Raw genomic sequence first — 115,343 nt, 5'->3', positions numbered from 1 at the left:
TAGACGACCATGTGCGCGATCTCCTCGGGCTCGATCAGGCGCTGGAGCAGTGACTGCGGCCGGTGTTCCCGCATGAAGACCCGCTGGGCCTCGTCCCAGGGCAGCGAGGAATCGACCAGTTCGTAGACGAAGTCCTCGACGCCGCCCGTATGGGTCGGCCCCGCCAGCACGGAGTTGACGGTCACACCGCTGCCGGCCGCCGCCTTGGCGAAGCCGCGGGAGACGCCGAGCAGCGAGGTCTTCGAGACTCCGTAGTGGATCATCTCGGCGGGGATGACGATCGCGGAGTCGCTTGCGATGTACTGGATCCGCCCCCAGGACCGCTCCATCATGCCGCCCAGGTAAGCACGGGTCAGACGGATCGCGGCCAGGACGTTGACCTCGAAGTACCTGCGCCATTCGTCGTCGCTGATCTCCAGCGCGGGCCGGGACCCGAAGATGCCCAGGTTGTTGACGAGGATGTCCGCCGAGGGCAGGACGCCGAGCACCCGCGCCGCGCCCTCCTCGGTGGCGAGGTCGCCGGGCGCGGCGACGAACTCGGCGCCGGGCACCCGTGCGCGCAGCCCTTCCAGCGCCTTGTCCACGGACTCCGCACTCCGCCCGTTGACCGCGACACGGGCCCCGGAACCGGCGAGCCCGGCCGCGATGGCCGCGCCGATCCCCTGAGTGGACCCCGTCACCAGAGCTGTCCTGCCTGCCAGGTCGATCCGCACGCTCCACGCCCTTCCTTGTACCCCCTGTGAGCACGTCATTGTCCGTCAGACCCCTACCCCGGCCCGGCGGGAGGATTCCGGCGGTGTGTCGCGGCCCGCGGTGTGTCGCCCCTGGCGAGGGGCAGGAACCCGGGGGGAGGAACCGAGGGGGAGGAACCGGGCAGCCCGCCACCGTTATGCCTCTGCCTCTTGATGTGAACCCGACACCTGTGTCATATATGTCTAGACCATTGCCCCCCGGATGGAGGACACGGCATGCAGGACACGGCCTTGAGAAGGATCTTCCCCCTTGCCGCGCTCGCGTCCGTGGCCGCCCTCGGGCTCACCGCGTGCGGCTCCGACGAGGCCCCGCCCGCCGCCCCGGCCGGAGTGACCGCCCAGGCCGGTACCGCCACCTCCGTCCATGTCATGTGGCGGCAGGCGCCCAAGAGCGCCGGCATCACCGCCTACGAGGTCTACCGGGGCGGGACGAAGATCAAGGACGTCCCGGCGAACCAGAGCATGGTCGACATCACCGGCCTCAAACCCTCCACCCCGTACACCTTCACCGTCCGGGCCAAGGACGGCGACGGCACCTACTCCCCGCACAGCGCCAAGAAGTCCGCCACCACCCCCGCCGCCGTCGCGGAGGACAAGAAGGCCCCCTCCCGCCCGGCCGGGCTGACCGGCAAGAGCGCCGGCCCGCGCGGTGCCCAACTGAGCTGGACCAAGTCCGCCGCGGACCAGGGCGTCACGTCCTACGACATCTACCAGGGCGGCTCGAAGATCCACAGTGTCGCCGGGGGCGCGACCTCCGCGCGGATCACCTGGCTGCGGCCCGGAACCCACTACTCCTTCACGCTCGCCGCCCGCGACGCGGCGGACAACACCTCGCCCGTCAGCCGCACCGTCGAGATCACCACCCCGAAGGGGCCGGGCGACGACCCCGACACCGCTCCGACCGAGTTCCGCGCCGCGTCCCACGCCGCCGACGGCGCCTACTACGTGGACCTCTCGTGGGTGGCCCCGCAGACGGGGGCCAAGGTCACCACGTACGAGATCTATCTCGACGGGAAGTTCGCCACCACCCTCATCTGGGGCGGCGAACCCCCGAAGGGCCGGGCCACGTACAGCGTGTACGTGGGCAAGAAGGCGGGCGACGCCTACCGGGTGAAGCTGCGCGCCAAACTGCCCGACGGCAAGTGGGGCCGGTTCTCCGAGGAGCGCCCCGTCGTCACCGGCGACGCTCCCTGAGCCGGGTCAGGAGACCGGGGCGGGCACGCACGCCTCGTCCTCCGCAGCGGGCCGCCCTATCTCGTCCAGGTGCTGCTCCACCCAGGTGCGCACCTGACCGAGCGGGACGGCCACTCCCCGGCCCAGCCCGGTGAGTTCGTACTCGACGTGGAGCGGGACGGCCGGATAGACGGTCCGGTCGACGAAGCCGTGGTCCTCCAGGCGCCGCAGGGTGTTGGTCAGCACCTTGGGGCTGATGCCCTGGAGCCGCCGCTGGAGGGCGCCGAAGCGCTGCGGACCGTCCTCCATGGCGCCGATGGCCAGCGCCGCCCACTTGTTGGCGAGCAGATCGAGCACGTCACGGCACGGGCACTGCGCGGTGTAGACGTCGTGCTCGGCATGCCGGCCCGTCGTACAAGCGAGGGTCATCAGGTCGCCTTCCGTACCGTCTCTCGGCGCATGCTTCCCGCCCCTTGCTGCATGCTTTCTTATTGATAGTAATCACCCTTGCGAGATACCACTACCTCGGAGATAGCTTTTTGGGTGTCGATCAGCAACCGGCCGGGCGGCGTCCCGGTCCCTGGCACGCACCCACAGGAGCATGCAGCCATGAGCACTGACAACACGATGCGCGCGATCACCCAGGACAGCCTCGGCGGCCCCGAGGTCCTCCGGCTCGCCGAGGTGGCCAGGCCCCGGCCGCTGCCGACCGAGATCCAGGTCCGTGTCCACGCCGCCGGGGTGAACCCCGTCGACTGGAAGACCCGCGCGGGCGGCGGGGTGCGGGGCGTACTGGGCGAGCCTCCCTTCATCCTGGGCTGGGACGTCTCCGGAGTGGTGTCGGAGGTCGGGGGCGGCGTCAACACCGTCCAGGTGGGCGACGAGGTGTACGGCATGCCGTGGTTCCCCCGCCAGGCCGGCGCCTACGCCGAGTATGTGACCGCCCCCTCCCGGCAGTTCGCCCGCAAGCCCGCGACGATTCGCCACGATCAGGCCGCCGCGGTCCCGCTGGCCGGTCTCACCGCCTGGCAGTTGCTCGTGGACGCGGCGAAGGTCGAGGCGGGACAGCGGGTCCTCGTCCACGCCGCCGCCGGAGGTGTGGGCCACCTCGCGGTACAGATCGCCAAGCACCTCGGCGCGTATGTCATCGGCACCGCGAGCGCCGCCAAGCACGACTGGCTGCGTTCGCTCGGCGCCGACGAGGTCGTCGACTACCACAACGTCCGGTTCGAGGACGCCGTCCACCAGGTCGACGCCGTGATCGACCTCGTCGGGGACGAACACGACTCCACCAGCACCCGCTCGCTCCGGACGCTGCGCCCCGGCGGCATCCTCGTCCCCGTCCCGTCGGGCGTCTCGCCCGACCTCGTCAGGGCGGGACAGGAGCAAGGGCTGCGGGTCAGCGGCTTCCTGGTCGAGCCGGACGGCCACGCCCTGAGCCGGATCGCCGCGCTGATCGACAAGGGAGTGGTCACGGTGGGACTCGACGACGTCCTCCCCCTGGAGCAGGCGGCCGAGGCCCACCGCCGGGGCGAGGCGGGAGAGACCCGCGGCAAGCTGGTCCTGCGCGTCGCGTCCTGACCCGACCGCCCCACCGCCGGCCGCCGGCCGTCCCAGCCCTGTTCACCGCAGCTCACGGCCGCGCACCGCCGACCGGCCGCCCTGGGTCTCTCTCCTTCTCCTTCCTGAGGCGCAGCCGTGTCAGCAGCCCCTTCCCGGAGCCCCGCCGCAGCGGCTCGTGGGCGGCCATCGGCCAGGGCACGCTTTTGTCACTCTCCGGGGCCGCCCCCGCGTCGGAACCGAAACCGCGACCACGACCCAGATCGGGATTGGGATTGGGATCGGGGCGGGGCCGGGGTGGGACGTCACCGTGCGAGTCCGGACGGGGGGCCGGCCGGGTGCGTCTGGCCTCGTCGAGCAGCGCGGTGAGACTGGCGCGGTGCCAGCGGATCTCGTCCGGATGGTCGGCCAGCAGCAGCGGGCGCACCGCCGCCAGCGCCGCCTCCGAGTCGGAGCGGCCGTGGGCGAGGACGGGCTGAAGTCTGCTCAGATACGCCCGCTCGTACGGATCGCCCACCAGCTCGGCCCGCTGCGCCGGGTCCAGCACCGACCCGGTGATCGCCGCCCGCTCCCAGGGGTCCTCGCTCAGGTGCAGGAGGTGGCCGATGCGCCGGCCGCGCCAGTTGCGTGGCCGTACGTCGTCGTCCGGATCCCGTCCCGCGGTGAGCGTCCTGGGGAAGCGCCCGGCCAGGAGGGTCTCCTCCCTGGCGGCGAACGCCGTCAGCTCGTCGGCCAGATACAGCCACACCACCGCGCGATAGCGGTTCAGATAAAACTTCACCGGTGTCAGGTATCCGGACTTCGCGAGCCGGGTGAAGCGGCCGGGGCTGATGGCCATCAGCCCCGCCCCCTCGGCCGTGCCCACGGTCCGTACCCGCTCACGCAACACGTCCGGGAACCCGTCGGCGGCCCGCAGCCGCTCGATCTCCCGCCACTCGACCTCGCGCCGGGCGACCACCCGGCGCCCACCGCCCGCCCCGGCCGTGGTGCGGACGTGTCCCAGCTGGGCGGCCAGCTCGAACTCGCCCAGCTTCAGCTCCAGCTCCCGCGCGGCCCGCCCGACCGCAACGGTCTCCGGCGCCCCGTCCGGCGCGCTCCCCCGCTCCCCCTCTTCTGCCACCGCAGCCACCACAGCCGTCTCCGCGGCCGCTCCGTGCTTCGCGAACATCCTGATGTCCATGACGGTCCTCCCCCGTGAGCTCTCATTACTCTCGGTGACGACCGTAGCGCGATCCGCGCCCCTCCCGCTCAGCCTGTGGATAACTCTCGGCGAGAGGTCAGAGACCGCTCAGCGTGACGGGTCCGGGCTGCCTGGCGGCGACCCCGAGTCGCTCCCCGACCCGGTTGACGAGCAGGGTCATCTCGTACGCGACCTGCCCGACATCGGCCTCGGCCGTCGCCAGGACGCACAGGCAGCTGCCCTCGCCGGCCGCCGTGACCACCATCAGCGCTTCGTCGAACTCGACCATCGTCTGCCGGGCCCCGCCCGCGCCGAAATGACGCCCCGAACCCCTCGCCAGGCTCTGCAACCCCGAGGAGACCGCCGCCAGATGCTCCGCGTCCTCACGCGCCAGACCTGAACTGGCGCCCGTCACCAGACCGTCGTTGGACAGCACCAGCGCATGCCGTATGTGGTCCACCCGCCCGGTCAGATCGTTCAGCAGTCCGTCGAGTCCCTCGTCCAGCGGCATTGCCGGTCCTCCGCGTTCATATGATCCACGATGCCCTGCTACGCCCGTAGCCTTCCTCACCCACCGCACGTGGGCAAGCGATCGGCACACCTCCGGGGCGTCGCCGCGCTCCCGGCGGCGCGACGGCCGAAAATGCCGTCATGGCATCACACATGAGCAAGGACCAATGGCAGGCGTTCGTCAGCGAAGGCACCCGGACCGGCAAGCTGTGCACCGTACGGGCGGACGGCAGCCCGCACGTCGCGCCCATCTGGTTCGTCCTGGACGGCGACGACCTGATCTTCAACACCGGCAAGGAGACGGTGAAGGGCCGCAACCTGCGGCGCGACAACCGGGTCGCGCTGTGCGTGGACGACGAGCGGCCGCCGTTCTCCTTCGTCGTGATCGAGGGCCGGGCCGAACTCAGCGAGGACCCCGAGAAGCTGCTGGAGTGGGCGGTCCGGCTCGGGGCGCGGTACATGGGCGAGGAGCTCGCCCAGCAGGTCGGGGAACGCAACGCCGGGCCCGGGGAATTGCTCGTACGGGTACGGATCGACAAGGTCGTGAACGTGGCGGACATCGCGGAGTGACCTGAAGGTCACTCACGCGGGCGGACCGGCGGCGTCCTCGTTCCGTCCCCGGCGGGGCGAGGACACACTCCCGGCCGTATGGAGTGTCGTCGGCAACTGCCGCATCCGCGTCCTGAACGGGGGGCCCTGTACGGCACAGGCCGCCGCGTGGCCCGGGATCGTGGGTACGTCGGCGACGGTCCAGCCGGACGGCAGAGCCGCCCGCTCCGTCGTCCCGAGGTAGTCGGCGGCCAGGTCGCGCCCCAGGCCCGTACCGATGCCCTTGAGGTAGGCCTCCTTGCGGGTCCACACGCGGGTGAAGCCGGCCGGCCGGTCCTCGACGGGAAGCTCCGCCAACTCGGCCTGTTCGGCCGGGTGGAGGGCGGCGGCGAGATCGCCGACCGCGCGCCTCAGGGCCACCGGCTCGACGTCGACGCCGATGGCCTCGGACGCGACACCGATCATCACCAGGTCGCCGCCGTGGGACAGCGAGAAGTGCACCGGGAAGGGCGGATCCGTCAGTACGGGCCTGCCGTGCGGTCCTCCGCAGCACGGGCAGGTGTCCCTGCCCAGCACGATCGCCTCCGGCGCGAGCCCCACACACGCCCCGAGAACGCGCCGGAGCGCGGTGTGCGCGACGGCGTACCGGATCCGGTCGCGGCCGTGCACGAAGGCCGCCGCCCGCCGGCGTTCCCCGGCGTTCAGCACGGAGAGGTCGAGGGTCTCCTCGGCCTGCCGCGAGATGTCCAGCAGCCAGAGGTCCACCACTCCCGGGCGCGGCGCGCCGAGCGGCCCGACGGGTCGGGCGTCGCGGCGCTGGATCTCGGACAGGGCGGTCTCCCAGGAGGTGCAGGTCAGTGGAGTGACCAGCGTAACCGCATCGGCCGTACACCCGGCCGCTTGTCCAGCCCCGCGTCCAGCCCCGCGTCCGGTCCCGTTAGGTGTACGGCGCCTCGGAGCGCCGCTTGGGGGATCATGGGGGCATGGCCCACGATCACACGCACGTGCAGCGGTTCTTCGGCGCGAGGGCGGCGGAGTGGGACAGCCGCTTCCCCGACGACGGCCCCGCCTATGCGGCGGCCGTCGCGGACCTCGGGCTGCGGCCCGGGGACGCGGTGCTGGACGCCGGGTGCGGGACGGGCCGCGCCCTGCCCGCGCTGCGGGACGCGGTGGGACCGGCGGGTACGGTGCTGGGCGTCGACCTGACGGCCGCGATGCTCGACGCGGCCGTACGGGCGGATCGCCACCGCAGCGGCCGGCTGGTACGGGCCGACGTGGCCGTACTGCCGGTCAGGGACGGCGCGCTGGACGCGGTGTTCGCCGCCGGACTGATCGCCCACCTGCCGCAACCGGCCGAGGGTCTCGGGGAGTTGGCGCGTGTCGTGCGCCCCGGTGGGCAGTTGGCGCTGTTCCATCCCATCGGCCGCGCGGCCCTGGCCGCCCGGCAGAGCCGGGTGATCACGGAGGACGACCTGCGGGCCGAGCCCAACCTCCGTCCGCTGCTGGCCGGTTCGGGGTGGCGGCTGCAGTCGTACGTGGACGAGGAGACCCGTTTTCTCGCGCTGGCGGTCCGTCAGGACTGAGCCACCGGCCGCCTGGACGCGGACGTCCTCTTCTGCCCGGGGGCCCCGGACCGTACGTTGGAGTGCCAGGCAGCGCCCGTCAGCAGGGGAAGGTGGACCCGGTGTTCGATCGACTGCGCAGGATCCTTGTCTCGGACCGCCCCGCCGCACCGTCCGGATCACAGCCCCGGGCACGACAGCACAACCTCTTCGAAGCGGCGGCCACCTATGTGGCGGCGTGCGCGGAGGACGATCAGCAGCGCGGCGACGAGGCCGCCGGGTGGGTCTCGCCGGAAGCGCTCTCGTTCGGCGTCAGCGAGCTGGCGTGCCGCGCCGTGATCGCGCTGGCGCGGGAGCGTGACGAGTCACCGCAGACGGTGGCCCGCAGCCTCCTCGGGCTGCCCGCCGCGTGAGAACGGCGCAGGTCCGGCGCGGTCCCGGGAGCGACTGCGCGGATACCGGGCCGTAGCGGACTCTCGACGTCCGGGTGGTCCACTGGCTAGGGTGCGCCGACAACCGCTCGAATCGGGAGGTGTCGTGGCCGTAGCGGACGATTCCATCGATGATGACACCCTGTACGTGCTCACTGCCGCTCTGCTGACCCCGGCGCAGTTCCCCGGCGTCCTCGGGGACGACTACCCGGAGGCGTGCGCCGCCCTCGGGCTCGAACCCTGGAGCCGGGGTTACGGGCTGGTCCTCGGCCAGGACGGCGACGGTGCGCGCTGGACGGTGGCGGTGGACGACGTGTCGCTGGTCGCCGTCGCGATCGCCTCCTGGGACTGCGGCATGGAGTACGACCTCTCGCCGGAGGAGCGGACCGTGGTCTGCGCGCTGCCCGGCTGGCCGCTCGACCTGGCCGTGTCGGCGCCCGGCGTGGCCGCCCCGCACGACCCGGATCCGGACCTCGTACCGGAGGCCGGAGAGCCCGGAGGGATCGCGCGGACGCCGCTCGCCCCGCCGGACACCACGGTCTGGGGCCCGGCGCAGCGGCGCCTCGGCGCGGACGAGGTCGCCGCGCACTGGACGGCGTGGCGAGAGCAGTACGACGCCGCTGTGAAGGGCTCACCCCCGACGGAGGAGCCGCCCGGCGGGACGGGCGCCGGGAGCGAGGGTACGGCTGAGCCGGGGGAGGCCTCCGGGAGCCCCGCCGGGACCGAGCCGCCCCCTCCGGAGCTGCTGCGCGTCCTCGCCGAGCTGCGCGCCTATGTGGAGGCGGCTCCGCCCCTGGGCAGGGTCCGCTCCAGCTTCGCCCCCGGCGATGCCCGGACCCTGCGCGCGGACGGCCCCGGCTGGTCCTTCGTCGCCAGGACCGACGACATGGCCTTCGTCCTGATGGACGACGAGCCCAGCGAAGTGCTTCCGATCGCCCGTGGCCCGGAACTCCCGGCGCTTCTCGCGGCCCTCGACGCCATGGCCGTACGCCCCGCGTGAGCCGGTCGCACCGCGGGCCTGAACGTGACAGCGACGTACCAGCGACGTGAGAGCGCCGCACGCCCGCGCACAGCAGAGCTGACCGGGGGAACCCGGCGGTCCCTCCGGTCAGCTGTCCGGCCCGGTCAGCGGCCGATCTGCTTGCGGTTGATCCGGCGCAGCCTGCGGCGCTGCGACGGGTCCAGCATCAGGTAGGTGGCCGCCGGCACACCCACCACGATCAGCAGGGCCACCCAGAACGGTACGAACGCCCAGAGGATCAGGCCGACGGCCACTCCCCCGACGGCGATCTTTGCTTGTGTCGACATCCCGACGCCTCCTTCGCGGCCATGGGCCGCTCACTGCTCGGTGAACGCGTAGGAACGTCCGCCAGTTCCACTATGCGCCTGTACGGAGCGGTTCGCCGACGTCGTGGAGGTGACCGAGGGCCTGGCGGTACGAGTCGATCAGTCCGGTCTCGGCGTACGAGACCCCCAGCGCGTGGCAGTGCGCGCGCACCAGGGGCTGGGCGAGCCGCAGGTGGGGGCGGGGCATGCTGGGGAAGAGGTGGTGCTCGATCTGGTAGTTCAGCCCGCCGAGGAACCAGTCGGTGAGCACACCTCCGCGAATGTTGCGTGAGGTCAGGACCTGGCGGCGCAGGTGCCCCCAGCCCGCGCTGTTCTCGGGGTCGGGCATCTCCATGCCCTTGTGGTTCGGCGCGAAGGCCATGCCCAGGTGCAGGCCGAGGAGCATCTGGTGGATCACCGCGAAGACGACGGCCTGGCCGAGGGTCAGCGTGGTGAGCAGCAGGGTGACGTACGCGGCGACGTGCGCGCCCAGCAGTAGACCCTCCACCGCGCGGCGGCGGCCGGGCATGCGGGTGTCCTTCTGGCGCGAGAAGACGGCCTGGAAGCCGTACACCTTGAGGGCGATGCCCTCCAGGGTCGTCAGCGGGAAGAACATCCACGCCTGGTGGCGGGTGAGCCAGCCGCGCAGTCCCGTGCGGCCCGCCGTCTGCCCCTGGGTGAAGACGAAGATGTCGGCGGCGACGTCCGGGTCCTTGTCGATGTGATTGGGGTTGGCGTGGTGCCGGTTGTGCTTGTCGTTCCACCACTCCTGGCTCATCCCGAGCAGCAGGTTCGCGTGGACGAGCTGGATGACGCGGCCCTTGCCGCGGTCGCCGGTGATCTGGGCGTGTCCCGCGTCGTGGCCGATGAACGCGATCCGGGCCGAGAGGACCGCCAGCGGGGGCGCGAGGAGCATCGTCCACCAGGACGGGCCGATGAGCGCCATGGCGGTGACGACGGCGGCGACGAGGACCAGGTTGACCGTGATGCCCCGGGCGTACCAGGCGACCCGGCGCTCGAGGAGTCCCTGTTCCTTGACCGTCCGCAGCAAGGGCGCGAAGTCGCTGCCGGTGCCGCGGACGGTGGCCGGTTCGGGTATGGACTCCACAGCGGGGGGTGCGGTGGTGGCCTGGGGCATGTCGGTCTCCGGTCTGTCGGCCGATGTGCGGGAAGAAGGGTCGCGCTGTATGCGCTGACCTGGAGAAAAACGTACGGGCCCGGCGAAGGTGGCGACCATGGCGCCACCCCCCGGAAGAAGGGGAGGCTTCCCGGGGGTCGGCAGTGGTGCTGGCTACACCCCGCCGCTTCGGTATGAGTCGAGTCACGGCAGCTCCGGGACCGCGTGGCTTCGCGGTCGGGTACCATCGGCGGCTCACCCGCAGTAGTCAAAGTTGAGGAATGCGTCTTCGCTGTGCACACGCTCCCCGCGGCAATGCTCTCCCGGGTCTCCGAACTCGCCCGCTGTTCCACGGTCTTTCTCCCGGGGGACCCGGCTCGCACCGGCCGGATCGCCTACTGGCACCCCGACGGCGCGGAACCGCCGTCCGCGCCGGGCTCCGTGGAGGAGCTGGCCGTCGTCGACACCGAGGCCCACCCTCTCATGGTCAGGGCGTTGCTGGTGCCCCTGCGGGACGCTCTTCCGTCGCTGACCAGGGCCCGTGTGGCGGAGAATGTGTCACCGTCCGGCGCCTTCTGGGGCGCGGCGACGCTGCTTGCCCTGCAACTGGCCTCCTGCGGACGGATGTTGCCCGGTCTCACCGGGACCGGGCACGACGCGTGGCGGGCCGGACCGCTGACGGCCGAGGACCTGGAGCGGGTCCGTACGCTCGCCGCTTCCATGCCTCCCACCGCGCACGCCGTTCCGCTCGGCGGAGGTGGTTTGGCCGGAACCGTTCTTCTGCCCGAGCCGGAAGGGCTGTTGAGGGACTTCCTCGACGCGGTGGCCGACACCCTGCCGCGTACCCCCGCCGCGCCGCTCGCCGCCGGTGGTGACGCCTTCGCCGCCGTGCCCGCCCGGCGCTTCCCCGAACTCCGTGGCTGGGCGGGCGATGTGGCCGCGGGCCACGACGCGGAGGTACGGCTCTCCCTCCGCGTCGAGGTGACGGGTCTGTCCGGCGCGGACGTCCCGGGCGAGGACGACTTCGCGGGGCCCGGTCCTGTCTTCCGGGCCGTGGTCCAGATGCACAGCGTCAGTGACCCGGCGGTCGTCGCCGACGCGGCGGAGTTCTGGGCGGCTCCCGCGGACCCGCGCTCCCCCGGGGGTTCGGCGGCGGCCTTCGGACCGCGTGCGCGGATGGACGCCCTGCTGGCGCTGCGCCGGGCGGCCCGCGCCTGGCCGCCGCTGGCGCGGCTGCTCGCGGCCGCCGTGCCGGACGCCGTGGAGCTGGACGACGACGAGATCGGCGAGCTGCTCGGCGAGGCGTCCGGGGCACTCGCCGCGACCGGTGTCCAGGTGCACTGGCCCAAGGAGTTGGCGCGGACGCTCACGGCCCGCGCGGTGATCGGGCCGCCACCGGCGGGGGGCGGGTCTCAGGCCACCGGTGCGAACGGGGACGGCTCCGGCGGTACGGACCCCACCGGCGGCGGCCCGGGGCGGACCGGGAGCGATCTGCCCTCCTTCCTCTCCGCCGACGCGCTCCTCGCCTTCAACTGGCGTTTCGCGCTGGGCGATCAGCAGCTCACCCGCGCCGAACTCGACCAACTCGCCGAGGCGGGGCGCCCGGTGGTCCGGCTGCGCGACCGGTGGGTGCTCATCGACCCCGCCGAGGCACGCCGTGTCCGGGAGAGCCAGGACCGCCACGTCACCCCGCTCGACGCGCTCGGCGCCGTACTGACCGGCTCCGCCGAGGTCGACGGACGCCGGGTCGACGTCACCGCGTCGGGCTGGCTCGCCGAGCTGCGCGACCGGCTGGCCGATCCCGAATCCGCCGCCACCCGTGCCGGTGAGGAGATCCCCCAGCCGGCCGCACTGGACGCGACGCTCAGGGACTACCAACTGCGCGGCCTGAACTGGCTGCACCGCATGACCTCCCTCGGCCTCGGCGCCTGTCTCGCCGACGACATGGGGCTCGGCAAGACCATCACCCTCATCGCCCTCCATCTGCACCGGCAGACCGACCCGTCGGCGGCGGGACCGACCCTGGTGGTCTGCCCCGCCTCGCTGATGGGCAACTGGCAGCGGGAGGTGGAGCGGTTCGCGCCCGGCACCCCGGTCCGCCGCTTCCACGGCGCCTCCCGCGCCCTGGAGGGCCTGCGGGAGGGCGAGTTCGTCCTCACCACCTACGGCACGATGCGGCTCGACGCGCCCCGGCTCGCCGACGCCGGCTGGGGCCTCGTGGTCGCCGACGAGGCGCAGCACGTCAAGAATCCGTACTCGGCGACGGCCAGGCAGCTGCGGACGATCCGCGCCAAGGCGCGGGTGGCGCTCTCCGGGACACCGGTGGAGAACAACCTCTCCGAGCTGTGGGCGATTCTGGACTGGACCACTCCGGGCCTGCTCGGCCGCCTCGGGACGTTCCGTACCCGCTACGCGCAGGCCATCGAGAGCGGTGGTGACCCGGCGGCCGCCGAACGGCTCGCCGCGCTGGTCCGCCCTTTCCTGCTGCGCCGCCGCAAGTCCGATCCGGGCATCGCGCCGGAGCTGCCGCCGAAGACCGAGACCGACCGGGCCGTCTCCCTCACCACGGAGCAGGCGGGCCTGTACGAGGCGGTCGTACGGGAGACTCTCGCGGCGATCACCGGGGCCGGCGGCATGGAACGGCGGGGCCTGGTGGTGAAGTTGCTGACCGGGCTCAAGCAGATCTGCAACCACCCGGCGCAGTACCTCAAGGAGACCGCACCGCGCCTCGCGAACCGGTCGGGAAAGCTGGAGCTGCTCGACGAACTGCTCGACACCATCCTCGCGGAGGGCGCGAGTGTGCTGGTCTTCACGCAGTACGTACGGATGGCGCGGTTGCTGGAGGACCACCTGGCGGCGCGCGGCACACCGAGCCAGTTCCTGCACGGCGGCACACCGATCCCCGAGCGCGAGGCGATGGTCGACCGCTTCCAGAACGGTGAAGTGCCGGTGTTCCTGCTGTCGTTGAAGGCGGCGGGCACCGGGCTCAATCTCACCCGGGCGGAGCACGTCGTGCATTACGACCGCTGGTGGAACCCCGCCGTCGAGGCGCAGGCCACGGACCGCGCGTACCGCATCGGGCAGCACCGGCCCGTGCAGGTGCACCGGATGATCACCGAGGGCACGATCGAGGACCGCATCGCCGGGATGCTGGCGCGCAAGCAGAAGCTGGCGGACTCGGTGCTCGGCGCGGGTGAGGCCGCGCTGACCGAACTGACCGACGCCGAACTGGCGGATCTGGTGGAGCTGCGAGGGAGTGCCCGATGACCGGGAACGCGAGCGCGCACGACGGCGGCGGTGGCGCCGGTACGGACGGGGACGCGCGGGTCTTCGCGGCTCTGCCGCCCGCCCAGGGCCGGGGCTTCGCCCGGTCCTGGTGGGGCCTGGCCTGGCTGAAGGCGCTGGAGGACACCGCGCTGGACGGCCAGCAGCTGAAGAAGGGGCGGCGGCACGCCCGCGAGGGGGCCGTCGGGGCGGTGTCCGTCCGGCCGGGCCGGATCACCGCCGTCGTACGGGACCGGGACGGCACGGCGCAGCGCAGTGACGTGCTGTGGCCGCGGCTGAGCGAGGAGGAGTGGGACCGCTTCCTCGACATGGCGGTCGACCGGGCGGGGCACATCGCCGCGCTGCTGGACCGGGAGATGCCGCCGCATCTGGTGGAGGACGCGGCGGGCGCGGGGGTCGAACTGCTCCCCGGCATCGGCGATCTGGAGCCGCGGTGCGGCTGCGAGGCGTGGGACCACTGCCCGCACACCGCCGCGCTCTGCTACCAGATGGCGCGGCTGCTGGACCAGGACCCGTTCGTCCTGCTGCTGATGCGGGGGCGGGGCGAGCGGCGGCTGCTGGACGAGTTGCAGGTACGGAGTGTGGCGCGGGCGGCCCGTACGGACGAGCCGGGCGAGACGTCCGGGGAGTCCGCCGACGGCACCCCCACGCGGCCTGGGGCGCCGGAGGGGGTGCCGGCCGCCGAGGCCTTCGCCGCGCGGGACATTCTGCCGGCCCTGCCGCCTCCCCCACCGCCGCCGCCCGGAGCGGGACAGCCGCCGGTGCTCGACACCGACACACCGCCGCCCTCCGGGGTCGACGCCCACGCGGTGGGGTTCCTGGCCGCCGACGCGGCGGCGCGGGCCCTGCGGCTGCTGTCGGAGGCGCTGGCGCCCGGTCATGAACAGCAGCCGCCGGAAGCGGAGTTGACACCGGGTCAGGACGCCGTACGGCTGGCGGTGTCGGCCGACGACGAGAGGCTCCTGGCCCGGCTCGCCGAGGGCTCCGGCCGGGGGCGGGCCGAGCTGGACCTCGCCGTACGGGCCTGGCGGTACGGGGGCGCGCCCGCGCTCGCCGCCCTGGAGGAGGAGTGGACCCCGGAGCCGGGGGCGCTGGCCCGCGCCGGGGCCGCGCTCGACGGGGCCTGGGAGGACGGCGACCGGCCCCGGCTGCGGTCCGGTGGGCCCGCGCGCTGGACGGTGGAGGGCAGTGGGGCGCAGCTGCGCCTGGGGCCGGACGGGCGGTGGTGGCCCTTCCGCGAGGAGCGGGGCCGGTGGGCACCGGCGGGGCCCGGGGACCACGACCCCGCCGCGGCGCTGGCCGGTGCGCTCGGCGACGTGTGACCCGGGAGCGTCTTCCGCGCGAGTGCGACCCGGGAGCGTCTTCCGCCCGCCCGGGGCCGCGCCGTACGGTGATCGCCGGCGGGACCGCGGAGCCGCACCCGCACACCCGTACAGACGCATGTCCGCACGTCCGCAGGTCCGACAGAGGAAGAGGCGCGCCCCATGAGTGACCCGAGGATCCTGACCGTACGGCCGGAGAAGGGCGAGTACGCCTGGACGTTCGGCGGCGTCGCGCCCGTCGCGCGCATCACTCCGGGCACGGTCCTGGACCTGTTCACCGAGGACTGCTTCGCGGGGCGCGTACGGTCCGTGAACGATCTGGTCTCCGAGGTGTGCGAGTTCCCGTTCCTCAATCCGCAGACGGGCCCCTTCTACGTCGAGGGCGCGGAGCCCGGCGACACGCTGGCGGTGCACTTCGTGTCGATCCGGCCCGCGCGGGACTGGGCGGCGTCCTCCACCGTGCCGCTCTTCGGCGCGCTGACCTCCACCACCACGACGGCGACGCTCCAGCCGCCGCTGCCGGAGGTCGTGTGGATGTGGCAGCTCGACCGGGAGCGCGGCACCTGTCTGTTCAGCGCGCGCGACAGCGACATCCGGATCGAACTGCCCATGGACCCGATGCACGGCACGGTCGGGGTGGCGCCGGCCAACCTGGAGGTACGGTCCGCGCTGGTCCCCGACGCGCACGGCGGCAACATGGACACGCCAGAGATGCGCGCCGGGGTGACCTGCTACCTCGGGGTGAACGTGGAGGGCGCGCTGCTCAGCCTCGGTGACGGGCACGCGCGGCAGGGGGAGGGCGAGACGTGCGGGGTGGCCGTCGAGTGCGCCATGAACACCGTGGTGATCGTGGAGCTGCTCAAGGGCGTCCCGACGCCCTGGCCGCGCATCGAGTCCGACACCCACATCATCTCGACGGGCTCGGCCCGCCCGCTGGAGGACGCGTTCCGCATCTCCCAGCTGGACCTGGTGCGTTGGCTGGCGCGCGACTACGGTCTTTCCGAGCTGGACGCGTACCAGCTGGTCACGCAGGCCGGTGAGGCGCCGCTGGCCAACGTGTGCGACACCAACTACACGTGTGTGGCGAAGATCCGCAAGGAGTGGCTGCCCGCCGGTGACCCGCACGGCGGCCTGCACCGCCATCTGCGCGAGACGGCGGCGGTCCTCCCCACCGCGTGACAGCGTCACAGCCGCCTTCCGGGTGATTCAGGGCGTGTCTCACGGATCGGCCCGGTCGGATCCGGAGGGACTCCGGAGGGACCGCCCGGGCGGGCCTGTGGCGTCTCTGTGGCGTCCTTGGGTCGCTCCTGACGGTTCCTCCGGTCCCCGGCCGCTCCCTCCCGGCCTGCGCTCACGCCCGGATCTCCTTACTGTCGGTTCTTGGGGCACCACACAGCGTGCCACCCGAACCGGAGGAGTCACCATGCCGGAGCTGTTCATCGGCGGCAGGTGGACCGCCGCCCTCGACGGGCGGACACGCGAGATCCGCTGTCCCGCGGACGGTTCCCTGGTCGCGACCGTCGACGAGGGGGGTCCGCAGGACGCCGCCGCGGCGATCGCCGCGGCCCGGGACGCGTACGACCGCGGGCCGTGGCCCGGCACCCCCGCCGCCGAGCGGGGCCGGCTGCTGCTGCGGGTCGCCGGTCTGCTGGAGCGCGACAAACACGTGCTCGCCCGCGCCGAGTCCCTGGACACCGGGAAGCGGCTCGTGGAGAGCGAGTTCGACATGGACGACGTGGCGAACTGCTTCCGCTACTTCGGCAACCTCGTGGCGGCGGGCGGCCGGGACCGGATCGTGGACACCGGCAACCCCGAGGTGGACAGCCGGGTGGTGCACGAGCCGGTCGGGGTGTGCGCGCTGATCACCCCCTGGAACTATCCGCTCCTCCAGACCGCCTGGAAGGTCGCCCCCGCCCTCGGCGCCGGCAACACCTTCGTTCTCAAGCCCAGCGAACTGACCCCGCACACCGCGATCCTGCTGATGCGGCTGCTGGCCGAGGCGGGACTGCCCGGCGGCACGGCGAATCTCCTGCTCGGCGCGGGGGCCACCGCCGGGGCGCCGCTGAGCGAGGACCCGCGCGTGGACCTCGTGTCGTTCACCGGCGGTCTGGTCACCGGACGGCGCGTCATGGCCGCCGCCGCCCCCACCGTGAAGAAGCTCGCCCTGGAGCTGGGCGGCAAGAACCCCAACATCGTCTTCGCCGACGCGGACTACGACACGGCGGTGGACTACGCGCTGACGGCGGTGTTCCTGCACTCCGGGCAGGTGTGCTCGGCCGGGGCGCGGCTGCTGGTCCAGGAGGAGCTGCACGACAGCTTCGTGGAGGACGTCGTGGCCAGGGCGCGCGCGATCCCGCTGGGCGGCCCCTTCGACGACCACGCCCGTACGGGACCGCTGATCTCCGCCGCGCACCGGGAGAAGGTCGAGGCGTACGTGGCGGCCGGCGTCGCCGAGGGCGCGGTGCTGCGCTGCGGCGGGGCGCGGCCCGACGACCCGGAGCTGAGCGCGGGCTTCTACTACCTGCCGACCGTGCTGGACGAGTGCACTCCCGGCATGTCGGTGGTACGGGACGAGTCGTTCGGTCCGGTGCTGACGGTCGAACGGTTCCGCGACGAACAGGAGGCGCTGGCCCTCGCCAACGACACCGTGTACGGACTGGCCGGGGCGGTGTGGTCGCAGGACGTCGGCCGCGCCCACCGGGTGGCGTCGCGGCTGCGCGCCGGAACCGTGTGGATCAACGACTTCCAGCCGTACGTGCCGCAGGCGGAGTGGGGCGGGATGAAACAGTCCGGCTTCGGGCGGGAGTTGGGTCCCTCGGGGCTGGCGGAGTACCAGCAGGTGAAGCACGTCTGGCGCAACCTCGGTCCCCGGCCGCTCGGTTGGTTCGAGTGACCACCGGGCCGGACGGGGAGAAGCCGGGCCCGGCGCCCGGGACGCGGACCGCCCACGAGATCCAGAGCCAGGACGACGACGACTCGCTCTCCGCGTTCGGCTACAAGCCGGAGCTGAAGCGGACCCTCGGCAACTTCCACACCTTCGCCGCCGGGATCAGCTACATCTCGATCCTGACGGGCACCTTCCAGCTCTTCAACTTCGGTGTGCGCTTCGCGGGTCCCGGTTACTGGTGGTCCTGGCCGATGGTCTTCCTCGGCCAGTTGATGGTGGCGCTGTGCTTCTGCGAGCTGGCCGCGCGCTATCCGGTGGCGGGGTCGGTCTACAACTGGTCGAAGAAGCTGGGCGGTCCGCACATCGGCTGGCTCGGCGGCTGGATGATGGTGACGGCCACGATGGTGTCGCTCGCCGCGGTGGCGCTCGCGTACCAGGCCACACTGCCGCAGATCTCGGGGACGTTCCAGTTCATCGGGGACGGCAGCGGCAAGACCGACGCGGCGAAGAACGCGGTCCTGCTCGGCTCGGCGCTGATCGTCTTCACCACGCTGATCAACGCGTTCGGCGTCAAGCTGATGGCCAGCATCAACTCGGCAGGGGTGATGGTGGAGTTGATCGCCGCCGTCGTCCTGATCGGACTGCTGGCGGCGCATGTGGCCCGCGGGCCCGGCGCGATCGTGCGGACCGACGGCTTCGGCACCGGCGAGACGCTCGGTTACTTCGGCGCCTTCCTGACGGCGTCACTCGCCTCCGCGTATGTGATGTACGGGTTCGACACGGCCTCCTCGCTGGGTGAGGAGTCCCTCAACCCCAGCCGCAACGGGCCGCGCGCGATCCTGCGGGCCCTCGTCGCCTCGTTCCTCATCGGCGGGCTCATCCTGCTCTTCGCCCTGCTGTCCGTGCCGAACCTCAGGTCCCCCCAACTGTCGGCGGACGGGCTCCAGTTCGTGGTCCTGTCCACCCTCGGGTCGACCATCGGGCAGATCGTGCTGTGGTGTGTGGTCGTCGCGATCACCGTCTGTGAACTGGCCGTGCACGCCGCCGGGATCCGGCTGGCGTTCGCCATGGCCCGCGACAACGCCCTGCCCGCGTCCGGGCTGCTCTCCCGGGTCAGCCCGCGCTTCCAGACCCCGGTCCTGCCCGCGATCGTCATCGGGCTGGTCGCGATCGTCATCCTGGTGATCAACATCAATCAGCCGCAGATCTTCTCGGTGATCACCAGCATCGCGATCATCATGATCTATGTGGCCTATCTGCTGGTCACCACCCCCATGCTGATCCAGCGCCTGCGGGGGGACTGGCAGCCCGCCCCCGGGCGGTTCTCGCTCGGACGGTTCGGGCTGCCGGTCAACATCCTGGCCGTGGTGTGGGGCCTGGCCATGTCGGTAAACCTCGCCTGGCCGCGCAGCGCCGTGTACAACGCCGCACCGCCGCACCACTGGTACCTGGAGTGGGGCGCCTTCCTGTTCGTCGGGATCGTCGGGGGCGGTGGCTTCACGTACTACTGGCTGGTCCTGCGCAAACACACCGGCGTGCTGGAGGCGCACCGGTCGGTGACGCCGGACCCGCCGGCGCCCACTCCCGCCCCCTGAGTTCCCCTTTTGGAGAAGCCATGTCCGCACAGACCAGTGATCCCGTGCGCGCGTACGACTACGTGGTGGTCGGCGGCGGTACGGCCGGGGCCGTCATCGCCGCCCGGCTGACCGAGGACCCCGGCGTGACGGTCTGTGTCCTGGAGGCCGGCCCGTCGGACGTCGGCGACCCGGACGTCCTGCGGCTCGACCGGTGGATGGCCCTGCTGGAGTCCGGCTACGACTGGGACTATCCGGTGGAACCCCAGGAGAACGGCAACAGCTTCCTGCGGCACGCCCGCGCCAAGGTCCTCGGAGGCTGCTCCTCGCACAACTCCTGCATCGCCTTCTGGGCACCGGCCGAGGACCTCGACGAATGGGCGGCCCTCGGCTGTACGGGGTGGAGCGCGGCCGACTGCTTCCCGCTGTACCGGCGGCTGGAGACGAACGACGCGCCCGGCGACCACCACGGCCGCTCGGGGCCGGTGACGATCCGTACCGTCCCGCCCCACGACCCCTGCGGCGCCGCCCTGTTGGCGGCCTGCGCCGAGGCGGGCATCCCCACCACACCGTTCAACACCGGGCGGACGGTGGTGCGCGGGGCGAACTGGTTCCAGATCAACGCCCGGGAGGACGGCACACGTTCGTCCGCGTCGGTGTCGTACCTGCACCCGGTGATGGGCGAGCGGCCCAACTTGGACGTCCGTACGGGACTCCAGGCGAAGCGCCTGCTGTTCGACGACAACCGGCGCTGCACCGGGGTGGAGTACCTGGAGCCCGACACCGTCCACAGCGGCGCGGTGACGGCGCGGCGCGAGGTGATCGTGTGCTGCGGGGCCGTCGACGGGCCGAAGCTGCTGATGCTCTCCGGCATCGGTCCCGCCGACCACCTCCGGGACAACGGGGTGGAGGTACTGGTCCACTCCCCCGGCGTCGGTTCCCATCTCCAGGACCATCCGGAGGGCGTGATCATGTGGGAGGCGAAGCGGCCCATGGTGGACTCCTCCACGCAGTGGTGGGAGATCGGGATCTTCGCGGACACCGAACCCGGCCTGGACCGGCCGGACCTGATGTTCCACTACGGCTCCGTGCCGTTCGACCTGAACACCTACCGGCGCGGCTATCCGACGGCGGACAACGCGTTCTGTCTCACCCCGAACGTGACCCGGGCGCGGTCGACGGGCACCGTGCGGCTGCGGAGCCGGGACTTCCGCGACAAGCCGAAGGTCGATCCGCGGTACTTCACCCATGACCACGACATCCGGGTGATGACGTACGGGCTGCGGCTGGCGCGGGAGATCGTGGCGCGGGCGCCGATGGCGGAGTGGGCGGGCAAGGAGCTGGCCCCCGGGCACGGCGCCCGGTCGGACGACGAGTTGTTCGCGTACGTCCGCGAGACCCACAACACCGTCTACCACCCGGCGGGGACGGTACGGATGGGGGCCGCCGACGACCCGGACTCGCCGCTCGACCCGCGGCTGAGGGTCAAGGGGGTGACGGGGCTGCGGGTCGCCGACGCGTCCGTGATGCCGTTCCTGCCGGCCGTCAATCCGTGCATCACGACGATGATGATCGGTGAGAAGTGCGCGGACCTGATCAAGGCGGGCTGATCAAGGGGGACTGATCAAGGTGGCCCGACCGGGGCGGGTGCCCCGGCCGTGGGGCGCGCCCAGGGAGGGTCCCTGTGGATCACGCCGGATCACGCCGGATCAGGCCGGATCAGGGCCTCAGGTCGCCCACCACGTTCGCCGTGGCGGAGATCCCCTCCGTGATGCTCGGCGCCATGCTCGTGCCCGCCAGGAAGAATCCGAGCAGGACACAGGTCACGGCGTGTGACATCTTCAGCCCGCCGGTGCGGACAAAGATCACCGCGAGGACCACCAGCAGCAGCACCAGTGAGATCGAAATAGCCATGGCCAACCTCCTCCGCCGCAGCGCGATTGCGGCATTCGGCCGCCAGTGTGGCGGAGGAGACGGTCCTGACGGCCGACCGGCGTGTCCGCCGAACGGGTGATTGACCTGGGGTGACCGTGATTACTTACGGTTGTTCCTGAGGAACTGTTCGAGGCCGGCCAGGTCGTCCGTGTTGAGGTGGTCGACGCCGGCGGACAGCAGTTCGGTCCATACGGCGTCCCGGGCCGGCCCCGGCAGGTCGGGCGTGCTCCAGAAGCGCACCCGCTGACCGCGCCGGTGGGCGGTGTCCACGAGGGCGCGGAGCGTGGCGCGTTCGGCGGTGGGGATCGGGCCGGCGCCGGTCCAGCCGAACGTCTGGGTCCAGTTGGCGCTGATGAGCGGGACGAAGTCGGCGCCGGCCGCTGTCCCGAGGTCGTCCAGGCGGCCGTCGTAGAAGGCGTGGCGCACGCGCTGCGCCTCCATCGGGACACGGGCGGCCCGGTCGCCGGAGATGACTGGGGTGACCGCGCCGGGGCGCACCACGCCGTACGCGTAGGTGCTCAACAGTGAGCGGTAACCGGTCAGTTGGCGGTGCAGTTCGGCGTAGGCGGCGGCGCCGTCGTTCTTGATGTCGACGAGGAGTTGTACGGGCCGGTGGTAACCCCGGTACACGGAGCCGTGGTTGGCCCGGACGCGTGCGCGCAACGGGTCGAGGTAGAGCGAGCGCAGCGTACGGGTCGGGTCGAGGTCCGTCGCCTCGTGGGCGACGAGCAGGTCGCCGCCGACGAGGAAGATGTCGGCCTCGACGCTGGTGAAGCCGTGGTCCAGCGCGTCGTGGAGGGGGCGGGGGTGGAGGTAGTCGTTGTGGGCGTGGGCGTGGGTCAACGGCCGTGGCCCGGGGCCGGTCCGGGGTGTGTCCTTCTCCGTGGCGGCGGGTGCGGCGTGCGCGTACGCGGGGGCCGCGACCACCGCCGTGAGGGCGGCGGCGAACGTGCTGACGGCTCTGCGGCGCGTGGTGAGGGGCATGGGGGCTCCGTGGGGACGCGGTGGGGCGCGGTGGGTCGGTCCCGGTGAGTATCGGCTCCCGCGGCGGGGCGGAAAACGCGGAGCGTGAAGTGTTCGGCCGCTCGACAACTGCCCGTCGCGCGCGCTTCGATCGCGGCCGGCGGCGGGGCCCGGCGGTGTGAACCGGAGCGCGGGGGCCGGAGGGGCCGTTCCCGCGCTCCGGGTCGGGGTGTCAGCGAGGTGCCGGGAGGTTCGTCAGCCGCGAGAGGGTCTGCTTGTGGTGGCCCGGGGTGCCCAGGGCGATCTCGTCGGACTTCGCCCGCTTGAGGTAGAGGTGGGCGGGGTGCTCCCACGTCATGCCCGTACCGCCGTGCAACTGCACGCACTCCTCGGCCGCGTGGACCGCGACCCGCCCCGCGTACGCCTGCGCGACGGCCACGGCGAGCGGTGCGCCGGGGCTGCCGGTGGCGAGGGCGTCGGCCGCGTTGCGGGCGGCGGCGCGGGCCGAGACGACCTGGAGCCACAGCTGCGCCATCCGGTGCTTGAGCGCCTGGAACGAGCCGATGGGGCGGTTGAACTGGTGGCGCTCCCTGGTGTGCCTGACGGTTTCCTCCAGGCACCACTCGGCGATCCCGAGCTGTTCGGAGGCGAGCAGTCCGGCCCCGGCCAGCAGCCCCCGGCGCACGGCGGCGCCGGCCGTCGCCGCGTCGGCGATCCGTTCGCCCGCGCCGGGGTCCACGGTGACGGTGGCGAGCGGGCGGGTCAGGTCGAGGGGCGTGAGGGGATCGACGGCGACGCCCGGCGCTTCCGTACCGACCGCGTACAGGCCGTCGTCCCGCAGGACGAGCAGGACGTCGGCGCGTGCGGCCTCCGCGACACCGCCGACCGGTCCGGTGCCGGTGGGGAGGGGCGCGTCGGGCGCGGTGGCGAGGGGTACGGCGAGCACGGCGACCCGGCCGCCGGTGGCGAGGGACTCCAGCAGGCCGGCCACCACCGCGCTGCCGGTGTCACAGGCGAGGAGCGTCTCCGTGGCCACCACCGCACCGGTCAGGAAGGGCGCGGGCGTGACGTACCGGCCCAGCTCCTCCAGGACGACGGCGGCCTCCCGGTGGCTCGCCCCCTGGCCGCCGAGCTTCTCGGGGATCAGCAGGCCCGCGGCGCCGATCCCGCCGGCGAGCGCCGTCCACAGCCCGCTGTCGTACGGGTCGCCCGCCTCCGCGCGGACGAGCGCCGCCGGCACGTCGGCGCGGTCGGTGAGCAGGGACCGTACGGCGGCGCGCAGATCGTCCTCGGCCTCGGAGTAGAGCAGGTCGGGTGTGGTGTCGGGCGTCTCGGTGGTCGAAGTTGTCGAGGTCGTCGAAGTCGTCGAGGTCGTCAAAGTCATCGGGCGAGGTCCTTCCAGGCGACGTCCTTGTCGTTGCGCGGCTCGACGGGCAGGCCGAGGACACGCTCGGCGACGATGTTGAGCAGTACCTCGCTCGTGCCGCCCTCGATGGAGTTGCCCTTCGAGCGCAGGTAGCGGAATCCGGCGTCGCGTCCGGTGAAGTCGACCAGCTCGGGCCTGCGCAGGGTCCAGTCGGAGTACAACAGGCCCTCGTCGCCGAGGAGTTCGACCTCCAGACCGCTGATCTCCTGGTTGAGCCGGGCGAAGGCGAGTTTCATGCCCGCGCCCTCGGGTCCCGGTTCGCCCGCGACGAGTTGCTGGCGCAGCCGCTCGCCGGTGAGCCGGGCCACCTCGGCCTCCACCCAGAGGGTCAGGAGGCGCTGGTGCAGGTCGTGGGTGCGCGACCCGGGCCGCTCGCGCCACGTCCGGGCGACCGGTCCGATCATGCCGCCCTCGCGGGGCAGCCGGGCGCCGCCGATGGAGACCCGCTCGTTCATCAGGGTCGTCCTGGCGACGTTCCAGCCCTCGCCGATCCCGCCGAGGCGGTGTGCGTCGGGGATCCGTACGCCCGTGAGGAAGACCTCGTTGAACTCGGCCTCGCCGGTGATCTGGCGCAGCGGCCGTACCTCGACACCGGGATCGGTCATGTCGCAGAGGAAGTAGGTGATGCCCAGGTGCTTGGGCAGGCCGGGATCGGTGCGGGCGATGAGGATGGCCCAGCGGGCGAGGTGGGCGCTGGAGGTCCACACCTTCTGCCCGTCGACGATCCAATCGCCGTCGTCCGTACGGACCGCGCGGGTGGCGAGCGCCGCGAGGTCCGAGCCCGCGCCCGGCTCGCTGAACAGCTGGCACCACACCTCCTCGCCGACCCACAGGGGCCGCAGGAAGCGCCGCTTCTGCTCGTCGGTGCCGTACCGCAGGATCGTCGGCGCGGCCATGCCGAGGCCGATGCCGATGCGCCTGGGGTCGTTGTCCGGTGCTCCGGCGGCGGTCAGCTCGGTGTCCACGACGGCCTGGAGGGAGCGGGGCGCGCCGACGCCGCCGAGCCCGGCGGGGTAGTGCACCCAGGCGAGTCCCGCGTCGAAGCGGGCCCTGAGGAAGTCGGCCCTGTCGGTGGTGGCAGGCGGGTGCGCGGCGAGCAACGCGTGGGTACGGGAGAGGAGTCCGGCGGCGTCGGTCATCGGGGGCCGCCTTCCCGGACCGCTTCCGGTGCCGCTTCCGTCGCTGCTTCCGGTGCCGCTTCCGGTGTCTCTCCCGGGACCGTCTCCGGGATCACGACGATCCGTCCGGTGGTGACGCCGTCGGCGACCCGCTGGACGGCGTCCGCCGCGTCCTTCATCGGCACCCGCTCGCTGATGAGCGGCTTGATCGCGCCCCGCGCGGCGAGCGCGGTCAGCTCCTCGTGGCAGCGCAGGACCGCGTCCGGGTCCTTGGTGGTGTAGAGGCCCCAGTGCAGGCCGAGGATCGTGTAGTTCTTCACCAGCACGTGGTTGAGGGCGGGTGCGGGGACGTCCCCGCCCGCGAAGCCGACCACGACGATCCGGCCCTCGAAAGCGACACACTTCGTGGACTTGGCGTAGGCGTCACCGCCCACGGGGTCGAAGACGACGTCCGCGCCCCGGCCCCCGGTGGCTTCCTTGACGGCGGCGACGATGTCGTCCGTACGGCGGTCGATGACCACGTCACACCCCAGTTCGCGGGCGACGCGCGCCTTGTCGGGGCCGCCGACGACACCGATGACGGTGGCTCCCGCCGCCTTCCCGAGCTGGACGGCGGCGCTGCCGACCCCGCCGGCCGCCGCGTGGACCAGCAAGGTCTCGCCCGGCTGGAGCCGCGCGCGGCGGTGCAGGGCGAACCAGCCCGTCTGGTAGCCGATGTGGAGGGCGGCGGTCTCTGCGTCGTCCAGCGCGCCGGGCGCGGGCAGGACGCCCGCGGCGTCCACGGCCACGTACTCCGCGAAACCGCCGGGCGACAGCCCGGGGTCCGGGGTCGCGATCACCCGGCGGCCGTCCGGCGTCTCGCCGCAGATCTCGACACCGGGGGTGAAGGGCAGCGGCGGGCGCACCTGGTAGTGGCCCCGGCAGAGCAGCGCGTCAGGGAAGTTGATGTTCGCCGCCAGGACCCGCAGCAGGATCTGTCCCTCCCCGGGTACCGGCCGCTCCACCTCGTCGAGCCGCATCACCTCGCGCGGCTCACCGTTCCGGTGCACTCGCCATGCCTGCATACCAGGGCCTCCACACGATGGGCAGTAGCACTACGCTCCGCATACTAAGCGGTCGCTTGCCCACCTGGGAACCGTCTCCCCCGGCCTTCTCCCCGGCCTTCCCTCACGACACCTTCGGCTTGGCCCGTACATGCATCCGCTCGCCCTGCGGCCCGAAGAGGCTCAGGAATTCGACCGGTTCGTCCGCCGCGGGCCCGAACCAGTGCGGTACGCGGGTGTCGAACTCGGCCGCCTCCCCCGCGCCCAGCACCACGTCGTGCTCCCCGAGCATCAGCCGCAGCCGGCCCGCGAGGACGTAGAGCCACTCGTACCCCTCGTGGATGCGCGCCTCGGGCGCCTCGCCGTCGGGCCGGTGCACCACCTTGTACGCCTGGAGCCCACCGGGCCGCCGGGTGAGGGGCAGCATCGTCCGCCCGCCGCGCACGATCGCCTCCGCCCGGATCCGGGGGTCACCGACCCTCGGCGCGCCGACCAGTTCGTCCAGCGGGACCTGGTGGGCGCGGGCCAGGGGCAGCAGCAGTTCGAGACTGGGGCGGCGCAGGCCGGACTCCAGCCGCGACAGGGTGCTCACGGAGATTCCCGTCGCGGTGGAGAGGGTGTTCAGAGTGGCCCCGCGCTCGCGCCTGATCCGGCGCAGCCGGGGCCCCACTTCGTTCAGTACGGCATCGAGGCCCGCGTCGTCGTCCATGCCCCCATTGCAGAAACAGCAAGGGCGTTTGTCAATTCCACCGCTGCGGGAAGGGGGCCGTCAGTCGTGCACGCCCGGCGTGACGGCGTCCACGCCCTCCGGGAAGATCGGGACGGGCTTGATGCGGCGCAGATACGCCTCCGCCTTGATGATCGCCTCGCGTGCGGTGCGCTGGCCCATCAGCACGCACAACGTGTAGGCGACATCCTCGAACCGGCCGCGTGTGGTCGTGTCCAGCGGGTCGGCCAGGACCAGCCGTTCCCAGGCCCGGTAACGGCTCAGCAGATCGGCGACCAGATGCCTGTCCGGCAGCAGCATGTCAACCACCTCCAGCATCGGAGTCGGTGGGGTCATGAGCGGGAGTGATGAGGCGGGTGGGGCCCGCCCACGCACAGCGGTACTCGCGCCCCCGCCTCCCATTCTCCCTCCGCCGCCGCACTTCCGCTCGGCGGCGGAGAAGGGTGCCGTCAGGGAGGGCAGCCGGGGAATACGGCCCGTGCCCCGTCCGCTCGCACATGTATGAGCACTCTTGGACTGATCGGCAGTGGACACATCGGCGGCACCCTCGCCCGGCTCGGCGTGGCGGCGGGCCTCGATGTGGTCCTGAGCAACTCCCGGGGCCCGGAAACCCTCACGGATCTGGTGGCCGGGCTGGGACCGCGCGCCCGCGCGGGGACCGCGAAGGAGGCGGCGGAAGCGGGTGACTGGGTCGTGGTGACGGTGCCGTTGAAGCACTACGACCAGGTGCCCGTGAAGCCCTTGGCCGGGAAAGTGGTCATCGACACGAACAACTACTACCCGCAGCGCGACGGGGCGATCCCGGAGCTGGACGAGGAGCGGACGACCACGAGCGAACTGCTCCAGGGCCACCTTCCGCAGTCGTACGTGGTCAAGGCGTTCAACAACATCATGTTCACGCACCTGGCCTCCCTTGCCAGGCCCGCCGGCGCACCGGACCGTTCGGTCCTGCCGATCGCCGGTGACAACGCCGACGCCAAGGCGACGGCGGCGCGGCTGATCGATCAGCTCGGATACGACACGTTCGACACGGGCGTGCTCGCCGACAGCTGGCGCTTCCAACGCGACACCCCGGCCTATGTGATCCCGTACGCGAAGAACCCGCTGGGCCTGGGCGCGGGCGGGGACGACCCGGGCGCGCCGTTCGACGTGGCGGGCCTGAAGGTGGCCCTGGACGCGGCGAAGCGGCCGGGCAGCTGATCACGGAGGCGCGGGGGCCCGGGTTCAGATCTCGTTACGGGTGAGGGCCAGCAGGCGGTCGAGGACGCGCGGGCCGCTGGTACGGAGCCCGTCGTGCTCGTACTCGTCGGTCACCCAGGTCCGCAGCCCCCGGATCGACCGCGCCGTGCGCAGCGAGTGTTCGGTGTCGACATACATGTCGTCGTGGTACACGGCGGCGGCGACCGGGACCTCGTTGGCGGCGAGGCGGCCGGTGTTGTACAGCGGCTCCCAGTCGGTGCGGGCGGCGAGCAGATCGGCGGTCTCGCGCAGCGGGCGCAGCGCGGGGTCGTTCTCGAAGTTCCACGGGTGGACGCTCTCGCCGGTGAAGTACAGCGGACCGTCCCCGGCCAGGGTGGTGGCGGCGTCGAAGCGGGCGAACTCGCCGCGGGTCCGCTCGGCGGCCCACCCGGTGGGCTCGCCGCCCTGGGCGTAGATGGCCTCGTGGAGCAGCGCGTACAGCGGGTGCGCGGCGTATGAGAGGGCCGCGGCGGCGCCCTCCTGGAAGGCGTCGGAGAGCACCTGGCCGCCTGGCGCCCGTACGAAGGCGTTCTCCAGCAGGTAGTGGAGCTGGTGGCTGCCGTCCGTGCCGCCGAGCAGAGAGCCGAGGGACTGGAAGGCCTCGGGGGTGAGGGTGTAGCCGGTGGGCAGGACGACGGGGCTGTGTCCGGCGAGGTGCTCGGCGATCCGGCGGGCACGGCCGATGTCCTGCGGGTAGCGGGCGTAGTGGGCCTCGACCTTGCGCGCGACACGGGGGTACGCGGCGCGGTAGACCTCGTCCGCCGTCGCGTCCAGGGAGGGCAGGCCGCCGGTGATCAGGACGGTGCGCAGGCCCTCGGGCGCCGCGGAGAGGTAGTGGGTGGCGCAGAATCCGCCGAAGCTCTGGCCGAGGACGGTCCAGGGCGCGTCGCCGGTCAGCCGGGGGCGGATCGCCTCGCAGTCACGGACGATCGAGTCGGCCCTGAAAAGGTCCAGGTAGTCGGCTTGTTCGCGGGGGCCGCCGCGCAGGGGCAGGGTCTGGCGGTTGGCCGGGGTGGAGAGGCCGGTGCCGCGCTGGTCGAGGAGGAGCACCCGGAACTCCTGGAGCGCCCGGCCGAGCCAGGCCTGCCGGCCCACGAACCGGCGGGCGCCGAAGCCGGGGCCGCCTTCCAGGTAGACCAGCCAGGGCAGGTTCTCCCCGGCCTTCGCGCCGGCGACGACCTCGCGGGCGAACAGCTCGATCCGCTCGCCCGACGGGTCGCCGTGATCCAGCGGGACCGTGAAGCGGTGGTCGGTGAGGACAACTCCGGGCTGGGTGTAGCTGGTCACGGACGCTCCTGTTTCTCGATCGCCCCCGCCGGGGCGCTCACGCCCGGGACAGTACCGGGCCCGGCGCCGCACGCGTGCGGCCAGGGGCCCTGGAGGTGCCTCGTGGGCCGGGCCGGATCGGCGGCCTGGTCTTCAACCGCCGCGTCGGCGGCCGTACGGTGTGATCATCGGCCTTTTTCCGACCAAGGTGGTCCGCATGTCCCTGTTCGACCTGCCCCTCGACGAGCTGCGCGACTACCGCAGCTCGTCCACGGAGCCCGAGGACTTCGACGAGTTCTGGGCGAAGACCCTCACCGAGGCGCGTGGCCACGCGCTCGACGCCCGCTTCGAGCCCGTACCGACGGCGCTCAGGACCCTCGACGTCTTCGACGTGACCTTCGCCGGCTTCGGCGGCCACCCGGTCAAGGGCTGGTTCGTGCTGCCCGCGGGGACGCGCGAGCCGCTGCCCGTCGTGGTGCAGTTCCTCGGTTACGGCGGCGGGCGCGGCCTCCCGCACGTCCACCGGCTCTGGGCGTCGGCCGGTTTCGCGCACTTCGTGATGGACACCCGCGGGCAGGGCAGTGGCTGGAACGGCGGCGACACCCCCGACCCCGTGGGCAGCGCTTCCTCGTACCCGGGCTTCCTCACCCGGGGGATCGAGGATCCGCACGCCTACTACTACCGGCGGGTGTACACGGACGCGGTGCGTGCTGTGGAGGCGGCCCGCTCGCATCCGCTGGTGGACGCCTCGCGTACGGCGGCCGTCGGTACGAGCCAGGGCGGCGGGATCACGCTCGCGGTCGGCGGGCTGGTGCCGGACCTGGTGGCCGTGGCGCCGGACGTGCCGTTCCTCTGCGACTTCCCCCGGGCGACGACGCTCACCGACCGCGATCCGTATCGTGAGGTGGGCAACTACCTCAAGACGTACCGGGGCAGGACCGAGCGGGTGGGCCGGACCCTCGCCTACTTCGACGGGGTGCACTTCGCTTCGCGCGGGCGGGCGCCGGCGCTGTTCTCGGTGGCCCTGGAGGACCGTACGTGCCCGCCGTCGACGGTCTTCGGTGCCTTCAACGCCTACGCGGGCGCGGACAAGACGATCGAGGAGTACGACTTCAACGACCACGAGGGAGGCGGCCCGTTCCAGGAGGCCGTCCAGCTGGACTGGCTGCCCGGGCGTCTCACGGCCTGACGGTGTGGCGGTTCGAGGAGGAGCGGTGACTCGCAGAGCCACCGCGTGACACACGAAGGGCCGGCCCGTGCGGATCACTCTCTTCACGCCTTTCGCCGTCAGCGCCGTGCTGGGGGTGGCGGCGCCGTGGGCCGGGCGCAGGCTGCCCCCGAGGATGGCGGCCTGGCTGCTGACGTCGGCCTCGGTGGTGGCGGGCGGCGGCTGGGCGGCGGCGCTTGCGATGCTCGCCTTCACACTCGTCGGGCAGATCCCGCTGGTGGCCGCCGAGGGGCGGTGGTCCCCCGGTGTCCTGGCCGCGAACACCCCGGTCGACCGGTCGGTGGCCCTGGCCTGCGGGGTGGTGCTCACCGGGTGCGCGGTGGCGTTCCTCGTGTCCGCGTACCGCAGGACCCGTACGCTCCTCGGCGCCCGGCGGGAGAGCCGCGCGCTGCCGTCGGGGGGCGAACTGGCCGTCGTCGACGATCCCGTACCCACCGCCTTCACCGTGCCCGGCTCCCCGGGGCGGATCGTGGTCTCCTCCGGCATGCTGCGCGCCCTCGACGCCCGGGAGAGGAGCGCCCTGCTGGCCCATGAGCGGGCGCATCTGCGCCATCACCACCATGTGTTCCTGCTGGTGATGCAGTTGGCGGCGGTCGTGAACCCGCTGCTGCGGCCGGTCGCGGGGGCGGGTGCCTTCGCGCTGGAGCGCTGGGCCGACGAGGACGCCGCCACGGCGGTGGCGGACCGCTCGCTGGTGGCGCGGGCGGTGGCGCGGGCCGCGCTCGCGGCGAAACACGCGCCACGGCACACGCTCGCGGTCACCGGCGGGCCCGTGCCGCAGCGTGTCCGGGCCCTGCTCGCCCCGCCGCCCCGGCTCCGTCACCATCTGGTGGTGGCCCACGCGGTGCTGATGCTGGTGTGCTGCGCCAGCCTGGCGCTGTCCGCCCAGAGCATGGACCACCTCTTCGACCTGGCATCGCCCGCGCACGCGGCCCTGTCGACGGCCGGACGCTGATCTCCTGGTAGTAAGTCCAGGCGCCGGCTCCAGGCCCCGACTCCCGGCGCCGGCCGTGGCCGCCCGTGCCGGGGCGGCTCATAAGGTGAGCGCGTGACTTCGAGCGCGGCTTCCCTCGTACCGGTCAACCTCCCCCTCGGTATCCTGCTCGCCGTCCTGCTCCTGCTGGCGGCGGGCGTCGCGGCCGTCACCCACCTCACCCCCGAGGACGGCCGGAGCCGCTCCCGGGAGATCCTGGTCGCCGGGGTCCGCGCCGCGGTCCAGCTCGCCGCCGTCTCGTTCGTGATCGTCTGGGTGGTGAAGTCGCTCCCGGCGCTGCTGGCGTTCCTGGCCCTCATGTTCGCCGTGGCCGTACGGACCGCGGGCCGGCGCATCACCAGCAATCACACGTGGTGGCTGACGGCCGCGCCCCTCGCCGCCGGGGTGGTGCCGGTGGTCGCGGCTCTCCTGCTGACGGGGCTCGTGCCGCTCAAGGGCATCGCGCTCATCCCGATCACGGGCATCCTCATCGGGGGCGCGCTCACCGTGACCGTGCTCGCCGGACGCCGGTCGCTGGACGAGCTGGCCCTGCGCCACGGTGAGGTCGAGGCCGCGATGGCGCTGGGCCTGCCGGACCGCGAGGCCCGGCTGGAGGTCGTCCGCCCGGCGGCCTCGGACGCCCTGCTGCCGGGCCTCGACCAGACCCGTACGGTCGGTCTCGTCACGCTCCCCGGCGCGTTTGTCGGCGTGCTCCTGGGGGGTGCGAGCCCGCTGGTCGCCGGCGCGGTCCAGCTGTTCGTCCTGATCGCGCTGATGGCCGTGCAGTCCCTCGCGGTCGCGGTGACGATCGAACTGATCGCCCGCCACCACCTCCACCGTCCGGCGCGGGGCGCCGGGGACCCGCCGCCCGGCCCGGTGGGCCGCCGGTCGCGCCCCTGGGCGGTCAGGCGCGGGCGCGCCCGGGATCCCGCCGCCCCCCGGGATCCCGCCGCGCCCCGAGATCCCGGTGCTTCCTGAGATCCTTCCGCAGGATCAGCACGTCGCACGGAGTCGCGAGCAGCCGGGCCGGATACGACCGGGACGCGCCGGGCGTGTCCGTGGCGATCTCGCGGTATCCGGTCTCGCGGTATCCCCTCCGGGTGTACCAGTCGAACAGGAAGTCCTTGGACGGGTGGGACCACGCCCAGGGGACGAGCAGCTCGACCCCCATCTCGGTGAGCCCCTTCCGCCGGCCCAGATCCTCCGCGAAGGCGACCAGATCACGCCCCACCCCGACACCCCGATGGTCCGGCGAGGCCGCGAGCATCCCGAATTCACCTGTTTCCCCGGAGATCCGCCGCACACGGACACAGCCCACGATCCGGCCGTCCACCCGGGCGGCGGCGATCTCTCCCGCCGCGATCATTCCGGCCACTTCCCCGGTGGTCGTCCTTACGGTGCCCTCCGCCCACAGGCCGCTTTCCTCCACCGCGTGGACGTCATTGATCAATTCGGTGAGATCACCGACGAGATGACTGTCGGCCCCGGCCTCGACGGGCAACAGATCCGTTTCGATCTCGGGCGCGCGCATCTCGAATCCTCCCAGGAAGTGGATCGCGAGCAGCGGATCACTGATCGCGGAATTCCGCTCGTGGGCGGGGGCAGTCCGTTTCACACCGGAGGGCGGGTACGCAGTCACCTGGGAAGTGTGCGCCCCGGGCAGTGCCGGTGTGGTGCCGAATGTCTGCCGATGCGGTGTCCGCGACGGAAAAGGGCGTGCGCGAGGTCGTGACGGTCCGCAATTTGAAGCGCATACTCAACTGCTGGGACCGTACATCCCATGCCACCCAAGGCCGTGCGACGGAAGGGTGAGATGTCATCGCAGGACGAGTTGGCAGCTGTCAGGAAACGTCTGGACGACCTCATCCGCACGGTCGAACGGTTGGAGCGCAGCCTCGCCGAGCTGCGTGAACAACGCTCCCCGCCCCCCGCGCCCGGCCGCGTGCCCGACCTCATCCCGATCCCCGACACGCCGTACGACAGCGCGCTCTGGACGGACTCGGACGACGAGGGACTGGGCGTACGCAACCGCCGGGCCCCCTAGAGCGGGCCCGCGGGCCTGTTGTCGGCGGCGTCCTTCTCCCGAGGAGATCTTGTTGGCCACCGGTACGGAACCTCCCCCACTCAGTGCGGGGGTGCGCGGCGCGGGACGTGCCGCCATCGCCGCGCGGCATCTGCGCACGGACCGCTGGTGGCTCGCGCCCGCCGCGACGGCGGCCGGCCTGTTCCTCTTCGTCGTGTACTCGACCTGGCGGGCGTTCGCCAATTCCCACTACTACGCGGCTCCTTACGTCTCGCCGTTCTACTCACCGTGCCTCGCGGACAACTGTCTGACGATGCGTCAAGGGCCCAACTGGGATCTGTTCGGGAGCTGGTGGGGTATTTCACCGGCGCTGCTGATCCTGATCTTCCCGCTCGGCTTCCGGATGACCTGCTACTACTACCGCAAGGCCTACTACCGGAGTTTCTGGGCCTCTCCCCCGGCCTGCGCGGTCGCCGAGCCGCACGCGGCGTACAGCGGCGAGACACGTTTCCCCTTGATCCTCCAGAACCTCCACCGCTACTTCTTCTACGCCGCCCTGCTGGTCGCGGGCATTCTCACGTACGACGCCGTGCTCTCCTTCCGGGACGAGGAATACGCCTGGGGCCACATGGGGCTCGGGAGTGTGATCTTCGTGGTGAATGTGGCGTTGATCTGGGCGTACACCCTCTCCTGCCATTCCTGCCGGCATGTCATCGGAGGGCGGCTGCGGCATTTCTCGAAACATCCGGTGCGCTATCGGCTGTGGGGATGGGTCGGCAGGCTGAATCACCGTCATATGCAACTCGCCTGGGCGTCGTTGATCAGTGTCGCCGCGGCCGATTTCTATGTCTATCTGCTCGCCTCCGGAGCCTTCGCCGATCCGCGCTTCTTCTAGTGACTTCTTCTGGTGACTTCTTCTGGTGACTTCTTCTAGGACAGGGAGAGCCTTCACACATGACGCAACTCGAACGCCGGCAGTGGGACGTCGTCGTGGTCGGCGCGGGCGGCGCCGGGCTGCGGGCCGCCGTCGAGGCGCGCGAGCGGGGTGCCAGGACCGCTGTCATCTGCAAGTCCCTGTTCGGCAAGGCCCATACGGTGATGGCCGAGGGCGGGATCGCCGCCTCCATGGGCAATGTGAACTCCGGTGACAACTGGCAGGTGCACTTCCGCGACACGCTGCGCGGCGGCAAGTTCCTCAACCAGTGGCGCATGGCGGAGCTGCACGCCCAGGAAGCACCGGACCGGGTCTGGGAGTTGGAGACCTGGGGCGCCCTGTTCGACCGTACCCCCGACGGCAGGATCTCCCAGCGCAACTTCGGCGGGCACGAGTACCCCCGGCTCGCGCACGTCGGCGACCGTACCGGGTTGGAACTGATCCGCACCCTCCAGCAGAAGATCGTCTCGCTCCAGCAGGAGGACTTCCGGGAGACCGGCGACTACGAGTCGCGGCTGAAGGTCTATCAGGAGTGCACGGTCACCCGGATCCTCAAGGACGGCGAGCGGGTCGCGGGCACCTTCTGCTACGACCGGGAGACCGGGCGCTTCTTCGTGCTGGAGGCCCCCGCGGTGGTGCTCGCCACGGGAGGCATCGGGAAGTCGTTCAAGGTCACCTCGAACTCCTGGGAGTACACCGGCGACGGCCACGCGCTGGCGCTGCTGGCGGGGGCGCCGCTGCTGAACATGGAGTTCGTGCAGTTCCATCCGACCGGGATGATCTGGCCGCCCTCGGTCAAGGGGCTGCTGGTCACCGAGTCGGTGCGCGGGGACGGCGGGGTGCTGCGCAACGCCGAGGGCAAGCGGTTCATGTTCGACTACATCCCCGACGTCTTCAAGGAGAAGTACGCCAACTCGGAGGACGAGGGCGACCGTTGGTACCACGATCCGGACCACAACCTGCGGCCGCCCGAGCTGCTCCCCCGCGACGAGGTGGCCAGGGCCATCAACTCCGAGGTCAAGGCGGGGCGCGGCTCCCCGCACGGCGGGGTGTTCCTCGACGTGTCGACGCGGATGCCGGCGGAGGCGATCAAGCGCCGGCTGCCGTCGATGTACCACCAGTTCAAGGAGCTGGCGGACGTGGACATCACCACGGAGGCGATGGAGGTCGGCCCCACCTGCCACTACGTGATGGGCGGGATCGCGGTCGACTCGGAGACCGCCGCGGCCCCGGGGGTGACCGGACTGTACGCCGCCGGTGAGGTCGCGGGCGGGATGCACGGCTCCAACCGGCTCGGCGGCAACTCCCTCTCCGACCTGCTGGTCTTCGGCCGGCGGGCGGGACTCCACGCGGCGGCGTACGCCGCGGGGCTCGACGGGCGTCCGGCCGTGCACGAGGGGGAGATCGACGCGGCGGCGGCCGAGGCGCTGCGCCCGTTCAGCGCGGAGGGCGGGGAGACCGGCCTGCCGCCGGAGAACCCGTACACGCTCCACCAGGAACTCCAGCAGGCGATGAACGACCTGGTCGGCATCATCCGGCGCCAGGACGAGATGGAGGACGCGCTGGAGAAGCTGGCCGGCCTGCGCGTACGGGCGCGGCGGGCCGGGGTCGAGGGGCACCGGCAGTTCAATCCCGGCTGGCACCTCGCGCTCGACCTGCGCAACATGCTCCTGGTCAGCGAGTGTGTCGCGCGGGCGGCCCTGGAGCGTACGGAGAGCCGGGGCGGGCACACCCGGGACGACTGGCCGGGGATGGATCCCGACTGGCGCCGGATCAATCTGCACTGCCGGCTGACCGGTCCGCCGGACGGTCCGGCCGCCGGCCCTTCGGCGGGGCGGATCACGCTCACGCGGCACACGACCGAGCCCATACGTCCCGACCTGCTCGCCCTGTTCGACAAGGAAGAGCTGGTCAAGTACCTGGCCGAAGAGGAGTTGCACGAGTGAGCCCGGATGTGAGCCGGAAGGCGGACCCCGAGGTGTCGACGGTGTACGAGGCGGCGTTCCGGGTCTGGCGGGGCGACGCGGCGGGCGGGGAGCTGAAGGACTTCGCCGTCGAGGTGCACGACGGGGAGGTGGTCCTCGACATCGTCCACCGTATCCAGGCCACGCAGGCCACGGACCTGGCGGTGCGCTGGAACTGCAAGGCGGGCAAGTGCGGTTCGTGCAGCGCGGAGATCAACGGCCGGCCGCGGCTGCTGTGCATGACGCGGATGTCCGTCTTCTCGCGCGAGGAGACGATCACGATCACCCCGCTGCGGGCGTTCCCGGTCATCCGCGACCTGGTGACGGACGTGTCCTTCAACTACACGAAGGCGCGGGAGGTGGCGTCGTTCGTACCGCCGCCGGGGGTGGCGGCCGGGGACTACCGGATGCGGCAGGTGGATGTGAACCGCTCGCAGGAGTTCCGTAAGTGCATCGAGTGTTTCCTCTGCCAGGACACCTGTCATGTGGTGCGGGACCACGAAGAGAACAAGACCGCGTTCGCGGGCCCGCGGTTCCTGATGCGGGTGGCGGAGCTGGACATGCATCCGCTGGACGCGGCCGGCGAGTCGGGTGTCGAGCGGAGTGTCACGGCGCAGGACGAGCACGGTCTCGGCTACTGCAACATCACCAAGTGCTGTACGGAGGTCTGCCCCGAGCACATCAGGATCACGGACAACGCCCTGATCCCGCTCAAGGAGAGGGCGGTGGACCGGAAGTACGACCCGCTGGTGTGGCTGGGCAGCAAAATCAGGCGGCGGGGCGAGTAGCGGGGGCGGCGGGCGCGGTACGGCCGCGCTTCCCGCCTCCCGTCAGCCCGCCTCCGTCAGGCCGCGTGGCGCAGTCCGTGCCGGTCCGCCCACGCGGAGAGGGCGGCGGCGATCTCCTCCGGGCGGTCCTCGGGCGCGTGGTGTCCCGCCTCGCCACAGGCGACGGATTCGAGCGCGGCGATGTGGGTCGCGCACCAGTCGGCCAGTTCCTTGCCGATGAGCAGGGTGGGCGAGCCCTCGAAGGTCATGAGGAGCTTCGGTACGTGCGTGCTGGTCGCGAGCCAGGCGTCGAACGCCCTGACGCGGGCGACCAGTTCGGCCGGCTCGCCGCCGACCGGCATCTGGCGCGCCCAGGCGAGGAGGGGACGGCGGCTGTCTCGGGTGGGGTACGGGGCGAGGTACGCGGCGAGGTCCCTCCCGTCCACCGGGGTGAGCACTCCCCCGGTGAACGCCTGCCGGATCATGAGGTCCTGATCGAGCGCCAGCTCCTCCCCGAGGCCGGGGGTACGGAGTCGCTCGAAGCGCTCGCGCGCCTGCGGGGTCAGGTCCTCGTGGGCCAGCGGCTTGACGATGGCCTCCAGGAACGCGATGCCGGCGACCCGCTCCGGGTGCCGGGCGGCCCAGTCGAAGGCGAGCGCGCCGCCCCAGTCGTGGCCGATCAGGACGACGCGGTCGAGTCCGAGGGCGTCGAACCAGGCGTCGAGGTAGCGGGCGTGGTCGGCGAAGCGGTAGGGGAGGTCGGGTTTGCCGGAGCGGCCCATCCCGATGAGGTCGGGCGCGAGGAGCCGTCCCTGGCCGGCGCGGGGCAGGACGTTGCGCCAGACGTGGGAGGAGCCGGGGTTGCCGTGGAGGAACACGAAGGGTGTTCCGCTCCCCGAGTCCTCGTAGTGGAGGGTCGAGTCGAGCACGGGTGTCGAGGGCATGTCGGGGTCCTTCCGCCGGATGTCAGTACGGAGGTTCGAGAGGCGCGTCCAGGAGGGCGGTCAGGTCGCGCACGAACGCGGTCGTACGGAAGTCGTCCCGGCCGCCCAGGGGGGCCAGGAGGCGGTCCATCAGCGCCTGGACGGTGTCCATGGCCGGACGTACGGCCTCACGCCCGCTCTCCGTGAGGGTGAGCCGCACCGCGCGGGAGTCCTTGGCGTCACGGACCCGCTCGATGAGCCCGTCGGCCTCCAGCGCGCGGGCCAGCTTGGAGACGTACAGGGCCTCCAGGCCCGTGTGATCGGCCATCTCGCGCTGGCTGGGGCGCAGTCCGGCCTGCCGCATGCCGTACAGCGAGGACAGCAGGGCGTACTGGGCGTGCGTGAGCCCCATCGGCGCGAGCGCCCGGTCGACGGCGACGCGCCACTTGGTGGAAAGCCGCCAGACCAGATAGCCGGGGGTGGGTCCGTGCGATCCCTCACTGCTCATAAATATAGCGTACATGGCTACTATAGCCATGGCTATCAATTCGGTCGGGAGCCGGCCGGGGGACGAAGGCCGTCGAGCATCACACGTGTCATCGGGTCGTCGAAGCGGGCGCCCGGGCGGCAGACCATGACCTGTATCAGGTCGACGATCTCGTCCGGGGAGAGGTCGCGGCGCAGGGCGCCCTCCTCCTGGGCGGTGGTCACGGTCAGCCGGAGGACGTCGTCGAACTCCCCTTGCAGGTGGGTCAGTTCGGGGCTGACGACCGGTGCCTCCGCGAGGGACTTGACCAGGGCAAGGGGCAGGCCCATGCAGTGCCCGACAATGCCGGTCAGTACGGGGCCGCGCGGGCCCTCGGCGTCCGTGGCGACGCGGCTGAACGCGAGCAGGTCCCGCAGCGCGTCGGTGGCGATGCCCAGCAACAGCGCCTGACGGTCGGGGAAGTGGCGGTAGATCGTGCCCACCGCCACCCCGGCCTCGCGGGCGATGCGCTCCATGGGCACGTCCGCGCCGTACCCGGAGAGCATGCGCAGGGCGGACGCGACGATCAGCTCACGGTTGCGCCTGGCGTCCGACCGCATGTCCGGGACCTCTCCGTCAAAGTGAATGAGGCATTCATCTTACGGTACAGTCCTGACCCGTAACATGAAGCCGGGATTCACCTTGGAGCGGCCATGCGCGTAGGGATCTTCGTCAACACCGAGCAGAGCACGCTGGACACCATCCTCGGCCGCGTCGCCGACGCGGCCGGGGCGGGGCTCGACAGCGCCTTCTTCCCCCAGTACGGCTCGTGGGACGCCCTCACCCTGGTGGCCCTCGCCGGGCAGCGGGTGAGCGGCATCGACCTGGGCACCGCCGTCGTACCGACCTACCCCCGCCACCCGCTCGCGCTGGCCGGGCAGGCGCTCACCGCCCAGGCGGCGGCCGGGGGCCGGCTGACCCTCGGCGTCGGTCCGAGCCACCGGCCCGTCGTCGAGGGGCAGTACGGGCACTCGTACGACCGCCCCGCCGACCACGTCCGCGAATACCTCACGGCGCTGCGCCCGCTGCTGCGCGGCGAACCGGCCGACCACCACGGCAGGACCCTCACCGCGGTCGGCCGGGTCGACGTGCCCGGCGCGGCGGAGCCGTCCGTGCTACTCGCCGCGCTCGGCCCGAGGATGCTGCGCCTCGCCGGTGAACTCGCCGACGGCGTGGTCACCGTGTGGACCGGCCCCGACGCGGTCGCGGAGCGGATCCGGCCGCTCGTCACCGACGCGGCCTCGGCCGCCGGGCGCCCCGAGCCGCGCGTGGTGGTCACCGTCCTGATGAGCGTGACGGCCGACCCCGACCGTGTCCTGCGCGACATCGACGAGCGGTTCGGCGGCGCGGCCCGGCTGCCCAACTACAAGGCGCAGTTGGAGCGGCAGGGCAGCACACGGCTCAGCGAGACCGTCGTCGCCGGGGACGAGGCCACCGTCGAGCGGGCGGTCCGGCGCTACGCGCGCGCGGGCGCGACGGAGTTGGTGGCCAGTGTCGTCGGCGACGCGCGGGAGCAGCTCCGTACGATGGAACTCCTCGCCGCTCTGCGCGGCTCGGTGTGAGCGGTCAGTCGCCGGACAGTTCCGCGCCACGGGCCCCGAGCAGCTGCCTGCGCAGCATCATCTCGGTCTCGCTGAGCGGGACTTCGGGGCACAGCCGCTCGGGATGACCCGGCGCCGGGCCCGTCAACCGCTGCGGTCCGGGCGGGGCGGGGGGACTCGGCAGCGTCTGTGCGGTGGGGGAAGGGGGCAGCGGGGGGACGTAGACCCAGAGGTGCCCGAAAGCGACCAGCGCGTTAACCGCGGACCGCAGGCACCGGGCCAGAAGGAGACGCATACGGGGAGGATGCCCCCGGTCACCGATACCACGCCAGGGGTCTGACAGGACTGGCCGGTTCCGCTCAGGCCCGGGCCGCGCGACCGGAGTTGTATACGACGGGTCCGTCCCTCGCCGCCCGCCACAGGCATCTCTTCTCGCCGGTCGTGGACGGCCTCACCCCGGCGTGAGGGGTGAGGCCGTCCACGAGGCATCCGCGGGCTGGTGGCCTACTGTCCCCCGAGCCGTTCGTGGGGGATCTTCTCGCCGGCCTCGACCGCGACCGGCAGGCGGTTCTCCGCCGGGGGGAGCGGGCACGTGGCCAGGTCGGTGTACGCGCAGGGCAGGTTGGTCGCCCGGTTGAAGTCGATGCGCACCGCGCCCTCGGCGTCGGGGGCCGCGACGGCGACCGTACGGTTCGCCGCGTAGGTCGTGACGCCGGACGTGGCATCGGTGAAGAGCACCAAGAGGCTGCCGGGGTCGCGGCCGTTGAACGCGGTCAGCCGGTGCGTCCCGCCGTCCAGATCGAACTCGACCTGGCCCGGGGAGTCGTACACGTGCTGGAGCCCCTCGACGGCCGCGCCCACCGTCACCGCGCGGGGTGTCTCGTACGGCACGTAGCGACCCGTACGGACCCAGCGCGGGTCGGGCTCGTACGTGGGAGCGGGGACGTGGGCGGCGAGCAGTTCGCTGTCCGGGTGGCGGGGGCGCACGATGTCGTGGCCGCCGCGCTTGGCGACCTCGATCACGGCGTCGCCCGCCCCGGCGTACACGCTGGCGCGTTCGGCGAGGGCCCCGAAGCTGTACGTGCCGTGCACCGCCGTGCCGTCGACGGTCAGCTCCTCGCCCTCGTCCAGCTCCACCCGTACGCCGTCCGCCGTGGTGGACCACGCGCCGGGCGCGTCGGGGAACCTGGCCGGCTCGGCGTCCAGCCAGCGCAGGCTGGTGACCGCGAGGAAGCCGTGCGGATCGGCGAGCACCCGCTCGTGCGCGTCACGCCACTGCCGCCACTCCTCGGCAAAACGTGTCCGGTCGACCCGGTCGATGTCCTGGACCGTCACAGGGACTCCCTCAGATTCTCTTCGAGGCGCCGGAAACCTCCGGCATGGAAGACCAGCGGGGGCACCCCGTGGTCGGCGTCCAGCTCGTGGATGCGCAGCAGGACGATGTCGTGGTCACCGGCTTCGATGTGCCGCTCGACGGTGCAGTCGAACCACGCGCTCGCGTCCTCGATCAGCACCGCCCCGTCGCCGGTGGCGCGCCAGTCGAGGCCGGCGAACCGGTCTCCGTCGCGGGAGGCGAGCCGCCGGCAGGCCCGTTCCTGGTGGGCGCCGAGCACGGAGACCCCGAGCCGCGCCCGGTCGCGCAGCACGGGCCAGGTGGTCGAGCTGTGGGCGACGCACACCGAGATGAGCGGCGGGTCGAGGGACACGGACGTGAACGAGCTGGCGGCGAGGCCCACCGGCCGCCCGTCCACGAGCGCCGCGACGGCCGTGACCCCGGTGGGGAAGGTCCCGAAGACCTTCCGCAGGTCCGCCGGGCGCAGACCGTGGCGTTCGGGCCGCTGTTCGAGGCACTGGGCGGGGCGGGAGCTCATCGCCGGCCCCATTCGCCGGCCAGCAGTTCGTAGCTGCGGACCCGGTCCGCGTGGTCGTGGGTGATGGTGGTGACGATCAGCTCGTCGGCGCCGGTGGCGTCGCGGAGGATCTCCAGCTGGTCGGCGACCTGTTGCGGCGAGCCGACGAACTGGGTTTCGAGGCGGTCGGCGACCAGGGTCCTGTCCGCGTCGGACCAGACGTGGGCCCTGGCCTCCTCGGGCGTCGGGAACGGGATGGCGCCCTCCCCGCTGCGGATGCTGCGCACCCACAGGCCGTAGCCGGTGGCCAGTTCGCGCGCGGTGGCCTCGTCCTCGGCGACGACGACGTCGGCGGAGACGCTGACGTAGGGCAGGTCCAGCTCGGCGGAGGGCTTGAACGCCGCGCGGTACCCCTCGGCGGCCTCCAGCACGCTGGCCGGGCTGACATGGTAATTCGCCGCGAACCGCAGGCCGTTGGCGCCCGCGACCTGGGCGCTGATGCCCGCGCTGGTGCCGAGGATCCAGACCTGGAGGTCGGCGCCCTCACCGGGCACGATGTGGGCCTCGACGCCCTCGCCGGTGGCGTACGTGCCGCCGAGCAGGGCGAGGATGTCGGCTATCTGCTCGTCGTACGGCGGGGATTCGGCGCCCGGCTGCTGGAGCAGCTTCTTGTGCAGCGCGAAGAGCGGGGAGCGCAGCAGGTGTTCGAAGGAGAACGGGGCGGGGATCCGCAGCCCGTTCGGGGTACGGCCGTCGACGACGGGGGTCGCCGCGACCGGCGGGACCTCCTTGGCGGGGAGGGCTCCTCTGCCCCCGGAGCGGCCGAGGCCGAGGTCGAACCGGCCCGGGTACACCGTGTCGAGCAGGCCGAACTCCTCGACGGTGGACAGGGCGGTGCGGTGTCCCAGCTGGACGGCGCCCGACCCGAGCCGGATGGTGGAGGTCGCGGCGGCGGTGAGGGCGAGGACGACGGCCGGGGAGGTGCCCGCGACCCCGGGGTTGAGGTGGTGCTCGGCGAACCAGTACCGGGCGTAGCCCAGGCGTTCGGCGTGCTGGGCCAGGTCGACGCTGTTGCGCAGCGCCTGGGCCGCGGTGGACCCGGAGGAGATCGGGACGAGGTCCAGGACCGCCAGGGGTGTGCGGTGGGGGGCCATGATGATCGCTCCTTGTCAGCGCGGGGTGGGTGCGGGCGCGGCGGTGTCGTCCGCACGGGTGGCCGTACCGGTGGCGGACTGGTCCGTACGGGCCGGGGCCTCGTCCGTCGTCCCGTCGGCGGGCGCGACCGGTCCCCACGTCCAGGGCGGGTCGGGCAGGTCACGGCGCAGGGTCGGGGCGATCTCGGCCTGGAACAGCTCCAGGCTCGCCCGGTGCCGGGCCGGGGTGAGTCCCGAGGCGTCGGCCTGGATGTGCAGCACGCTGTGGCCGAACTGTTCGTGGTAGCGGTGCACCTTCTCGATCACCTGCTGCGGGCTGCCGATGAGGGCGGAGCTGCGGGCGACGAAGTCCTCCAGGGTGGGGAAGACGGGTTCGAGTCCGAGCCGCTTCTGGAAGGCCAACTGCCCCTCGAAGACGGGCCGGTAGGCCGCCACCGCCTCCTGCGAAGTGCGGGCCGTGTAGAACCCGGCGGAGCCCGCGCCGACGGTGGCGAGCGCCGGGTCGTGGCCGTAGTGCTCCCACCGTTCGCGGTAGTGGCGGACCAGTTCGGCGTACGGCTCGATGGGGTTGGTGACGTTGGCGGAGAACAGCGGGTCGCCGTAGCGGGCGGCCAGGTCCACCGACTCCCGGCTGGTCGCGCTGCCGTGCCAGACGCGGACGGGCCGCTGGTACGGCCGGGGCCAGACCTCGGCGTCCTTCAACTCGCCCCGGAACACGGGTGAGGCGGTGACCTTGTCGTTGCGCCAGATCTGCCGGAAGAGTTCGTACGACTCGGCGTTGCGCTCCCACTGGTCCTCGGCGGTGACGTGGTAGAGCTCGCGCTGGGCGGCTCCGTTGCCCTTGCCGATGATCAGTTCCAGGCGGCCGTTGGACAGGTGGTCGAGCGTGGCGTAGTCCTCGTACGCCCGGACCGGGTCGAGCAGGCTCAGGGTGGTCACCGCCGTGAACAGCCGGATCCGCCGGGTGAGGGCGGCGAGATGGCTCAGCACGACCGGCGGCGACGAGGAGATGAAGGGGCGCTCGTGGCGCTCGCCCACCCCGAAGCCGTCGAAGCCCAGCTCTTCGGCGAGCAGGGCGTTGTCGATCACCTCCCGGAAGCGGTCGTGGGTCGATTTCTTGACACCGGTGACCGGGTCGGGCGCGTGCACGATCAGGGTGATGGCGAGGAACTTCATGACGCGGCCTTCCTGTTGGCGGCCCCGGCCAGGTCGGACCGCACCGCGCCGGCCGCACCGAGCCCCAAGTGCTCGCGCAGGGTGTCGCCCTCGTACTCGACGCGGAAGACGCCCCTCTCCTGGAGCAGCGGTACGACGGTGTCGGCGAAGTCGTCCAGACCGCCGGGTGTCAGGTGCGGGGTGAGGATGAATCCGTCGCTGGCGTCGGACTGGACGAAGTGGTTGAGCGCTTCCGCGACGGTGGCCGGGGAGCCGATGAAGGACTGCCGTCCGGTCACCGCGATGATCAGCTCGCGGATCGAGAGGTCCTTCTCCTCGGCCAGGGCGCGCCACCGGGCGGCGGTGGCCACCGGGTCGCGGTGCATCCGTACGGAGGCCCTGCCCCGGGCCACGGTGTTCTCGCCGACGAGCGGGTCGACGGCGGGCAGCGGTCCGTCGGGGTCGTACGAGCTGAGGTCGCGGTTCCAGAGCTGTTCGAGCAGTTTGATGGCGGTGGGGCCGCTGACCTGCTGGTGGCGGATGACGTCCGCCTTCTCCCCGGCGTCGGCGTCGGTGTCCCCGAGCACGAAGGTGACGCCGGGCAGGATCTTCAGCTCGTCGTGGGCGCGGCCGTACCGGGCGAGGCGCCGCTTGACGTCGGTGTAGAACGCCTGGCCGTCCTCCAGGGTGCCGTGGCGGGTGAAGATGGCGTCCGCGCCCGAGGCCGCGAACTCCCTGCCCTCCTCGGAGTCGCCCGCCTGGAAGATGACGGGGCGGCCCTGCGGGCTGCGGGGGACGTTGAAGTGGCCGCTGATGCCGAACTGGTCGACGTGGTGGTCGAACCGGCCGGGCGCCGGATCGGTGAGGAAGATCCCGGCGTCCTGGTCGGCCGTGATCTCGTCGCCGCGCCAGGAGTCGAACAGCTCCCAGGTCGCGGCGAGGAACTGCCGGGCGCGCAGGTAGCGGTCCTCCTGGGCCAGGAAGCCGCCGCGCCGGAAGTTCTGTCCGGTGAACTCGTCCCAGGAGGTGACGACGTTCCAGGCGGCCCGGCCCGCGGACAGGTGGTCGAGCGTCGCGAACTGCCGGGCCACTTCGTACGGTTCGTTGAACGTGGAGTTGATCGTCCCGGCGAGTCCGAGCTTCTCGGTGACGGCGGCCAGGGCGGTGAGGACGGTGAAGGTGTCGGGACGGCCGACGACGTCGAGGTCGTAGATCTCCCCGTTCTGCTCGCGCAGCCGCAGCCCCTCGGCCAGGAAGAGGAAGTCGAACTTGGCGCGCTCCGCCGTCCTGGCGAGGTGGGCGAAGGAGCTGAAGTCGATCTGGCTGCCGGCGGCGGGGTCGCTCCACACGGTGCTGTTGTTCACGCCGGGGAAGTGGGCGGCGAGGTGGATCTGCTTGACGGGCTTGCTCATGCGGGGTGCGTCCTTACGTGTCTTCGGAGCTCTCTTCGGAGCGGGCGAGGCCGGGTCACGCTCAGAGCGCGGCGTACCGGTTCGCGGGGCGGGGCAGCCCGAGCAGGCCGCGCAGGGTGGCCGCCTCGTAGGCGGTACGGAAGACTCCGCGCCGCTGGAGTTCCGGCACCAGGCCCCGGGTGATCCGCTCCAGGTCGTGGGGCAGGGCGGCGGGCCGCAGGCGGAATCCGGTCAGGCCGGCCTCCTGGCCTTCGAGGAGCAGGTCTGCCAGCTCGGCGGGCGTACCGGTGAAGACCCGGGCGTCACTGGTGTAGGGGGCGCCCGCGCGCTCCTCCAGGTGTGCCCTGCGGCCGGCGGCGGCCGCGGGGTCGTCGTCGAGGAAGACGACCAGGTCGCCGAAGACGTGGACGGTCTCATCGGCGCGCCCGGCGGTGGCCTGCGCGGCGCGGATCTCGGTGAGGATCGCCCTGGTGTCCTCGGGGTCGCGCGGGGTGACGAAGCCGACGTCGGTCGAGGTCGCGACGAGGCGGAACGGTTCCGCACGGTGGGCGAGCGCGGCGACGACCGGCTGTCCCTGCGGCGGGCGCGGGGTGATGGAGGGGCCCTTGACGCTGAACCGCTCCCCCGTGAAGTCGATGTAGTGGAGCTTGTCCCTGTCGATGAAGCGGCCGGTGGCCGCGTCGCGGATCTCGGCGTCGTCCTCCCAGCTGTCCCAGAGCCTGCGCAGCACTTCGACGTAGTCGCCCGCCTCGTCGAAGAGCTCCTTCAGCAGGGCCAGGCCCGCGGGCGAGTCCAGCTCGTCGACACGCAGTTGGACGGCCGGCCTGCGGCCGAAGTGCGGGGCCTCGTCGGCGCGTCCTGACACCTTGACCTGGACGCCGGCCCGGCCGGTGCTGACGTGGTCGAGGGTGGCGATGGCCTTGGAGACGTGGAACGGCTCGGTGTGGGTGACGACGGCCGTGGGGATCAATCCGATGTGCCGGGTCAGCGGCGCGACCCGGGCGGCGACCAGCACCGCGTCGAGCCGGCCCCGTACCTGGTCGGTGCGGCCGTCGGGTCCGGCGAAGGACGAGGACTGGAGGCTCAGGGAGTCCTCGATGGTCACGAAGTCCAGCAGGCCCCGCTCGGCCTCGGTCACCAGGTCGGTCCAGTACCGCGCGGTGAACAGCTCGCGGGGCCGGGCACCTGGCTCGCGCCAGGCCGCCGGATGCCAGCCCGCGGCGTCGAGGGCGACGGCCAGATGGAGGGGTGAAGGTGCTGAAGGCATGGCGGTACCGCTTCCCGCTCGGAAATCTCGTGGACTCGAAAAGGTGGACTCGAACATCACGTGGGCGCGGAGTTCTCCTGGACCGGGAGTTCTCCTGGACATGCCGAGTGCCTTCCGTTTCCGGGTCCTGTCCCGGGCGGAAGTCGGCGGACGTGCGTCGGAGGGCGCTGTACGTCGGGGCCGTGCGGCGGAGGAGGTGCCGCTACGGGGTGTGCCGCGGCGCGGCGTTCACGTACGCCGGACACAGGGCGCCGGCGACACGCTGGAGATCGATGTGGCGCCGGGAGAACATGCCGACGGCACGGGGGTGGCGGCTCCTGACGGCGAAGGCCGTGCGTGTGCCGTACCGTCCTCGCACTGCCATCACCTCCGCCTCGACCGGTCGTACCGGTCCGAGCTCTCGCGCTTGCGCTGCCGTCTTCGGCTCCGCCGGGTCGTCACCTGGAGCACCCCGCCGCGTCAGGAGGGTTGCCGGTCAGCCAACCAGGGCTTGTCGCTGACACTCATAACCTGCGTGAACGGTAACTCCGCATCGGTGTCCGGCACAATCCCCACTCGATGAGCACAGACCGTCCCCCGGGCGCGTACCGATCCGCGAGTGACCGATAAGCGTTCGTGATCAATCTCGATCAGTATTCGGCATTGGACGCAGAGTGCCCTCGTCCTGCATGCTCAGTGCCATGTTCAGGCCAGCGATCGCGACGGAGTACGGCCGGTACCCGGCTTGCGCCCTCGCATGCCGCCACGGACTCGACCATCATCTGACGCCCCGTCTGACTCAATGCCGAGTCGTGGACTTCGGCAAGGTCAAGTCGACCGGCTGTCGTTGAGCCGATGAGCACGTCCCCGCCACCGGGCCTCCGGTGAGCGGCGCGGGACGGCACACGCACTCCCGCACCTCCTGACGCTCCCTTCCGCCTCCCCCACGGCCAGCGGCCGACCGGGCCACGCCCGGTCCCGTCCGGCCGGCGCCCGGTCGCGCCCTCAGCCCGCCCACCGCCGCTCACCGACGGTGTCCGGACAGCCACCCAGACGCAAGGACACGCCCATGGTCACCGCTTCTTCCCTCCCCGTCCCGGTGGGGGGACTCACGAGACCCGCCGCAACCGAGAGCCGGCTGTTACGTGCCGATCTCGGCCGGCTGGACGAGGTGAGCGCGTCCCTCGCGGCGACCGCGGCCGAGTACGACCGCACCGGGTCCTTCCCGCACGCTCCGCTCCAACTGGTGCACGAGGCGGGGCTGTTGACCGCCGGGGTGGACGCGAAGTACGGCGGGTCCGGGGTGAGTTTCACCGACGTCACGAAGATCCTGCTGGCGCTCGGCCGGGGCGACCCGTCCACCGCGCTGATCGCCGGGATGACCATCGTCCCCCATCTCCTCCAGACCCGGAGCCCGTGGCCCGAGGAGCTGTACGCCCGGGTGCTGGAAGAGTCCGCGCTGCGTCCCACCCTGCTCAACCACGCCCGCGCGGAGCCCGAGATGGGGTCGTCCACCCGGGGCGGCCTGCCGGCGACCACCGCCAGGCGGACCGCGAACGGCTGGTCGATCCGGGGCAGGAAGCGGTTTGTCACCGGCGCGGAGGGGCTCAGCTACTTCCTGGTCTGGGCGGCGACCGACGAGGCGTCACCCCGGGTGGGCAACTTCGTGGTACCCGCGCGGACACCCGGCATCGAGATCGTGCCGACCTGGCACCAGCTGGGCATGCGCGCCACCGGGAGCCACGAGGTCCGGTTCACCGACGTCGAGATCCCCGCGGAGTACGTGCACGAGCTGGAGGCGCCCGGCGCGGCGCCGGTGGCGGGCCGCCTGCCCGGCACGATCATGCTCCTGCTGTCGTCCGCGCTCTACCTGGGCGTGGCACGCGCCGCGCAGCAGTACGTGCACACCTTCGCCCACGAGCGGGTGCCCGCCGCGCTGGGCCGCTCGCTGGCCACCACGGACCGCGTCCGGCAGGCGGCGGGCGAGATCGAGACGCTGCTCGCCGGCGCCGAACAGCTGATCTTCGGGGTGGCGGACCGGGTGGACCGCGGCGTTCCCGTCGGGGGCGTCGACGCGCTGGCCGCGAAGGTCGTGGTCGTACGCCATGTGACCACCGCCGTGCAGACGGGACTGCGCCTCCTCGGCAACCCGGGGCTGGCCCAGGCCAACCCGCTGGAGCGGCACTTCCGCGACATCCAGTCCGTCGGGGTGCACGCGCCGCAGGAGGACGCCGCGCTCGCGGTGATCGGTGCGGCGGCCCTGGCGAAGGAGGCACCGGGTGCCTGAGCCGGTCCTGTCCGCACCTGCGCCCCGATCGATCTCCCACCGCATCACCACCCACACCCACTCTCACTCCAGTTCCACCACGCCGGGGGTCACCATGCGCACCACCCTGCCCCGACTCGGTCGTCTCCTCGCGGTTTCGCTGAGCGGGCTATTCCTTCTCACCGCCTGCTCGCCGGGCGACAACGGCACCAGTACGGCAGCCGCGGGCAAACCGGTCCGGGGCGGCACGCTCACGACCGCCGTCGACACCGAACCCGTCTCGTGGGACATCCACGCCAGCACGCAGGACGTCACCGCCGAGATCCAGCGCGGGGTCTTCGACTCGCTGGTGTCGCAGGACGCCTCGGGGAAGTTCCACCCGTGGCTGGCCACCAAGTGGGAGGTCGGGGCCGACTTCAAGAGCTACACCTTCCACCTGCGGAAGGACGTGACGTTCACCGACGGCGCCCGGTTCGACGCCGCCGCCGTGAAGGCCAACTTCGACCACATCGTCGCCAAGACGACCAAGTCCCTCTACGCCGCGAACCTGTTGGGCCCGTACACCGGCACCCAGGTCGTCGACCCGTACACGGCGAAGGTCACCTTCTCGAAGCCGTTCGCGCCCTTCCTCCAGGCGGCGAGCACAACCTATCTGGGCTTCTACTCCCCCAAGGCCCTCGCGGCGGACGCGGGCAAGCTCGCGGCGGGCGGCCCGGCGGACGTGGGCAGCGGGCCCTTCGTCTTCACCAGCTACACCAAGGGCCAGTCCGCGGTACTGACCCGCAACCCCGACTACGACTGGGGACCGGCGACGGCCGCGCACACCGGGCCCGCGCACCTGGACAAGCTGGTCGTCCGCTTCCTGCCGGCGGCCTCGGTCAGGTCGGGGGCGCTGACCAGTGGCCAGGTGCAGGTGGCCAAGGCCATCCCGCCGCAGAACGTCACGACCGTCAAGGCGACCCCGGGCCTCAAGCTCGTGTCCCGGGCCGCTCCCGGCGGCAACTACAACCTCTGGCTCAACGCATCGATCGCGCCGCTGGACGACCAGCGGGTGCGCAAGGCGATCCAGCGCGGGATCAACATCGACCAGGACGTGAAGACGGTCACGTTCGGGCAGTACCCCCGAGCCTGGAGCCCCATCAGCCCGACCACGCCCGACTACGACAAGACCCTTGAGGGCAGTTGGCCGTACGACCCGGAGGTCTCCGCCCAACTCCTGGACGAGGCGGGCTGGACCGGGCGCGACGCGCAGGGCTACCGCACCAAGGGCGGCAAGCGGCTCAGCGTCGAGTGGCCCCAACTGTCCATCCAGGCCACCCGGGAGGGACGCGACATCCTGGGCCAGGCCGTCCAGGCCGACCTGAAGAAGGTCGGGGTCGAGGTCAAGCGCCCCAACCTCGACATCGGCACGTACAACACCAAGGTCTACGGCGGCAAGGCGAACATTATCGACCTCAGCTGGCCGCGCTTCGACCCCGATGTGCTGTGGCTGTTCTTCAACTCCGGCAGCGCGCCCGCCAAGGGCGGCATCAACGCCACCTTCCTGACCGACCCGTCCTTCGACACGTGGACGGACCAGGGACGGGCCACGCTGGACGAGAAGGTCCGCGCGGACGTCTACCCCAAGGTGCAGCAGCGGGCGATCGACCTGGCGGTCGTCGTCCCCCTCTACACCCAGGTCTCCCTCGTCGGGCAGTCCGACCGGGTGAAGGGGCTCACCTTCAACGCGAGCAACTGGCTGACGTTCTACGACGCCTGGCTGGTCTCGAAGTGACGGCGGTCCCGGCCGGGCGGGGCCCGGTTCGCCGGGGTGCGTACATCGGCGCCACGGCCCTGGCGGGCGGAATCGCCAGGCGGCTCGCCTCGGCGGTGGCGGTGCTGGTGGGAGCGGCCACCCTGGCCTTCCTGACGCTCCAGCTCATCCCGGGCGACCCCGTCTCCGTCCTGCTGGGACCGTCCAACGCCGGCTCCCCCGCCGTGCGGGCCGAGATCAGCCGGGAGTACGGCTTCGACCGGCCCGTCGCCGGGCAGTACGCGCACTACCTGGGCAGGCTGGTCCAGGGAGACCTGGGCCAGTCCTACCAGTTGCAGCGGCCGGTGCGGTCGCTCATCGGCGACCAGCTGCTGCCGACCGTGCAACTCGCCCTCGCCGGGCTGGCCCTGGCCGTCGTCCTCGCGGTGCTCTCCGCGGTGGCGACGGCCGGGCGCCGGCCCGCGCTCCGCGCCGTCGCCTCGGCCTGGGAGCTGGTCGCGGCCTCCACCCCCTCGTACTGGGTGGGGATCGTGCTGCTGACCGTCTTCTCGTTCCGCTTCCAGGTCTTCCCGGTGGCGGGCGCCGACGGCTTCGCCTCGCTCGTCCTGCCCGCCGTCACCCTGGCCCTGCCGCTCACCGGGGTGCTGGCCCAAGTCCTGCGCGAGGGGCTCGAAGCCGCCCTGGAACAGCCCTTCGTGGTCACCGCCCGGTCCCGGGGCATCAGCCAGACGGCGGTACGGCTCCGGCACGCGCTGCGCCACGCCGCCGTACCGCTGCTCACCCTGGCGGGCTGGCTCACCGGCTCGCTGATCGGCGGCGCCGTCCTGGTGGAGACCGTCTTCGGCCGGCCCGGCATCGGCTCGCTCACCCTCCAGGCGGTCAGCGCCAAGGACATGCCGGTCGTGATCGGCGTGGTGCTGCTCTCCGCGTGTGTCTTCGTCGTGATCTCCACCGTCGTGGAACTGCTCTACTCCGTCATCGACCCGCGGCTCAGGAGCGCCTGACCCCATGACCGGTTCACTCCTCCCCGATCTCGGCACCGCCGGTGCCCCCGCCGCCGGCCCGCCCGCCGCCGCCCCGCCCGCACCGGCGCGGGCGCGCGGCCGGTGGGCGGGCCCGCTCACGGCCGTTCCGCCCACCGTCCTGCTCGCGGGCGCCCTGCTCCTGGTCATCGTGCTCGTCGCGCTGGCCCCCGGTCTGTTCACCCGCGTCCCGCCCTCCGACATCGACCCGCTCCAGGCGCTGACGGGCCCCAGCTCCGCGCACTGGCTCGGCACCGACCAGCTGGGCCGCGACCTGTACGCCCGGATCCTCTACGGCGCCCGGCCCTCGCTGCTCCTCGGCTTCGGCTCGACCGTCATCGCCGTGGTCGGGGGCGCGGTCCTCGGGCTGGCCGCCGCGCTCGGCGGACGCGCCGCCGACCAGCTCCTGATGCGGCTCGCGGACGTCCTGCTGGCCCTGCCCGCCCTGCTGCTGGCGCTGCTGGTCGTGACCGTCCTGGGCTCCGGCACGGTCAACATCATGACCGCCATCGGCATCGCCTTCATCCCCGGCTACGCCCGGCTGGTGCGGGCGGAGGCCATGGTGGTCCGGCGCTCCGGGTACGTCGAATCGGCGGTGGCCCTCGGGCTGCCACGCCGGCAGGTCGTGCTGCGGCACGTCCTGCCGAACGCCCTGGCCCCGCTGCTGACCCTGGCGACCGTGGGGTTCGGCACCGCGCTGATCTCGGCCTCCGGGCTCAGCTTCCTGGGCCTGGGCCCGGCGGCGCCCTCGCCCGAGTGGGGGGCGCTGCTGTCCGCCGGGCGCGACTTCCTCCAGACCGCGTGGTGGATCGGTGTGTTCCCGGGGGCCGCCGTCACCACCACCGTGATCGCCGTCAATGTGGTCGGCCGCTTCGCCCAGCAGCGCTTCACCCGGAGGACCGCCCGATGACCACGACCACCACCGTGTCCCACACCACCCCCGGGTCGCGGTTGCTGACCGTCGAGGGGCTGGACGTCACGTTCCGGCGGGGCGGCGAGGTCAGGGCCGTACGGGACGTGTCGTTCACCGTCGACCGGGGCGAATGCCTCGCCGTGGTCGGCGAGTCGGGCTCGGGCAAGAGTGTCACCGCCCGCACCCTGCTCGGGCTGACCGGAGGCAGCGCCACCGTCACGGCCAGGCGCCTCGACTTCGACGGTGTGGACCTGACCGCGCTGTCGGAGCGTCAGTGGCGTGCGGTACGGGGCCGCCGCATCGGTCTTGTCCTCCAGGACGCGCTCGTCTCCCTGGACCCGCTGCGCACGGTCGGCGCCGAGGTGCGGGAGACGCTGCGCGCGCACGACCTGGCCCGTGGTCCCGAGGCGCGGACGCGGACGCTCGGCCTGCTGGCGAGCGCCGGGATCCCCGACCCCGCCCGGCGGGCCGGTGAGTACCCGCACCAGCTCTCCGGCGGGCTGCGCCAGCGCGCGCTGATCGCCTCGGCGCTGTCGGGCGCCCCGGAGCTGCTGGTGGCCGACGAGCCGACCACCGCCCTGGACGTGACCGTCCAGGCCCAGGTCTTCGGGCTGCTGAACCGGCTGGTCGGAGAGGGCACCGCCCTGATGCTGATCAGCCACGACCTCGCCGTGGTGTCCCGGCTCGCCGACCGGGTCGCGGTCATGTACGGCGGTCTGGTCGTGGAGCAGGGGCGGGCCGGGGACGTACTGAAGGATCCCCGGCACCCGTACACCAGGGCCCTGCTGGCGGCGGTACCGGCGATCCACTCCAAGGGCACGCGGCTGTCCGCCGCCGCCCCCGGACGTCCTCCCGCCGGTCCTGGCGGCTGCCCGTACGCGGCGCGCTGCGCGTCGGCCGACGAGCGGTGCCGTACGGAACTGCCCGCGGCCGTGGCCGACGGGGACGGGCATCTGACGCTCTGCTGGCACCCGGACGCGCCGGCACCGGTGCCTCCGCGTACGACAGCCACCCGCGCCGTTCCCGTGTCCCCGGCGACCGCCGCCGCACCGGCCGGCACACCGCCGGGACCGGCCCTGCTGGAGGTCGAGGGGATCTCCAAGCGCTTCCGCGCGCCGGGCGGCGGCTCGTACACCGCCGTCGGTGACGTGTCGTTCCGGCTCGGCGCGGGCGAGACCCTCGGCCTCGTCGGCGAGTCCGGCTCCGGGAAGACGACCACGGCACGGGTCGTGCTCGGCCTGGTGGAACCGGACGAGGGCACGGTCCGGTTCGAGGGCGCGCCCTGGAGTGGCGTCCCGGAGCGGGAGCGCCGGCCCGGGCGGCGGCGGATCCAGGTCGTCCACCAGGATCCGCTGGGCTCCTTCGACCCCCGGCACAGCGTGGAGCGCGTCGTCGCGGAGGCCGCGGCCAGGGCCGGGGTGCCCCGTGGCCGGGCGCGGTCCGCGCGGGTCGCCGAACTGCTGGGCCAGGTCGGCCTGTCGGCCGGTCTGCGGGGCCGGCGCCCCCTGGAGCTGTCCGGCGGGCAGCGCCAGCGCGTCGCGATCGCCCGCGCCCTGGCCACCGAGCCCCGGCTGATCGTGTGCGACGAGCCGGTCTCGGCGCTCGACGTGTCGATCCAGGCCCAGGTGCTCGACCTGCTGGCCGACCTCCAGAAGGACCTCGGGGTGGCCCTGCTGTTCATCTCGCACGACCTCGGTGTCATCCACCACGTCAGCGACCGGGTGATCGTGATGAAGGACGGGCGGCTGGTCGAGACCGGGGACGTCGGTCAGATCTTCGACCGCCCGGCCCATCCGTACACCCGCGAACTGCTCGCCGCGATCCCCCGGCCCGACCGGGACCAGGAAGGAGTCCGGGCATGACGACCGACCTCGACAGCGAGGTGTGGATCCGGCGCTTCCACCCCTCTCCCGGCGCGGCGGCCCGCCTGGTGTGCTTCCCGCACGCCGGGGGCGCGGCCGGTTTCTACTACGCGCTCTCCGCGCTGCTGCACCCCCGGGTGGAGGTGCTGGCCGTGCAGTACCCGGGACGCCAGGAGCGCAGGTCCGAGCCGCCGGCCCCGGACATCGAGACGCTGGCCGCCGCGGTCGCCGGTGTCCTGGAGCCCCGGTGGGGCACGCCGCACGCGTTCTTCGGGCACAGCATGGGCGCGGTGGTGGCGTACGAGACGGCGCGCCTCCTGGAGGCCGCCACGGGGTCGGGGCCCACGGCGTTCTTCGCCTCCGGCCGGCGTGCGCCGTCCACCCGCCGTGAGGAGGAGCTGCATCTCGCCGACGACCGGGCCCTGTTGGCGGAGGTCGTACGGCAGGGCGGGACCCCGTCCGCCCTGCTGGAGGATCCGGAGCTGGTCGCGATGATCCTGCCGACGCTGCGCGGCGACTACCGGGCGATCGAGCGGTACCGGCACCGGCCGGGTGCCGCGATCGGCGCGCCGATCACCGTCCTGGTCGGCGCCGACGACCTGAAGGTGACCGAGGAGGAGGCGTACGCCTGGAAGGCCCACACCACCGGGTCCACGGAGGTGCTGACCTTCGGTGGCGGCCACTTCTTCCTCGCCGAGCACCAGGAGCGTATCGGCGCGCTGATCCGGGAACGGCTGCTGCCGGGCGGCGCGCCCGCGCCGTGAAGGACCGGGCCGTCGCTTTCGGATCGTGCCTCGCCCGGGCGCCCTCACCCCGGTGGCCCCGATGGCTTCGCCCCGCCGACTGATGACTTCACCCCGCTGACTTCCGGGAACCACGCGGGTTTCCGGACCACGGACAACGCGCTTGCGGCGTGTGGGATGGGAGCTTGCTGTGGTTTTTGTCGAGCGTGAGACCCAGGTGGCACGGCTTCGGGGACTGCTGGCCGACTGTCTCGGCGCCCGGGGGAGCGTGGTCGCGGTCAGCGGCCCGATCGCCAGCGGGAAGACCGAACTGCTGCATGTCTTCGGGGAGTACGCGCAGAGCCGGGGCGCCGTCGTGCTGCACGCCGTGGGCCGGTGCGCGGAGCAGAAAGTGCCGCTGGGGGTCATGGGGCAGATCTTCCGGCACGCGCGGTTCTCGCCGGACGAGCGGGACAGGGCGCTGCGCCTGCCGGGGGACGGCGGTGTCGCCCCGTGCGACGCCGACCTGCTGCCCGCCGGCCGGATGCCCGCGCGGGTCGCCCAGACCCAGTGGGAACTGCTGCGCGGTCTGTCGGAACGGACCCCGCTGGTGGTGGTCGTCGACGACCTCCACTTCGCGGACGCGGCCTCGCTGGACTCGCTGATCCACATCGGGGGGCTGATCCGCACCTCGCGGGTGCTGCTGGTGGTGGCCGAGCCCGACGCGCCGTCCGAAGGGGACGTGACGGAGCGCTCCTGGCGCACCTCTTTACTCCGCCGGCACTTCACCCGGATCAGGGTGCGGCCCCTGTCGGTCCGGGCCACCGGGGAGATGCTGGCGGGTCTGATCGGTCCGGCTCCGGCCGCCGGCCGGGCCGTGGAGTCCTGGCACCGCCTGAGCGGGGGCAATCCGCTGCTCCTGCGCGCCCTCGCCGAGGACCACCACGCGACACTCCCCAGGTCGGCGGAGCCGGTCGTGGGCGAGGAGTTCGGCCGTGCGGTGGACGCCTGTGTACGGCGCGCCGGCGCGCGGATCCGTGACGCGGCCCGGGCGCTCGCCGTGCTGGACGCGTCCGGTTCCGCCGACCGGCTGGCGCAGTTGCTCGGCCGGTCGCGGACGTGGGTCGACGAGACGCTGGAGGCGATGAACGGCTTCGGCGTGCTCGACGCCGGGCGCTACCGGCATCCGGCCGCCCGCGCCGCCGTCCTGGCCGGGATGCCCGCCGCCGAGCGGGCGGCGCTGCACCGGGACGCCGCCCGGCTGCTGCACGACGGCGGTGAGGCGGTGTCGACGGTCGCCGTCCATCTGGTGGCCGGCCGCAGCGAGGAGCCGTGGGCCTTCCCCGTCGCGCTGGCGGCGGCGCGCGAGGCGCTGCGGCGGGACGACACCCGGTTCGCCGGGGGGTGCCTGGACGTGGCGTCCGAGGCCTGCGCGGAGGAGGAGCAGCGGGTGACCGTGGCCATGCTGCGCAGCCTGGTCGACTTCAGGACCGATCCGGACACCGCCTGCCGCCGGCTGCGTCCGCTGGTCACCGCCCTGCGCGAAGGGCGGCTTTCCGGCTGCCAGAGCGTGTCGCTGCTCGGGCGGCTGCTCTGGAACGGCAGCGGGGAGGAGATCACGGTGGCGCTGCGTCAGCTCGAACGGTCCTCGCACGTGCTGGACGCCACCTCGACGGCGGAGTACCACGCGGCGCGGGAGTGGCTGCACGTCTCCCATCCGGCGCTCCTGGCGGGGGCCTCGGCCCGTACACGACCGGAGCGCCCCGCCCGTACCGCCGACGGCTCGCCGCCGCGCATCGCCGGGGTCCTGAACCGCCTCCTGCGGTCAGGACCCGACCAGGAGAGCGTGCGCAGCGCCGAACTGGTCCTCCAGACCACGACGTTGGACGACGGCAGCTTCGGCACGATCCAGATGGCCCTGAGCGTCCTGGTCTACGCGGACCGCTGCGCTCTCGCGGTGAGCTGGTGCGACGCGTTGCTGCGGGAGTCCGCGGAACGCGCGGTCCCGGTCTGGCAGGCGCTGTTCTCGGCGATCCGGGCCGAGATCGCGATCCGCCAGGGGGACGTACGGCTCGCCGAGCGGCACTCCCGCCGGGCCATGGCCCTGATGTCACCGGGGAGTTGGGGGATCCGTATCGGCTCGCCGCTGTCGAGCCTCCTGCTCTCCGCCACCGCGACGGGCACGCTCACCGACGCCAGGGACACCCCCACCGCGATGCTGCCGGAGCAGATGTTCCAGACGCGCTACGGGGTGCAGTACCTCCACGCGCGGGGCAGGCAGCGCCTCTCGCTCAACCTGCTGCACGGCGCGCTGGACGATCTGACGCGGTGCGGCCGGCTCATGCGGGAGTGGGACATCGACCTGCCCGCCTTCGTGCCGTGGCGCAACGCCGCCGTGGAGACGCTGCTGCGGCTCGGCAGGACCGACGAGGCCCGCCGGCTGGCGGCCGAGCAACTGACCCTCGTCTCCCCGGCGCAGCCCCGGGCCCGGGGGACGGCGCTGCGCTCGCTCGCGTCCGTGTCCGACCCCCGGCGGCGCACCGCGCTGCTCCGGGAGGCCGTGGACCTGCTGGGCGCCGGCGGCGACCGGCTGGAACTGGCGTACGCCCTCGCCGATCTGAGCGAGGTGCACACCCGGGCGGGTCAGAACAACCGGGCGAGGATGGTGGCCCGCCAGGCCCTGGACATCGCCGAGGAGAACGGACTCGACCCGCTGATACGGCGGTTGAAGGCGCGGGAGGCCCGTGGCACGGGGGAGGAACGCGGAGAGGGTGTCACCGTCCTGAGCGGTTCTGAGCTCCAGGTGGCGGCGCTGGCGGTGTCCGGGCACTCGAACCGGGAGATCGCGGAGAAGCTGTTCATCACCGTCAGTACGGTCGAGCAGCATCTCACCCACGCCTACCGCAAGCTCCGGGTGAAGGGCCGGGCCGATCTGCCGCGCTCGCTCCAGCAGGTGGAGCCCAGTGCGGGCCGGGCGCGTGAGCGGGCGCGCCCGGCCCCCCGGGATCAGGCGGCGGTGTCCGGGGGCACCGGCAGTCCGAGCAGCCCGCGGAGGGTGCCGGCCTCGTAGGCGGTACGGAAGGCCCCGCGAGCCTGGAGTTCCGGTACCAGCTCGCGGGTGATGGCCGTCAGGTCGTGGGGCAGGGCGCCGGGCCGCAGGCGGTAGCCGGACAGGCCCGCCCCCTGCCACTCCAGCAGCAGGTCCGCGACCTCGGCCGGGGTGCCGACGGCGATGTGGGCGTCGGAGGTGTACTCGCTGCCGTGCGTCTCGTCGAGGCGTGCCTTGCGCTCGGCGGCCTTGCCCGGGGTGCTGTCGAGGAAGACCACGAGGTCGGCGAAGACGTGCACCTTCTCGTCCGCACGCCCGGCCGCGGCCTGTTCGGTCCGTATCTCCTCGACGGTGGCCCTGGCCTCGTCCGTGCTGTGCGGGGTCACCGAGACGACGTCGGCGGAACGGGCGCCGTAGCGGTACGGGAGGGTGATGTGGGCGAGCGTGAAGACGAGCGGGTGTCCCTGCGGGGCGCGGGGAGCGAGGGACGGGTTGGCGATGGTCAGCCAGTCGGCCGCCGAGCCGCCCAGGGGCTCGATCTCGGTGAAGCTGCCGCCGGGGTCCGGGTCGGCCGGGGCGAACCTGCCGGGGGCGAGGTCCCGCAGCACCTTCTCGTCGTACACGCCGTCCCACAGGGCGCGCACGACCCGTACGAGATCGGCGGCCCGCTCGAAGAGTTCGGCCATGGGGCGCTGGACCTCGGGCGTGAAGATGTCGGCGATCACGATCGGCCGCGCGGGGGTCAGCTGCGTACGCCAGCCGGCGCGGCCCGCGCTGAGGTGGTCGAGGGTGGCGATCGCCTTCGCGACGTGGGTGGGCTGGGCCTGGTTGACGACGGCGGTCGGGACGAGGCCGATGTGCTCGGTCCTGGACGCCACGGCGGCGGCGACGAGGAGGGCGTCCAGCCGGTGGTCGACCGCGCCGGCCGGGCGGTTCGGCGGATCCTCGACCGTGACGAAGTCCAGCAGGCCGCGCTCGGCCTCCTGGACCAGCGCGGTCCAGTGCGCCAGGCCGGAGACGTCCCCGCCGGGCGCGTCGGGGCCGGTGCCCGCGGCGGGGTGCCAGCCGACGGCGTCCAGGGCGACGGCGAGGTGCAGCGGGTGTGGTGCGGTCATGGGTTTCTTCTCTCTCGTGGTGCGGGGTACGGGGGTAGGGAGGTGCGGGGTACGGGGGTACGGGGGCCACCGGCCGGGTCAGGTCAGGTCAGGTCAGGGCAGGGTGACGAGCCACTCCTCCACGGCGGCGGCGGTGGTCCCCGAGTGTTCCTCCAGGACCGAGAAGTGGTCGCCGGGGATGTCTGCGGTGTCGTGCGGCAGCCGCCAGAAGGCGCGGGTGTCGCGGCCGGGGCCGGCGGGGGTGCCGGGCAGCGGCGCCGCGGCGCGCAGGAGGAGGGTCGGGGTGTCGACCGGCCGGGGCTGCCAGGGGCCGAAGGTCCGCAGGTAACCGCCCATCGTGGTCAGGCTGGTGTCGGTCAGCCCCAGGTCGAACGCGTCGAGGCGGTCGACCATCCCGTTGATCATCGCCGGCATCCACCACTCCATTCCGGGCAGCGAGGCGGTGTCCATCGGGTAGGTGTCGACCATCGCCAGGCCCGCCGGGGCCGTTCCCCGGCGTTCCAGCTCCGCCGTCACGGCGTGTGCGACGCAGCCGCCGAGGGACCGGCCCAGGACGGCGAACGGCCGCTCTCCAACGAGGCGTTGGACGGCGTCCGCCTGCATGCGGACGAACGTCTCCGCCGAGTCCGGGAGGGCGCTGTGGTCGGCGTATCCGGGCGCCGGGACGGCGAAGACGTCCCGCCTGTCCTGGAGCGCCTGGCCGAAGCGGGCGTATTCGTGGGGTCCCGAGAGCGCGGTCAGGGCCGGGAAGCAGACCAGCGCCGTGGGGGTGTCGCCCCGTGCCGTACGGGACGTGCCCCGTGCCGTACGGGTGTCGCCCCGTGCCAGCACGACCGGTTGGACGGCGTGGTCGGCGCTCTCCGCCGTGCCGAAGGAGGTTCGCAGCCGGGAGGAGGCCACCACGACCTCGGTGGCGGCCGTGATCTCCTGGGCGGCGCAGAGCCTCAGGTAGAGGGCGGTGAGCGGGCTCGCGGCCAACTCCTCGCCGGGCGCCGCGGGTTGTGCGCTCTCCCTCAGGAGCTCGCCGAGGTGACCGGCGAGGGCCACCGGGGTCGGGTACCGGATGGAGAGCGCGCCGCCGAGCGGCAGGCCCGTCGTGGCGGCCAGCCGGCCGCGCAGCTCCACGGCCGAGAGGGAGTCGAGTCCCACCTCGACGAAGGCCCGTTCGGGCACCAGCACGTCCGCCGAGGCGTGTCCGAGGACGGCGGACGCCTCGGTCCGCACCAGGTCGAGCAGGACCGCGTCCAGGTCGGGTCCTGACAGGTCGGCGTGCCGCTCGGCCCAGGAGGGCCCCGGGGCCTGCGCCACGGGCGCGGGCATGAGGGAAGCGCCGGTGCTGTTGCGGGTCACGGTGGCGTCCAGCCAGTGGCGGCGGCGCTGGAAGGCGTACGTGGGCAGGTCGGCCGGTCGCGGGTCGAGGCCCGCGAACACCGCCCGCCAGTCCACCGGGACGCCGTCCGTGTGCAGGTGGCCCAGGGCCGTCAGGAGGGTGACGGCCTCGGTCCTGCCGCCGCGCAGCACGGGAGCGAGGACGGCCGGTGGGGCCGTGCCGGGGGCCTCGCCCGCGAGGGCGTCGCCGACCATGGCGGTGAGGATGCCGTCGGGCCCCAGTTCCACGAACCGGGTCACGCCGGAGAGGCGCAACTGCCGTACCGCGTCAAGAAATCTGACGGGCCGTCGGGCATGCTCCGTCCAGTACTCCGCGGTGCCCAGCTCCCCCGGGGTCGCGGTCGTGCCGGTGAGGTCGGAGACGACCGGCAGGGTGGGTTCCCGGTAGTCGAGCGCCTTGGCCGTCCGGCGGAACTCGTCCAGCATTCCCTCCATCCGGTGCGAGTGGAAGGCATGGCTGACCCTCAGCCGGGCGGTCCTGCGGCCCCGGTCCCGGAAGCCGGCCGCCAGGGCGAGGACGGGCTTCTCGTCGCCCGAGACCACCACCGAGCGGGGGCCGTTGACGGCGGCGATCCCGGCGACCTCCTCCTGTCCCCGGAGCGCGGCGGCGACCTCGTCCTCCGTCGCCTCGACCGCGGCCATGGCTCCGCCGCCCGGGAGCGCCTGCATCAGCCGGCCGCGCGCCGCGACCAGGGCCGCCGCGTCGGACAGGGAGAACACCCCGGCCACGTGCGCGGCGGCGAGGCCGCCGATCGAGTGGCCCGCGACCAGGTCGGGCCGTACGCCCCAGGCCTCCAGCAGCCGGAACAGCGCGACCTCCACGGCGAAGAGGGCGGGCTGCGCGTACTCCGTACGGTCTAGCAGGCCGCCGTGCGTGCCGGAGAGGACGGCGTCGCGCACGGAATGGGTCAGATGCCCGGCGCAGTGGTGATCGAGAGCGGCGGCCACTTCGTCGAACGCGGACGCGTAGGCGGGGAATTGCTCGTGCAGCTCCCGGCCCATCCCGGCCCGCTGACTGCCCTGGCCGGTGAAGAGGAAGGCGGTCCTACTGCCCCGGGCGGCCGAGGCGCGCGCCCCGGCGCTCCGCACCACGGTGGCCGAGGAGCGCCCCTCGGCCACCGCCCGCAGCCCCCCGAGGACGTCGTCGCGGTCTCCCGCGACAACAACCGCCCGGTGGTCGTGGCCGGCCCGCGCGGCGATCAGCGACCAGGCCACGTCGACCGGATCGAGCGTGGGCCGGGACTCCAACAACGCGACCAGCTTGGCCGCTTGGCCGCGCAGCGCGGCCGGGGACCTGGCGGAGATCAGCCAGGGCAGGACGGTGGACGGTGCGCCCGGGGCGGCGACGGTTCCGCCGGGGGACACGGTGTCGGCGGACGCCGGGGCCGGGGACACGGGGACCGGGGCCGGGGACAGCGGGGCCCGCGAGACCGGCGCCGAGGGCGCCGCGTCGGACGAGAGCCGGTCCGAGGGCACCGCGTCCGGAAGCACCGCGCCCGGGGCGGTCCGGGCCGGGGCCGTACGAGCCGGCGGGGCAGCGCCGCCCCGGGGCGGAGACGCGTCCGCCGGAGCCTCCTCCACGATGACGTGGGCGTTTGTGCCGCTCACTCCGAACGCGGAGATGCCCGCCCTGCGCGGCGTGCCCGTGTCCGGCCAGGGGCGGGCCTCGGCCAGGAGTCGTACGCCGCCGCCCGTCCACTCGACGTGCGGGGTGGGGGCGTCCACGTGGAGGGACTTGGGGAGCGTGCCGTGTTGTATCGCCAGGACCGACTTGATCACACCGGCCACCCCGGCGGCGGCCGCCGTGTGGCCGATGTTGGACTTCAGTGAGCCGAGCCACAGCGGGCTGTCCTCGGGCCGGCCCCGGCCGTAGACCTCCTGGAGGGCCTGCGCCTCGACCGGGTCGCCGAGCGTGGTCCCCGTGCCATGGCCCTCCACCAGGTCCACCTCGTGCGGCGCGAGGCCCGCGACCGCCAACGCCTGCCGGATCACGCGCTGTTGGGCGGGGCCGTTCGGAGCGGTCAGGCCGTTCGACGCGCCGTCCTGGTTGACCGCGGAACCGCGTACCACCGCGAGCACCCGATGCCCCAGCCGCCGCGCGTCCGACAGCCGCTCCACCAGCAGCAGTCCGACCCCCTCCGCCCAGCCCGTCCCGTCCGCCGAGGCCGCGAACGCCCGGCACCGGCCGTCCGGCGACAGACCGCGCTGGCGTGAGAACGCCACAAAACCGGCGGGCGTCGACATCACCGTCGCCCCGCCCGCGAGCGCGAGGTCGCACTCCCCCGACCGCAGCGCCTGCACCGCCAGGTGCAGTGCCACCAGCGACGACGAGCACGCCGTGTCGACCGTCACGGCCGGGCCCTCGAAGCCGTACGTGTACGAGATCCGGCCCGACGCCACACTCGCGAGGTTCCCGATGCCCAGGTAGCCCTCCAGCTCGGCGGGCACCTGGTGGAGCCGGGTGTGGTAGTCCTGCGCCGTGAGCCCGACGAACACACCCGTCCTGCTGCCGCGCAGCGTGTCGGGGGCGATCCCGGCCCGCTCGAACGCCTCCCACGACGTCTCCAGCAGCAACCGCTGCTGCGGATCCGTCGCCAGCGCCTCACGCGGCGAGATCCCGAAGAACTCCGCGTCGAAGTCGGCCGCGTCGTAGAGGAATCCGCCGTGCCGGGCGTAACTGGTCCCCGGCCGGTCGGGGTCGGGGTCGAAGAGCGCCTCCAGGTCCCAGCCACGATCCTCGGGCCAGGGGGAGATGGCGTCGCCGCCGGCGGCGACCAGGTCCCACAGGTCGTCGGGCGAGGCCACCCCGCCCGGCAGCCGGCAGCTCATGCCGACGATCGCGATCGGCTCCCGCAGGCCCGACTCGACCTCACGCAGGCGCCGTTGGGCCTCCCGGGTCTCGGCGAGCGCCCGCTTGAGGTAGCTGCGGAGCTTGTTGTCATCGGCCATCGTCGGTCGCCTCCCCCGCGGAGTCCATCAGTGCGAACAGTTCGTCGTCGGTCGCCGACTCCAGATCGACCTCGCCACCGGCCGGTCCACCGTCGGACGCCGGTGCGTCCGCGCCCCAGTGGGCGGCCAACGCGCGCAGGCGCGCCACCAGTTCGGGGCGGTCCGGGTCCGCAGAGGTGATCCCGGAGGCGATCCGCTCCAGCAGGGCGAGCGCGTCCTGGGCGGAGGCAGGGGCCGACGGAGCGGCGGTGGGCAACCGCGCGGCGAGGTACGCGGCGACGGCCGCCGGGGTCGGGCGGTCGAAGACCAGGGTGGCCGGCAGCCGCAGCCCGGTCGCCGTGGCGAGCCGGTTGCGGAGGTCGACCGCCGTCAGCGACTCCAGGCCGAGATCCTTGAACGCCCGCTCGGCGCCCACCTCTTCGGGGTCGTCGTGACCCAGGACGTCGGCGGTCTGCCGTCGCACCAGATCCAGCAGCGCCTCGTCCCGGTCGGCGGGGCCGAGCGCCGCCAGCTTCGCGGCCAGACCCGAGGATGGTACGGAGTCGGTCTCCTCCTCCACGAAGCCGAAGCCCCCCGTGTCCCCCGCGTCCCCCGCGTCTGCCAAGCCGCCTCCGTCCGCCCGGCGCGGCGGCCCGGCGGGAGCCTGCCCGGCGCCCAGCCAGAAGCGCCGCCGCTGGAACGCGTACGTGGGCAGCTCGACCCGCCCCGGGTGCAGGCCTTCGAACACCGGCGACCAGTCCACCGCGACACCACGGGCGTGCACGACGGCGGCCGAGGCCAGGAAGCGGTCGAGACCGCCGTGGTCCCTGCGCAGGGTCTCGGTCACCGCCACGTCGGCGGCGCCGGCCCGCTCGACCGTGTCCTGGATGCTGTTGATCAGCACCGGGTGCGGGCTGACCTCGATGAAGACGGTGAAGCCCTTCTCCACCAGATCGTGCACGACCGGGGCGAACCGCACGGTCTGCCGGAGGTTGCGGTACCAGTACTCCGCGTCCAGGTCGGCCGGGTCGGCGACCGACGCGGTGACCGTGGAGTACAGCGGCACGTCACCGGCGAGGGGCCGTACGAAGGAGAGCCGTTCGAGCAGCTCCTCCTTCACCTCCTCGATCACCGGGGAGTGCCCCGCGACCGTGGCCGCCCTGATCCGCCGGGCCCGTACGCCCTCCTCCTCGCACACGGCGAGCAGTTCCTCCAGCGCCTCCTCGTCCCCGGCGACCACCGCCGCCGACGGGCCGTTGACCGTGGCCACCGAGAGCCGGCCCGGCCACGCCACGATCCTGCGCTCGACCTCGGCGAGCGGCAGGGCCAGGGAGACCATGCCGCCCTTCCCGACGAGCCCGGCCAGGATCCGGCTGCGCTCCACGACGATCCGGGCGCCGTCCTCCAGGGACAGCACCCCGGCCACGCAGGCCGCGGCGACCTCGCCCTGACTGTGTCCGACCACCGCGTCAGGACGCACGCCGTACGACTGCCACTGCGCGGCCAGGGCCACGAGCACCGCCCACAGCGCGGGCTGGGCCACCTCGACCCGGTCCAGGGACGGCGCGCCCTCCGCCTCGCGCAGGACGTCGGTGAGCGACCAGTCGAGATGCGGAGCCAGCGCCCGCGCGCAGGCGTCGATCCGCTCGGCGAACACCGGGGCGGTGTCGAGCAGTCCGCGTGCCATCCCCGCCCACTGCGAACCGTGGCCGGGGAAGACGAAGACGGTCCTGGCGCCCTCGGCGGCGGCTCCCCTGACGAGGTTCCCGGCCGGTTCGCCGTCGACCAGGGCGCTCAGTCCCTCCGCGAAGCCCTCCTGGTCGGAGGCGACCACAACCGCGCGGTGCTCGAAGTGGGAGCGGTGGGCGAGGAGCGCGTGCGCGGTGTCGGCGAGGGCCGGCGGGGGCTGGGCGGGGTCCAGGAGGGCCAGCAGCCGCGCCGCCTGGGCGGAGACGGCGGTGGGAGTACGGCCGGACAGGACCCAGGGCAGGGGGGTCGGCCGTACGGGCGTCCGAGCGGCGGACACCTCGGCGGCGGGCGCGTCGAGAGTCACGGCTGTCGCGTCCGACGGCTGTTCCAGGATCACGTGCGCGTTGGTCCCGCTCACCCCGAACGACGAGACGCCCGCCCGCAGCGGCCGGCCCGCCGCCTCCCAGGGCCGGTCCTCCGTCAGCAGCCGTACGCCGCCCGCGGACCAGTCCACGTCCGGCGAGGGCGCGTCGATGTGCAGGGTCCTCGGGAGCACCCCGTACCGCATGGCCTGCACCATCTTGATGATCCCGGCGACCCCGGCCGCCGCCTGGGTGTGCCCGATGTTGGACTTGAGCGAGCCGAGCCACAGGGGGCTGTCCCCGGGCCGGCCCCGGCCGTACGCGGCCATCAGCGCCTGCGCCTCGATCGGGTCGCCGAGTGTGGTGCCCGTACCGTGGCCCTCCACCGCGTCCACGTCGTGCGGGTCGAGTCCGGCGCCGGCCAACGCCTGCCGGATGACGCGCTGTTGGGCGGGCCCGTTGGGCGCGGTGAGGCCGTTCGAGGCGCCGTCCTGGTTGACCGCGGTCCCCCGTACGACCGCGAGCACCTGGTGCCCGCGCCGCCGCGCGTCCGACAGCCGCTCCACCAGCAGCAGTCCGACCCCCTCCGCCCAGCTGGTCCCGTCCGCCGACGCGGCGAACGCCTTGACCCTGCCGTCGGGGGCGAAGGCACGGTGCCGGGAGGTGGCGACCATGCCGGACGGGGAGGCCATCACGGCCACCCCGCCCGCGAGGGCGAGGTCGCACTCGCCCGACCGCAGCGCCTGCGCCGCCAGATGCAGCGCCACGAGCGACGACGAGCACGCGGTGTCGACGGTGACGGCGGGACCCTCGAAGCCGTACGTGTACGAGATCCGCCCCGACGCCACACTCGCCGCGCTGCCGTTGTGGATGTACCCCTCCAACTCCGGCGGCAGGTCGTGGAGTCGGCTCGCGTAGTCGTTGTACATCACCCCGACGAACACCCCCGTCCTGCTGCCGCGCAGCGTGTCGGGGGCGATCCCGGCCCGCTCGAACGCCTCCCACGACGTCTCCAGCAGCAACCGCTGCTGCGGATCCGTCGCCAGCGCCTCACGCGGCGAGATCCCGAAGAAGCCCGCGTCGAAGTCGGCGGCGTCGTGGAGGAATCCGCCGTGCTGGGTGTATGTACGGCCGGGGCGGTCCGGGTCGGCGTCGAACAGGCCCTCGTTGTCCCAGCCCCGGTCGGTCGGCCACGGGGTGATCGCGTCGCCGCCGGCGGCGACCAGGTCCCACAGGTCGTCGGGCGAGGACACCCCGCCCGGCAGCCGGCAGCTCATGCCGACGATCACGATCGGGTCGTCGTCGGACGCGGCTGCGGCTGCGGCTGCGGGGAGAGCGGGCGTCGCCGGTGTTCCGGGCTGTGCGCCCAGCAGTTCGGCGAGCAGGAAGCGCGCGAGTGCCTGCGGGGTGGGGTGGTCGAAGACCAGGGTCGGGGTCAGCCGCAGTCCGGTCACCGTGCCGAGCCGGTTGCGCAGGTCGACGGCGGTCAGCGAGTCGAAGCCGAGATCCTTGAAGGCGCGGGTCGCGGAGATGCCCTCCCGGTCGCCCCGGCCGAGGACGGTGGACGCCTCCGACCGGACCAGGCCGATGAGCAGTTCCTCGCGCGCGGTCCCGTCGAGGGCGAGCAGGCGGCCGGCGAGGGTGGAGCCCGTCGCCTCGGGTGCGGAGCGCGCGGCGGGCCGCTTCGTACGGACGACATCGCGCAGGACCGGAGGGATCTGCTCGGGGTCGGCACCGTGCCGCAGGGTGAGCGGGACGAGGAGGGGGTGGTCCGTCCTTCCCGCCGCCTCGAAGAGGGCGAGGCCCTCGGGGGTGGCGAGCGGGCGGGTGCCCTGGCGGGCGTTCCGGCGGTGGGCGGTGTGGTCGAGGTGGCCGGTGAGTTCGCTGCTCTCGTCCCAGAGTCCCCAGGCCAGCGAGGTGGCGGCCAGGCCGCGCGCCCGGCGGTGCGCCGCCAGGGCGTCCAGGAACGAGTTGGCGGCGGCGTAGTTGGCCTGGCCGGGGACGCCGAGCACGCCCGCGGCGGAGGAGAAGAGGACAAACTCGGCGAGGTCCGCGTCCTGGGTCAGCTCGTGCAGGTTCCAGGCCGCGTGGGCCTTGGGCCGCAGGACGGTGTCCAGCCGGTCGGGCGTCAGCGACTCCAGCACCCCGTCGTCCAGGGTGCCGGCCGCGTGCACGACTCCGGTCAGCGGGTGCGCCGCCGGGACGGCCTCCAGGACGGTCCGCAGGGCGTCGCGGTCGGCCACGTCGGCGGCGGTGACGGTCGCGTGTGCGCCCAGCGCGGCGATCCCGGCCAGGAACTCGGCGGCGCCGGGGGTGTCGTGGCCGCGCCGGCCGGTCAGCAGGAGGTGCCGTACGCCCAGCTCGGTGACGAGGTGCCGGGCCACCAGCTTGCCCAGCAGGCCGAGTCCACCGGTCACGAGGACGGTTCCGGCCGGGTCGAACCGCCAGGTGCGGGCGGCTTGTTGAGCGGTGCCGGGTGCGACGGACGCCACGTCGTCCGTACCCGTACCCGTACCCGTGTCCGGTCCGGCCGGTACGAGTCGTGCGACGGACGCGACCCCGTCCCGCAGCGCGAGCTGCGTCTCACCCGCCGCGACGGCGGCGGCCACGGCCGGGGCCAGCGACCGGCGGGACGCGTCGCCGCGGTCGACGTCGGCCAGCAGGAACCGGCCGGGGTGTTCGGACTGCGCGGAGCGCAGCAGGCCCCACACGGCGGCGGTCGTCAGGTCCGGCGCCTCCCCGTCGACGGACACGGCGCCGCCGGTCACCACGACCAGGCGCACGGCGTCCAGTTCGGGGCGGGCGAGCCAGTCCTGGAGCAGGGCGAGCACGCGGTCCAGGGTCGCCCGCGCGCGTGTCGGTACGGACTCGGCGCGCGCCGCCCCGCCGTCATCGCCGGTCCCGGACGCCGGTGAGGCCGGCACCCCGAACCAGACCGCCTCCGGTACGTCCTCACCGGTACGGACCGCCTCGGCGACGGCGGCGGGACCGCTGAACGCCACGGCGTGGCCGCCACCGGGTCCCCCGGCCGCCAGCAGGGCCGGTGTCAGGGAGAGGGTGTCCGGCTGGAGGACCGCGAGTGCGCCGGTACGGGCGGGCGCGGCCGGTACGGCGGGCAGGGGCAGCGCGGTCCAGCCGAGCCGGAACAGCGGCTCCCGGCCGGCGGATCCGGCGCCCAGCTGTCCGGCCGCGACCGGCCGGTAGACCAGGGACGCGATCGAGAGGACGGGCGCGCCGGTGGTGTCCACGGCGTCCAGGGACAGCCCGCCGCCGCCGGTGGGCGCGAGACGGATCCGCAGGGTCGTCGCGCCCGAGGCGTACAACCGCACCCCGCTCCAGGCGAACGGCAGCAGGACCTCGCCCGGTTCCGCCGGGAGCGGTGTGCCGAGACCGGCGGCGTGGAAGGCCGCGTCGAGCAGCGCCGGGTGGACCCCGAACTCCCCGGCCTCCGCCCGCTCCTCGCCGTCGAGGCCGACCTCGGCGAAGATCTCCTCGCCGCGCCGCCACGCGGCCCGCAGCCCCTGGAACCGGGGTCCGTAGATCACCCCGTTCCCGGCGAACCGGTCGTAGACCCCGTCGAGGGAAAGCGCCGTCGCCTCACGCGGCGGCCACGGCACCCCGGTGCGAACGGGGTCCGCCGGTGCGGTCGTACGGGACAGGAATCCGGTGGCGTGCCGGGACCAGCCGGCCTCCTCGGGGGCGTCCTGCTGCCGTGAGTGGACGGCCACCGCGCGCCGGCCCGCCTCGGCCGGGGCGCCCACGGAGACCTGGATCTGGACGGCTCCCCCGGCCGGCAGGACCAGCGGGGCCTCGATCACCAGCTCGTCCACGGTGTCGTGGCCGGCCTCGTCCGCGGCCCGTACGGCCAGCTCGACCAGTGCCGTGCCCGGGATGAGCACGCGGTCGAGCACCACGTGGTCGGCCAGCCAGGGCTGGGCCCGTACGGACAGCCGGCCGGTGAGCAGCAGGCCGTCGCCCTCGGCGGGCCGCAGCGTCGCGCCGAGCAGCGGGTGTCCGGCGGCGCGCAGCCCCAGGCCCGGCACGTCGGCCGTGACGGCGACGGACGGTTCGAGCCAGAACCGCTGGCGCTGGAACGGGTAGGTGGGCAGGTCGGGACGGGCGGCGGGCGGTCCCGCGAGCGCCGGGCTCCAGTCCACGGCGACGCCGTGGACCTGGGTCTCGGCCAGAGAGGTGAGGAAGCGGAGGGGCCCGCCCTCGTCGCGGCGCAGCGATCCCGTGACGACGGTCCGCGCGTCCGCCGCCTCCGCCGTCTCCTGCACGGCGGCGGTCAGTACGGGATGCGGACTGGCCTCGATGAAGACGTCGTGGCCCTCGGCGAGCAGTTTCCTGGTCGCCGGTTCGAACAGGACGGTCCTGCGGAGGTTGGTGTACCAGTAGGTGGCGTCCATCCGGGTGTCGCCGAGCCAGTCCCCGGTGACGGTCGACAGCAGGGGGATCTTGGCGTCGCGGGGTGTGACGGGGGCGAGGACGGTGAGCAGTTCGTCGCGGATCGTCTCGACCTGCGCGGAGTGCGAGGCGTAGTCCACCGGGATCCGGCGGTTGCGGACGCCGTCCCTCTCGCAGGCGGCCATGAGCTCGTCCAGGGCGGTGGGTTCCCCGGCGACCACGACGGAGGAGGGGCCGTTGACCGTGGCGACCGAGATCCGCCCGTCCCAGGGGGCGATCGCGGCCCGCACCCGCTCAAGCGGCAGTGATACGGACACCATGCCGCCGCCGCCCGACAGGGCGCCGATGGCACGGCTGCGCAGGGCGACCACACGGGCCGCGTCGTCCAGGGAGAGGGCGCCCGCGACGTACGCGGCGGCGATCTCCCCCTGGCTGTGGCCGATCACGGCGTCGGGCCGTACGCCGTAGGACTGCCACAGCTCCGCGAGGGACACCATGACCGCCCAGAGGGTGGGCTGGACGACGTCGACCCGCTCGTACGAGGGCGCGCCGCCGGCCCCGCGCAGGACGTCCTCCAGGGACCAGTCCACGTAGGGCGCCAGGGCGCGGGCGCAGGCCGCGACGGACTCGGCGAAGACCGGTGAGGTGTCGAGGAGTTCGCGGGCCATGCCGGTCCACTGCGAGCCCTGGCCGGGGAAGACGAAGACCGTACGGTGGTCGGTCGAGGCGGTGCCGTGTACGAGGCCGGGCGCGGGCTCGCCCGTGGCGAGCGCGTCGAGTCCGGCGAGCAGACCGTCCCTGTCCTCGCCGACGACCACCGCCCGCTCCTCGAACGCGGCCCGCCCGGCGGTCAGTTCACGGGCGACGGCGACCGGGGCCGGGGCGGTGCCGGAGCGGAGGAACGCGGCGAGCGCGGCGGCCTGCTCGGTGAGTGCGGCCGGGGTCTTGGCGGAGAGCACCAACGGCAGCGCGGTGTCGGCGGGTTCGGGGGCCGGGTCCGTGGCGGCCGCCGCGTCCGGCTCGGGTTCGGAGGCCTGCTCCAGGATGATGTGCGTGTTGGTGCCGCTCATGCCGAAGGCCGACACTCCCGCCCGGCGCGGCTGCCCCGTCTCGGGCCACGGCTGATGATCCGTCAGGATCCGTACGGCGCCGGACTCCCAGTCGACGTGCGGGGACGGCTCGTCGACGTGAAGGGTCTTCGGCAGCACGCCGTGCCGTATGGCCTGCACCATCTTGATGACCCCGGCGACCCCGGCGGCGGCCTGCGTGTGCGCGATGTTCGACTTGACCGAGCCGAGCCACAACGGCCGTTCCTGCGACCGGTCCTGGCCGTAGGTGGCGAGCAGGGCCTGGGCCTCGATGGGGTCGCCGAGGGTGGTGCCGGTGCCGTGCGCCTCGACGGCGTCGACCTGGGGGGCCGTCAGCCGGGCGTCGGCGAGCGCCTGGCGGATGACCCGCTGCTGGGCGGGCCCGTTCGGCGCGGTCAGCCCGTGCGACGCGCCGTCCTGGTTGGCGGCCGTCCCCCGGACGACCGCCAGCACCCGGTGGCCGAGGCGCCGGGCGTCGGAGAGCCGCTCCACCAGGAGCAGCCCGGCGCCCTCGGACCAGCCGGTCCCGTCGGCCGCGCCGGCGAAGGCCTTGCAGCGGCCGTCCGAGGAGAGTCCGTGCTGCCGGGAGAACTCCACGAAGGTCGAGGGGGTGGTCATGATGGTCACCCCGCCCGCCAGGGCGAGGTCGCACTCACCGGAGCGCAGCGACCGTACGGCCAGGTGCAGCGCCACGGACGACGCCGAGCAGGCCGTGTCGACCGTGACGGCGGGGCCTTCGAGCCCGAAGGTGTACGAGATCCGTCCCGAGGCGACACTCGCCGCGTTGCCCACGACGATGTACCCCTCCAGCTCCTCCGGTACGGCTCCGGTGGGCGGCGCGTAGTCGTTGCCGTTGGTGCCGACAAAAACGCCGGTGCTGGTGCCGCGCAGGGTGTCGGGGCGGATTCCGGCGCGTTCGAAGGTCTCCCACGCCGTCTCCAGCAGGAGCCGGTGCTGGGGGTCGGTGGCCAGGGCCTCCCGGGGCGAGATGCCGAAGAAGTCGGTGTCGAAGTCCCCCGGGGAGGAGAGGAAGGCGCCGTGCCGGGTGGAGGACGTGCCGGGCCGGTCGGGGTCGGCGTCGAACAGTGTGGACACGTCCCAGCCACGGTCGTCGGGGAAGTCGCCGACGACGTCGCGGCCCTCGGAGACCACGTTCCAGAGGTCTTCCGGGGAGTTGACGCCGCCGGGGAAGTGGCAGGCCATCCCCACGATGGCGATGGGCTCCTGACCGCTGTCCTCGGACTCGCGCAACTTCTTGCGCGTCTCGTGCAGTTCGGCGGTGACCCGTTCCAGGAGGTACCGCATCCGGCTGTCGTTCATGAATCCACCCTTCGTGCGGATTGCCCGGTTCGGGAAAAGCCACGTTCAAGAAGTGCGAGGCCAAGGGGGCCGGCGGGGGTCAGGAGATGCCGAGTTCCTTGCCGATGAAATCCATCAGCTCGTCGTCGGTGGCACCGGAGAGCCCGGCGGCGACGTCCCCGTCCGTGGACGGGGCGGAATCGGCCGGGCCGCCGGCCGCCAGGGCGCCGAGCCGGGCCACGGCCCGTACCCGGTCCGGGTCGTCCTGCGGGACGGCGGCGAACAGCGCCTCCAGCCGGTCGAGTTGGGCGAGCAGCTCCTCGGCCGTGCCGTCCGGCGCCCCTCCTGACGGAAGGAGTTGTCCGTGCAGCAGCTCGGCCAGCGCGAACGGTGTGGGATGGTCGAACACCGCCGTGGTCGGCAGGCGCAGGCCCGTGTGCAGGTTGAGGCGGTTGCGCAGTTCGACGGTCGTGAGGGAGTCGAAGCCCTGCTCCTTGAACCCCCGGTGAATGTCCACGGATTCGACCGGGCGCCCGCCCTGGACCTCGGAGACCTGGGTCCGTACGAACCGCAGGAGCAGCTTGCGCCTGCCCTCTTCGGTCGGCGTCCCGGCCAACTCCCCGACCAGCCCGGCGGGTTCGCCGGCCGCTTCCTGAGAGCCTTCGGCCACTCGGCCACCGGTGAGTTCTTCCAGGAGCGGATGGGAACGCAGCGCCGCGAGGGCCGGCCAGTCGGCGCGGCACACCACGAGGTGCGTCTCGTCGTGGTCGAGGGCCTGTTCCAGTGCCCGTACGGCCAGGTCCGGCGCCATCGGCAGCAGGCCGTACCGCTCGCTGCGGCGCGCCACCTCGTCGCCGGCGATGCCCTCCCCCGCCCACAGCCCCCAGGAGACGGAGGTGGCGGGGCGTCCCTCGGCCCGCCGCCGGACGGCGAGCGCGTCGAGATAGGCGTTGCCGGGGGCGTAGTTGCCCTGTCCCGGTGTGCCGGTGATGCCGGTGGCGGAGGAGAAGAGCACAAACGCGGAGAGGTCGAGATCGCGGGTGAGGACGTCCAGGTGATGGGCGCCGGCCACCTTGACCCGTAGCACCCGGTCCTGCTGTGCGGGGGTGAGCGAGCCGAGCAGGCCGTCGTCGAGGACGGCGGCGGTGTGCACGACGGCGGTCAGGGGGTGCTCGTCCGGGACCGAGGCCAGTACGCCGGCGAGCGCCGCCCGGTCGGAGATGTCGCACGCGGCGAAGGTGACCCGGGCCCCGAGCGCGGTGAGTTCGGCCTCCAGCGCGGCCGCGCCCGGCGCGTCGGCGCCCCGGCGGCTGAGCAGGAGCAGGTGGTCGGCGCCCTTGCGGGCGAGCCAGGTGGCGGTGTGGCGCGCGAGCGCGCCGGTGCCACCGGTGACGAGGACCGTGCCACGGGGCCTCCAGCCGGGTGGCGTGGGGGTGTTCTCGCCGTCGGCCGTGCGGCCTGCCCCGGCCGCGTGGCCCGTCCCGGCCGCTCCGCCGCCGGCCGGCCCCAGCGGGGCTGCCACCAGGCGTCTGGCGAGGAGGCCCTCGGGCCGTACCGCCAGTTCGGCCTCGCCGTGGCGGCCGGTGAGTGCGGTGAGGACCTGGGCGGCGGCGCGCGGGTCCGCCCGTTCGGGGAGGTCGATCACACCGCCCCACTGCGGTGCCTCGACGGCGGCCACCACGGCGAGTCCCCAGACCAGTGCTCCGGTCGGATCGACCGTGCGGTCGTCGCCCGTGCCGGTGGAGACCGCGCCACGCGTCACGCACCACAGCGGTGCCTCGGTGCCGGTACGGTCCACGGCCTGGAGCAGCGCGGTGGTCGCGGCCAGGCCACGCGGCAGCGCGGACAGGCCGGGCTCCGGTTCGCCGTCCAGCGAGAGGAGGGACAGCACGCCGGCCACCGGCTCCGACGGCACCCTGCCCGCCGCGCCGGCGAGCAGCGCGGCCAGGGAGTCCCGGTCCGACCGCGAACCCTCCACCGGGATGCGCTCGACCTGTGCCCCCGCGTCGGTCAGAGCCGCTTCCAGCAGCGGGGCCCAGGCGTCGTACGGCCGGGTCTCCCCGGCGGGCCGCGCGGGCAGCAGGAGCAGCCAACGGCCTTGGACGGGACGGGCGTTCAGGTCCGGAACCGGCTGCCAGCGCACCCGGTACCGCCAGCTGTCCACCTCGGCCGCCCGGCCCTGGTCGCCGCGCCAGGAGGCCAGCAGGGGCAGTACGGCGCCGAGGGCGGTACGGCGCTCGGTGTCGTCGATGCCGAGCGCGGTGGCGAGGGAGTCGAGGTCCTGGCGTTCGACGGGCTCCCAGAACCGGGCGTCGTCGTGTGAGACTTCGGAGGGGGCGGCCGGCGCGGGCGCGTCGGACCAGTAGCGTGCGCGCTGGAACGCGTAGGTGGGCAGGTCGATCCGGCTCGGTCCCGTCACACCGAGCACCGCGCTCCAGTCGACGGCGGCACCCCGCGCGTGGGCCTCACCGAGCGCCGTCAAGAGCGTCTCGGGCTCGGGGCGTCCGGCGCGCAGCAGGGCGGCGAGCGCGGGCGGGGGTGTGCCTTCGGGGTGGTCGCCGAGCAGGGCTTCGCGGGCCAGCGCCGTGAGAATGGCGTCGGGACCCAACTCCAGGTAGGTGGTGACCCCGTCGGCTTCGAGGCGGCGTACGACATCGAGGAACCGGACCGGGCCGCGCGCGTGGGCGACCCAGTGCCCGGCCGTCACCGGCCGGTCGGGAGTGAACAGTTGGGCGTCGAGCGCGCTCAGCAGCGGGATCGCCGGGGCACCGTGGGTGAGTGCCCCGGCCACCCGCCGGAACTCCTCCTCCATCGGATCCATGAGCGGGGAGTGGAAGGCATGGCTGGTCCGCAGCCTGCTGGTCCGGCGACCGCGCGCACGGAACCGCCCCACGACCGCCACCACCGCCTCTTCCTCCCCCGATATGACCGTCGCCGTGGGGCCGTTGACGGCGGCGATGCCCACCGCGTCCTCGTGCCCGGCGAGTTCGGCCAGCACCTCGTCCTCGGCGGCCTCCACGGCGACCATGGCTCCCCCGGCGGGCAGGTTCTGCATGAGCCGGGCGCGGGCGGCCACCAGGGCGGCGGCGTCGGCGAGGGTCAGCGCGCCGGCGGCGTGCGCGGCGGCCAGTTCGCCCACCGAGTGCCCGGCGACGACGTCGGGGCGTACGCCCCAGGACTCCAGCAACCGGAACAGCGCCACCTCCAGCGCGAACAGCGCCGGCTGGGTGTAGAGCGTGCGGTCCAGTTCACCGGACAGATCGGCGGTCCGCTCAGCGGGGGGATCAGCGGGGGGATCAGCGGGGGGATCAGCGGGGGGATCAGCCGCTCCTGTTTCGGCGGTGGGGTCCGCTCCCTGGTCCTGCCGTCCGAAGACGATGTCCCGCAGCGGGGCGGGCGCGTACGCGGCGAGGTGGACGTCGAGCGCGGCGCAGATCTCGTCGAACGCGGCGGCGAAGACGGGGTGGGTCACGTACATCTCCCTCCCCATGCCGAGGCGTTGGCTGCCCTGCCCGGTGAAGAGGAACGCCAGTTTGCCGGGCGCGGCGGACCTGCCCCGTACCACTCCTTCGGCCGACTCCCCCCGGGACAGGGCCCGCACGGCGGTACGGAAGTCCTCCGCGCGCCGGGCCACCACCACGGCGCGGTGGTCGAACACCGACCGGCGGGCCAGGGCGTGACCGACCTCGGCCGGGTCGAGGTCCCCGGAGGTGTTCAGCAGCGTGCTCAGCCGGGCGGCCTGGTCCTGGAGGGCCTGAGGGGTGCGGCCCGACAGGAGCCACGGGACGGGGGCGCCGGACGCGCGGGGCGGGCGCGCGGGCTCGACGGGGGCGGGCGGTGCCTCTTCGAGGATGAGGTGGGCGTTGGCGCCGCTGATGCCGAACGCGGAGACGGCCGCGCGGCGGGGGCGGTCGGTGGCGGGCCACGGGATGTCGCGGGTGAGGAGTTCGACGGAGCCGCGGGTCCAGTCGACGTGCGGGGTGGGCCGGTCGACGTGGAGGGTCCTCGGCAGCAGGCCGTGGTGGAGGGCCTGCGTCAGCTTGATGACCCCGGCGACCCCGGCGGCGGCCTGGGTGTGTCCGAGGTTGGACTTCAGCGAACCGAGGTGGAGGGGACGGCCGTCGGGGCGGTTCTGTCCGTACGTGGCGAGGAGCGCCTGGGCCTCGATGGGGTCGCCGAGGGTGGTGCCGGTGCCGTGGGCTTCTACGGCGTCGATGTCGGCAGCCGTCAACCCGGCGTCTTTCAGTGCTTGTTCGATGACGCGCTGCTGGGAGGGGCCGTGGGGCGCCGTCAGTCCGTTGCTGGCGCCGTCCGAGTTGACCGCGCTCCCCCGGATCAGAGCGAGTACGCGGTGGCCGTGGCGCCGGGCGTCCGACAGGCGCTCCAGCAGGACCAGTCCGACCCCCTCCGACCATCCGGTGCCGTCGGCGGCGGCGGCGAAGGGCTTGCAGAGGCCGTCGGGCGCCAGGCCGCGCTGTCGGCTGAACTCGGTGAACATCCCCGGTGTGGACATCACGGTGACCCCGCCGGCCAGGGCGAGCCGGCACTCGCCGGACCGCAGCGCCCGGGCGGCGAGGTGGAGGGCCACGAGGGACGAGGAGCAGGCCGTGTCCACGGTGAGCGCGGGGCCCTCAAGGCCCAGCGCGTAGGCGATCCGGCCCGAGGCGACGCTGACGGTCGCGCCGGTCAGCCGGTAGCCGGCCTGGCCGCCGGTGGCCTCGTGGAGCCGGGGCCCGTACTCCTGCTGGGTGGCCCCGACGAACACCCCCGTCCTGGTGCCGCGCAGGGTGGTGGGGTCGAGGCCGGCCCGCTCGAAGAGTTCCCAGGACGTCTCCAGGAGCAGCCGTTGTTGCGGGTCCATCGCCTCGGCCTCGCGGGGCGAGAGCCCGAAGAACTCCGGGTCGAACCGGTCGGCGTCGTGGAGGAACCCGCCCCGGCGTACGTACGAGCCGCCCGGCTTCTCCGGATCGGGGTCGTAAAGGCCCTCGTCCCAGCCCCGATTGACCGGGAAGCCGCTTGTCGCGTCCGTCCCGGAGACCAGCAACTCCCAGAGCTGCTCGGTGTTCTCGGCGCCGCCGGGCCAGCGGCCCGCCGTGGAGACGATGGCGACGGGGTCGTCGTCCTCGGGAGCGGACTCCGGCTCTTCCCGCAGGGTCGGTTCCGGCGCTGTCTCCTCCTCCGGGCCGTGGGTGCGGTCGGCCTCCGCCTCCAGGTGCCGTACGAGAGCGAGGGGGGTGGGGTGGTCGAAGGTCAGCGTCGCCGGGAGCCGCAGTCCGCTCGCCCGGGAGAGCCGGTCGGCGAACTCGACCGCGCCCAGCGAGTCGAGGCCCAGCGCCTTGAACGTCTGCTCGGGATCGATGCGCTGTCCCGGCGCGTGGCCGAGGATGTCGGCGGCGGTGCCGAGGACAAGCCCGAGGAAGTCGGCCCTGGGGCCGGGGGCGGGGGCGGCGACTGTGTCCGGCGCGGGCTTCCCGGTCCCGGTCCCAAGGGCGGTGGCGTCAACGTCCGGGGCGGGCGCGTCGACGGCCGGGGTGGAATCCGGGCGCGTGTGAGTGGATGCCCGCCCCCTCCCGCCGTCCGCCCCGTCCCCGGGGTCGGCCGCCTCGAAGCGGAAACGGCGTCGGCGGAACGCGTAGGTCGGGAGGCCGGTGCGCTCGCGCCGGCCCTCGCCGAAGAAACCGGACCAGTCCGTGTCGGCGCCGTCCACCTGGAGCCCGGCGAGTCCGGTGAGCACCGAGAGCCGCTCGGGCACCCCGGCACGCAGCAGGGGCACGACGGACGCGTCCGGTGCGCCGGCGACCGCCGCCAGGCTGCCCGTGGTCAGGGCGGTCAGGACGTTGCCGGGGCCCAGCTCCACGTATCCGGTGACACCGCGCGCCGCCAACTGCCGTACGCCGTCGTGGAAACGGACCGGCCGTCGGATGTGCTCGGCCCAGTAGTCCGGCGAGGTCAGCTCCTCGGGGCGGGCGGGCAGACCGGTGACGTCGGACACCACGGTGATCGTCGGCTGCCGGAAGGTGAGCCCGGCGGCGACGCTCCTGAACTCCTCGACGGCGCTGTCCATGTGCGGCGAGTGGAAGGCGTGGCTCACCCGCAGCCGACGCGTTCTGCGCCCCTCCCCCGAGAACCGCTCCGCGACCTCCAGCGCCGCCTCCGGGTCGCCCGAAACGACCACTGAGCGCGGGCCGTTGACGGCGGCGAGCGATAGCCGCCCCGCGTACCCGGCCAGCAGCGGCGCGACCTCCGCCTCGGTCGCCTCCAGGGCGATCATGGCCCCGCCCTCGCGGGCCGCCTCCATCAGCCGGCCCCTGGCCGCGACGAGCACGGCCGCGTCGGCGAGCGGGAGTACCCCCGCCACATGCGCGGCGGCGAGGCCGCCGATGGAGTGGCCGAGGACGAAGTCCGGTGCGGGCAGGTGGTGTTCGAGCAGCCGGTACAGCGCCACGCCCAGCGCGAACAGCCCTGCCTGCGTGTATTGCGTACGGTCGAGCAGGGCGGCGTCCGCCGAGCCGGGCGCGGCGAAGAGGACATCGCGCAGCGGCCGGCCGAGGTGGGGGTCGAGATGTTCGCACACCTCGTCCAGGGCCTCGGCGAACGCCGGTGTGGTGCGGTGGAGTTCGTGTCCGGTGCCGGCCCGCTGGCTGCCCTGGCCGGGGAAGAGGAAGGCGACGGGTCCGGCGGCCCGCGCGGGTGTACGGCCGGTCACGGTGCCCGGAGTGTGCTCGCCGCGCGCCAGCGCGTCCACCGCGCGCAGCAGTGTCTCGCGGTCGTGGCCGAGCGCGACGGCGCGGTGGGCGAAGAGGGTGCGCGTGGTGGCGAGGGCGTGGCCGACGCCGTCGGGGGTGAGGCCGGGATGGGCCCGGACGTGGGCGGCGAGCCGTTCGGCCTGCCCTCGCAAGCCCTCGGGTGTACTCCCGGACAGCGGCCAGGGCAGAACAACGTCGGAATCACCGGCACCGGCCTCGGCACCGACACCGCCGATCCCGGGCCCCGTCACCAGGGGCGTCGCGGGCGGTTCCGCCAGCAGCACATGGCAGTTGGTCCCGCCCATCCCGAAGGAGCTGACCCCGGCGACGAGCCGCCGGTCCGCCCTCGGCCAGGGGCCCAACGCCCGCTGTACCCGCAGCCGCAGGGCGTCGAGCGGGATCCGCGGGTTCGGCGTCTCGTGGTTCAGGCTCGCGGGGATCTGCCGGTGCCGGATGCTGAGGACGGTTTTGAGGAGGCCTGCGATCCCGGCCGCGCCCTCCAGGTGGCCGATGTTGGTCTTGGCGGAGCCCACCAGCAGATGGGCGTCGCCGGAACGGCCCGTACCGTACGCGGCGCCGAGCGCGGCGGCCTCGACCGGGTCCCCCACCGGGGTGCCGGTGCCGTGGAGTTCGACGTACTGCACGTCGCTCGGATCGACACCGGCCTGTTGTGCCGCCTGGAGCAGCAGGTCCCGTTGGGCGTCGGCGCTCGGTACGGTCAGCCCGTCGGTGGCCCCGTCGTTGTTGACGGCGCTGCCGAGGATCACACTGTGGATCCGGTCGCCGTCGGCGAGGGCCGCGGCCAGTGGCTTGAGGAGCACCATGCCGCCGCCCTCGCCGCGTACGTATCCGTTGGCGCGGGCGTCGAAGGTGAACGAGCGGCCGTCCGGGGAGAGTCCGCCGAAGCGGGCGGCGGCGGAGGTGCTGTCGGGCGCGAGGTTGAGGTTCACCCCGCCGGCCAGCGCGAGCGCGCAGTCCCCGTCGCGTACGGCGCGGTAGGCGAGGTGGAGGGAGACCAGCGCGGACGACTGGGCGGAGTCGACGGTCAGGCTGGGGCCGCGCAGACCGAGGGTGTACGAGACCCGGTTGGCCAGGAGTCCTCGATTGAGGCCGGTCAGGGTGTGGCGGGTGACGGGGGCCGCGTCCTCGCGGTGGCGGAGCATCGCGTAGTCGTACGCCATGGCGCCGACGTACACCCCGACGGTGGTGCCTGTCAGGGTGGCGGGGACGATGCCCGCCTCTTCCAGTGCCTCCCAGGCCAGTTCGAGGACAAGTCGCTGCTGCGGGTCCATCTCGGCCGCCTCGCGCGGGGAGATGGAGAAGAACGCGGCGTCGAAGTGGTCGACGTCGTCGAGGAACCCGCCCGGCAGGTCGCCGTCCGTCCGGCCGTCGGTGTCCCGGAACGGCCCCCGGTCGCCCGGCCGTCGGCGGATCGCGCTCCCGCCCCGCCGCAGCAGGTCCCAGAAGGCGTCGGGGTCGGGCGCCCCGGGCAGCCGGCACGCCAGTCCGACCACGGCGACGGGTCCCGCGCTGTCGTGGCCGGTCCCGGCCGAATGCGTGTCGCCCTGCCTGGTCATCGTAATGGCCGAACCCTTCTCGTACTCCGCGGAAAGCGGAAAGCTGTCCGCGGCGCCGGCATTCCACCGGGATTTCCAGGAAAGTATCGGAAAGGAAAACCGGCACGAGCACCTGCGGATCGTCCGCACCGATTCCGAGGCCATTTCCTGTGTCCGGGCCCCGGCGCTATCGCCCACAGTCTCACCGCCGGGAGTTTTCCCCCGCTACCCCTAGCCTCCCCCTAGGACCGCCAACCACCTGGGCGGGCTGACGAACATGACGTCACCTCAGCGATTGGGCGGGCTTTCGATAGGGGTCGGGATTAGGGGTTCCCATGCGAAAGCGGCCCACCGTAGCGTCTGCCGCAAACATTCGGCAGCCTCATGAATCGTCCGGCCCGAGGGGAATACACATGGATTCGTTGACCGAGGCAGTTCTCCGGGGGGCCTCCCCGGACGAGCTGGAGCGCGCTCCGGTCCCCGAAGATTTCGTGGCCGCCCATATCCGCCAGGAGGATGTCGGAATTTTCGACGGCGCGGCCGACAAAGACGTACGGCGGTCCCTGAAGGTGGACCGGGTGCCGATGCCGGAGCTGGCGCCCGACGAGGTGCTGGTGGCCGTGATGGCCAGCTCGATCAACTACAATACGGTCTGGTCTGCCACCTTCCAGCCGGTGTCGACGTTCAACGCGCTCAAGCGCTTCGCCAGGACCGGGGGTTACGCGGCGCGGCACGACCAGCCGTTCCAGGTCGTCGGCTCGGACGCGGCCGGGGTGATCGTGCGGACGGGCGCCGGGGTCCGCCGCTGGAAGGTCGGCGACCACGTGGCGGTCAACGCGGCGGTCGTGGACGACCAGGACCCGGTGACCCACTCCGACGGCATGCTCGGCGCCGACCAGAAGGCGTGGGGGTACGAGACGAACTTCGGCGGCCTGGCCCACTACACCGTGGTGCGCGCCAGCCAGTTGCTGCCCAAGCCGGCCCATCTGACGTGGGAGGAGACGGCCTGCGTCCCACTGTGCGGCGGTACGGCGTACCGCATGCTGGTGAGTGACCGGGGCGCCCGTATCAAGCAGGGTGACATCGTCCTGATCTGGGGCGCGACCGGCGGTCTCGGCGCGTTCGCGGTGCAGCTCGTGAAGAACGGCGGGGGCATCCCGGTCGGTGTGGTCAACTCCGAGGCGAAGGCGAAGCTGCTGCGGAAGCTCGGCTGCGACGTCGTGATCAACCGTGAGGAGATCGGGATCGGCGGTGAACCGGGCGCGGGGGCCGGGACGGTGGAGCTGGCCAAGCGACTCGGCCGGGCCATCCGGGCGGAGCTGGGCGAGGACCCGCATGTGGTGTTCGACCACGTCGGCAGGGCCACGTTCGGGATCTCGGTCATCGTGGCCCGCCGGGGCGGCACGGTCGTCACCTGCGGGTCGAGCACCGGGTACGACCACTCCTTCGACAACCGCTATTTCTGGATGAACCTCAAGCGCATCGTCGGCAGCCACGGCATGAACCTGCACGAGGCGGCGGAGATGATGCGGCTGCTGAAGCTCGGCAGTGTCTCGCCGGTGCTGTCCGACGTGTTCCCTCTGTCGGAGGTCGGCGAGGCGGCCCGCCTCGTGCAGACCAACAGCCACACCGGCAAGGTCGGTGTCCTCGCCCTCGCGCCGGAACCGGGTCTCGGGGTGACGGACCATCAGCTGCGCGCCAGAATCGGCGAGGAGCGGCTGGGTCCGCTGAGGTCCGTACCGCAGCCGGCCCTCGTCGGATGAGCGCCGTGAGCGCCCTGACGGGCGGGAGCACCACCACCCTGGCCCCGGCGCCCCCGGGCCCCGCGACCACCGCGCTGCCCAGCCTGCCCGAGGTCCTGCGCCTGCGCGCCAGGACGCGGCCCGACGACCTCGCCTATGTCTTCCTGCGCAACGGGGAGAGCCCGGAAGAGAGCCTGACGTACGGTCAACTCGACCTCGCCGCAAGGGAACGGGCGTCCGCCCTGGACGCGGCCGGGCTCGGCGGCGGCGCCGCCGTGCTGCTCTACCCGTCCGGCCTGGAGTTCGTCTCGACCCTGCTCGCCTGCATGTACGCGGGGGTCGCGGGCGCTCCCGTACAGGTGCCGAGCAGGCGGCGCGGCCTGGAGCGGCTGCGCCGCATCGCCGACGACGCGGGCACGTCCACCGTCCTCACCACGACGGCGGTCAAGCGCGACCTGGAGGAACGCTTCGGCGACACACCGGAGTTGGCCGGACTGACGCTGGTGGACACCGAGGCGCCGCACGCGCCGGGGGCCGGGGAGTGGGCCGGCCGGGCGGCCGGTCCTGACGACATCGCGCTGCTCCAGTACACGTCCGGTTCGACCGGTGACCCGAAGGGGGTGCGGGTCACCCACGCGAACTTCCGCAGCAACGTGGCGGAGACGGACGAGCTGTGGCCGTGCCGTTCCGACAGCGCGGTGGTCAACTGGCTGCCGCTCTTCCACGACATGGGCATGCTGTTCGGGGTTGTCCTGCCCCTGTGGGCGGGGATTCCCGCCTATCTCATGGCTCCTGAGGCGTTCATCCGCCGGCCGGCGCGCTGGCTGGAGGCGATCTCCCGGTTCCGGGGCAGTCACACCGCCGCGCCCAGCTTCGCGTACGAACTGTGTGTCCGGGACGCGGCCGACAACGGGGTGCCGGACGGGCTCGACCTGTCCTCGCTGCGGGTGGCGGCCAACGGGGCCGAGCCGGTCCGGTGGGACACGGTCCTGGCCTTCACCGAGACGTACGCCCCGGCCGGGTTCCTGGCCAGGGCGATGTCCCCCGGCTACGGGCTGGCGGAGAACACCCTCAAGGCCACGGGGAGCCGTGAGGACCGCGACCCCACTCTGCTGCGGCTCTCGGCCGACGCGCTGCGGGAAGGCCGGGTCGTCTCGGACGAGGGGCCCCGGGGCGTCCCCGTCGTCGGCAGCGGAACGACCGTCGGTACCACCACGGTCCGCATCGCCGGTCCCGAGACCCTGGCCGGGCTCCCCGAGGACACCGTCGGCGAGATCTGGGTCAACGGCCCCTGCGTGGCGGACGGTTACCACGGGCGGCCCGAGGAGAGCCTGCGGACCTTCGGGGCCCGCCTCGCGGGCGAGGAGAAGGTGGGGACCTGGCTGCGCACCGGCGACCTCGGGTTCGTCCACGACGACGAACTGTTCGTGACCGGCCGGCTGAAGGACGTGATCATCCGCAAGGGCCGCAACTACTACCCGCAGGACATCGAGGTCTCCGCGGAGAGCGCGGACCCGGCGCTTCAACCGAACTGCGCGGCGGCGTTCTCCGTGGACGACGGCGCGGCCGAGCGGCTGGTGCTGGTGGTCGAGGCGGACGGCCGTGCGCTGCGGGACGGTGGCCGGGACGGTCTGCGTACGCGCGTACGGGACGCGGTCCTCGACGGCCAGCGGCTGGAGGCGGACGAGATCCTGCTGGTCAGAAGGGGTTCGCTGCCCAAGACGTCCAGCGGGAAGGTGCAGCGCCGCGAGACCCGGCGGCGGTATCTGGACGGCGGGTTCGGGGCGCGGACGGCCCCGCCCGCGCGGGAGGCGTGATGGCGGGCGCAGAGGTGACGGGCGCAGAGGTGACGGCGGGGGGCGGCGCGACGGCGGGGGGCCCGGCGGCCGGCGGAGTGGTCCGGCGCCTGCGCGCCGCCGCGACCGTGCCGGGCTCGCGCATCCTCGGCGTCGGCGCCTACCGGCCCGCCCGCGTGGTGGGCAACGCCGAGGTCGCGGGGGCGATCGATTCGAGCGACGAGTGGATACGGCGGCGGTCGGGCATCGCCAGTCGCCGGTTCGGCGCCCCGGACGACACGGTCGTCAGCATGGCGGTCGCCGCGTCCGTCAAGGCGCTGGCCCAGGCGGGGATCGCGCCCGACGCGGTGGACACCGTACTGCTGGCGTCCATGTCCCATCTGGAGCAGTCGCCCCCGGCCGCGCCCCGGGTCGCCCACCGGATGGGGGCGACCTCGGCGGGCGCCATGGACGTGGGCGCCGCCTGCGCGGGTTTCTGCCACGCGCTCGCGACGGCCGACTCGCTGATCAGGTCGGGCAACAGCCGGCATGTGGTGGTCGTGGGCTCGGAGCGGATGACCGACATCGTGGATCCCACGGACCGGGGTACGGCGTTCCTCTTCGGGGACGGCGCCGGCGCGGTGGTGGTCGGCCCGTCGGCCGAGCCGGGGGTGGGACCGGTGGTGTGGGGGGCCGAGGGCGAGCGCCACGAGGCCATCGCCCACTCCTCGCCCTGGTCGGGGCGGGAGGAGGCGGACGCGTCGGCGGCCCGGGAGGCCGGGGCCGTACCGCCGCCCCCACCGCGGGCCGTACCGCCCACCCTGCGGATGGACGGGCCCGCGGTGTTCCGGTGGGCCGTCGGTACGGTGCCGAGGACGGCCCGCGCCGCACTGGCCGCCGCCGGGCTGACCGTCGGGGATCTCGCCGCGTTCATCCCGCACCAGGCGAACCTGCGCATCATCGACGGGGCGGCCAGCGCGCTGCGGCTGCCGCCCCATGTGGCGGTGGCCCGGGACATCGTCCACGCCGGCAACACCTCCGCCGCCTCCATTCCCCTCGCCATGGAGGGAATGCTCGCGCAGGGCACGGTGTCCGGCGGCGGGCTGGCGCTGCTGGTGGGCTTCGGCGCGGGTCTGACCCACGCGGCCCAGGTGGTGGCCCTGCCCTGAGCCCGTACGTCCCCGAAGCCAGGGGCCGTACGTCCCGGGGCAGGGCCCGGGGCGGTTCAGGAGAGCCAGGGGCCGGTGAACGCGTGCACGGCGGAGCCGTCCAGGTCGGCCAGTTTGATCGCGGCGAGACCGCGCGCCACGTCGGAGGTCTGCACCCGGAAGGCCGGCTCGGGTGCGGTGAGCACCTCGACGACCGAGGCGGCGGCGTCCTCGGAGCTCTGCGCCTGCTCGAAGAAGCCCGCGGTGTTCTCGAAGTAGGCCTTGAAGGCGGCTTCGTACGGGCCGGCGTTCTCGACCAGGCCGGGGAGGGAAGGACCGAGGCTCGCGACGAACTCGCTGGCCACCGCGCCCGGTTCGACCACCGAGACCCGTACCCCCGTGGTCGCCGCGACGGGGGCGAGGGACTCCAGGAAGCCCTCGACGGCGAACTTGGCAGCGCAGTAAGCCTCGTTGAAGGGCTGGCCCACCACCCCGCCGAGGCTGCTGACGGTGATGACCCGCCCACCGCTCGCGCGCAGGTGCGGCAGCGCCGCCAGGGTCAGCTCCACCACGCCGAAGAAGTTCACCTCCATCACGGACCTGAAGGCGTCGACGCCTATCTGCTCGACCGTGCCGAGCTGCCCCACACCGGCGTTGTTGATCACCGCGTCGAGGTGTCCGTACGTGGCGACCGCGTCGGCCACCGCGGCCGCGACGGACGCGGGGTCGGTCACGTCGAGGTGTGCGACGCGCACCCGGTCGGTGACACCGGCCTCGTCCACGGCCGCGCGCAGGGCTCCGGCCTTTCCGGTGTCACGCAGGGTCGCGACCACCTGCCAGCCCGCTCGGGCCGCGGCCACCGCGGTGGCCAGGCCGATGCCGGAGGAGGTGCCGGTGATCAGGACGGTGCGGAGGGCAGTCATGGGTATCTCTTCCGGAGAGCGCGGTCACGGGCGCGGGGTCGGGGAGTCACGCCGGACCCCTCCGCGACGGGCGGAGTCGGTGGGGTCCGGCGTTCCGCCCACCGTGCCACCGCCCCCAGGACCGGCCAACCCCTAACTCCCCCGCCTCTAGGGGTGTGTTGACCATGCGGTCCACCGGCGCGCGGGCGGCCCGGGGCTCAGACCGCCTTGCCCGGATTCAGTGTGTGGTACGGGTCGAACGCGGCCTTGATCCGGCGTTGCAGGGCGTGGTTGTCGGCGCCCAGCTCCTCGGCGATCCACTGTCGTTTGAGCAGTCCCACCCCGTGTTCGCCGGTGAGGGTCCCGCCGAGTTTCAGCGCGACGGCGAAGATGTCGCCGGCCGTCTCCCAGGCGGCTTCCGGCAGTTCGGGCAGGGCCGGGTCCACCACGATGATGGGGTGCAGGTTGCCGTCGGCGGCGTGCGCGAGGGTGAACACCGGCACACCGCGCCGCGCGGAGATCTCCTCGATGGCGCGCACCGCCTCGGCGAGCCGGGAGCGGGGCACGGCGATGTCCTCGATCAGGGGGCGGCCGAGGCGTTCCAGCGCGGGCAGGGCCAGCCGGCGGGCGGCGAGCAGGGCGCCCGCCTCCGCCTCGTCGGCGGCCACCGTGACCGACGCGGCGCGCCCCTTCAGTACGGTCACGACCCGTTCCGCCTCGGCCCGCGCACCGGCGCCGTCGCACTGCACGATGAGCAGGGCCGCGCCCCGCTCGCGCAGGGTCGTGCCCTCGGCCGCGTCGATCGCGGCGAGCACGGGGCCGTCCAGCAGCTCCGCCATCGCGGGCTCGATGCCGGCCGCGGTGATCGCGCTCGCGGCATCGGCGGCGGCGTCGAAGGTGTCGAAGGAGGCCGCGAGGGTGGCGGTGTCGACGGGGACCGGCCGCAGGCGTACGGTCGCGGCGGTGATGACGGCGAGGGTCCCCTCCGAGCCGGTGAGCAGCGCCGTCAGGTCGTACCCCGTCACGCCTTTGACGGTGCGCCGGCCGGTCCGTACGACCGTACCGTCGGCCAGGACGGCCTCCAGGCCCAGCACGCTGTCCCGGGTGACGCCGTACTTGGCGCAGCGCAGTCCGCCCGCGTTGGTGGCGATGTTGCCGCCTACCGTGGAGATGGCGGCGCTGGCCGGGTCGGGCGCGTAGCGCAGTCCGTGCGCGGCGGCGGCCCGGTCGAGGTCGGCGGTGATCACGCCCGGTTCGACCACGGCGAGCTGGTCGTCCGGGGACAGTTCGAGGATGCGGTTCATCCGGGACAGGTCGAGGATCAGGCTTCCCTCGCCCGCGGTCGCGCCGCCGGACAGGCCCGTCCCCGCGCCGCGCGGCACGACGGGCACCCGCAGCGCGTCGGCGTGCCGGAGGGCGGTGGTCACGTCGTCGGTGCGCCGGGCGTGCACGACGGCCAGCGGCTCGCCGCCCGCGGGGGCGCCGGACCGGTCCGTGGCGTAGGGCGCGACGTCGAGGGGGGCGCTGGTCAGCCGGTCGGGCGGCAGGTCCCTCGCGAGCAGCCCGAGCAGCCGCGCTCCCGCCGCCGCCTGCTCGACGGACTGGGTGGGGCTGTTCACGGTCCGGCCGTGGTGTGTGGCCTGCGCTCAGGTGTGTGCGGCATGCGCTCAGGATGGCCGACCCCGCCACACACGTCCAACAAGGAACTGCGATCACAAGTGATCAGGGATGCTTATTGGTTGGTGCTAGCGTGCGCCCATGGGTCCCGTCTTTGACATCGTCGCGCTGCGCAGCCTGGTCGCGGTCGCGGACCGGGGCGGGTTCCACCGTGCCGCCGAGGCGCTCGCGCTCAGCCAGTCCGCCGTCAGCCAGCATGTGCGGCGGCTGGAGAAGACACTGGGCCGTCCGGTGGTCGAACGGGCGGGCCGGGCCACGCGGTTCACCGAGGCGGGCAATCTCCTGCTCGAAGAGGCGCGCCGGATTCTCGGCGTCCACGACGAGGCCGCGCGGCGGCTGCTCGGTTCCGAACCCGCCACGATCGTGATCGGCTCCACCGAGCACGCGGCCGACCAGATCCTTCCCCGGATCACGGCGGCCGTCCACCGGACCCACCCGCGCTGCCGGGTCCGGTTCCGTATCGACCGCTCGGCCCGGCTGGTCGAGGCCGTCGACCGCAGGTCGGTCGACCTGGCGGTGTACGTGACGGAGGCGACCTCCACCGAGGGCATGCAGGTCGGCGGGCTGCCCCTGACCTGGTACGCCGCCCCGGGGTGGACCCCGCCGGCGGCCCCGGCGCCACTGCCGCTGGTGGCGGTCGAGGCGCCCTGCGCGATCCGCCGCCGGGCGCTGGACGTGCTGGCCGCGCGCGGGATCGCCGCCTCGGTCGTCTGCGACGCGGGCTATCTGGCGGGGGTGCTGGACGCCGCGCGGGCCGGGCTCGGGGTGGCGCTGCTGGCCACGGCGGGCCGGGCCCCGGACGGGCTGGTCGAGTACAAGGGCCTCCCGCCGGCCCCCGCGATCCGGATGAGCGCCCACGCCCGGCCGGGCGCCGATCCGGCGATGGTGATGCACGCGGTCGAGGCCGTGCGCAGCCTCCTGGTCGAGCTGGACGTGCACCAACCGGCGGCGTCGTCGGCCGCGCCGCCGCTGAGTCCCGCGACCGGCGGCGTCGCGACCTGACGTACCGGCGGCCGGGGCGTGTCCGTTCACGTCGGCTCGGCCCAGTCGGGGACGTACTTGTATCCGACACTGCGCACGGTCTGGACGGCTCCGCGCTGGTCCGGGCCCAGTTTCCGCCGTACGCGCGCGATGTGCACGTCGACCGTCCGGCCGTCGCGGATCTGGGCGTGGGGCCAGACCGCCGCGACCAACTGGTCGCGGGTGTGGACCCGGTGGGGATGTGCCACGAGGTGCGCGAGCAGTTCGAACTCCAGGTACGTGAGGTCGAGGCGGCGGCCGCCCACCTCCGCCGTACGGCGCGAGACGTCGATCCGTACGGGCCCCTCGCGGTCACCGGCGCCGTCCTCGGCGGGTGCTTCGGCACCGTGGCCCGGCGCCGGTCCGGTCGCCGGTCCCGACGCGGTGTCCGGCCCGGGCTCGTGGACAGGCTCGCGGACAGGCGGCGACGGTCTTCTCTCATTCCGCCCGCCGTCGTGCTCCCCCTCCCGTTCACCCGCCTGTTCGCCGGCCCGCACACCGGCGTGATCACCGGCCGGTACGAGCACCAAGTACCCCTGCATGGCGGGCTGGCCCGGCGCCAGGGTGGGCAGCGTGTGCGAGGGGGCGGGCAGCCATATCGTGCCGGGCGGCAGCGGGTCGGGCACCTCGTCGGCGGACGGCGAGGGCGTGGAGGCAGGGGTGTACGGCGGGCGGTTCGGCATGGGGGGCTCTTTCGCGCGGGGGAGGTCGTCAGGGACGTACACCGTGCGCGCCTGGCCCCGCGCTCCGGGAGCGAGGGGGACCCTGGGCCGTCTTCCTAAGCCGTGTCCCGGAGGGCCGACGCGCGAGTGACGCGACAACACAGCTCGTCGAAGTTGTGCTGTCGGCGGGACGGCCAGAAGCGCTCCACGACAGGCCCTGGGTCCGTGCGGCCTGTCACCGCGTGCTGAGGGCGAGCCATGCCTCCATTCAAGCAGACTCCCCCGCACGGCAGCCGGCGCCTTCGCGCCAACAGCGGCCCGCCCCGCGCGTGTCGTGCGGTCCCGCCAACCACCCGGCGCCCCGGGCGACTTGTAACGGGACGGTCATCAAGACGCAACGCCCGATTGCCGGATCGTGACGGCGCGCGGACAGAACGTAACGTCCCATGGCGGGGCCATGACATCTCCCGGAAACGGTTGTCCCGCCGGAACGGGCCGGTGCATCGTCACTGGGCGGCGTCCGACTCCCGTACGCCGCACCCCACTTGAGGCGCGAACACCACCCCGCGCCACTGATGCGAAGGACCTCCCCCATGGCAGCAGTGCGTACGAACAAGCGGCGTATCGCCACCGCGATCGCCACCGCGGCAACCGTGGCCGCGATCCTCGGAGCGGGCACCGCCCTGCCGGCCCAGGCCGCCCCGGCCGAAGGCAGAGTCCTGCACGCCGGCTCCGCCGACGCCGTCAGCGGCAGCTACATCGTCACGCTAAAGAAGACGGCCGGCTTCTCGGCCAGGGCCACCGAGGGCAAGCAGCTCATCGCCGGGTACGGCGGCAAGGTGAAGCGCACGTACACCTCCGCCCTCAACGGCTACGCCGCCTCCCTCAGCGGCACCGAGGCCGCGCGCCTGGCGGCGGACCCCGCCGTGGAGTCGGTCGAGCAGGACCAGAAGGTCTACGCGACGGCCACCCAGACCAGCGCCCCCTGGGGCCTGGACCGCATCGACCAGGCGAACCTCCCGCTGAACGGCACGTACACCTACCCGGACTCGGCGGGCGGCAACACGACCGTCTACGTCCTGGACACCGGGGTGCGCATCACCCACCAGCAGATCGCGGGCCGCGCCTCCTACGGCTACGACTTCGTCGACAACGACGCCACCGCGCAGGACGGTTACGGTCACGGCACCCACGTCGCCACCACCGTCGCGGGCACCACCTACGGCGTCGCCAAGAAGGCCAAGATCGTCGCGGTCCGGGTCCTCGGCAACGACGGCTCCGGCACCACGGCCGGCGTCATCGCGGGCGTGGACTGGATCACCGCCAACCACGTGGCGTCCTCCGTCGCGAACGTCTCGCTCGGCGGCGGCGCCAGCACGACGCTGGACAACGCGGTGAAGAACTCGATCGCCTCGGGCGTCACCTACTCCATCGCGGCGGGCAACTCCGGTGCCCCGGCGGCCAACTACTCCCCCGCCCGCGTGCCCACCGCCCTCACCGTCGGCGCCACCACCAGGACGGACGCGAAGGCCTCGTACTCCAACTACGGCGCGACCGTGGACATCTTCGCCCCGGGCTCGGCCATCACGGCGGGCTGGAACAGCTCCGACACCGCGACCTACACCGGCGACGGCACCTCGTTCGCCGCCCCGCACGTCGCCGGCGCGGCCGCGATCTACCTGACCAACCACCCCGGCGCCTCCCCGGCGACCGTGGCCGCCGCGCTGGTGAACGGCGCCACGTCCAACGTCCTGACCAGCATAGGCACCGGCTCGCCGAACAAGCTCCTCAAGCTCGTCCCGTAACGCTCGCGGACACGCCCCGGTCCCGCCGCCCGCACCACGGGCGGCGGGACTTCCGCGCCGCTACTCCTGGGCCGCCTCGTGCGTCACGCGCGTCACCGTGGGCGGCCGGGGCTGGAGTTCGCCGTCCAGGTACAGATCCACCCGCTCGTTGTAGAAGGCGACCAGTCCGGCGATCGGCGAGAGCTGACGGGTCGGGAAGTCGTACGCCCACACCAGGTCGTCGTGGACACCGGCGGGAGTCTCGACCGACCAGTAACCGCTCGTCGTCCCCTTGTACGGACAGGCGGTCACCGTGTCCGTGGGCAGCAGGAGGGTGAAGTCGACGTTCAGCCGGTCCAGGTAGTACCGGGTGGGCAGGCCCGTCTCGAACACCATGACCGAGGAGTCCGCCTCGGCCAGGACCACCCCGTCGAGTTCGACACGGATCTCACGTCCGGAGCGCAGGGCGTCCACGCGTGTGTACGGGCTCCTCGGGTGGACGAAGACCTGCTCGTCCTCCTCGTACCACGCGTCGAGCGTCTCCCACCGGAACCTGACCGTGCCCTCCAGGCCGTCGGACGCGCCCTCCGCCCACAGCCACCCCGCGTCGGGCACGACGGTGTCCCCCGCCTTCAGCGCCTGACGCCGCGCGGGTCCGGGGGTCAGCTTGAGGACGCGGTCCTCGTCCACCAGCTCGCAGTCGATCAGGTCGCCGACCGGGACCGAGTACTGCGGATAGCCGGGCCACTCCCACACGTACCGCGCCCGCAGGGTGTCCACCACCGCGCGTCCGCCGAGAAAGCCACGGATGCGGCGGGGGACCGGCTCGACGTGGCCGGCCGGTGTGATCATTTTGGGCTGGTTCGGCACAGAGTCCGTCATGATCCCCATTGTCCACCGGCGCCTGCCCGCCCGCATCCAGGCCCGTGCCCGCGTCCGCGTCCGGGTCCGGGGGCCGCTCCCGCTCCGGGGGCCGCGTCCGGGTCCGCGCCCGTCCAGCACTCGCCCCACGCGGCCGGGAGCCGGCCGGGTGGGGCGAGCGGGCCGGGCCGTCAGGCCGTGTGCAGCGTCAAGCCGTAGCGGCTCAGCACCGGATTGATCGGCTGGTAGAACGACTGGCCACCGGAGGTGCAGTTGCCCGAGCCGCCCGAGGTGATGCCCTGGGCCTGGTCGCCGCTGATGTACGAGCCTCCCGAGTCACCGCCCTCGACGCAGACGCTCGTCCCGGTCATCGCGTACACCGCGCCCTGGCTGTAGTTGACGGTGATGTTCTTGCCCTGGATGACACCGCAGCGCCAGTGCGTCGTGGAGCCCGAGCGGCAGATCGACGCGCCGACGGGAGCCTCGTTGGAGCCACGGACCAGCTGGTCGGAGACCGTGCCCCAGCCGAGGACCACCGGGACCGTCCACCAGCCGCTGCCGACGTTCACCCACGCGTAGTCGTTGCCGGGGAAGGTCGATCCCTGGAAGTTGCCGATGTACGAGCGGTCCCAGCCGTAGACCGCGGCGCCCGTGCCCCCGCAGTGACCGGCGGTCACGAACCCGCCGTACACGGAGAAGCCGATCGAACAGCGCACGTTGCCCGTGTAGTACGGGTCGCCGCCGACCGTGCCCGCGGCGGTGGTACGAGGCGCCTCGGCGGTCTCGGCGACCGTGACGGGCCCGCTCTTGAGGGCCTTGGCGACGAAGGCGCGGACATCGTTGTCGTCCTTGCGCTCCGCGACCACGTTGACCACGACCTGGTTGGTCCTGGGGTCGACCTGCCAGCTGCTGACGCCGGCCGGCGCGGTGAGCTTGTCGATCCGCTTCTTCGCCGCGTCGAGCTGCCGCTCGCTGTGGCGGACCAACTGGACGGCCGCACCGGTGGCCCGTACGGCGGCGGCCTTCTCGTCACCGGCGAGCGCGACGGTCAGGGTGCCGCTGGCGGGGTCGAACCAGGAGCCTCCGTAGGACGATCCCGCCACGCGCTGTGCCTTCGTGTCGACCGCCGTCGCCGTCTTCTCGGCGGCGAGGCGGGCCGTGGCCTGTTCCTTCGTCAGCCCGAGGTCTTTCTGGAGGGCGGTGAGCAGACCCGCGGAGGCCGGTGCCTCGGCGGACGGGGCGGAGGGAGCGGCGGGGGCGGCGGTGGCCGGGGCGAACCCGGCCGTCGACCAGGCGCCGACCAGGAGGAGTGCGGACAGGCCGGTACGTATGACTGTGCTGCGTCTCAAGGGAAGTGGCCCTTCTGTGTTCCAGTGGCGTGGGGGCGGAACAGCAGGCGCCTGAGAGCGCTCTCAGGCGTGCCAGCCGGAGCCTAACGGAGGTTCATGGGCAGGTCCATGCCAAGCGCCGGACTCCCCCGGTCCGCTCACTCCGGTCCGCTCACTCCCCGGCGGGCGGGCGCAGCGGGTCGACCGAGCGCAGGGACCCGTTCGCGAGCGTCACGATCGCACCGCCCGTCCGCAGGGGGGCCACCCCCTCCTGCATCCCCGAGGTGCTCGTCCCCATCGCGGCCGTCTGCCACCGCTTGGCGCCCGTCCGCAGGTCGAGCGCGACCAACCGCCCGCTGTAGCTGGACAGGTAGAGCGCCCCCTCCCGCTCCGACGCCGTCGGCGGTCCCAGCAGGTCCACGCCGGTCTCCCGGCTCCACACCCGGGCCCCCGTGTCAGGATCGACCGCCGTGACCCGCCCGGTCTCCTGGACGAACACGACATGGCCCCCCGCCACCGACGGCTTGCCCTCGGTGCGCGACGGCAGCTTCACCGTCCGCCTGTCGCCCGTACGGACATCGACCTTCACGAGCGAGGCGTACGACATCCCGGGACCGCCGTCCGGCACGAGGAGGTGGAGTGCGCCGCCCACGATCCCGATCGACTGGATGACCCCCTTCACCTGGGCCACCTCCTCCGGAGTGCCCTTCTCCGGGTCCAGCCGCAGCAGGGTCGTCCACCGGCCCTCGGGATCCGGCGTGCACACGGCGTACGGCACGGCGCCGGACACCAGCGGCACACATTCCGCCCCTTCGGGCACCGGCGCCGACCACAGCCGCTCGCCGGTCGTGGCGTCGCGCGCGACCAGCGCACCGGCGGAGAAGTTGTCGCGGAACAGCACCGCGCCGCCGAAGAACACCGCCGGGTGGTTGGCCACCCGCTTCGTCCAGAGTTGTTTCCCGGATTCCCGGTCCAGGACGATCAGGTCCGCCCGCAGCCCGTCCCCCGAAGCCGGGCCGACCACGAGCACCTGGCCGGAGCGTACGCCGATCGTGCTCGGCGTCCCCACATCCGTGTACGGGACCCGCCAGACGACCTTTCCCGAGGCGGCGTCGACGCGGGCCGCGGAGAAGCCGTCCCCCCGGCAGTAGAGGTCGAGTTCGTACGCCCGGCAGCCCTCGACGGCGGCGAAGGAGCCGTTTCCGTTCGAACTCGGCAGCGTCAGGTACCACGGCTTCCATCCCGCGGGCAGGGCCGCCTCCAGCGCGGGCGACGGGACGGCGCTCGCCGGAGGCTCGGGCCGCCCGCCGTCCGCGGCCGGCTCCCTCCCGGAGCCGTTGGTGAGCAGCGCCGCGCCGACGCCGAGGCCGGCCACGGTGAGCGCGGCCGCAGCGGCGAGCACGACACGGCGCCGGACGGACCGGCCCGGCCGCGAATCGGCACCGGCCGTGAGGGCCGGATCGGTCGTCGGGCCGGAGTCGGCCGTGGAAGCCGGGCCGGTCGCCGGGATGGAGTCGGCCGTGGGTACGGGGTCGGCCGTAAGCGCCGGGCCGGCCGCGAGGAAGGCTCTGGGCGCAGGCATAGGGGCCGACACGGGGGCGGCGCCGGACGCAGAGGCGGAACCGGATGTAGAGGCGGCGCCGGACGCAGAGGGGAGGCCTGACGCAGAGCTGGAACCGGACGCGGGCATGGGCCCGACCACCGCAATGTCGCCCGCCACAAGCCCCGGTTCGGCCGACTCGGCCGACTCGCCGTCCTCGGGCAATTCCTCCAGCATCTTCGTCAGTTCGGCCAGCCCCGGCCGCCCCGCCGGGTCCTTCGCCAGGCACCGTTCCACGATCCGGCGCAGCGCCGGCGCCACGCCGTCCAGGACGGGCCGCTCGTGCACCACCCGGTACATCGTGAGGTACGGGTTCTCGTCGTCGAAGGGCCCCCGGCCGGTGGCCGCGAACATGAGCAGCGCTCCGAGCGAGAAGACGTCCGAGGCGGCGGTCACCTCACGGGGGCGGTTCAGCTGTTCCGGCGACATGAACGGCGGTGTGCCCAGGACCCGTCCGGTGGTGGTGTACGACTGGTGGTCGGCCGCCCGGGAGATGCCGAAGTCGATGACCCGGGGCCCGTCCCCCGCCATCAGCACGTTCGCCGGTTTGAGGTCGCGGTGCACCACGTCGGCGCGGTGGATGTCGTCGAGCGCCTCCACCAGCCCCAGGGCCAGCCGCCGTAACTCCGCGGGCGGCAGCGGGCCTTCCCCGCCCACCCGGTGCGACAGGGTGGGGCCCGGCATGTAGAGCGTGGCCATCCAGGGCTGTACGGCGTCGGGATCGGCGTCCACCACCGACGCGGTGAACGCGCCGCTGACCCGTCTGGCGGCGGCCACTTCCTGCTTGAACCGGGTCCTGAACTCGTCGTCCCCGGCCAGTTGGGCATGCACCACCTTCACCGCCACCCGCATGCCGGAGGCGGAACTCGCCAGATAGACCACGCCCATGCCCCCGGAGCCGAGCCGGTCCAGCAGCCGGTAGCCGCCGATCGACTCCGGATCCACCGCGCTCAGCGGCACCCGCCCACGTCCTTCCCCCACCCACACCCACCGCGCCGTTGCGGCCGGCCGTCGCCCGGGGGCCGTCCCGCGATCCCCGGGCAGCAGTCTGCCGGGCGCCGCGATCTCCGTCACGCGGACAGCCACTTTTTCCCTCGGGTTTCTCGCGGGCCGGCCGGCCCACCACCTCCGTTCACCGAGTCGGAATCGCCCCGACTCTTGACAGAAACGGCGGCGGATTACAGCCTATGGCAACGTTGTCAGGCGAACTGAGCCAGGTCGCCTGCTCCTGCGGGCCCACCTGGAATGGACGTCTTGCACATGTCGAATCAGTCGCCACACCCCTCCCGTCGGTCTGTCGTCGCCACGGGATCGACCCTGCTCGCCGGTCTCGGCCTCGGGGTCACGCTGCCCGGGACCAGCCGCGCCGCCACCACCACGGCCGGGGGCGCGTCCGCCGCGCGCGGTGAACTCGCCGCCTACCGCCCCGTCTCGGTGTCCTCCACCGACTACGCGCCCACTCCGGCCGAGTTCGTCGTGGACAAGCTCAACTCCGGCGGGGTACGGGGCACCGGCTGGCGCGCGGCCGACGGCGACCCGCAGTGGATATCCGTCGACCTCCAGGCCGACTGCTCGGTGGACTCCATCTCGCTCACGTTCGAGGCGACGTCGGACGACCCGGTGTTCGTGCCTCCCACGAGCGGCAACCCGCGCACCGACACCACCGGCCAGGAGATCCTGTCCAGTTACGCGGTCGAATTCGAGGTCGAGACGTCCCGGGACCACCGCACGTGGACCGCCGTCCACCGCACGGCCTCGGGCAAGGGCGGGCTCGTGGAGATCAAGCCGGCCAAGCCGGTGGTCGCGCGGTGGGTACGGCTCACCGTGAGCAAGCGCTCCAGCGCCAACCCGCTGGGCCTCAACGGCTTCGAGGTGTACGGCACGCCCAAGGGCCACCGCCCCGCCGCCACCGGCTGGACCGACTGGGGCACCCACACCCACAAGACCCCCGCGCTCGAGGTGGCCGACGACGGCACCGTACCGCTGGAGTCCGGGTGGACCCTGACCATGGACGACTGGGCCGGTGGCGAGGGCGCCGACCTGTCCCGTACGCCGGTGGACACGAGCCGCTGGCTGCCCGCGACCGTCCCCGGCACCGTTCTGGCGACGCTGGTCGACCAGGGCCATCTGCCCGACCCGGTGGCCGGCCTGAACAACCTGCACGTCCCGGAGGCCCTGTCCCGCCACTCCTGGTGGTACCGGCGCGGCTTCAGCCTGCCGAAGGGGCTGCGCACCGGCGCGGGCCGCCACGTCTGGCTGGAGTTCGACGGCGTCAACCACAAGGCGGACGTGTGGCTCAACGGCGAACAGGTCGGCGGACTGACGTTCCCCTTCGCCCGCTCCGCGCACGACGTGACGGATCTGCTGGTACGCGGCGAGCAGGCGCTGGCCGTGAAGATCTCGCCGATGCCGTTCCCCGGCAGCCCCGGCGACAAGGGTCCGGCCGGCGAATCCTGGGTGGACGCCGGCGCCAACATGATGAACCGCAACTCGCCCACGTACCTGGCCTCCTCGGGCTGGGACTGGATGCCGGCCGTACGCGACCGCGTCTCCGGCATCTGGAACCACGTACGGCTCCGCTCGACCGGCCACGCGGTCATCGGCGACCCCCGGGTGGACACCAAGCTGCCCAACCTGCCCGACACGAGCAGCGCCGAAGTGACGATCGTGGTCCCGGTCCGCAACGCCGACTCCGCGGACCAGCAGGTCACCGTCACCGCCTCGTTCGACGGCGTGAAGGTCTCCCGGAGCGTCACGCTGGCCGCCGGCGCCACGGCCGATGTCACCTTCGCCCCGGCCGACTACAGCCAACTGCGCCTGCGCAAGCCCAAGTTGTGGTGGCCCAACGGCTACGGCGAGCCGAACCTGCACGACCTGACCCTGGTCGCGTCCGTCGGGGGCTCGGAGAGCGACCGGCGCACCACCCGCTTCGGCATCCGCCAGTTCGGCTACGAGTTCGACGTGAAGCTCCCCTTCACCGGCGGCAGCGACGCGTACACGCAGTCCGTGGACCTGGGCAGCCGCAAAGCGCAGTACGTACGTGTCAAGTGTCTGACGCGTGCCACGAGTTGGGGCTCGTCGCTGTGGACCCTGTCGGTCTTCGACAGCAGTGTGCCCGGCACGGACCTGGCCAAGGGCAAGACGGCCACCGCCTCCTCCGTGGACGATCAGGGGAACCCGGCGTCCCACGCCACCGACGGTGACCCGACGACCCGCTGGTCCTCGTCGTTCGAGGACGACCAGTGGATCCAGGTCGACCTGGGCTCGTCCGTCTCCTTCGACCGGGTGGACCTCACCTGGGAGCAGGCGTACGCGAAGACGTACGTCGTGCAGGTCTCCGCCGACGGCGAGACGTGGACAGACGCGAAGTCCGTCGACAACTCGGCCGTACCGCTGCCGTTCCAGAGCGGCAACGCGAGCCTCCAGACGGTGGACTTCGCGGCCAGGACCGGCCGTTACGTCCGGATCAACGGCGGCGCCCGGGCGACCAGCTGGGGTTCCTCGCTCTGGACGCTGTCGGTGATCGACACCGCCAGGCCCGGCGCGGACCTCGCGCTGAACAGGACGGCGACCGCGTCGTCGGAGGACGGATCCAACAAGGCCGCCAACGCCACCGACGGCAACCCCGGCTCCCGCTGGTCCTCGGCCTACGAGGACAACCAGTGGATCCAGGTCGACCTGGGCTCGTCCGTCTCCTTCGACCGCGTGGTCATCGTGTGGGAGGCGGCCTACCCCAAGACGTACACGATCCAGGTCTCGGACAACGGCGACACGTGGACGGACATCACGTCCATCGACAACACACCGGATCCGCTGAAGATCAGCGTGAACGGGGTACGGGTCTTCTGCCGGGGCGGCAATTGGGGCTGGGACGAGCTGCTGCGCCGGATGCCCGCCGCCCGGATGGACGCGGCGGTCCGGATGCACCGCGACATGAACTTCACGATGATCCGCAACTGGGTGGGGTCGGTCAACCGCGAGGAGTTCTTCGCCAGTTGCGACGAGCACGGGATGCTCGTCTGGAACGACTTCCCCAACGCGTGGGCGATGGACCCGCCGGACCACGACGCGTTCAACAGCCTGGCGCGGGACACCGTCCTGCGCTACCGCATCCACCCCAGCGTGGTGGTCTGGTGCGGCGCCAACGAGGGCAACCCGCCCGCGGCGATCGACAACGGGATGCGGGACGCGGTCGAGTCCCAGGCGCCCGGCCTCTTCTACCAGAACAACTCGGCGGGCGGCATCGTCACCGGCGGCGGTCCGTACGGCTGGGTCGAGCACGAGCGCTACTTCTCGCCGTCCACGTACGGCAGCGGCAGCTTCGGTTTCCACACCGAGATCGGCATGCCCGTGGTGTCGACGGCGGAGAGCATGCGCAACCTCGTCGGCGACGAGCCCGAGTGGCCGATCGGCGGCGCGTGGCTGTACCACGACTGGAGCACGCGGGGGAATCAGGCGCCGCAGAACTACCAGGCCGCCATCGAGACCCGCCTCGACACGGCCCACGACCTGGACGACTTCGCGCGCAAGGCGCAGTTCGTCAACTACGAGAACACCCGGGCCATGTTCGAGGCGTGGAACGCCAACCTGTGGAAGGACGCCAGCGGCCTGATGCTGTGGATGTCCCACCCGGCGTGGCACAGCACGGTGTGGCAGACCTACGACTACGACTTCGACGTCAACGGCACCTACTACGGGGCGCGGGCGGCGTGCGAGGCCGTGCACGTCCAGGCCGATCCGCAGAGCTGGCAGGTCATCGCGGTCAACCACACACCCCAGGCGCTGAAGGGCGCGACGGTCTCGGCGCGCTGCTACGACCTGTCGGGACGGCAGCTCGGCGCCACCCGCAAGGTGCGGGTGGACGTGGCCTCGTCGACCACGGCGGACGCGTTCACCGCCGCCTGGACGAAGGACCAGCCGGACTTCCACCTCCTGCGGCTGCGTCTGGAGGACAGCCGGGGCAAGACCCTGTCGGAGAACACGTACTGGCGCTACCGCGAGGCCGGCGACATGAAGGCGCTCAACCGCGCGAAGTCCGTCAAGGTCTCCGCCGACCTCGGCCGGGTGACCAGGGCGGGGGCGCGCCGCGAGCTGACCGCGACCGTCCACAACCGCGGTTCGGCGGTGGCGGCGATGGTACGGCTCTCGCTCCTGGACGCCACCAGCGGCGAGCGGGTGCTGCCCACGCTGTACAGCGAGAACTACGTGTGGCTGCTGCCCGGTGAGTCGAAGAGCGTCACGCTCTCCTGGCCCGCCGAGGCACTGCCGTCGGGCCGGCCCGCCCTGCGGACCGAGGGCTACAACGCGGCGCGGGCGGTGACGCGCGCCTGATCATGCCGCGAGGGCCGGGGGTGGGTACTGCCCCCGGCCCTCGCGTTCGGTTCGGGTCCTGCTCCCGGCCGGCGTTCAAGGTCCGCGTCCGGGCTCCGTGTGTCAGGCGCCCGTGCCCGCCGTGAACACACCGACCGAGGGCACCGACGCCTTGCCCGTGTTGGTCACACTGCCGCCGGTCCAGGCGACCTTCAGCGCGTCCTTCTCGTCGGGCGGGGTGATGAGCACGGCCGCCGGGGTGACCGTCGTGACGCCGGTGATCTGGGGGTTGCCGAAGGTCATGGGTGCCCAGGCGCTGCGGCCGGGGGCGAGCTTGACGAGCGTGCCGGTCACACTGGCGCGCTCGGGGTCCACCGAGACGTGGTGTCCCGCCTTGTTCAGGAAGGCGAGCCCGGGAAAGCCGTCGACGGTGCAGGTGTGGCCGGACGTGTTGGTCAGGACGAGCGCGAAGTTCTCCTGACCGGCTCCCGGGTTGTTGTCGCCGACGGACGCCTTGACCTCGGAGGTGTGGCAGCGGTCGGCGGCCGCCGACGTGCTCGTGCCACCGCTGTGCGTGGGTGTGCCGGAAGGGCTGGTGCCCTTCGTGGCCGATCCGGTGGAGGCGGAGGCGTCGCCGGACGCGGTCTTGTCCGGGTCCGGGGTCGCCGTACCCGACGGGTCGCCGCCCACCGGGACGGCCGGTCCGCCGACGGTGTGCGGGGCCGGGGCGGCCGGGTCGTCCTTGCCCCCGCAGCCCGTCAGCAGCGCGGCGACCGCGACCACCAGGGCGCCGCCCGCCGCGAGCCGTGTGCTCCGCCGGTGCCGGGCGAGCGCGGACCGGGGTCGTACGGGGAACGTCTCCTCGTTCTCGGTCATGTCTGCCGTCACTCCTTCTCCGTACGAGGTCCTTCCGGACCGTCATCCCCGCACCACACGGCGCCCGGGGCCCGTGCGGCCCGGAGCGGTGGTGCGCTACAACCGGTTCGATGACGGGCCCGGCGCGAAAGTTCACGCCTGTTCCCGAAAACTTCCGGCGCGCCCCCACGCGTCCGCGCGGGGTCTCAGCCCGAGACCCGCAGGCTGCGCAGGATCCGGTCGGTCGGGTCGTCGCCCGCGCCCCGTCTGATCTGGACGTATGCCTGGGGGTCGCCGTCCCGTACCGGCGTGAGGCCGATCTCCTCCAGCGACCGCCCGGCCGTGCCGCAGGAGGACCAGGTCCGTACGCGACCGTGCCAGGAGGCGTCCGAGAATGTACGGCTGCCGTCGTACCGGCAGGCCCGGTGGCTGATCGTGTCGACACGGTCCGCCAGGTCCCGGTCCGCGCCGAGCCCCACGAACACACCGCTGACCTCCGCGCCGAGGTCCGGCCAGCGTCCCACATCCCCGGCGACGGTCAGCCCCGGGGCGTGGTGGTCCGGCAGGCCGAGCGCCTCGGGTGTCCAGCCAGAACCGGCCAGCTGCCCGGCCCAGGCGGTGGGCACGTCCACGCGGATACGGCCTGTGGCGTCGCTCACCCGCTCCACGGAGGGCGCCGGGGAATCGGTCTGCCACCGTACGGCGGCGACCGCGCCGAGCGCGACGACGGCCAGGGCGGCCGCGGCGGCGAGCAGCCGCCGGGGGCCGGACCGGCGCGGTCTCCGGCCCGACGGGTGGCCGTCGGGCTGTCCGGTCAGCCGTTCCAGTTCGAGCGCGAACGCCGCCGCCGTCGGCCACCGCCGCTCGCGGTCGCTCTCCAGGGCCCGGAGGACGGCACGCTGGATCGCCGGGGACAGCCCGGGCCGCAGCCGGTCCGGCGGCACGATCTTCCCCGGCGGGCCCGGGACCACACCGGTGAGCAGGTGGTACAGCAGCGCCCCGAGGCTGTAGACGTCGGCGCGCGCGTCGACGCCGTCGCTCTGGTCGAGCTGTTCGGGTGCGGCATAGCCCGCGGATCCGACGGTCAGGGTCAGCCCGGAAGCCTGCGCCAGGCTCTTGGCGAGGCCGAGGTCCGCGACGAGCACCCGCTCCCCGCCGTCCGGGGCGGTCGCGACCAGTACGTTCGACGGTTTGATGTCCCGGTGTACGGCCCCGGCGCGGTGCAGCGCCGCCACTCCCCCGGTGGCCGCGGCGGTGAGCCGAAGTGCCTCCGCCACCGGCAGCGGCCCGGCGGCGAGCCGGTCCTCCAGCGTGCCCCGGTCCGCGTACTCCATGACGAAGTAGGGCCGGTCCTCGGAGTGCTCGCCGATGTCGAAGACCTGGACCAGCCCGTCGGAGGCGGCGCGGCGCAGCAGCCGCGCCTCCGACAGGAACCGCTCCCGGATGTCGAGCCGGTACGCCCAGTTCTCCGCCATGACCTTGATGGCGACGGGCGCCTGGAGCCGGTCGTCGTGGGCGAGCCACACGACGCCGAAGGCACCCGTGCCCAGGCGTCGCTCGACGCGGTAGCGACCGATCCACTGAGGTGAGGACATGTGATTATCATGCCTGGGTGATTTCACTCTGCACGCATACCCCATGACCTGGGCACCGGACACCGAGGCTCTGGCGGCGCGCGCCGCGGCCGGTGACCAGGCTGCCCTGGACCAGCTCCTGCGGGAGATCTGGCCCGAGACCGTCCGGCGGTGCGGCCGTTTCCTGCTCTTCCGGGAGGACGCCGAGGAGGCCGCGCAGGACGTCCTGCTCCAGGTCGCACGCCACATCCACCGCTTCGAGGGTCGCAGCCGGTTCAGTACGTGGCTCTACACCGTGGTGGCCAACTGCGCCCGGCAGAAGTACCGCGAGCTCAAGCGCCGGGCCGGCGAGACACCCCTGTCCGCCGAGGTGACCGGCCGCGCGGATCCCCGGACGACCAGTGTGATCGCGGGGTCCCGCGTGGACCTGCTGGAGGCGCTGGAACGGCTCGAACGGGACAGTCCGCACCTGGTGGAGCCGCTCGTCTACCGGGACATCTGTCAGATGGAGTACGCGGAGATCGTGGAGCGGATGGGCATCCCGCTGGGCACGGTGAAGTCACGCCTGCACCACGCCCGCCGCCAGGTCAGACCGTGGCTGGCGGAGAACTCCTGATCCGGCCGGGTGGACGGCGGTAAGCCGCCGCCCACCCGTCACCGTCCTACACCGTGTCCTGGTTCCGCCGAAGGTCGAAGCCCAGCGCCCGGATGTTCTCCAGCCGGCCGTACGGGCTCCGCGCCGCTCCCTGGTCACGGGTGAGGCTGGTGAATCCGCCCCGGATGCCGAACAGCCCCGCGAGGACCGCCTCCGTGACGGCGACCGCCGCGTTGCTCTCCCGGTTGGACACCCCCCGCTCCGCGACCCGGTAGCTGCCGTCGGGGGTCACCTCCATGGCCTGCCCCCACACACCCCCCGACGTGGTGCGATGGGCCCGCCGCAGCATGGCCGCCGCCGTCTCCGGGCGGCCGAGGCGGCACAGCCCGTACGCGGTCGCCCCGGGCCACGCCGCGAAGGCGCCGGCCGCTCCGTGGTCGGGCCGGTCGGAGAGCGGGGCGATCGGGTCGCCGGGATCGAGCGCGCGCATCCAGTCGCCGTCGACGAGGTGACCGGTGACAAACCGGACCATCTCCTCGCGCTGTTCCGCCGTCAGGTCCTCCGACATGTCGGCGGCCACCAGCGCGAAGTCGAGGCAGTGGCCGATGGGTTCGCTCCCGTCCGGGTGCGAGACCGCCCACCGTCCGTCACCGGCGTACTGCTTGAGGACGGCCGCCGACAGCTGGCCCGCCTCGGCCTCCGCCGCCTCGGCCTCCTCCCGCTCCCCCATGAAGCGCAGGAGTGTGGCGAGCGACCGCATCATGCCGACGTATCCGGCGTTCAACGACACCACCGCGTGGCGGTAGTTGGGCACGCACTCCAGCAACTCCCAGGCGTCGTCGCCGAAATCGACGAGCACGCCGGATCCGAAGGAGGCACGCCGCCCTCTCGGCCGGTAGGCCATGGCACGCAGGTGGTCCAGCACCGTACGCCCACCGGTGACTTCACCGAGCAGCGTGAGATCCCCGGTGACCCCCACATAGGACTGGACGGACCGGAACAGCGCGTGGTCGTTGGCCGCGTAGTGGTTCCCGACCGGGAGCAGGTTCCGGGTGTCGAAGGAATGGCAGCTGTCGTACGGCTGGTCGAGCGCGGCCAGCAGCCAGGCCCGTACGCCCGCCGGTTCCAGCAGGGCGGCGGTCCTCCCCCACTCGGACTGGTCCCAGAAGAACGTCGTGGTCGGCCCCAGCCGGGGCCCGCCCGTCAGGAACACCGGCCCCGAACTGCCGGACCGGGTGTTGCGCAGGTAGACCGCGAGGAGGGCACCGGTGTAATACGTCCTGGCCAGGTCGGGGTCCGCGTCGGACAGCGTCGGCAGGTGGCCGGAGAACTCGTCGTTGCCCGGTTCGAAGGCGCTGCGCCACGTACGGCGCCAGCGGTCGGCGACCGCGTCGAAGGAGGAGTCGAACGACGCGGCGGCGGACGAGGCGGCGTCCCGCGTCCCGGCGGCCGATTCCCCGATGTCGAGCACCCAGCCGATGACAACGTTGTCCCCTGGGCTGAGTGTGAGGTCCCACCGGGCCACGGCCCGCGCCCCGTCCGCTTCCAGGGCGGTCGGCCGCACGGAGAAGGCGTACGACGACACCGCCGTGCTGCCCGTGTCCTCGACGGTCACCCCGCCGTCCCGTACCCGCGCCGTCCACCGCTGTCCGCCCCACCACGGGGCGGTGCGAGCCATTACCCCGCCGTCCAGGGACAGTTCGGCGGCCTCGGCGTCGACCCGTACCGCCACGGTGTGCCAGGTCTCCGGGAGCAGGGGCTCCGCCGCCGTCACCCGCTCGCCGCCAATGGTCAGGGTCAACCGCCCGTCTTCCAGGGCGACTTGCAGCGAGTCGGGGTGGTTGCCGTGGGTGAGGATCACACCGGTACGGTCCGTGTCCCCGGGTCCGTCCAGCCGTACCTGGAAGTGGAGGGTGTCCCCCTCCTCGATCTCCACCGCGCCGAGGTACCGGTCGGTGTCGGGCCGGATGTCGTGGCGGGCGCCCGGCTCACCCAGCGGCACCGGCGTTCCTCCGGCGCGCGTCAGGGCGACCTCCCGCAGCGCGCAGGTGGCACCGGGGGCCCGTACGCGCCCGGAGTCCGGTGTGCTGTGGTCGGGGAGTTCCGACTCCAGCAGCATCGGCGCGGAGTCCTCGTCGCGCTGGATGCCGGGGATCCGGGGGCTGCCGATACGGATCCGGCGCGCCCCCACCGGCAGCAGCTGCACCTGGCGGGGCCGGGGCGCGGTCACCTCGGACCGCAGCCGTTCGGTGGCGTAGAAGTCGTGGTGGTGCCCGGCGTTCCAGGGGCACCCGTACAACCAGCCCCAGTCCACGTCGGACCGGGCGAACATGGCGAGCAGTTCCTGCTCGACGGTCACCGTCCGCGTCTGTGTGGAGGTGTTGCGCAGCGTCAACCGCCAGAAAACGCGGCTGCGTTCGTAGCCCATCCGTACGTCGGTGTGGACGGTCAGCCCTTCGCCGGCGCCCTCCCGCTCCACGCCCCACGGGGACCAGCGCAGGCGCCGGGCGGGCAGGGGCAGCCCGTCGATCCGCAACACACCGGTGTGGTAACCGCCGCTGTACGGCGGGAAGGCCAGCCAGGACAGGGAGGTCAGGTCGTCGTTCACATGCCCCTGGCCCGCCTGGTTGCGCAGCGAGGGGAGGTGGGCCAGTTCCGCCCGGTCCGTCCAGGGTCCGGCGAGCGCGTCGAGGGCCGGGACCCCGTCGGTCGTCAGGGTCGCGTGGCGGCTGGTCATTTGGAGGCTCCCGACATCAGGCCGTGGATGAACTCCCGCTGGCTGACCAGGTATCCCACCAGGGGGATGATCGCCGCGAGGAACATGATCCCGAACAGCTGGCTGTAGTCCGTCGAATAGGCGCCGAGGGACACGTAGATTCCGGTGGTGATGGTCTGGCCCTGGAGCGGGCCGAGGATGAACTGCGGGTTGAGGAAGTCGTTCCACACCCACAGACCCAGGAAGATCGCGACGGTGGCGGTGGCCGGCCTGACGACCGGGAAAATGATCTTCCACCAGATCCGCAGGTCGCCCGCCCCGTCGACGCGGGCGGCCTCGATGATCTCGCGGGGGACCGTGCGGAGGAATCCCACGTACACGAAGACCGCGAAGGAGAGGTAGCCGCCGCCGACGTTGGAGAGGATGAGGCCCGGGTAGCTGTGCGCCAGGCCGATCCACTGGAGCATGATGACCACCGGCAACAGGACGACCTGCGGCGGGACCATGAGGCCCAGCGCGAAGAGCGCGAGCAGGAGGGACTTGATCCGCGGGGACCGTTCGGAGACGTAGAAGCCGACCACCGATCCGAGCGGGACGAGGACCGCCACGCTCACCACGGTCACCAGCACCGAGTTGAGCAGTCCGGCCTGCACCAAGTGGTCCGGGCGGCGCAGCGCGTTGAGGATGTTGTCGAAGGTGAACGGCGACGGCGGCGCGGCCGGGTTGGACAGGATCTGGTCCTGGTCCTTGAACGCGCTGACGAACGCGATGTACACGGGCAGGATGAACGCCAGGGTGACGAGCCAGGCCGCGGTGGCGCGCCCGGCCAGGCGGAGGAATCCGGGGAGAGTCACAGGTCCGCTTCCCTCTTCCGCAGGACGTGGGTGGCCGAGTAGGAGACCAGGGCGGTCAGGACGAGCAGGACCATGGCGATGGACGAGGCGTAGCCGAACTTGTTGTCCGTGAAGGCCGCGGTCACCAGGTAGTACGCGGTCGACTGGGTGGCGTTCGCCGGCCCGCCGCCGGTCAGCACGGCGATGACGTCGTACAGCTTCAGTGTGGTGATCAGGCACAGCACCACACTGATCGTCATGCCGGGCGCGATCATGGGGAGGGTGACGTGCCGGAACCGGCCGAAGAACCCGGCGCCGTCGACGCGGGCCGCCTCGTACAGCTCGGCGGGCACCGACTGGAGGGAGGCGGTGTACACGACGGTGGCGAAGGCGATGGTGATCCAGCTGACGACGACGCAGATGGAGAACGTCGCGAGCCCGGAGCTGCCCAGCCAGGCGACCGGTTCCTCGACCAGGCCGACCTTGACCAGGAAGACGTTGAGCAGCCCGTTCTGCGTGAGGATGCTGCGCCAGATGAAGGCGACGATGACCCCGGAAAGGACCTGCGGGATGAAGATGAGGGTCCGCATCACCCGGTAGTTCGCGGTCGACTTGTTGAGGAGCATCGCGAGCAGCAGACCGACCGTGTTGGCGACGACGGTGACGGAGACCACGACGATGCCGGTGAAGAGCAGGCTGTGCAGGAACAGGTCGTCGGAGAAGAGGTCGGTGTAGTTGGCGAGGCCGACGAAGTTACTTTTCCCCTGGAGCGGGCTTTTGTCCGTGAAACTCCAGAACAAACTCTGGAAGAGCGGGAACAGCAGAAACATGGCGTAGAGAGCGACGGCTATCCACGCGAGGGGCGCGAGACCGAGACTCCGGCCGCCGCGGGGCGTGCGACTTGGCACTGCGGGAGATCCTTTCCTGGTTCCTCACACCGTCGGTCACTTGGCGGCTTTGTCCCAGGCCGTGTCGAAGGCGGCCAGCTGTCCCTTCACGTCGGAGTCGGTGAACAGCTTCTGCGCCATGGCGTTGAACTGGTCGACCAGACCGGCGGGAAGAGCGTCGTCGTTGTTGACCTCGCCGAACGCGCTGACCTTGCGGGCCTCGCCGGTCACGTACGCGTAGGCCTCGGTGTAGACCGGGGTGACCTTCGCGCCGAAGGAGTCGAAGGGCACGTCCTTCAGCATGGGGAAGGCGCCGTCGGTCTCGATCAGTGTCTTCAGATTGGTCCGGGACAGCGACCAGGCCTTCGCGAAGTCCATCGCCTTTCGGACGTCGGCCGACTTGGCGCTGACGGAGGTCGTACCCCCGGTGGTGAAGGGAACGACCGTGCCACCACCGGCGCTCGGCAGCAGGAAGGTGCCGAAGTCCGCCGCGTCGGCGGGCGGGATGAGGCCGATGAGCCAGCTGCCCATCGGGTACATCGCGGACTTCCCGGCGAGGAACTGCGTGTTGGCGTCGTTGTAGTTCACGCCGAGCGCGCCCTTGTCGAAGCCTCCCGCCGTGACGAGCTCACGGTATTTGCCCACCGCGGCCACCATGTCGGCGTCCGTGAACTTCACCGTGCCCGCGTACCGGTCCTTGACCCAGTCGGGGTTCGGTCCCATCACATCGGCGGTGATGAGCCCCGACAGCGGGTAGGCCGCCGCCCAGGGCTCGGCGCCGGCCATCTGGAGCGGGGTGACCCCGGCCTTCCTCAGTGTCTTGACGACGGTCATGAACTGGTCCCAGGTCGTCGGGACCTCCAGGTGGTGCGCCGCGAAGATCTTCTTGTTGTAGAAGATCATCGGGATGATCTGCGAGTTGGTGGGCGGGATGTAGCTCTTGCCCTTGATCGCGTTGCCGTCGGGGTCCGTGAAGTGGTCGTCCAGCCATTTCTGGTCGTACGGCTGGAGCAGGCCCGCGTTGATGAAGTCCTTGGGCGTGATCGAGGAGAGGACGTCGGGGAACTGGCCCGAGGCCTGGAGCTGCTTGGCGTACTTGTCGCGGTCGGCGTCCGGAGAGACGATCTTCTTCACGGAGATGCCGGGGACCTGCTTCTGCGCGTCGGATATCGACGTGTCCCAGAAGGTGGCGGTCAGGGCGGGGGTCTCGAACGTCATGAACGTCAGAGCGGTGGCACCCGACCCGGTGCCGGCGCTGGTGGAACAGGCCGTGAGCGACAGCGCGGCGGCGAGCCCCACCGCGGTCGCGAACAGCGTGCGTGCGCGTTTCATTCGTTCTTCTCCTTGACGAGTGGGCAGTTGGCGCGACCGGGCCCGGAACCGTTCGGTGGAACGGGGGGTCTTTGCACCCCTCGTCAGGGATGGATCGTGCACCCGACAGCGAGATAACGTTGTCTTGGAAGTACAGTATGTTTCCGCGACGTCAAGTCAACCCCTCCAGCGTCACGGACAGATCTCGGAGCCTTCGGTCGCACCTCCGGCCGGCGCGTCGGTGCGATCATGCTCGGACCTGAGCGAAAGGAAGCGCAGTGCCTCGTCCTGATGCCACGGGAAAGCGTGGCCCGTCCCGCCCCCGCAGACCGACCATGGTCGACGTCGCCCGGGAGGCCGGGGTCGCGCTGCGCACCGTGTCGCGGGTGGTGAACGGAGACGTGACGGTCGGTGACGCGCTGGCCCAGCGGGTGCGCCAGGTGATCGAGACACTCGGCTACCAACCGGACGAACGGGCACGGCAGTTGCGCAGTGGCCGTACGGGCACGATCGGGGCGGCCGTACGGCACATCGCGGAAGCACACCCCGTCCTGCGGGCCATCGAGGCGACCGCGCGCGGTGTGGGTCTGAACGTCGTCGCGATGTCCACCGACGACGACGAGGTGCGCGAGCGGGAAGCCGTGCTCTCCATGTGCGGGCGCCGCATGGACGGCATCATCATGGAGCCGATCGCGGACGGCCACCAGTACCTCCAGCCCGAGATCGACTCCGGACTCGCCGTCGTGGCGTTCGACCGGCCCGCGACGGGCGTGTCGGTCGACACCGTCCTCACGGACAACCGCGCGGGAATCCGGATGGCCTTCGAGCACCTCGTCCGCCACGGCCACCGCAGGATCGGCTACATCGGCGACGACGAGCGGGTGTACACGGGCCACGAACGCGCCGCGGCGTTCCGCGACTGCCTGAACGGGATCGGCGAGCCGCTGGAGGGCATGGTGCGTCCGGGCCCGGTCGAGCAGGACCGTATCGCGGCGGCCCTGGCGCGTCTGCTCGGTGGTACGGCGCCGGCCACCGCACTCATCACCGGCAACTACTCGACCACCCTCGCGGTCATCCGCGCGCTCGGCGCCGACCTGGGCACCGTGGCGCTGGTGGGCTTCGACAACTTCTCGCTGGCCGACCTCCTGCGCCCCGGCCTGACCGTGATCGCGCAGGGGGACGAGGAGATAGGGCGTACGGCGATCGAACTGTTCCGGACGCGCCTGTCGGACCCGGCCCAACCGATCCGTACGATCACGATCCCGCCCACGCTCATCGCGCGCGGCTCGGGGGAGATCCCCGCCTGAGGCGGGCGCGCGGCGCTCTTCGGGCCTGCCGCCCATCCCTTCGCCTGTCCGCACGGGGCGCCGGCCATCACCAACCCGTACGGGGCCTCGCCCCCGTACGCCGTCGAACCGGGCACCCTCGGAGGATCACGCGGAGTTCCGCGCCGGGCCGACACCGTTCCGGCCGGCGTCCGCCCGGCCACTCGCTCACGGCACGACGCTCGGCCCGGCGCCGCCGGCCGGGGAACTCCCGCACCCGCGCCGCGTCGCGGCCGAATCCGCCGCCGAACCGCACGTACGGCGGAGGTCGCCCCATGGCGGATCGTCAGGAGACGGGGACCGGGCCGAGCGCCTGGTAGTAGTTGCCCACCGCCGACAGATACGCCACGTCCGTCGTCTCGCTGTCCCTGGCGAAGCGGGGCGCTGCCTTGATCTCCTCCCGGGCCCGGCCGACGACCACCCGCCGGGTGTCGGAGTCGATGCCGGTGATGAGGCCCGCGGGGATCAGGAGGCTGGTGCCGAACACCCACATCCCGGTGTCGACGACCAGGTGCCGCATCCCGTCGTGATCCGTCTGCCGCTCCACCTGCCCGACGACCCCGTCGGTCGCCTCCACCTCGAAGCCCACCAGGGACCGGTCCTCCCCGTAGCCGCAGTCCGCCGCGTACGCCCAGATGTTGTCCATGTCCGTCTCGCCCCTCGTCGTGTCCAGGCCCGATTCCACTGCCATCGCGTGACCGACACGTACCCCGCTCACCGACGATCATGAGCAGATTCACCCCGATGCCGAGCACGGATTCCCGCCGCGCCCCCGGAGACGGTGGCACGAGGGCGACAACTCCGGTGAACGGCCGGGGCGCCCCCGCCGTAATGGACAGCACACTGTTACGCGCAGGGCCCCCGGGCCCGCCGAGGGAGCCCGTCCTGATGATCCGTCACCGCACCTCCGCAACGGCCGCCTTCGCCGGCGCCGTCACGTTCCTGCTGGCGGGTTCGGCGCTGCTGGCCGCGGGTCCCGCGTACGCGCACGGCGCGCCGACCGATCCGGTGAGCCGGGTCGCCGCGTGTGGCCTGACGTCGGAGGGACTCGCCGGCTCGCCCGCGTGCCGGGCGGCGGTCGCCGCCAACGGCGGTCAGCCTCTCGGCAGTTGGGACAACCTGCGGGTCGCGGACGTCGGTGGCAGGGACCGGCAGGTCATTCCGGACGGGAAGCTGTGCAGCGCGGGCCTCGCCGCGTACGCGGGACTCGACCTGCCCCGTGGCGACTGGCCCGCCACCACGCTGGCCCCGGGGGCCCGCTTCACCCTCACGTACCGCTCCTCCATTCCGCACGAGGGGACGTTCAGCCTCTACCTCACGCGGCAGGGCTACTCGGCGAACACGCCGCTGACGTGGGACGACCTGGATCCCGAGCCCTTTCTCACCGCGAAGGACCCGGCGCTGGAGAACGGGGCCTACCGCATCCCGGCCCGCCTTCCGGCAGGCCGGACCGGCCGGCACGTGTTGTACACGGTGTGGCGCAATACCAGCACGCCGGACACGTACTACTCGTGCTCCGACGTCGTCTTCCCCGGCAGGAGCGCGGGACAGGCCAAGGCCGCCGCCCCGGCCACCCGCTCCGCCTCACCGTCGGCCCGGGCCTCGTCCCCGGCCCCGGCCCCGGCCCCGAAACGGACTCCGAAGCCCGCGGCCGTCCCCTCCGCGGCCCCCTCCCCTACCGCGTCCTCCCCCTCCCCCGTACCGGCCTCCACGGCGGCCGATCCCGGCAACGCCTCCACCGTGGCGGACACGGGCTCCCCGCTCACCCCGACCACCGCCTCCCTCGCCGGGGCCGCCGCGCTGGCCGTGGCTGTCACGGGCGCCTTCCTGCTGCGCCGCCGCCGTACGGCCGTCGCCGGCCGACCGCACCGCAGGCACCGCCGCTGACGCGCTGACGCGCCGATCACCAGCCCGGCCGACGCCGAGGCCGACCCCCGTCGGCCTCGGCGTCTCCGTGCTGTCCCGACACGCCGCCCCGACCTGCCTCCCCGAAGGTTTTCGCACGCTCCCGGCCTGTCGTCTGTGCCGGCCAGGTAAACGACAGGAAACTTTACTAACCAACATCTTGTCGAGGTCATGACCACGCGGCTAACTTCCCCACAACCCCCCAACCCCGGAGGCCCGATGCCCCGCAGTCGCCGTGCGAGATGCGCAGCAGCCCTCTCCGCCACCGCCGTCCTCACCACCTGCGCCTGGACCGGACTCACCCCGGCCGCCGGTGCCGCCGCGGGACCGGCCGTCCCCTTCGGCAGCCACTCGTTCGCCTACGCGGCCGGCACCCTCGCGCCCAGCGGCGGCCAGGCCGCCGCGGACCGCGCCGTCGTCGACTTCTACGCCAAGTGGAAGGCGAACTTCGTCAAGCAGAACTGCGGCAACGGCTGGTACGAGGTGTACGCGGCCGACGCCGACCATCCCTACGTCGCCGAGGCCCAGGGCTACGGCCTGGTCATCACGGCGCTGATGGCGGGCGCCGACGCGGACGCCAAGAAGATCTTCGACGGCATCCTCAAGTACGTCCTGGCCCACCCCTCCGTGAACAACCCCGACCTCCACGCGGCGGAACAGGACGCGGGCTGCCGGAGTGTCAACGGGAGCGACTCCGCCACCGACGGCGACCTGGACATCGCGTACGGACTGCTCCTCGCCCACAAGCAGTGGGGCAGCACGGGCACGTACAACTACCAGAGCCTGGCGACCCGCCGGATCAACGCCGTCAAGGCGAGCGAGCTGCACAGCGGCTCCAAGCTGATGAAGCTCGGCGACTGGTCCTCCGGCAGCTACGACCAGATCTCGCGCACCTCGGACTGGATCCCCGGCCACTTCAAGGCGTTCCGCAAGGCCACCGGCGACACCACCTGGGACGCGGTCCTGACCAAGACCCAGTCGGTGATCGGCAGCCTCCAGTCCGGGTACGCGTCCACCACCGGGCTGCTGCCGGACTTCGTCGTCAACACCACGAGCACGCCGAAGCCGGCGCCGGGCGAGGTCCTGGAGGACGCGCACGACGGCGACTACAACTGGAACGCCTGCCGGGACCCCTGGCGTCTGGGCACCGACGCGGTCGTCAACAACGACAGCGCGTCGCGTACCGCCGTCCGCAAGATGAACTCCTGGATCAAGACCAAGGCCGCCAACGACCCGGCCAAGATCCGGGACGGCTACAAGCTCGACGGCACCAGCTTCGGCACCGGCAACGAGCCCGCCTTCTTCGCCCCCTTCGCGGTCGCGGCCATGACCGACCCCGCCGGCCAGGCGTGGCTGGACGCGCTGTGGAAGAAGATGCTCGCCACCACGCCCAGCAGCACCGACTACTACTCCACCAGTGTGCAGTTGCAGTCGATGCTCGTCGTCACCCACAACTACTGGACTCCCTGACCAGCCGTCAGGTCCCGTCCGGCGCGCACCCCCCCACCTGAGGAGAACCAGCGACATGACATCCCCGCACCACACCCCGCTCCGGCGTCGGCCCCGCCTTCTGGCGGCGGCCGCGGCCCTGTCCCTGGCCGCCACCGCCGCGCTCTCCGCGGCCACGACCGCCACCGCGTCCGCCGACGGCGGTTCGGGTACGCCCGCCGCCAAGGCCGCGGCGGCCGTGCCGGTCGGGCTCAACGCCCCGTACCTGTACCTCGGTTGGGGCAGCCCCCAGAGCGCCACGTCGGTCATGGGCGCGACCGGCGTCAAGCAGTTCACGATGGCGTTCATCCTCTCCGACGGCGGATGCAATCCCAAGTGGGACGGGAGCCGGGCGCTGACGGGCGGCAACGACCAGTCCACGATCAACGCCATACGGGCCGCCGGGGGCGATGTGACGGTCTCCATCGGCGGCTGGTCCGGCAACAAGCTCGGCGAGAAGTGTTCGTCCGCCACCGCCCTCGCCGGGGCGTACCAGAAGACCATCGACGCCCTGAAGCTCAAGTCCATCGACATCGACATCGAGGACACCGAGTTCACCAACGCCACGGTCCGTGAGCGGGTGGTGGACGCCCTGAAGATCATCAAGACCAACAACCCCGGGGTGACCGTGTACGTCACCTTCGGCACCACCCGGACGGGTCCGGACGCGACCGGGCTCGACCTGATCAAGCGGGGGGCGAACAACAAGCTGGACATCGAGGGCTGGGCGGTCATGCCGTTCGACTTCGACGAGGGCACCATCGACATGGTGGCCGCCACCAAGGGCGCGGTCGACGGCCTGAAGAACGCCGTGGCCTCCGCGTACGGCCTCTCCTCCGACGCCGCGTACCGCAAGGTCGGCTTCTCCTCGATGAACGGCAAGTCGGACGTGCCGGGCGAGACCGTGTCCGTCGCCAACTTCAAGTCGATGGTCAGCTACGCGACCAGCAAGCACCTGTCCCGGGTGAGCTTCTGGGCGGTCAACCGGGACCGCGCCTGCGGTGGCTCCACCACGGACGCCGGGTCGGACTGCAGCGGTGTGAGCCAGAGCGCGCTGGACTTCACCAAGGCGCTGGCCGCGTACACCGGCTAGGCATTTCGCCGGTCACTCCGCACGACGGGAGCGGGGGGGGGGGGGGGGGCGCCCCCGCCCCCCCCCCCCCCCGGGCGGCCCCCCCGCGGGGGGGGGGGGGGCGGGGCCGGGGGGGGGGGGCGGGGGCCGCGCCCCCCGGGGTGAG

82 protein-coding genes, 1 pseudogene and 1 riboswitch (1 of these 84 only partly in view) are annotated in these 115,343 nt (G+C 72.8%); of the genes and pseudogenes, 39 read left to right on the top strand and 44 right to left on the bottom strand.

Features of this window, described 5'->3' with window-relative positions:
- Positions 1-713: the 5' portion of an SDR family NAD(P)-dependent oxidoreductase gene (locus ACIO1C_RS03240; protein WP_401857857.1), read on the bottom strand. Its footprint begins 82 nt before the window's first position; 713 of the gene's 795 nt are visible here — the first part of the coding sequence; the start codon lies at positions 711-713; the stop codon falls past the left edge of the window.
- Positions 714-968: 255 nt separating this feature from the next.
- Between ACIO1C_RS03240 and ACIO1C_RS03235 the strand changes: the two genes are divergently transcribed.
- Positions 969-1,946: a fibronectin type III domain-containing protein gene (locus ACIO1C_RS03235; RefSeq protein ID WP_401857854.1), complete on the top strand. Its 978-nt coding sequence runs from the start codon at positions 969-971 to the stop codon at positions 1,944-1,946.
- 6 nt (positions 1,947-1,952) lie between these two features.
- On the opposite strand, the gene ACIO1C_RS03230 is transcribed toward ACIO1C_RS03235, so the two are convergent.
- Positions 1,953-2,354, bottom strand: a complete 402-nt coding sequence (locus tag ACIO1C_RS03230; RefSeq protein WP_401857853.1) for a winged helix-turn-helix transcriptional regulator — start codon at positions 2,352-2,354, stop codon at positions 1,953-1,955.
- 180 nt (positions 2,355-2,534) lie between these two features.
- Here ACIO1C_RS03230 and ACIO1C_RS03225 point away from each other — a divergent pair, with 180 nt between their 5' ends.
- A complete protein-coding gene (locus tag ACIO1C_RS03225; RefSeq protein WP_401857850.1) occupies positions 2,535-3,506 on the top strand; it encodes an NADP-dependent oxidoreductase in 972 nt (323 codons plus the stop codon).
- A 52-nt stretch (positions 3,507-3,558) separates the two neighbouring features.
- Here ACIO1C_RS03225 and ACIO1C_RS03220 read toward each other — a convergent pair whose 3' ends face one another.
- Both ACIO1C_RS03220 and ACIO1C_RS03215 read right to left on the bottom strand, forming a co-directional pair.
- Complete coding sequence (locus ACIO1C_RS03220; protein WP_401857847.1) at positions 3,559-4,665, bottom strand: DUF6397 family protein; 1,107 nt, start codon at positions 4,663-4,665, stop codon at positions 3,559-3,561.
- 97 nt (positions 4,666-4,762) lie between these two features.
- Positions 4,763-5,176, bottom strand: a complete 414-nt coding sequence (locus tag ACIO1C_RS03215; protein WP_401857844.1) for a roadblock/LC7 domain-containing protein — start codon at positions 5,174-5,176, stop codon at positions 4,763-4,765.
- Between the two features lie 140 nt (positions 5,177-5,316).
- Here ACIO1C_RS03215 and ACIO1C_RS03210 point away from each other — a divergent pair, with 140 nt between their 5' ends.
- Positions 5,317-5,745 carry a PPOX class F420-dependent oxidoreductase gene (locus ACIO1C_RS03210; protein WP_401857841.1) on the top strand — a complete coding sequence of 143 codons (429 nt, stop codon included), beginning with the start codon at positions 5,317-5,319 and terminating at the stop codon, positions 5,743-5,745.
- A 12-nt stretch (positions 5,746-5,757) separates the two neighbouring features.
- Here ACIO1C_RS03210 and ACIO1C_RS03205 read toward each other — a convergent pair whose 3' ends face one another.
- Positions 5,758-6,489, bottom strand: a complete 732-nt coding sequence (locus tag ACIO1C_RS03205; RefSeq protein WP_401857838.1) for a 4'-phosphopantetheinyl transferase family protein — start codon at positions 6,487-6,489, stop codon at positions 5,758-5,760.
- 218 nt (positions 6,490-6,707) lie between these two features.
- On the opposite strand from ACIO1C_RS03205, the gene ACIO1C_RS03200 reads away from it, so the two are divergent.
- The 3 genes from ACIO1C_RS03200 (at position 6,708) to ACIO1C_RS03190 (ending at position 8,717) form a co-directional block, all read left to right on the top strand.
- Complete coding sequence (locus ACIO1C_RS03200; RefSeq protein ID WP_401857835.1) at positions 6,708-7,307, top strand: class I SAM-dependent methyltransferase; 600 nt, start codon at positions 6,708-6,710, stop codon at positions 7,305-7,307.
- A gap of 101 nt (positions 7,308-7,408) precedes the next feature.
- A complete protein-coding gene (locus ACIO1C_RS03195) occupies positions 7,409-7,699 on the top strand; it encodes a hypothetical protein (RefSeq protein WP_401764784.1) in 291 nt (96 codons plus the stop codon).
- Between the two features lie 124 nt (positions 7,700-7,823).
- Positions 7,824-8,717: a hypothetical protein gene (locus ACIO1C_RS03190; protein WP_401857832.1), complete on the top strand. Its 894-nt coding sequence runs from the start codon at positions 7,824-7,826 to the stop codon at positions 8,715-8,717.
- Between the two features lie 125 nt (positions 8,718-8,842).
- Here the strand turns inward: ACIO1C_RS03190 and ACIO1C_RS03185 are convergent, their stop codons facing one another.
- Positions 8,843-9,025 carry a hypothetical protein gene (locus ACIO1C_RS03185; protein WP_167022577.1) on the bottom strand — a complete coding sequence of 61 codons (183 nt, stop codon included), beginning with the start codon at positions 9,023-9,025 and terminating at the stop codon, positions 8,843-8,845.
- 70 nt (positions 9,026-9,095) lie between these two features.
- The gene (locus ACIO1C_RS03180; protein WP_401857829.1) at positions 9,096-10,181 is read right to left on the bottom strand and encodes a fatty acid desaturase family protein; all 1,086 of its coding nucleotides are present in this window, start codon (positions 10,179-10,181) and stop codon (positions 9,096-9,098) included.
- 273 nt (positions 10,182-10,454) lie between these two features.
- On the opposite strand from ACIO1C_RS03180, the gene ACIO1C_RS03175 reads away from it, so the two are divergent.
- From ACIO1C_RS03175 to ACIO1C_RS03150, 6 genes are all read left to right on the top strand, one after another.
- Positions 10,455-13,427 carry a DEAD/DEAH box helicase gene (locus tag ACIO1C_RS03175; protein ID WP_401857826.1) on the top strand — a complete coding sequence of 991 codons (2,973 nt, stop codon included), beginning with the start codon at positions 10,455-10,457 and terminating at the stop codon, positions 13,425-13,427.
- Complete coding sequence (locus tag ACIO1C_RS03170; RefSeq protein ID WP_401857823.1) at positions 13,424-14,767, top strand: SWF or SNF family helicase; 1,344 nt, start codon at positions 13,424-13,426, stop codon at positions 14,765-14,767. The genes ACIO1C_RS03175 and ACIO1C_RS03170 overlap by 4 nt, the downstream gene beginning before the upstream one ends.
- 162 nt (positions 14,768-14,929) lie before the next feature.
- Positions 14,930-15,946 (top strand): acetamidase/formamidase family protein, encoded by a 1,017-nt coding sequence (locus ACIO1C_RS03165; RefSeq protein WP_401857821.1) that lies wholly within the window; start codon positions 14,930-14,932, stop codon positions 15,944-15,946.
- A gap of 244 nt (positions 15,947-16,190) precedes the next feature.
- Positions 16,191-17,660, top strand: a complete 1,470-nt coding sequence (locus ACIO1C_RS03160; RefSeq protein WP_401857818.1) for an aldehyde dehydrogenase family protein — start codon at positions 16,191-16,193, stop codon at positions 17,658-17,660.
- Positions 17,661-17,719: 59 nt separating this feature from the next.
- Positions 17,720-19,249, top strand: a complete 1,530-nt coding sequence (locus tag ACIO1C_RS03155; protein WP_401858046.1) for an APC family permease — start codon at positions 17,720-17,722, stop codon at positions 19,247-19,249.
- Between the two features lie 20 nt (positions 19,250-19,269).
- The gene (locus tag ACIO1C_RS03150; protein ID WP_401857815.1) at positions 19,270-20,838 is read left to right on the top strand and encodes a GMC family oxidoreductase; all 1,569 of its coding nucleotides are present in this window, start codon (positions 19,270-19,272) and stop codon (positions 20,836-20,838) included.
- A 109-nt stretch (positions 20,839-20,947) separates the two neighbouring features.
- On the opposite strand, the gene ACIO1C_RS03145 is transcribed toward ACIO1C_RS03150, so the two are convergent.
- The 7 genes from ACIO1C_RS03145 to ACIO1C_RS03115 form a co-directional block, all read right to left on the bottom strand.
- Complete coding sequence (locus ACIO1C_RS03145; protein ID WP_161312375.1) at positions 20,948-21,142, bottom strand: hypothetical protein; 195 nt, start codon at positions 21,140-21,142, stop codon at positions 20,948-20,950.
- Between the two features lie 120 nt (positions 21,143-21,262).
- Complete coding sequence (locus tag ACIO1C_RS03140) at positions 21,263-22,147, bottom strand: phosphatidylinositol-specific phospholipase C/glycerophosphodiester phosphodiesterase family protein (protein ID WP_401857812.1); 885 nt, start codon at positions 22,145-22,147, stop codon at positions 21,263-21,265.
- Positions 22,148-22,358: 211 nt separating this feature from the next.
- The gene (locus ACIO1C_RS03135; protein WP_401857809.1) at positions 22,359-23,510 is read right to left on the bottom strand and encodes an acyl-CoA dehydrogenase family protein; all 1,152 of its coding nucleotides are present in this window, start codon (positions 23,508-23,510) and stop codon (positions 22,359-22,361) included.
- Positions 23,507-24,691 (bottom strand): acyl-CoA dehydrogenase family protein, encoded by a 1,185-nt coding sequence (locus ACIO1C_RS03130; RefSeq protein ID WP_401857806.1) that lies wholly within the window; start codon positions 24,689-24,691, stop codon positions 23,507-23,509. Before ACIO1C_RS03130 ends, ACIO1C_RS03135 begins: the two co-directional genes overlap by 4 nt.
- Positions 24,688-25,734, bottom strand: a complete 1,047-nt coding sequence (locus ACIO1C_RS03125) for an NADPH:quinone oxidoreductase family protein (protein ID WP_401857804.1) — start codon at positions 25,732-25,734, stop codon at positions 24,688-24,690. Before ACIO1C_RS03125 ends, ACIO1C_RS03130 begins: the two co-directional genes overlap by 4 nt.
- Before the next feature lie 103 nt (positions 25,735-25,837).
- Complete coding sequence (locus ACIO1C_RS03120) at positions 25,838-26,422, bottom strand: helix-turn-helix domain-containing protein (RefSeq protein ID WP_401857802.1); 585 nt, start codon at positions 26,420-26,422, stop codon at positions 25,838-25,840.
- 60 nt (positions 26,423-26,482) lie between these two features.
- On the bottom strand, positions 26,483-26,776 hold the full coding sequence (locus ACIO1C_RS03115) for a DUF5133 domain-containing protein (RefSeq protein WP_401857801.1): 294 nt from the start codon (positions 26,774-26,776) through the stop codon (positions 26,483-26,485).
- Between the two features lie 165 nt (positions 26,777-26,941).
- On the opposite strand from ACIO1C_RS03115, the gene ACIO1C_RS03110 reads away from it, so the two are divergent.
- Positions 26,942-27,640 (top strand): NADPH-dependent F420 reductase, encoded by a 699-nt coding sequence (locus ACIO1C_RS03110; RefSeq protein WP_401857798.1) that lies wholly within the window; start codon positions 26,942-26,944, stop codon positions 27,638-27,640.
- A 24-nt stretch (positions 27,641-27,664) separates the two neighbouring features.
- Here ACIO1C_RS03110 and ACIO1C_RS03105 read toward each other — a convergent pair whose 3' ends face one another.
- Positions 27,665-28,966 (bottom strand): alpha/beta fold hydrolase, encoded by a 1,302-nt coding sequence (locus ACIO1C_RS03105; RefSeq protein WP_401857795.1) that lies wholly within the window; start codon positions 28,964-28,966, stop codon positions 27,665-27,667.
- A 196-nt stretch (positions 28,967-29,162) separates the two neighbouring features.
- On the opposite strand from ACIO1C_RS03105, the gene ACIO1C_RS03100 reads away from it, so the two are divergent.
- The 3 genes from ACIO1C_RS03100 (at position 29,163) to ACIO1C_RS03090 (ending at position 32,124) form a co-directional block, all read left to right on the top strand.
- Positions 29,163-30,134 carry an acetylxylan esterase gene (locus ACIO1C_RS03100; protein ID WP_401857793.1) on the top strand — a complete coding sequence of 324 codons (972 nt, stop codon included), beginning with the start codon at positions 29,163-29,165 and terminating at the stop codon, positions 30,132-30,134.
- 67 nt (positions 30,135-30,201) lie between these two features.
- Positions 30,202-31,128 (top strand): M56 family metallopeptidase, encoded by a 927-nt coding sequence (locus ACIO1C_RS03095; RefSeq protein WP_401857790.1) that lies wholly within the window; start codon positions 30,202-30,204, stop codon positions 31,126-31,128.
- A 93-nt stretch (positions 31,129-31,221) separates the two neighbouring features.
- The gene (locus ACIO1C_RS03090; protein WP_401857787.1) at positions 31,222-32,124 is read left to right on the top strand and encodes an ABC transporter permease; all 903 of its coding nucleotides are present in this window, start codon (positions 31,222-31,224) and stop codon (positions 32,122-32,124) included.
- Here ACIO1C_RS03090 and ACIO1C_RS03085 read toward each other — a convergent pair.
- Positions 32,051-32,785: a GNAT family N-acetyltransferase gene (locus ACIO1C_RS03085; RefSeq protein ID WP_401857784.1), complete on the bottom strand. Its 735-nt coding sequence runs from the start codon at positions 32,783-32,785 to the stop codon at positions 32,051-32,053. The genes ACIO1C_RS03090 and ACIO1C_RS03085 overlap by 74 nt on opposite strands.
- Positions 32,786-32,959: 174 nt before the next feature.
- On the opposite strand from ACIO1C_RS03085, the gene ACIO1C_RS03080 reads away from it, so the two are divergent.
- Genes ACIO1C_RS03080 through ACIO1C_RS03065 form a run of 4 tightly spaced genes read left to right on the top strand, consistent with a single transcriptional unit; the run spans position 32,960 to position 36,855 of the window.
- Positions 32,960-33,190 carry a hypothetical protein gene (locus ACIO1C_RS03080; protein ID WP_401857782.1) on the top strand — a complete coding sequence of 77 codons (231 nt, stop codon included), beginning with the start codon at positions 32,960-32,962 and terminating at the stop codon, positions 33,188-33,190.
- Positions 33,191-33,242: 52 nt separating this feature from the next.
- Complete coding sequence (locus ACIO1C_RS03075; RefSeq protein WP_401857780.1) at positions 33,243-34,064, top strand: hypothetical protein; 822 nt, start codon at positions 33,243-33,245, stop codon at positions 34,062-34,064.
- A gap of 59 nt (positions 34,065-34,123) precedes the next feature.
- Positions 34,124-36,049 carry a fumarate reductase/succinate dehydrogenase flavoprotein subunit gene (locus ACIO1C_RS03070; protein ID WP_401857777.1) on the top strand — a complete coding sequence of 642 codons (1,926 nt, stop codon included), beginning with the start codon at positions 34,124-34,126 and terminating at the stop codon, positions 36,047-36,049.
- Positions 36,046-36,855 (top strand): succinate dehydrogenase/fumarate reductase iron-sulfur subunit, encoded by an 810-nt coding sequence (locus ACIO1C_RS03065; protein ID WP_401857775.1) that lies wholly within the window; start codon positions 36,046-36,048, stop codon positions 36,853-36,855. The genes ACIO1C_RS03070 and ACIO1C_RS03065 overlap by 4 nt, the downstream gene beginning before the upstream one ends.
- A gap of 56 nt (positions 36,856-36,911) precedes the next feature.
- Here ACIO1C_RS03065 and ACIO1C_RS03060 read toward each other — a convergent pair whose 3' ends face one another.
- The 3 genes from ACIO1C_RS03060 to ACIO1C_RS03050 are packed head-to-tail and all read right to left on the bottom strand — an operon-like array spanning position 36,912 to position 38,843.
- Positions 36,912-37,778: a haloalkane dehalogenase gene (locus tag ACIO1C_RS03060; RefSeq protein ID WP_401857772.1), complete on the bottom strand. Its 867-nt coding sequence runs from the start codon at positions 37,776-37,778 to the stop codon at positions 36,912-36,914.
- 22 nt (positions 37,779-37,800) lie between these two features.
- The gene (locus ACIO1C_RS03055) at positions 37,801-38,265 is read right to left on the bottom strand and encodes a MarR family winged helix-turn-helix transcriptional regulator (protein ID WP_401857769.1); all 465 of its coding nucleotides are present in this window, start codon (positions 38,263-38,265) and stop codon (positions 37,801-37,803) included.
- Positions 38,266-38,300: 35 nt separating this feature from the next.
- On the bottom strand, positions 38,301-38,843 hold the full coding sequence (locus ACIO1C_RS03050) for a TetR/AcrR family transcriptional regulator (protein ID WP_401857766.1): 543 nt from the start codon (positions 38,841-38,843) through the stop codon (positions 38,301-38,303).
- A 93-nt stretch (positions 38,844-38,936) separates the two neighbouring features.
- Between ACIO1C_RS03050 and ACIO1C_RS03045 the strand changes: the two genes are divergently transcribed.
- Entirely contained in the window at positions 38,937-39,845 is a 909-nt protein-coding gene (locus tag ACIO1C_RS03045; RefSeq protein ID WP_401857763.1) for a TIGR03564 family F420-dependent LLM class oxidoreductase, read from the top strand.
- Positions 39,846-39,849: 4 nt separating this feature from the next.
- On the opposite strand, the gene ACIO1C_RS03040 is transcribed toward ACIO1C_RS03045, so the two are convergent.
- The 8 genes from ACIO1C_RS03040 to ACIO1C_RS03005 form a co-directional block, all read right to left on the bottom strand.
- Positions 39,850-40,119 (bottom strand): DUF6059 family protein, encoded by a 270-nt coding sequence (locus ACIO1C_RS03040; RefSeq protein ID WP_401857760.1) that lies wholly within the window; start codon positions 40,117-40,119, stop codon positions 39,850-39,852.
- Between the two features lie 209 nt (positions 40,120-40,328).
- On the bottom strand, positions 40,329-41,159 hold the full coding sequence (locus ACIO1C_RS03035) for a DUF1684 domain-containing protein (RefSeq protein ID WP_401857758.1): 831 nt from the start codon (positions 41,157-41,159) through the stop codon (positions 40,329-40,331).
- Positions 41,156-41,695, bottom strand: a complete 540-nt coding sequence (locus ACIO1C_RS03030) for a flavin reductase family protein (protein ID WP_401857756.1) — start codon at positions 41,693-41,695, stop codon at positions 41,156-41,158. The genes ACIO1C_RS03035 and ACIO1C_RS03030 overlap by 4 nt, the downstream gene beginning before the upstream one ends.
- Positions 41,692-42,828, bottom strand: a complete 1,137-nt coding sequence (locus ACIO1C_RS03025) for an LLM class flavin-dependent oxidoreductase (RefSeq protein WP_401857753.1) — start codon at positions 42,826-42,828, stop codon at positions 41,692-41,694. The genes ACIO1C_RS03030 and ACIO1C_RS03025 overlap by 4 nt, the downstream gene beginning before the upstream one ends.
- Positions 42,829-42,843: 15 nt before the next feature.
- A complete protein-coding gene (locus ACIO1C_RS03020; RefSeq protein ID WP_401857750.1) occupies positions 42,844-44,004 on the bottom strand; it encodes an LLM class flavin-dependent oxidoreductase in 1,161 nt (386 codons plus the stop codon).
- Entirely contained in the window at positions 44,001-45,395 is a 1,395-nt protein-coding gene (locus ACIO1C_RS03015) for an NtaA/DmoA family FMN-dependent monooxygenase (RefSeq protein ID WP_401857748.1), read from the bottom strand. Before ACIO1C_RS03015 ends, ACIO1C_RS03020 begins: the two co-directional genes overlap by 4 nt.
- A gap of 61 nt (positions 45,396-45,456) precedes the next feature.
- A complete protein-coding gene (locus tag ACIO1C_RS03010; RefSeq protein WP_401857745.1) occupies positions 45,457-46,662 on the bottom strand; it encodes an LLM class flavin-dependent oxidoreductase in 1,206 nt (401 codons plus the stop codon).
- A gap of 202 nt (positions 46,663-46,864) precedes the next feature.
- The gene (locus tag ACIO1C_RS03005) at positions 46,865-47,026 is read right to left on the bottom strand and encodes a putative leader peptide (protein WP_401857742.1); all 162 of its coding nucleotides are present in this window, start codon (positions 47,024-47,026) and stop codon (positions 46,865-46,867) included.
- Between the two features lie 33 nt (positions 47,027-47,059).
- Positions 47,060-47,173: riboswitch (SAM riboswitch) on the bottom strand.
- Between the two features lie 537 nt (positions 47,174-47,710).
- On the opposite strand from ACIO1C_RS03005, the gene ACIO1C_RS03000 reads away from it, so the two are divergent.
- The 7 genes from ACIO1C_RS03000 to ACIO1C_RS02970 all read left to right on the top strand — a co-directional run bounded on the left by ACIO1C_RS03000 (position 47,711) and on the right by ACIO1C_RS02970 (position 58,249).
- A complete protein-coding gene (locus ACIO1C_RS03000) occupies positions 47,711-48,928 on the top strand; it encodes an acyl-CoA dehydrogenase family protein (RefSeq protein ID WP_401857739.1) in 1,218 nt (405 codons plus the stop codon).
- On the top strand, positions 48,921-50,681 hold the full coding sequence (locus tag ACIO1C_RS02995; protein WP_401857736.1) for an ABC transporter substrate-binding protein: 1,761 nt from the start codon (positions 48,921-48,923) through the stop codon (positions 50,679-50,681). Before ACIO1C_RS03000 ends, ACIO1C_RS02995 begins: the two co-directional genes overlap by 8 nt.
- Positions 50,678-51,664, top strand: coding sequence for an ABC transporter permease (locus tag ACIO1C_RS02990; protein ID WP_401857733.1), 987 nt, complete (start codon positions 50,678-50,680; stop codon positions 51,662-51,664). The genes ACIO1C_RS02995 and ACIO1C_RS02990 overlap by 4 nt, the downstream gene beginning before the upstream one ends.
- A 4-nt stretch (positions 51,665-51,668) precedes the next feature.
- Positions 51,669-52,592 (top strand): ABC transporter permease, encoded by a 924-nt coding sequence (locus ACIO1C_RS02985; protein ID WP_401857730.1) that lies wholly within the window; start codon positions 51,669-51,671, stop codon positions 52,590-52,592.
- Entirely contained in the window at positions 52,589-54,457 is a 1,869-nt protein-coding gene (locus ACIO1C_RS02980; RefSeq protein ID WP_401857727.1) for a dipeptide ABC transporter ATP-binding protein, read from the top strand. The genes ACIO1C_RS02985 and ACIO1C_RS02980 overlap by 4 nt, the downstream gene beginning before the upstream one ends.
- Positions 54,454-55,221 (top strand): thioesterase II family protein, encoded by a 768-nt coding sequence (locus ACIO1C_RS02975; RefSeq protein ID WP_401857724.1) that lies wholly within the window; start codon positions 54,454-54,456, stop codon positions 55,219-55,221. The genes ACIO1C_RS02980 and ACIO1C_RS02975 overlap by 4 nt, the downstream gene beginning before the upstream one ends.
- 151 nt (positions 55,222-55,372) lie before the next feature.
- A complete protein-coding gene (locus ACIO1C_RS02970) occupies positions 55,373-58,249 on the top strand; it encodes an AAA family ATPase (RefSeq protein ID WP_401858043.1) in 2,877 nt (958 codons plus the stop codon).
- On the opposite strand, the gene ACIO1C_RS02965 is transcribed toward ACIO1C_RS02970, so the two are convergent.
- The 4 genes and pseudogenes from ACIO1C_RS02965 to ACIO1C_RS02950 form a co-directional block, all read right to left on the bottom strand.
- Positions 58,186-59,343 carry an LLM class flavin-dependent oxidoreductase gene (locus ACIO1C_RS02965; protein WP_401857721.1) on the bottom strand — a complete coding sequence of 386 codons (1,158 nt, stop codon included), beginning with the start codon at positions 59,341-59,343 and terminating at the stop codon, positions 58,186-58,188. The two genes, ACIO1C_RS02970 and ACIO1C_RS02965, sit on opposite strands and share 64 nt — an antisense overlap.
- 93 nt (positions 59,344-59,436) lie before the next feature.
- The gene (locus ACIO1C_RS02960; protein ID WP_401857719.1) at positions 59,437-63,681 is read right to left on the bottom strand and encodes a type I polyketide synthase; all 4,245 of its coding nucleotides are present in this window, start codon (positions 63,679-63,681) and stop codon (positions 59,437-59,439) included.
- Positions 63,682-63,969: 288 nt separating this feature from the next.
- A pseudogene (locus ACIO1C_RS02955) lies at positions 63,970-72,526 on the bottom strand (type I polyketide synthase); the annotation flags it as partial.
- Between the two features lie 79 nt (positions 72,527-72,605).
- Positions 72,606-80,828: a type I polyketide synthase gene (locus tag ACIO1C_RS02950; RefSeq protein ID WP_401857716.1), complete on the bottom strand. Its 8,223-nt coding sequence runs from the start codon at positions 80,826-80,828 to the stop codon at positions 72,606-72,608.
- A 392-nt stretch (positions 80,829-81,220) separates the two neighbouring features.
- On the opposite strand from ACIO1C_RS02950, the gene ccrA reads away from it, so the two are divergent.
- The 3 genes from ccrA (at position 81,221) to ACIO1C_RS02935 (ending at position 85,493) form a co-directional block, all read left to right on the top strand.
- Positions 81,221-82,570, top strand: coding sequence for a crotonyl-CoA carboxylase/reductase (gene ccrA, locus ACIO1C_RS02945; RefSeq protein WP_401857714.1), 1,350 nt, complete (start codon positions 81,221-81,223; stop codon positions 82,568-82,570).
- Between the two features lie 5 nt (positions 82,571-82,575).
- Complete coding sequence (locus tag ACIO1C_RS02940) at positions 82,576-84,366, top strand: fatty acyl-AMP ligase (protein WP_401857711.1); 1,791 nt, start codon at positions 82,576-82,578, stop codon at positions 84,364-84,366.
- A 77-nt stretch (positions 84,367-84,443) separates the two neighbouring features.
- Positions 84,444-85,493 (top strand): beta-ketoacyl-ACP synthase III, encoded by a 1,050-nt coding sequence (locus ACIO1C_RS02935; protein ID WP_401858040.1) that lies wholly within the window; start codon positions 84,444-84,446, stop codon positions 85,491-85,493.
- Positions 85,494-85,549: 56 nt separating this feature from the next.
- On the opposite strand, the gene ACIO1C_RS02930 is transcribed toward ACIO1C_RS02935, so the two are convergent.
- Both ACIO1C_RS02930 and ACIO1C_RS02925 read right to left on the bottom strand, forming a co-directional pair.
- On the bottom strand, positions 85,550-86,395 hold the full coding sequence (locus tag ACIO1C_RS02930; protein ID WP_401857708.1) for an SDR family NAD(P)-dependent oxidoreductase: 846 nt from the start codon (positions 86,393-86,395) through the stop codon (positions 85,550-85,552).
- Positions 86,396-86,592: 197 nt separating this feature from the next.
- Positions 86,593-87,993: an FAD-binding oxidoreductase gene (locus ACIO1C_RS02925; protein WP_401857705.1), complete on the bottom strand. Its 1,401-nt coding sequence runs from the start codon at positions 87,991-87,993 to the stop codon at positions 86,593-86,595.
- A 139-nt stretch (positions 87,994-88,132) separates the two neighbouring features.
- Here ACIO1C_RS02925 and ACIO1C_RS02920 point away from each other — a divergent pair, with 139 nt between their 5' ends.
- Positions 88,133-89,053 (top strand): LysR substrate-binding domain-containing protein, encoded by a 921-nt coding sequence (locus ACIO1C_RS02920; protein WP_401857702.1) that lies wholly within the window; start codon positions 88,133-88,135, stop codon positions 89,051-89,053.
- Between the two features lie 26 nt (positions 89,054-89,079).
- Here ACIO1C_RS02920 and ACIO1C_RS02915 read toward each other — a convergent pair whose 3' ends face one another.
- Positions 89,080-89,754 (bottom strand): winged helix-turn-helix domain-containing protein, encoded by a 675-nt coding sequence (locus ACIO1C_RS02915; protein WP_401857700.1) that lies wholly within the window; start codon positions 89,752-89,754, stop codon positions 89,080-89,082.
- Between the two features lie 572 nt (positions 89,755-90,326).
- Between ACIO1C_RS02915 and ACIO1C_RS02910 the strand changes: the two genes are divergently transcribed.
- Positions 90,327-91,538, top strand: coding sequence for a S8 family peptidase (locus ACIO1C_RS02910; RefSeq protein WP_401857698.1), 1,212 nt, complete (start codon positions 90,327-90,329; stop codon positions 91,536-91,538).
- Positions 91,539-91,598: 60 nt separating this feature from the next.
- On the opposite strand, the gene ACIO1C_RS02905 is transcribed toward ACIO1C_RS02910, so the two are convergent.
- The 3 genes from ACIO1C_RS02905 to ACIO1C_RS02895 all read right to left on the bottom strand — a co-directional run bounded on the left by ACIO1C_RS02905 (position 91,599) and on the right by ACIO1C_RS02895 (position 96,266).
- Complete coding sequence (locus ACIO1C_RS02905; RefSeq protein WP_401857695.1) at positions 91,599-92,399, bottom strand: DUF427 domain-containing protein; 801 nt, start codon at positions 92,397-92,399, stop codon at positions 91,599-91,601.
- Positions 92,400-92,569: 170 nt separating this feature from the next.
- The gene (locus tag ACIO1C_RS02900; RefSeq protein ID WP_401857692.1) at positions 92,570-93,727 is read right to left on the bottom strand and encodes a S1 family peptidase; all 1,158 of its coding nucleotides are present in this window, start codon (positions 93,725-93,727) and stop codon (positions 92,570-92,572) included.
- Positions 93,728-93,878: 151 nt separating this feature from the next.
- Entirely contained in the window at positions 93,879-96,266 is a 2,388-nt protein-coding gene (locus ACIO1C_RS02895) for a PQQ-binding-like beta-propeller repeat protein (RefSeq protein WP_401857689.1), read from the bottom strand.
- Positions 96,267-96,566: 300 nt separating this feature from the next.
- Here ACIO1C_RS02895 and ACIO1C_RS02890 point away from each other — a divergent pair, with 300 nt between their 5' ends.
- Positions 96,567-100,637, top strand: a complete 4,071-nt coding sequence (locus ACIO1C_RS02890; RefSeq protein WP_401857687.1) for a discoidin domain-containing protein — start codon at positions 96,567-96,569, stop codon at positions 100,635-100,637.
- 102 nt (positions 100,638-100,739) lie between these two features.
- Here ACIO1C_RS02890 and ACIO1C_RS02885 read toward each other — a convergent pair whose 3' ends face one another.
- The gene (locus tag ACIO1C_RS02885; RefSeq protein WP_401857684.1) at positions 100,740-101,492 is read right to left on the bottom strand and encodes a DUF4232 domain-containing protein; all 753 of its coding nucleotides are present in this window, start codon (positions 101,490-101,492) and stop codon (positions 100,740-100,742) included.
- 185 nt (positions 101,493-101,677) lie between these two features.
- Positions 101,678-103,066, bottom strand: coding sequence for a serine/threonine-protein kinase (locus tag ACIO1C_RS02880; protein WP_401857682.1), 1,389 nt, complete (start codon positions 103,064-103,066; stop codon positions 101,678-101,680).
- Between the two features lie 43 nt (positions 103,067-103,109).
- On the opposite strand from ACIO1C_RS02880, the gene ACIO1C_RS02875 reads away from it, so the two are divergent.
- Positions 103,110-103,661, top strand: coding sequence for an RNA polymerase sigma factor (locus ACIO1C_RS02875; RefSeq protein ID WP_401857679.1), 552 nt, complete (start codon positions 103,110-103,112; stop codon positions 103,659-103,661).
- A 46-nt stretch (positions 103,662-103,707) separates the two neighbouring features.
- On the opposite strand, the gene ACIO1C_RS02870 is transcribed toward ACIO1C_RS02875, so the two are convergent.
- From ACIO1C_RS02870 to ACIO1C_RS02855, 4 genes are read right to left on the bottom strand one after another with little or no spacing between them, the layout of a single operon-like run.
- Entirely contained in the window at positions 103,708-106,377 is a 2,670-nt protein-coding gene (locus ACIO1C_RS02870) for a laminin G domain-containing protein (protein ID WP_401857676.1), read from the bottom strand.
- Positions 106,374-107,210 carry a carbohydrate ABC transporter permease gene (locus tag ACIO1C_RS02865; RefSeq protein ID WP_401857674.1) on the bottom strand — a complete coding sequence of 279 codons (837 nt, stop codon included), beginning with the start codon at positions 107,208-107,210 and terminating at the stop codon, positions 106,374-106,376. The genes ACIO1C_RS02870 and ACIO1C_RS02865 overlap by 4 nt, the downstream gene beginning before the upstream one ends.
- Positions 107,207-108,097: a carbohydrate ABC transporter permease gene (locus ACIO1C_RS02860; protein WP_401857671.1), complete on the bottom strand. Its 891-nt coding sequence runs from the start codon at positions 108,095-108,097 to the stop codon at positions 107,207-107,209. The genes ACIO1C_RS02865 and ACIO1C_RS02860 overlap by 4 nt, the downstream gene beginning before the upstream one ends.
- Before the next feature lie 36 nt (positions 108,098-108,133).
- Entirely contained in the window at positions 108,134-109,408 is a 1,275-nt protein-coding gene (locus tag ACIO1C_RS02855; protein WP_401857668.1) for an ABC transporter substrate-binding protein, read from the bottom strand.
- Positions 109,409-109,665: 257 nt separating this feature from the next.
- Between ACIO1C_RS02855 and ACIO1C_RS02850 the strand changes: the two genes are divergently transcribed.
- A complete protein-coding gene (locus tag ACIO1C_RS02850) occupies positions 109,666-110,694 on the top strand; it encodes a LacI family DNA-binding transcriptional regulator (protein WP_401857665.1) in 1,029 nt (342 codons plus the stop codon).
- 304 nt (positions 110,695-110,998) lie between these two features.
- Here ACIO1C_RS02850 and ACIO1C_RS02845 read toward each other — a convergent pair whose 3' ends face one another.
- Entirely contained in the window at positions 110,999-111,403 is a 405-nt protein-coding gene (locus ACIO1C_RS02845) for a PRC-barrel domain containing protein (RefSeq protein ID WP_401857662.1), read from the bottom strand.
- 197 nt (positions 111,404-111,600) lie between these two features.
- Here ACIO1C_RS02845 and ACIO1C_RS02840 point away from each other — a divergent pair, with 197 nt between their 5' ends.
- From ACIO1C_RS02840 to ACIO1C_RS02830, 3 genes are all read left to right on the top strand, one after another.
- Complete coding sequence (locus tag ACIO1C_RS02840) at positions 111,601-112,599, top strand: lytic polysaccharide monooxygenase (RefSeq protein ID WP_401857659.1); 999 nt, start codon at positions 111,601-111,603, stop codon at positions 112,597-112,599.
- A 237-nt stretch (positions 112,600-112,836) separates the two neighbouring features.
- Positions 112,837-114,087, top strand: a complete 1,251-nt coding sequence (locus ACIO1C_RS02835) for a glycosyl hydrolase family 8 (protein ID WP_401857657.1) — start codon at positions 112,837-112,839, stop codon at positions 114,085-114,087.
- A gap of 55 nt (positions 114,088-114,142) precedes the next feature.
- On the top strand, positions 114,143-115,198 hold the full coding sequence (locus tag ACIO1C_RS02830) for a chitinase (RefSeq protein ID WP_401857655.1): 1,056 nt from the start codon (positions 114,143-114,145) through the stop codon (positions 115,196-115,198).
- The last annotated feature ends 145 nt before the right edge of the window (positions 115,199-115,343 follow it).

The sequence above is a fragment of the Streptomyces sp. NPDC087420 genome (genome assembly GCF_044744165.1).
Taxonomy (GTDB): Bacteria; Actinomycetota; Actinomycetes; order Streptomycetales; family Streptomycetaceae; genus Streptomyces.
The sequence above is the reverse complement of the archived record's forward strand: the minus strand, read 5'-3'. Positions and strand labels throughout refer to the sequence as shown.

Excerpts from the sequence above, each read along its gene's own strand:
- ACIO1C_RS03235 (WP_401857854.1), top strand. The coding sequence starts at position 969 with ATGCAGGACACGGCCTTGAGAAGGATCTTCCCCCTTGCCGCGCTCGCG.
- ACIO1C_RS03230 (WP_401857853.1), bottom strand. The coding sequence starts at position 2,354 with ATGACCCTCGCTTGTACGACGGGCCGGCATGCCGAGCACGACGTCTAC.
- ACIO1C_RS03225 (WP_401857850.1), top strand. The coding sequence starts at position 2,535 with ATGAGCACTGACAACACGATGCGCGCGATCACCCAGGACAGCCTCGGC.
- ACIO1C_RS03220 (WP_401857847.1), bottom strand. The coding sequence starts at position 4,665 with ATGGACATCAGGATGTTCGCGAAGCACGGAGCGGCCGCGGAGACGGCT.
- ACIO1C_RS03215 (WP_401857844.1), bottom strand. The coding sequence starts at position 5,176 with ATGCCGCTGGACGAGGGACTCGACGGACTGCTGAACGATCTGACCGGG.
- ACIO1C_RS03210 (WP_401857841.1), top strand. The coding sequence starts at position 5,317 with ATGGCATCACACATGAGCAAGGACCAATGGCAGGCGTTCGTCAGCGAA.
- ACIO1C_RS03200 (WP_401857835.1), top strand. The coding sequence starts at position 6,708 with ATGGCCCACGATCACACGCACGTGCAGCGGTTCTTCGGCGCGAGGGCG.
- ACIO1C_RS03185 (WP_167022577.1), bottom strand. The coding sequence starts at position 9,025 with ATGTCGACACAAGCAAAGATCGCCGTCGGGGGAGTGGCCGTCGGCCTG.
- ACIO1C_RS03180 (WP_401857829.1), bottom strand. The coding sequence starts at position 10,181 with ATGCCCCAGGCCACCACCGCACCCCCCGCTGTGGAGTCCATACCCGAA.
- ACIO1C_RS03170 (WP_401857823.1), top strand. The coding sequence starts at position 13,424 with ATGACCGGGAACGCGAGCGCGCACGACGGCGGCGGTGGCGCCGGTACG.
- ACIO1C_RS03165 (WP_401857821.1), top strand. The coding sequence starts at position 14,930 with ATGAGTGACCCGAGGATCCTGACCGTACGGCCGGAGAAGGGCGAGTAC.
- ACIO1C_RS03160 (WP_401857818.1), top strand. The coding sequence starts at position 16,191 with ATGCCGGAGCTGTTCATCGGCGGCAGGTGGACCGCCGCCCTCGACGGG.
- ACIO1C_RS03150 (WP_401857815.1), top strand. The coding sequence starts at position 19,270 with ATGTCCGCACAGACCAGTGATCCCGTGCGCGCGTACGACTACGTGGTG.
- ACIO1C_RS03145 (WP_161312375.1), bottom strand. The coding sequence starts at position 21,142 with ATGGCTATTTCGATCTCACTGGTGCTGCTGCTGGTGGTCCTCGCGGTG.
- ACIO1C_RS03140 (WP_401857812.1), bottom strand. The coding sequence starts at position 22,147 with ATGCCCCTCACCACGCGCCGCAGAGCCGTCAGCACGTTCGCCGCCGCC.
- ACIO1C_RS03135 (WP_401857809.1), bottom strand. The coding sequence starts at position 23,510 with ATGACTTTGACGACCTCGACGACTTCGACGACCTCGACAACTTCGACC.
- ACIO1C_RS03130 (WP_401857806.1), bottom strand. The coding sequence starts at position 24,691 with ATGACCGACGCCGCCGGACTCCTCTCCCGTACCCACGCGTTGCTCGCC.
- ACIO1C_RS03125 (WP_401857804.1), bottom strand. The coding sequence starts at position 25,734 with ATGCAGGCATGGCGAGTGCACCGGAACGGTGAGCCGCGCGAGGTGATG.
- ACIO1C_RS03120 (WP_401857802.1), bottom strand. The coding sequence starts at position 26,422 with ATGGACGACGACGCGGGCCTCGATGCCGTACTGAACGAAGTGGGGCCC.
- ACIO1C_RS03115 (WP_401857801.1), bottom strand. The coding sequence starts at position 26,776 with ATGACCCCACCGACTCCGATGCTGGAGGTGGTTGACATGCTGCTGCCG.
- ACIO1C_RS03110 (WP_401857798.1), top strand. The coding sequence starts at position 26,942 with ATGAGCACTCTTGGACTGATCGGCAGTGGACACATCGGCGGCACCCTC.
- ACIO1C_RS03100 (WP_401857793.1), top strand. The coding sequence starts at position 29,163 with ATGTCCCTGTTCGACCTGCCCCTCGACGAGCTGCGCGACTACCGCAGC.
- ACIO1C_RS03080 (WP_401857782.1), top strand. The coding sequence starts at position 32,960 with ATGTCATCGCAGGACGAGTTGGCAGCTGTCAGGAAACGTCTGGACGAC.
- ACIO1C_RS03070 (WP_401857777.1), top strand. The coding sequence starts at position 34,124 with ATGACGCAACTCGAACGCCGGCAGTGGGACGTCGTCGTGGTCGGCGCG.
- ACIO1C_RS03060 (WP_401857772.1), bottom strand. The coding sequence starts at position 37,778 with ATGCCCTCGACACCCGTGCTCGACTCGACCCTCCACTACGAGGACTCG.
- ACIO1C_RS03055 (WP_401857769.1), bottom strand. The coding sequence starts at position 38,265 with ATGAGCAGTGAGGGATCGCACGGACCCACCCCCGGCTATCTGGTCTGG.
- ACIO1C_RS03050 (WP_401857766.1), bottom strand. The coding sequence starts at position 38,843 with ATGCGGTCGGACGCCAGGCGCAACCGTGAGCTGATCGTCGCGTCCGCC.
- ACIO1C_RS03045 (WP_401857763.1), top strand. The coding sequence starts at position 38,937 with ATGCGCGTAGGGATCTTCGTCAACACCGAGCAGAGCACGCTGGACACC.
- ACIO1C_RS03040 (WP_401857760.1), bottom strand. The coding sequence starts at position 40,119 with ATGCGTCTCCTTCTGGCCCGGTGCCTGCGGTCCGCGGTTAACGCGCTG.
- ACIO1C_RS03030 (WP_401857756.1), bottom strand. The coding sequence starts at position 41,695 with ATGAGCTCCCGCCCCGCCCAGTGCCTCGAACAGCGGCCCGAACGCCAC.
- ACIO1C_RS03025 (WP_401857753.1), bottom strand. The coding sequence starts at position 42,828 with ATGGCCCCCCACCGCACACCCCTGGCGGTCCTGGACCTCGTCCCGATC.
- ACIO1C_RS03020 (WP_401857750.1), bottom strand. The coding sequence starts at position 44,004 with ATGAAGTTCCTCGCCATCACCCTGATCGTGCACGCGCCCGACCCGGTC.
- ACIO1C_RS03015 (WP_401857748.1), bottom strand. The coding sequence starts at position 45,395 with ATGAGCAAGCCCGTCAAGCAGATCCACCTCGCCGCCCACTTCCCCGGC.
- ACIO1C_RS03010 (WP_401857745.1), bottom strand. The coding sequence starts at position 46,662 with ATGCCTTCAGCACCTTCACCCCTCCATCTGGCCGTCGCCCTCGACGCC.
- ACIO1C_RS03005 (WP_401857742.1), bottom strand. The coding sequence starts at position 47,026 with ATGGCAGTGCGAGGACGGTACGGCACACGCACGGCCTTCGCCGTCAGG.
- ACIO1C_RS03000 (WP_401857739.1), top strand. The coding sequence starts at position 47,711 with ATGGTCACCGCTTCTTCCCTCCCCGTCCCGGTGGGGGGACTCACGAGA.
- ACIO1C_RS02985 (WP_401857730.1), top strand. The coding sequence starts at position 51,669 with ATGACCGGTTCACTCCTCCCCGATCTCGGCACCGCCGGTGCCCCCGCC.
- ACIO1C_RS02980 (WP_401857727.1), top strand. The coding sequence starts at position 52,589 with ATGACCACGACCACCACCGTGTCCCACACCACCCCCGGGTCGCGGTTG.
- ACIO1C_RS02975 (WP_401857724.1), top strand. The coding sequence starts at position 54,454 with ATGACGACCGACCTCGACAGCGAGGTGTGGATCCGGCGCTTCCACCCC.
- ACIO1C_RS02965 (WP_401857721.1), bottom strand. The coding sequence starts at position 59,343 with ATGACCGCACCACACCCGCTGCACCTCGCCGTCGCCCTGGACGCCGTC.
- ACIO1C_RS02960 (WP_401857719.1), bottom strand. The coding sequence starts at position 63,681 with ATGGCCGATGACAACAAGCTCCGCAGCTACCTCAAGCGGGCGCTCGCC.
- ACIO1C_RS02950 (WP_401857716.1), bottom strand. The coding sequence starts at position 80,828 with ATGACCAGGCAGGGCGACACGCATTCGGCCGGGACCGGCCACGACAGC.
- ccrA (WP_401857714.1), top strand. The coding sequence starts at position 81,221 with ATGGATTCGTTGACCGAGGCAGTTCTCCGGGGGGCCTCCCCGGACGAG.
- ACIO1C_RS02930 (WP_401857708.1), bottom strand. The coding sequence starts at position 86,395 with ATGACTGCCCTCCGCACCGTCCTGATCACCGGCACCTCCTCCGGCATC.
- ACIO1C_RS02920 (WP_401857702.1), top strand. The coding sequence starts at position 88,133 with ATGGGTCCCGTCTTTGACATCGTCGCGCTGCGCAGCCTGGTCGCGGTC.
- ACIO1C_RS02915 (WP_401857700.1), bottom strand. The coding sequence starts at position 89,754 with ATGCCGAACCGCCCGCCGTACACCCCTGCCTCCACGCCCTCGCCGTCC.
- ACIO1C_RS02910 (WP_401857698.1), top strand. The coding sequence starts at position 90,327 with ATGGCAGCAGTGCGTACGAACAAGCGGCGTATCGCCACCGCGATCGCC.
- ACIO1C_RS02905 (WP_401857695.1), bottom strand. The coding sequence starts at position 92,399 with ATGACGGACTCTGTGCCGAACCAGCCCAAAATGATCACACCGGCCGGC.
- ACIO1C_RS02890 (WP_401857687.1), top strand. The coding sequence starts at position 96,567 with ATGTCGAATCAGTCGCCACACCCCTCCCGTCGGTCTGTCGTCGCCACG.
- ACIO1C_RS02885 (WP_401857684.1), bottom strand. The coding sequence starts at position 101,492 with ATGACCGAGAACGAGGAGACGTTCCCCGTACGACCCCGGTCCGCGCTC.
- ACIO1C_RS02880 (WP_401857682.1), bottom strand. The coding sequence starts at position 103,066 with ATGTCCTCACCTCAGTGGATCGGTCGCTACCGCGTCGAGCGACGCCTG.
- ACIO1C_RS02875 (WP_401857679.1), top strand. The coding sequence starts at position 103,110 with ATGACCTGGGCACCGGACACCGAGGCTCTGGCGGCGCGCGCCGCGGCC.
- ACIO1C_RS02870 (WP_401857676.1), bottom strand. The coding sequence starts at position 106,377 with ATGACCAGCCGCCACGCGACCCTGACGACCGACGGGGTCCCGGCCCTC.
- ACIO1C_RS02855 (WP_401857668.1), bottom strand. The coding sequence starts at position 109,408 with ATGAAACGCGCACGCACGCTGTTCGCGACCGCGGTGGGGCTCGCCGCC.
- ACIO1C_RS02845 (WP_401857662.1), bottom strand. The coding sequence starts at position 111,403 with ATGGCAGTGGAATCGGGCCTGGACACGACGAGGGGCGAGACGGACATG.
- ACIO1C_RS02840 (WP_401857659.1), top strand. The coding sequence starts at position 111,601 with ATGATCCGTCACCGCACCTCCGCAACGGCCGCCTTCGCCGGCGCCGTC.
- ACIO1C_RS02835 (WP_401857657.1), top strand. The coding sequence starts at position 112,837 with ATGCCCCGCAGTCGCCGTGCGAGATGCGCAGCAGCCCTCTCCGCCACC.
- ACIO1C_RS02830 (WP_401857655.1), top strand. The coding sequence starts at position 114,143 with ATGACATCCCCGCACCACACCCCGCTCCGGCGTCGGCCCCGCCTTCTG.